This is a genomic window from Xanthomonas hortorum pv. cynarae (genome assembly GCF_002939985.1).
GTDB lineage: Bacteria > Pseudomonadota > Gammaproteobacteria > Xanthomonadales > Xanthomonadaceae > Xanthomonas > Xanthomonas hortorum_D.
This window is the reverse complement of sequence record NZ_MDFM01000011.1, coordinates 57,672-157,903: the sequence shown is the minus strand read 5'-3', so window position 1 is coordinate 157,903 and position 100,232 is coordinate 57,672. Positions and strand designations below refer to the sequence as shown.

Genomic DNA, 100,232 nt, shown 5'->3' with positions numbered 1-100,232 from the left:
CGGCAGGCAGTGTTCGATCAGAGAAAATTGTGCTGGCGTGATCTCCATGCTCAATAGTTTAATCGCTCGGGCCATTAGTGTTAACATGCCCTAGTTGACAACCGCATTACACGCGAGGACGATCCTCACTGCTGCGGCCAATCTCGCAGCCGGATTTAGCAGTCCGAACCTTCCGAGGCGCACCAGCGCCCATCGACGGATGACAGGCGTTTTTTTATGTCTGTCGTTCGTGGTGTTCGCGTGCCAGCCAGCTTTATGGCGGGCGGTGCGCGGAGGCCGTAAGGCCTGCCGGCCCTCGGACCGGTCTGCTAACCGCGCATCGTCCGCCACCTTCGTTTAGCAGCGACGTGGCAGACCTCAACTCTCCGAGGAACTCCAATGACACGCGTCAGACCTGCCAACACAAGCAGCACAAGCTCACTGCTGCGCACCACGATTCAATCTGTTGCCAGCGATCTTCCCATAGACACCATTTCCCGCATCGCTAACGCAATAGAATCGATGCATCAGAGACACGAAGCCAACAAACAAGACGCGCCAGAGGATGTGTTCTTCCGTCGCCTGGATGAAGCACGTGCGGCAGAAAGCACCACAGGCATCCACTGGTCCGATTTGCCGATGCAATTCGGCTTAGCGCTGCAGTGCGCGCAGCTGGATCACTGTGTAAGTGGATTGCACGGCTTGCTGGAGTTACTGCAAGCAGATGAGTCCGCCTGTGCCAGTGGTCAGGCAGGACTCGGCGGTGACCTAACTGAACGCTTGTTTTACGCTTCGCGAGCCCTGGCATCATCTGCACGCATGACTCTGCAGAAAATGATCGAGCACATTGGCTCCGCACAGGTATGACGGGACTTTGGGCCGTCCAGTTGTTTTGTATTGCGCTAATTGCTGGCAAAGTAGGCGCAGACTTCCTGGAGACAAATTCCAATGAGCGTGCGACCATCGTTGGCAGGCCAACAGGATGGCTCAAAATACCAGGGGAAAGTTATGAAAATTATTTCGTTCTTCAACCACAAAGGAGGCGTCAGCAAGACTACGTCTACCTTCCATGTAGGTTGGAAGCTCGCTGAACTCGGCTACAAGGTCTTGTTAGTTGACGCAGATCCACAATGCAACTTGACCGCTCTCGCGCTCGGATATACTGACGACACCGATATTGAAGAGCATTATTTACAGTTCCCCAACTCTGACATATATGCTGGGCTAAAGCCAGTTATAGATGGCGATCTCAGAAGGCTGGAGCCTTCTAATCCAGCGTCAACCGCGCATGATAATCTCAGCATCTTGTGTGGGAATATAGCTCTTTCTGAGGCAGAAACTCAGCTGAGTGTTGCATTAACAACGCGTAATTCAATACCTGCCATTCGAAATTTGCCCGGAAGTATTGGAGAGCTGATTCGTCTCACTGGCAACTCTATCGACGCTGATTATGTACTTGTTGATATGAGCCCAAGCGTAGGCGCCCTTAATCAGTGCATATTGATGGCAAGCGACCATTTCATTGTACCAACCGCACCCGATTTCTTTTGCGTCCAAGCCGTAAGATCACTCGCCAAGACGATACCCCGATGGTCTGAAGAGATTAGTTTTTTTCGAGATCAAGAGCTTATCTATCCGATCCCGATAGAACCACCAGTCATGCTTGGCTTCTTGTCACAAAAGTATCGCCCACGCAATGGCGCTCCCGCGAAATCTTTTCAGCTATGGATTAATCGTATCGATAAGGCTGTAGATGAAGAACTAGCACCTGCCTTGAACGCAAAGAAAATGATTGTAACTTTCAAGCGCTTTCAAGCGAGCGTTCCAGGCTCACTCCCTTTCAACTTAGCAAACATATCTGACTTCAACTCGTTAGTTGCCCAATCTCAGAAATATAGTGTTCCAGTTTTTGCGCTTTCAGATCAAATGATCGAGCAGACCGGAGAGATCCTTTATAACATGCAACTAAGTCGAGCGGAATTTGGCCGAGTTTTTACCGCACTCGCAGAGTCGATAGTTAAGCTAACAAATTGAATGGCTAGTTGGCGATTATCTAAATTTGAAACTCTAACCGAGCCTAGGTTAGAGTTTTCTTTTGAAATTGACACTTCGGAAAAATAGAGCGGACCCACTGACTCCTCGGTCAGCCCGTTTTTATCCACAAATCCAGAACTAGATGTTGCAAATGCAGGGCCTGACCTTGCGGCATGGAATACAGAACAGCTATTCGCCATGCAGGGACTAACGCAATAACTCCACCGTTTTCAATGCATCCGTCACTGGCCCAAACACAATCTGCCGCAGCAGGCGCGCCTCACCGGGGTCCACCGCGTGCGTGGCACCTTGCTCGTAGCTCTGCAGCAGCGCGTGCGATTCCCGCCTGATCGCGATCGCTAATTCATCCAGATGCCGCAATGCCAGCTTTCGCGGCACGCCGATGGAGTCGCCAAATGCAGCGACATCATCGCGACCGATGGCGGCGTAACGGCGAGTATTGCCCATCGGGAAGACCAGCTCGTCCACGCCCCAATCAGGCGCCTTGTAGACGCTGGTGCTGAGCAGGTCGTAGTGCGGGGCGAGTTCCCAGCCGTTGGCGCCGCGCAGAAAGCTCAGGTTCTTGAGGTGGGCGTCGCTGTTGCCGATGAAGAAGTTGAACAACTGCCAGCGCAGCAGCGCGATGCGGGTGGCCGCGGGCATGCGGCTGATGCGTTCGAGCGCGCGCAAGTTGTCGCTGGTGGCTTGTTGGTATTTGTAGAGGCGATCCAGCGACAGCAATTGGCAGCCGTCCAGCGCGTAACGGCGCTGTGCCTGCAGGCCATCGCCGAGGCGGTCGAAGCGGCGCACCAGATACACCGGCTCCGGCACGCGGCGCACGGCCACCTGCGCCACCGGCAGTCCGCAGGCAGCGGCCAGCTGCATGCAGAACCATTCATTGACCGCGCTGTGTGGATAGTCGTCCACATGTTCGTGGTCGGGCTTGAGAATGTGGGTGGACGCAGCCGTGCCCACTGGCTCCCACAATTGCTCCCGATCCAGCACCACCGCCAGCTTGTGCTGGGCGCCCGCCAACGACATGCGCTTGGGTGCGCCGTGGGTCAGCGGTTGCCGAGGCAACGCGCGAATACGCGCAGACAACTCCGCATCGGTCAACGGCTGCAGCGCAGGCGGCGGCAGTTGCTGGCCTGGCCGCAGCAAGGTCAACGCGCCGGCCGACTCCGGGCCGAAACGCTGCAACAGGCCGAAGGCATCTGCCGCGTCGATGCCGGCGTCGCTGGCAATCAGCCGGCGCCCGCCCTCTTCGGGCAGCAGATTGTCGAAGAACCACTGCACTGGACGCTGGCTGCCGCCATCAATGATCTCGCCGGCGCTGCGCGGCAACGCAGGAGACAGGTCGAAGCCATCCATTCGCCACGCTTGGTCGTACGCGAGCACCCACAGATTGCTCTGCTCCCGCAACTCGCCGACGCGGCGGCTTCCCAGCCACAGCTCCAGGCTGCGTGGCGCGTCGGCATTGTTCATTCGGGGTGCTTGTCTACAGGGGCCGGCAGCTCCATCGGCAGGTCCAGCTGGACCTGGATGCCCAATTGCCGCAGCAGCTCGAACACCCGGCCCAGTTGCACGGTGTCCTTGCCGCGCTCGACATTGCCCAGCACCACATGGCTGGTGCCGGCCAGCGCAGCCAGGTCGTCCTGCCGTAAGCCTTGTGCCTTGCGAACAGCGCGGACGTAGGCGCCGATGTCGGATGCCTGGTCGATTGGGACGCGCATAGCGAATGGCCAAATCTAAAGCGGACTTTAGATTAACCCCACAATTTTATGGCAACAAGTGAAATCTAACGCAGACATTAGATTGGCTATTTTCAAGGCATACGCCCCGCGGAAACTAACGCTGACTTTAGTTTTCGAATCTTACGCATTTGTCGTCGTGCAGGGCGGGAAAAGCGGCCCGCGACTTGCCCAGTTGCATCGCCACACGACGCGAGATGCCTTGAACTGCCTCGACTGCACGTTGATCACTTACGCTGCTCGCACCGCCCGCCGGAGATCCCACGACAGGCAGGTCGGATACGTTGACCAGACCTCGCGATGGCGGCGCACGTTCGGCCGGGAACTGGCTACAGTCTGCGCAGGGCCGTGTGTGCCCGCCTCATCCACCTGCGCTCCAAAGGATCTGCATGTCTCTGCATCGTCTTGCGCCCCGCCTGGGTCTGGCCGTTGGCCTGCTGTGCGTCTGCGCCGCACACGCCGCCGAACCGGCAGCGGCCCATCGCCTGCTGCGTGTCACGCTGGACGGGGCGAGCGATCAGCCCGTGTCCGGGCGCCTGCTGGTCTTTGCCACCCTGGCCAAGGACGCCCAGGCCGCGGCCAAGGACGGAAAGGACGGCAAAGCCGGCAAGGTGGAAGCGGTGGACGTCAGCCCGTTCCGCCCAACGGCGGTGGCCGTGGCGGCGCAGGAGGTGACCGCGCTCGCGCCCGGTGCCAGCGTCGAGATCGACCTGGACAACATTGCCTTCCCCAGCGCGTTTTCTGCGCTGCCGGCCGGCGAGTATCTGTTCCAGGCCGTGCTGGATCCGGACCATAGCTACGGCTATGCCGGCCGCGATGGCGGCGATCTGTTGAGCGAGGTCACCGCGGTGACGCCGGGCAAGGGCAAGCCGCTGCCCACGCTGAGGCTCAGCAAGCAGGTGCCGGTGTCGGACGACCCCCTGGCAGGTGTCGCCGCGTGCACCGCAGGCAATCCGCGATGCCGTCCCGGAGGCCAAGCTGCATAGCGCGGATGCCTCGATGGTGAGCCCGTCACTGAGCGCCTTCTGGGGCAGGCCGATCTCCATCCGCGCGCGCGTGCTCACCCCGCCCGGCTACGACACCAAGGCCGCCGCCCGCTATCCCACCGTGTATGTCACCCATGGCTTCGGCGGCAACTACAACCGCTTTGCCGGCAGTATCGCGGCGACCTGGAGCGCGATGGCGGCCAAGCAGATGCCGCCGATGATCTGGGTGTTCCTGGACCAGGCCACGCCCACCGGCACCCACGAGTTCGCCGACTCGGTCAACAACGGCCCCTGGGGCACCGCGCTGACCGAAGAGCTGATCCCCGCGCTGGAACGGCAGTACAAGATGGACGGCAAGGCCAGCGGCCGGTTCTTGAACGGGCATTCCTCAGGCGGCTGGGCCACGCTGTGGCTGCAGACGCGCTACCCCAAGCTGTTCGGCGGTACCTGGTCCACCTCGCCCGATTCGAGCGACTTCCGCGACTTCACCGGGCCGGATCTGTACGCGCCCAATGCCAACGTCTACCGGCGCGCCGACGGCAGCCAGTTCCCGTTGATCCGCGACCAGGGCGAGGTGGTTGCCGATCTGGAAACCTTCGCCAAGCTCGAACGCGTGCTGGGCCCTTACGGCGGCCAGATGACCTCGTTCGACTGGGTGTTCTCCCCGCGCGGGCCCGACGGCCGCCCGGTGCCGATGTTCGACCGCGACACCGGCAAGGTGGACCCGGCCGTGGTGGCCTACTGGCGCACCCACTACGACATTTCTGCGCGCGTGGCCGCGCAATGGCCCACGCTCAAGCCGGATCTGGACGGCAAGATCCACCTGATCGTCGGCACCGCCGATACGTTCTACCTGGATGGGGCCGCGCATAAATTCCAGGCGGTGCTGGACGGCCTGGGCGCCAAGAGCGACTTCCGCTACCTGGAAGGCCGCACCCACTTCGACCTGTACAAGGAGGGCGACGACAGCAGCGCCCTGATGAAGAAGATCGCCTGGGAGATGTACGCCGTGGCGCGACCGAAGCGGTAAGCGCGCCCATGCACAGCCGGCGCTGTCGATCGGCGGGCCAGCCGTGCACACGCCAAAGCGCGGCGGCCGGCAGTGTCGGAGCTCAGGCCGAGCGCTTGGGCAACTCCCACTCCAGCTGCTGCCTGAGCACCAGCAGCAGCACCTGCAGGCCGCCGCCGCGCACCAGGGCGGCGGGTGTCTGCCCGTCCAGTGCGTTCATGGGTTTGCGGAACCAGCCGATCAGCGCCTCGTTGTTGCCGCCGTTCAAGGCCCAGGCGTGGCAGACGATCTCGCCCAGGGCCTCGATGCCGGCGCTGCCCAGCAGCCTGAGGTGCTCCGGCGTGAAGGCGAACAGCGACAGCACCAGCTCGGCGTCGGCGGCCTTGCCGTGATCCAACTCCATCTGCTGGCTGTGCGCGGTGCTGTAGATCGACGCCTGCGCACGGAAATCTTCGGCACGCCGCATGCCGGTGAGCAGTGATGCAATGAGGTCGGCACGTTCCATAAAGCAGTCCAACGATGTGATAGCGCGCACGCTATCTGCCCCGCCCTCGCCGCTCAATCAGGAGTCTCCTGACAGGCGATGCGGGCGTCAGCAGCCGTTACATTCCGCATCGGCCGGCATGGGCGGCGTTGCTGACCTGGCGACGGCTTCGGCAGCCGGTTGCTGGTGGGACGCGCCTGCCGAAGGGCGGCGCCACTGTTCGCAGTGTTTAACGCCCGGATTGCTAGCATCCGGGCGCGTCACTGGCAGCAGCCCGCCCGCAGGGCTGCAGTATTGGAGTGTCACCTCATGAGGAGTTGTCAGATGCCCTGGAAATCCGCTCTCGCCGTGCTTGCCCTGTCCACCGCCGCCCTGCCGGCCGTGGCCCAACCCGACCGCCAAGTGGTCGAAGACATGCTCACCCGCTCGGCCAATGTCTGCCCCGGCCACAGCACCGACCGCACCTCGCCCACCGTCAAGGCCGTGCCCGTGGGCGCGCTGCGGGTGATGCTGGAACGCGGCCTGGTCATGTGCCCCGACCGCCGCCTCGATGCCGCCGCGCCGGCGGTGTTCTACGGCCGCCTGGGCGTGTTCGCATGGAACCCGGAGGTGCCCGCCAGCTCGGCGGTGATCGTCAAGCAGATCGGCAGCATGACCCGCAACGAGGACTACCCCGTCGAGACCCTGGTGTGGGACGCCAAGGGCACCGCGCTCAAGCAGCAGACCGTGCCGATGTTCGAGCCCAGGCCGGGTGCGGCGGTGTTGTACAAGGTGCGTTGAGGCTGACGCGCGATAGCGGTACCGATTCGCCCGGCTGCACGCAATGTAGTTGCGTCGCTTGCAGTCCGGGCTCTGCCTATACTCAACTCCAGCATGCTGCGCAGGAGGATGCATGAGACACCCACTGGCCTTGGCCGGGCTTGCATGCATGGCACTGGGCTTCTCCGTTCCGGGCTGCAGCGCAACGCAAACAGGCGCCAACACCATGACCAACGAACAAGGGTGCGTCCGGCAACGTGGCGGCCCGCAAGACCCCGGCACCAGCCCGCCGCCGGTGATGGAGGCGTGCCTGGGTCCGTACAAGTTGCAGATTCCCGCCAACTATTTGGACGACCAGATGGGGCCGAACTTCGATGGCAGCTTCGGGCTGTATCTGGAATACCCGGAGTTGAACGCGTTCGCTCCTGGTGAGCGTGCCCACCTGAAGTTGGACGTGGCTACCCGCACCGTCAATATCGGCTATCGCTATCTTGACCGCGTGGACCCCGATGCATTTCTTCGGCGGCAGTACACGCAGGACGGCGCAACGCAGGACACCCCAGAAGCGGATATCAACACGCGCATCAAGGGCGAAGAAAAGGATGGGCTCACGCCTTACTACGCCAACGTCACTGCGTACCGCGAGCACTATCTGACGCAAGGACTGAAACCGTCCAATTCCATCATGGAGGCAAGCTACTACAAGGATTGGTATGTCAGCCGCGACGCACAAGGGAACATCGACATCATCATCAAGTGCACGTCCCGCGAGGTCGAACCGTCCGGCGTGGAGTTACGCGAGGGCAAGCTTGTGCGCAGCAAGGAGCGGGAACTTCCCAGCTGCGAGCACGTGTTCGTCATTCCGGAGATGAAGGTCGCGGTGGAGATCAATTATGTGCGCGTTGCATTGAAGGACTGGAAGAAGATCCAGGACCGCGCGCGCAGTGCATTGAAAGACTTCATGCCGGCGCCCGCCGGCACCTGAGCGCTTGCCAGCGACAAGGAGGTGATGCATGCCAGAACTGACGCAAGACGATCTTCGGATTCTTTCTGCCTATGCGCGGGAGGAGAATCGCGAGCTGTATTGGAACTACCTCGCCCACAAGGATGGCAACGACGGCTACGGGCTGCTTGCCTTAGGTGTGGTGCGCAACGACAACGCGCCCGGAGCGACCGCGAACATCTTCGCCGACAACCGTGCACGCAACGGCGGCATCAGGATGAGCGAGCGCGAATGGAATCAGTTTGGCGTCGACCTCATGCGGCACGATCTGGACGAACGCCGGGGCCAACTGGATGCCGGGCGCCCGGATCTTGCACTCAATCTCCCTGTCCGTGACGTGCAGGACGTGCATGACCGCAGCTTCCAAGCGCACCAGATCGATCCCAACGCCTGGACGCCACGCGAGTTTCTGCAAGCCGCACGGCGCCATGGCGGCGAAGGCGAAGCGGAACAAGCCTGGACGATGATGCTGGACAACACGGCCCTTGGCTTGTCGCGCATGCGCACGACCAGCTGGGACACCATGCACACCTACAACGACCAGGAGCTGGATGCGACGGCGTACATGGGGCACATGGCTGGGGCAAGAACATTGGCAACCCAGGCACTGCCCAACACGGATCCAGACCGGATTGGGGCAGTCAGTTCCTATGCGCTATACGACGCGCGCTCCAAACAATGGACCCAGGTGACCTCAACAGGGGAAATGCCCACATCTCAACCGATTCGAGATCCCACCCAACTGCAGGAGCTCAACGACACGCGCCAACTCAGGCTGGACCGGCAGGAGCTGAGGCGCGAGTTCCATCCCGATGACCCGTATCGCAACCTGCCCATCGTCCGCAGCCCTTACCTGTTGTCCGACAACACGCCGTCCAATGCGCAGGCACAGGCAACGCAGGTAGCGACCGCCGTGTCCGGCGTCACGCCCGACCAACCCGGTCACCCACGGTTCGCGCTGCATCAGCAATGTAGCGCCGGCGTCGATGCACTGGACCGCCAACTCGGGCGCCAACCCGACCAGCGCAGCGCATGCATGACCGCCAGCCTGACCACATTGGCGGCAGCCAATGGGCTCGACCGTGTGGACCACGTGTCTCTAAGCCAAGACGGCAGCGATGCGCAGGCAGGCCAATATGTGTTCGTAGTGCAAGGCGATCCCAAGAACCCAGCGCATCTGCGCGCGCACATGCCAACCGACCAGGCGGTTACGACGCCAGTGGAAACCTCGTTCCGCGAACTGGCGCAGATCGATCAGCGCCAGCAGTTGCAGCAGCAGAACGCGCAGACGTTGGCTCAACAGCAAGAGGCACCAACGCAAGGTGGGCGCACACTGGGCGTTTGATGTTGGTTGTTGGAGCCGGTACCCGTGCGACTTCCTGCCGCGCCAAGTCAGGCAGTTGGGTCTGCGCCACCACCAGCGTGTAGCCGCTGCGCATCGATCTCATCGACAATGCCACGCACCGCGCGGGCGGCATTGAAGATGCTCTCGCCCAGAACCGACAGACTGGTGGCGTCCAGCGGCTTGCCGCTGCACACCGCCACCATGTCGCTTTGCGCAGTGATCGTGCGCAACAGCGTATGGAATCGGTCGATCTGCTCGACGGTGACGCCGAAGGTGAAGTGTTCCTCGTGCGTTTGCGCCCTGCCCTCTGCCGCAGTCGTCTTGCGAGTTTTTGTAGTCGTCATGGCATCCGTCCTCGACGTAAGCGGACGAGATGTCCGCCACTTGAATTTATCCCTTTTTCGGATATTTGAAAAGGGGATATAGCGTCGCAGCAGACTTTCACGTTTGCAGCCATGCCCACCAAGTCGATCCACAAAAAGGATTACGCGATTCTGCTGCGGCAGCTGCGCGAGCTGCGTCTCGCCGCCGGGCTGACCCAGGTCGAATTGAGTACCGCCTTGGGCCGTCCCCAGTCTTATGTCAGTGATGTCGAGCGGGGGGAACGGCGGATGGATCTTCTCCAACTGCGCGACTTCTGCAACGCGTGTGGTGCATCGGTCAGCACGTTTGTGGCCGACTTCGAGCAGGAGCTGAAGTAGCACCCGAGAAACGTGGTGCGGTTGCTTATGGCTGCTTCATTGGCCCGACAGTTGCGGTGAAGTGTCTCGGCTCGCCCGTGATTGGGTCATCGAATGCCAGCGTATGCGCGAAGAGTTGCAGCGGCCGTGCCGGGTCATCGGGCCGCTGATCTTCCAGGTCGGGATAGAAGCGGTCATGCAGAATCGGCGCGCCCAGCGCGGCCATGTGCACGCGCAACTGGTGCTTGCGCCCGGTGACCGGCTCCAGCCGATACGTCCACATGTCTGCGCCGCGCGCGACCACATCGATCACCGTCTCGCTGTTCGGCTCGCCCACGCCCTCGCGCATGCGGAAGAACGGCTCGCCCGGCTCCAGCCGGCTGCGATGCACATACGGAAACATCAGCCCTGGCAGCGGCGGTGCCACTGCCAAATAGTGCTTGCGGATGCGTCGCTCGCGGAACAGCGCCTGGTAAATCCCGCGCGTTGCAGGATTAGCAGAAAACAACACCAGCCCCGCAGTATCGCGATCAATGCGGTGCAGCGGCACCAACGCGGGGTTATCGAAGCGCCGCACCAACCGCGTCAGCAGTGTCTCGCGCACATAGACGCCGGCTGGCACAACGGGCAGAAAGTGCGGCTTGCACGCCACCACCACATGCGCATCGGCATACACCACGGTTTCTGTCGCCGCGATGGCGGGCTCATCCGCAACCTCGCGGAAGTAATAGATCTCCGCACCTAATCGATACGGCGCTGATACCTCCAGCACCTGCTCATTCGCATCCAGCACACGCCCACGCGCGAAGCGGTCACGCCACGTGGCGGCATCCACACTCGGGAAACACGCGCATAGCGCCTCCAGCACCGTCGCCCAGGTTCCCATCGGGAGCTGGAAGTGGCTGGCGGGAATACCATCAAGGATCGGGCGTGTTGAAACCATGGCGACAGCGATTCGCGCTCGAACAGATAGGGCTGGATCGTACTTTGCCCGCGTTTGACTGTTGCTCGGTCTGTGCAGAGGCATGCGCACCTCATCGGTGAAGAATGACTTTCGGGCGATACGCAGGACACCGCATTAGGCAATGCTGCTGCTCTTTGCCAAGAGATGGAACTCGATGCGTCGTCCTACGATCTACGCAGCCGTTGCCTGCCTTGCTGCACTCCTTGCGCCACTTGCCACCGCAGCGCAGACGCCACCGCCGTCATTTACCGCGTGTGCCGACGCTGCGGCGCACACACCATTGGCCGGTAGCGAATGCCTGCTCGCCCAGGTGCCGCTGCGTCACGAAGCACCGGATGCCGGCACCATCAACCTGTTCGTCCGCCGTTTGCCGACACCGGACCAGACCAAGCGACGCGGCGAAGTGTGGTTGATCGCGGGCGGGCCGGGCGAAGCCGGCGCCTCGCTGTATCCAATGATCAGCACTTACCAGCGCGCCTTTCCCGGCTATGACCTGATCATTCCGGACCATCGCGGCACCGGGCGCTCCACCCGCCTGTGCCCTGTGCAGGAAGCGCCGCAAAGCGCAAACGGCGTGGGCCTGGCCGGCGCCGAATGGGGTCCGTGCATCGGCGCGCTCTACGCAGATTCTCAACGCACCAAGGCCTTCACCATTACTGAAGCGGCACAAGATCTTGCCCTGCTGATCCGCCAGCAACGACGCAAGGGCAAGGTGCTGCTGTACGGCGTGTCCTATGGCACGCAGTTGGCACTGCGCACCCTGCAGGTAGCGCCCGTGCCGTTGGATGGGCTGGTGCTGGATGGACTGGTGCCGCCGGAAACAGCCACCCAGTGGGACTTGAGCCACCGCACCACGGTGGTCGATGCGGTAGGCCGCGCGCTGTTGGATGACGCCCACACCGCGACTTATCGCGGCGTGCTCGATCGCAGCGACAGCGCCGCATGGCGCACCCAAATCCCCGGCAAAGACCTCAGGCGCTTTCTCGGCATGCTGCTCAACTTCCCCACCCTGCGCGACCGGATTCCCGCCATCATCGATGGCCTGGCCCGCGACGATGTCACGTTACTCACCGCATCCATCGCCGATCTGCAGACAGCGCTAGCAGCCATGGGCCAAGGCGGCGAGAACCAACCCGCATTGCCGCTGGTCATGCTGATCGCCGTCTCCGAAAACAATGCACGGCCAACCCTCACCCACGAAACCGTCGCGGCCGAAGCCAAGGACGCCCTGTTCGTCAGCCCCATTCCCGGCCTGCTGGTGGACGCCGGCCTGCCCACCTACCCGCGCGACACCTGGTTCGGCCGCAGCCCCACCACCCTGCCGCGCACGCTGATCATCCACGGCACGCTAGACCCCAACACCCCGTATGCCGGCGCGCAGGCGCATGCCGCGCTGCTGAAAGCGGCAGGCCAGCTGACCTTCAGCACCGTTGAGCGTGGCGCGCATCTGCTCGCGTTTGCGGCACCTGAGTGTTTTGCAAGTGCGGTTGCTGATTTTGTGGGGCGCCTGCCGGTTGCCGGCCGTTGTCACGAACCTGGGAAATGACGATGGAACCGCGTACCAAATTACTCTGACGCCATGTATTCGGTTGGACACCAACTCACTGAGTGATAGGGTGATATTTCTGAACTCTCATCACCTCCTGGACCCAGGTTGCATTATTAGACTTTTGTCCGCGTATATATAAACTACGAATCGTTTAAATGGGAGGTATAGCGTGGCAGTCGAAGACGATATTCGGGCATGCCTTGGTGAAAAACTTGCGCAATATGCCGCTAATAAGCATCGAGGTGGGTCTAGCGGCGCTAAGGGCACACGCTACGAAGATCATTTCGCAACATGGATGCTGGTGCAGGCAGCGGCCGCTTTCATCGAAGATCCAAGCACTGGCGATCCACACGTCACGAGTCAGACGCTAGGCTTCGTTGACGATCTACGGGTGTCCTCAAATTTGTCGACGGATTACTTCCAATTGAAGAACGCCGCGACGGTGAGTTGGACATCCGGCGAACACCCAATAGCGGCTGATTTCAATTATCAGTTCTTGCTGTCGAAGCATCGAGGTGAACCCACACCCCGCACGAATCTGACTGTCTCGGACGCGGGCTTGGCTGTGGCTCTTTCCGGAAGTATCCCGGTTGATATTAGGTGCCACACGGCAGTTTTAAATTTCCCCTGGCTGGAGACTACGAATCGACTAGTGCTTAGTCATGCACCGTTACGCGCACTCTTGGAACGATTAGCGCACGTGGAGAATTCACCTCCCGATACACTGGCAGGTGTGTTCTATGCGCTGACAGCTGCTTTTCTTGAAACGCCTGAGGGGGACCGGGTAGGCAACGTGTTAAGCCGGGCACGCAACATGTTCCCCGGGCAGATCCGGATGCTTCCGGCATCGACCGCTTGGGAGGACTCCTTACTCCCCGCCTTTACTGCAGTGCTTGCGGCTATTCAGGGGCTGGAGTATCGTGCTGAGCGTGGGTTTTTCCATTGGTCAGGCTACGGTACGAAAGGTGTCTTCAGTTCCGATGTGGCTAGCGATGTGTTCTTGTCATTCCAGGACATAGTGATTGATTCCCGTCCGTCCACGTTTGAAGCATTCGAAGCCCTACTTCCATGAGCAGAACCTTTACGGTTTTCGCAGAAAAAGATCCTGAAGCGCGTGCGTTGGTCGATGCACTGCCCAGCTTGAAGGGTGATGTCGCAGCCTATCGTGAGACGATGCAGCTTATCGGCCGACATCTAGCTTCAAGTATTCGGCGCGAGCTCGATGGCAGTACTGGACAAATTTGTGTTGTATGCACCGTCGAAGATGCAGACTTCCTGGCTCGCGGTGTACTCGAATTGTTAGAAGAGCATACCTCTGAAGGTCGAGTACGGATGCTTTGCCTCTGGAATCAGCGGGTAAAGTATCAAGGCTTGTCGACATCTCCAGTCGTCCGCAGCTACGAGGAGGATTTCGACCACGGCAATGCGATTTTGATCGTAGTCAAGTCGATCATTTCAGGCGCATGCGTCGTCAAAACCAACCTGACACGCGCCATTTCTCAATCCGATCCCAAACGTGTGTTTATCGCATCGCCTGTCATGTTGGTCGGTGCTGAATCGCGTCTTGCGAAGGAGTTCCCGGAGACCGTGGCGAGAAAATTTGAATTCGTTCATTTTGCTACTGACACGGAAAAAAATGGTGAGGATGTAGTGCCCGGTATTGGTGGGTCAGTCTATGAATTGCTTGGGCTTGGCGAGGGCACTACAAAGAACCGCTACGTTCCGCAAATAGTGCGAGAACGTAGGAGACGTTTTTTTCCTTACCCGCAGTCAACCTAAGCGTAGATAGCCATCGATCAGGCGAACCGACGTATGAGGTAGCTGGCCTTATTTCGCGTATTAGAGCACGAGGCGCGGTCTGCCCGGAATTCACCGCAAAGAAGGGACATCGGTTTTAGCTTAAGCGAATTCTACGACGTTCAGCAGAGTTTGCTGAATACAATGTTGTGCGCTTTAGTGCTATCAGAACAGTGAGCCCTGCAGCGGCGTCCCGGATGGTGTTGCCGTCGGCGCTAGAAAATTTTGGGGAAATCGGGCGTAAGGCAGCACGTTTTTTTACTCAATCGCCACGCCAACTCCCAGATCCTGGCCACGGTCATCAGAGTCAGGTTGAGCTTTTGAACTGCGCGAGCCTTACTTAATATTTGAGCCATCGTTTTCGAGCCGTTACGACCAAGAGGCCTTGACCTCCCGCACATCCCCCACCCGCCATCCTAGCCGCAGACTCAACTGGAGAACACACGATGATGAAGTGGATGGGCACCGCGCTGGCCGCGGCACTGCTGGTGAGCGGTTGCGCCAAGGTGGAGGGCGAGAAGTTCGTCGGCCACTGGGTCAACGTGCAGACGCAGGAAGAGACGATGGACATCGAGCGCAATGGCGAGACCTTCATGGTCCGCAGCACCACGCCGAAGTTCTTCAGCCGCAAACCCAAGACCGAGAGCTACCCGGCGGTCTACAAGGACGGGGCGCTGCAGGTCAGCAACGATGGCGAGACGGTGAACTTCGCCATCGATGAGGCCAACGGCCACCTCAACACCGGCGGCGAGCAGTACCAGCGCGTGCCGGCCAAGTAGGGCCGCCGCTGTCGCCAGCGCCCGCGTGCCGACCACCACCGTCGCACGCGGGCGTTTTGCATTTGTAGCCCTGCCGGTTTGTCAATATCTTTGCAAGCACGTCCGCGAACGCTCTCAACGCGTCATCGTTGGCCCAGGCGGAGTGACTGTCTGTTGCGATTGCTCAAGCGCTTGCTGCTGCTCTCGCACCTGCGATTGAGCTTGATTGATCGATTGCACGCGCTCAAACGATTGGTTTTCAGGTGTTTGCACCGCCTGCATCGTGGCCATGTCGGCACGAAGGTGCGCTGGGTCGCTCTGAATACCCTGAACCAGAAACACCTTTTCTCCGGCCGCAAGCTTGTCTGTTGGGCTATTGAGCAGCACATGGTCCACACGCGTCAGGCCTTCTTCCTTTGCGAGCACAAGCAGGCTGGCCGTCATGCGCTGACTTGATGCATCCCACTCCCGGCCATGCTGCGCATCGAGCTTTTCCACGCCACCTTTGATTTGTTGGTATAGCGCGTGATCTACGTGATCTTGCTGCGTTGGCAGAGATGGCCTTGCCGACAATGGCGCTTGTGAATCACGGCTCGGCACGTCCTGTTTCACATCGTTGACGAGGCTATCCGTACCAGACTCTGGCTCCGGCCTACCGTGTTTGCGCTGCAGTGGTCCAATGTGCTTGTCGTAATAGTCCCCGTAATACTGCTCGTACGTCTTACTCGGCCCAACGGAAGGCTGCTCAGTCTTGAATACCTGGGCAATCTGATTCAACGCTGCATCACGCGTGATTTGGCCTGCCATTTGCTGATCAGCAATTGCTTCGTACTGCTTTGGTCTCGTACCGCTACCAGCGATACCGATATCGGGACCTTGATGATTCAGAATCTCACGCCGGACCAACGCGTTACTGAGTGTTGCGGCAGCTTCGCCGCGCAGCATGTTGGTGACGTATGCATGTTTGGAGGAATGATCAGGCTGCTCGGTAAACCGATGGTGTCCAATTTCATGAGAGAGCGAACGGGCGATGCGCGCACCTTGCCCGATTGCATTTTCGTCAATGACCACTTGCGTGCGGGGAACCAGATAAGTTCCGGCACCAGCGGCTCCCCAGACAACACCGACATTATCCCGGTTGAGCTGCGCAAGACCTGCTTGAAGTGTGGGCGACTGTTGCAGGAAAGGTATCACCGCGGGATCTGACAGTGGCGAGGACGGCTTCACGGCCGCGGCTCCTGGCGTGGATTGCTGTGGCTGGGGATATTTCGACTCGTCGGTGCTTTCCATCATGCACTCCTTTGCAGGGGTCCAACTAAGCAACTTACTGCTTGCTGATTGTAATAAAGCTTAGGTTGGCCTGATCTTTAGTCAGCCCAAGGATGACGGTGACCTGTCCCCTCTGAAGCGACCAATAGGCGCTCGAACCCGCTGCGTCTGGCCGCGGCGGGTAGAGCAGCGCATCTGGCCAAGGCACATCCTCAAGCGCCGGGCCAGGCGCAGAAAAGTCGAGCACCAGCGTCGCATGCGAAGGGGCGTCCTGCGTGCTACGGAGCTCGATACGCTGCAAGGCCGCACCGGCCAGCACACCACCCTCACCGACCCGCACCACCATCGCTTCTTGCGATTGACGAGGGCCAAATTGTGTTTGAAGCTGGGCACTGAGTGCTGCGACATCTTGGAAATCGGTGCCGATCAAACGATCCACATCTTGCTTGAGGCGTTCCGTCATGTCTTTGCTCCTGGTTTCAATCGGGGGCTTGGCAGCTGCTACAGCTGAGTGACTGCGTGGAGTGCCAGAAGCACATCCCGAAGGGAGGGTGCATGCCAGCAGCCCAAGCGGCAACAAGATTGCTCGCGGGAAGGCTGCATGTCCCAAGCCAAATGGCAGACCATGTGATCCCCGAATGCGAAGGGCCATTTCTTTATCCCGCGCTAGAACTGTCGTGGAAATCTAGCACGGCAATATCCACCTGGAATAACCAAAGCGCTGCCGCCAACGGCGACAGCATGTCGGGAGGTTCGAACTTTTTACGGTCTGCAGGCGTTGCACGGTATCGTTTGTATCGGCGGCTCCAACGCCCAACGGCGAAATGATCCTTGCTTGCGCGAATCGCGTTACCGGCCGTCGATGGCGCTTGCACCCGGGCTTCATGGGGTGGAATGCGCCGGATCAGGCTGAGCGTTCGTGCCGGATCAGCTCACTTTTTGATCCATCACCGATACGCCTTAACCCTTTCTACATTCCCTACCCGCCATCCTCGCCGCAGCCTCAACTGGAGAACACACGATGATGAAGTGGATGGGCACCGCGCTGGCCGCGGCACTGCTGGTGAGCGGTTGCGCCAAGGTGGAGGGCGAGAAGTTCGTCGGCCACTGGGTCAACGTGCAGACGCAGGAAGAGACGATGGACATCGAGCGCAATGGCGAGACCTTCATGGTCCGCAGCACCACGCCGAAGTTCTTCAGCCGCAAGCCCAAGACCGAGAGCTACCCGGCCGTCTACAAGGACGGGGCGCTGCAGGTCAGCAACGATGGCGAGACGGTGAACTTCGCCATCGACGCGGCCAACGGCCACCTTAACACCGGCGGCGAGCAGTACCAGCGCGTGCCGGCCAAGTAGGGCCGCCGCTGTCGCCAGCGCCCGCGTGTGGACCTTGCCGGTCGCACGCGGGCGTTTTGCATTTGTGGCTCTGCCGGCGGCGGCGATCGGCCCGCGCCTGCCCCCAAAGAACGCCAAGCCTGATGCACCGCCCGTCGCACCGCCCACTCTCCCCTGCCATCCAGCGCGCGCAAGCCTTACAGTGCGCAGGCACGCCAGGGTCATGGCGCTGCCCGACCGATCAATCCAGCAACTACGAGGGTGTCATGAGCAAGGGGATGGACCAGAAAAAGAGCCAGAAGAAAGAGCCGGCCAAGACGCTGAAGGAAAAGCGCGCGGCCAAGCAGGAAAAGAAGGCCAAGTAAGCCACCCGGCCTGCCAGACGGCGAACGGGGTCAGGCGGATCGCCTGACCTCGCGTTTTTAGGGCTAACACCAGGCGTTGAGCACGCGCGTTCCGCCTGTTCGTCATGAGCCGCTAGGCCATCGATCTGAGCGACCAATAGCACCAGCGCCTCGCGGCACTTGGCTGCTTTGCAGGGCAAGGCGATCACACCGGCAGTTTGGTCGCCACGATCCACATGGATGGGCTTCAACGACGCCTGGTTTCCGCTACAGCGATGGCCCAGCTCGGACGCTTCATACCGCCATGCCACGAAACGTCTCCAGGATCCGCGCTGCGTCCTGGGAAGGCGGCAGGCCGAAGGTGCGTGCGTATTCCCGGCTGAACTGCGTTGCGCTTTCGTAGCCCACGTCCAGGGCGGCGGCGGTGACGCTCTTGCCATGCGCGGTGAGCAACTGGCGCGCCTGCAGCAGCCGCAGTTGCTTTTGGTATTGCAGCGGGCTGAGCGCAGTTGCCGCCTTGAAGTTGCGATGAAACGCCGATTCGCTCATGGCCGCCTGGCCGGCAAGCGTGGCGATGCGCAGGGGTTGGGCGTAATTGGCGCGGATCCAGTGGATCGCCTTGCGCAGCCGTGCCAGCGTGGAATCCGGCGTTGCCACGGCCCGCAACACGCCGCCCTGCGGGCCCTGCAGCGCGCGGTACAAAATCTCGCGCTCGTAGGCAGGCGCCAGTGCCGGGATATTGGCGGGGCATTCCATAAGGCCCAGCAGGCGCACCCAGGCGCCCAGCATTTCCCCGGTCATGCTGGCGACGCAGAACGACAACGCATCGGCGCCTGCCGCTGAGGTGGCGGCTTGCGCGGGTAGATCGTGCAGCAGGGCGGCGATGGTTTCCGGGTCGAGCGTGAGGCTGACCGCAAGATAGGCAGCACCGTCCGGTGCGGGGTGCACCTTGCCGATGGCGGGAAGGTCGACGGTCATGACGAAGTAGCTCGCCGGGTCGTAATGCAGCGTGCGGTCTCCCACCGTCATCGACTTACCGCCCTGCAGGATCAGGTTGATCATCGGGTCGTAGACCGCTGCCAGCGCGTGCTCTGGCACCTCGCCCTTCACCATCGCCACGCGCGGGATGCCGGTCTCGGTGCGGCGGTTTTGGGCATGCCGGGTGAGCCGCTTGAGCTCGATAAGTGCTGAATTCATTCGTTATCAGACTACGCGGCGGCCCGCCCGACAACCGCAAAAGCAGGATCAGGCAGGCCCGTGCCGGCTTCAGGCAGGCACCCCGGCGCCCTGCCCTCTAGCCTGAGGACACCTTCAGACAAGAGCGCAATGCCATGAATATTGCAGTCATCACCGGCGGTAGCCGCGGTATCGGTGCCGCCACCGCGCTGGCCAGTGCCCGCCGTGGCATGGGCGTCATCCTGACCTATCACCAGAACCCACTTGCGGCCGAATCGGTGGTGGCGCGCATTGCGGCCGATGGCGGCAAGGCCATCGCGTTACCGCTGGATGTGGCCGACACACGCAGCTTTGCCGGGTTCGCTGCGGCCGTGCAGGAGACGCTGCACACGGTCTGGCAGCAGGACACCCTGGCCGGGCTGGTGAACAATGCCGGCTACGGGGTGTTCAACCCGATCGAAACCGTCGATGAGGCGCAGTTCGACGGTCTGTTCAACGTGCATCTCAAGGGGCCCTTCTTTCTCACCCAGGCGTTGTTGCCGCTGCTGGGCCGCGGCGCGGCGATCGTCAACCTCACCAGTGCCACCACGCGCGTGGCGTTTGCCGGGGTTGCGCCGTATGCCGCGTTCAAGGGCGGGTTGGAGGTGCTCAGCCGCTACATGGCCAAGGAGTTCGGCGAGCGCGGCATCCGCGTCAATGCGGTCTCGCCGGGGCCCATTCGCACCGAACTCGGCGGCGGGCTGACGCCGGACTTCGAAGCCATGCTGGCGGCGCAGACAGCGCTGGGCCGCGTTGGAGAACCCGAAGACGTTGCCAACGTCATCGCCATGCTGCTGTCCGATGATGCGGCCTGGATCAACGCCCAATCCATTGAGGTTGCCGGTGGGTATCACGTGTAAGCCTTACCCGATCACAGTGCTCTTTTGCCGATAGCACGCACGACATCCAACTTTCTCAAGATCGCGGCAGGAAGCGTTGCGCAGCAGAAGCACGGCGAGTGCCCGCAGGCTACGGTACGGATCAAGCCGCCAGCCGCTTGATCCGTGACGGCAGGTCGCCCAGCGCGCGGTGCGCTTCTTCCAGCTCGTAGTCGGCCTGCAGGCCCAACCAGAAGCGCTCGGTCGTGCCCAGCGCCGCGGCCAGGCGCACGGCGGTGTCGGCGGTGATGCCGCGCTTGCCCAGCACGATCTCATTGATGCGGCGCGGCGGCACGGCGGTGGCCCGCGCCAGTGCGTTCTGGCTGATGCCCATCGGCTCGAGAAACTCTTCGAGCAGGATTTCGCCGGGGTGGATGTTGGGTAGGACTGTCATGGACAGATGCCTCTTGCTCAGTGGTAATCGACGATTTCGACCTCGGCGACATCGCCCTCCATCCATCGGAAGCAGATGCGCCATTGGTCGTTGATCCGGATGCTGTACTGCCAGCGCCGCTCGCCCCTTAACGCTTCCAGCCAGTTGGCAGGTGGAATACGCAGATCGTCGAGGTGCGCGGCAGCGTTAAGCATGCGCAACTTGCGGCGCGCGACCGACTGGATGTCGGACGGCACCCGGCGGGAGCGCTCACCCAACCAGATCTTTTCGGCTTCCTTGTCGACAAAGCTCCTGATCATGTGCTGACCATAACGTGATCCGTTATATGACGCAAGCCGTTATGGCTGCAAGATCGACCGTGCCGCCGTGCCGCTTTGCCGAAAGCTCTGGAGCGGCGCAACCTCCATCAAAACAATGCACCCTGCACCGGCTCGCTGGGAGTGGCTCAAGAACCGGCACTGGATGAGGAGCACGGCTTGCCCGACGTCTTGGCGCTTCCTGCATCACCTCGATCTAGCGCAAGTCGTCGCCGGTGCCGTCCGCCCGGTCTCCTGCATCAAGCTGCTGCAACACGCGATCGAAATCGCTCACGAACAGCTGGTCCTGCACGATGCGGTACTTTTCGAACTCGCTTTCCGCATGCGCTTTGGCGATCTCGGCGGTGACGCGCCCTGCGTCCTGCAACACCTGCCGGTCAGTCGCTTCGATGAAACGATTCAGACGCGTTTCCCAATCCTGCATGGTCATCGGGATCTGCCGCAGCGCCATGTCCTCGGCCAGGTCCAGATAGGCCGATACAAGGCGTTGCAACTGCGCCATCTCGCCGGTGGTCAGGTAGTTCTTGGCAACCGCCACATCGAACTTTTGGATCTTCCCGCGCGGTGCATCGGCCCAGGTGGTCAGGCCCATGTGCTGCTTGCCCGCATCGGCGCGGTGGTAGACGACTTCTGCTGCGGTTTGCCCGTGGATGGCCCAGTGCAGCTTGTTCTGCACCGTGGCGAAGAACCGTTGGGTTGCCTGCGCCGTGGCGTCGTAGTCCAGGGCGGTGGCGTAGATGTCGGTGATCTTCTGGTAGAACTTGCGCTCGGAGAGACGGATCTCGCGGATGCGCTGCAGCTGCTCTTCGAAGTAGCGCTTGCCGAGCACCGTGCCGTCGTTCTTCAGGCGCTCGTCGTCCATCGCGAAGCCCTTGATCGTAAAGGACTCGATGATGGTGGTGGCCCACTTGCGGAACTGCACCGCGCGCTCGGAATTGACCTTGTAGCCCACGGCAATGATGGCCGCGAGGTTGTAGTGCTTGGTGTCGTAGCTCTTGCCGTCGGTGGCAGTTATTCGAAAATTTCGAATAACTGCATCTGCCTGCAACTCGTTGTCAGCGAACACCTTTTTCAGGTGGTAGTTGATGGTGTGGGTTTCGACATCGTAGAGCTGGGCCAGCATCTTCTGCGTCAGCCAGACGTTTTCGTCGGCATACGCCGCCTGTACGCCGCCCTCGCCTGCGGCGGCCACGAAGGTCAGGTATTCGGCCGCCGACGAGCGGACGAGAGAAATTTCATGCTTTTTCGCCATCGATGCCTCCCATGCTGGCGATACCGCACAACCAGGCGTTCTTCGGCCAAGAGGTTATCCGGGCACGCCCGATGACGGTGATAGGCGAACGTGCCGTTCTGCGGTAAGTGATGTTGCCATTGCGCCGGCTTGCGTCCATCAGAACAACGACCCCTGCACGGGCAACGCAGTGGGTGGTTCTGTTGCTGGCTTGGCGGGTGCCGCCTGCTGCTGCGCACCCAACCGCCACGCCAGGCCCGAGATGCGTGCGGCGTGCCGGGCGAGCGCGGCGCGGATGACCGCTTCGCTGCCGGCCAGGTGCAGGGCGCGGCGGGCGCGGGTGATGCCGGTGTAGAGCAGTTCGCGGCTGAGCACGCGGGCGTCGCGGGTGGGCAGTTGCAGCCAGACGGTGTCGAACTCGCTGCCCTGGGCCTTGTGCACGGTCATGGCGAAGGCGCTTTCGTGCGCGGGTAGCGCGGCGGGGTGGAAGCCGCGCACCTGGCCGTCGCCGTCGCCTTCGAACCAGGCGACCAGCGGGGCTTGGGCACGGCTGTCTGTGCTTGGGACGTGGCGGTTGGCGGTGCCGCCGGACTGGCCTGGCCCTGAAGACGGCGTTTCGTCGCTGCGCCCCGAAAAGGGACTCGCATCGCTTCGCAGGCAGATGCCGACATCGCCATTGAACAGGCCGTGGCGGTAGCTGTTTTCGGTGATCAGCAGCAGGCGGCCCTGGAACCACGGCGAGGCGCTGCCGAGACGGCGGGCGCCGGAGCCGGTGTCGGCCAGCAGTTGTTCGATACGGGCGTTGAGGCCGCGTGCGCCCTGCGGGCCGGCGCGCACGGCGGTGAGCAGGCGCAGGCGCGCGGCATCGCGCAGGGCGGCGGCCGGGTCGTGCGCGTCCGCCAGCGCGCGCCAGTGGGCGAGCAGTGCGTCGCGGCCCAGGGTGAGCGGGTCTTCGCCGTCTTCGTGGAAGTGCACGCCGGCCAGCTCGCCGCTGCGCAGCAGGGCGAGGGCGGTGTCGGCGTCGCCGGTGCGGATGGCGTCGGCCAACGGGGTGAGTGCAAAGTTGTCTGCTTGGCGGTAGCCGCGTAGCAGGTGCACGCGGTGGCCGGCCAGGCCGCCGGTGTGGGTGTGGCTGACGGTCTGGGTGCTGGCAGGCGTGCTGCCAGTGGGCGCGCTGCCGAGCAGCGGTTGCAGCGCCTGTGCGTCGTGCGGCTGCAAGGCGTCGCCCGGGCCGGCGGCCTGCAGGATGGCGGCGAGCACGTCGCCGGCTTCCACCGAGGGCAGCTGGTCGGCGTCGCCGAGCAGGATCAGCTGGGTACCGTCGGCCACCGCTTCGACCAGCTTGCACATCAGCGGCAGGTCGACCATGGAGGCTTCATCGACGACGATCAGGTCGAACGGCAGCGGGTTGTCGGCGGTGTGGCGGAACTGCGGGGAATCCGGGATGACGCCGAGCAGGCGATGCAGGGTGCTGGCGCCGGTGGGCAGGGGGTCGGCCAAGGCAGGGTCGATGCCGTGGGTGATGGCGCGCGATACGGCGGCGCGCAGGCTTTCGGCCATGCGCTCGGCGGCGCGGCCGGTGGGCGCAGCCAGGGCGATGCGTGGGGCCGGGGTGTTGGCTGCCTGGGCTTGCGCGATGCGCAGCAGTAGCAGGCGGGCGATGGTGGTGGTTTTGCCGGTGCCGGGGCCGCCGGTGACCAGCAGCAGGGTGCGGCGCAGGGCGAGGGCTGCGGCTTGGGCTTGGCGGTCGATGGATGGCTCGGGCAGGCCCGTACCCTCACCCGCCCTTCGGGCACCCTCTCCCGGGGGGAGAGGGGTTGGGTCCGTGGGGAGAGTGGCTGAGGTCGCGTTTGGGAATAGCTGCGCGAACAGCGGCGCTAGTGTGGCTGCGTCGAACGGGGGCGGCGACTGGGCGGCGATGCGTTGCAGGCCTAGCGCCAGGCGGCGTTCGTACTCGCGGTAGCGGCGCAGGTAGAGCAAGCCGTGTTCTAGGACCAGCGGGCAGTCGGCGGCGGCCGGGTCTTCAGGATGCGGTTGGTCGACCCAGCGCGAGGCAGCCAGGGTGCGTTGCCAGTCGGTGGGATCTGGGAAGGTGGGCGATGGGCCGTCGCGCGCGTCCAGCAGCATGGCGGCGCGGGTGGGGTCCAGCCCTGCGTGGCCGCTGGTAACGGCCAGCGAGGCGAGTGCGGCGCCGGCCAAGACCAGGGAGTCGGTGTCCGGGGCCAGACGTTGCAGGCTTTGGGCGAAGGCGAGATCCAGCGTGCGTAGGGCGCCGGCCTGGTTGAGGGCGGTTAGGAGGTTTGGGTGGTTCATGGGGTGGGCGTTCCCATGGTGGACGTACCCTCACCCCAACCCCTCTCCCGAGGGGAGAGGGGCTTTAAGGCGTCACTGGAAAGAGGCTCCGTGGGATTGCCGGCGAACAGGGCGTCCAGGGCTTGGACCAGCGCCGGGTCGAAGCGCCAGGCGTGGATGCCAGGCACAGGCGTGTTGGGTGCAGGCGTGTCGGACATGACGTCGCTGGCGGGGTCGGAACCGGAGACGGAGCTAGCGCCGTTGACGGAGTCGGAGTCGAAACCGGAACCGAGGATGGAGCTGGAGTCCGCTGCGGGGTTACGGGTGGCATCCAGGCCGCGGCAGAACAGGTAGCGCACGCCGCCGAAGTCGCGGGCGTAGTCGTAGGCCTCGCCCAGGCGGAAACGCAGCCAGCGGTGCAGGGCCACGGTGTAGATCAGCGCCTGCAGCTCGTACTCGCTGTGCGCCATGGCGCGGGCCAGGGCGTCGGCGTCGTAGCTGGGCAGGCGGTTGGATTTGTAGTCGAGCACGTACCAGCGGCCGTCCACGGTGTAGGTGAGGTCGATCAGGCCGGTCATCAGGCCTTCCAGCCGCTGGCGCGCGCCGAAGGCCTGGCGCTCGCCGACCACGCCGAAGCGATGCAGCAGTGCGAGCAATGCCTCCACGCGAGTGGGCCGCATGGCGAAGTGGAATTCCATCTCGTTGCGGCGCTGCGGCTCGGGCACGGCGGCCAGGGTGGTGCCTTCGGGCAGGGCGACGGTGAGGGTTTGGCCGATCAGGGCGGTGAGCATGGCCAGGCCGTCGTCCAGTTCGTCTTTGGTGTAACCGCCGCGTTGCAGCGCCTCGAGGATGGCGGCGGCCTGGCCCTCGGGTGCGGGCAGGCCGGGCCGCCAGGCCTGCCAGGCGGCGAAGTCGCAGCGCTCGAATACGTCGTGCATCACCACGCCGAAGCGGTTACCGGCAAAGCGCGGGTCGAAGGCGTCGACCTCGGCGGCCACCGCGATCGCCTCGCTGCCGGACGGCTCGTCGCTGCCGCCGCTGCCGACCACCGTGGCGCTGGCCATCGGGTCGGTGGCAGCGCCGGCATCGGCATTGGCCAGCTGGGTGAAGCTGTAGACCCACCACTCGGGTGCGATATGCCGCTGCGGGGTGCGCGCCGGCGGCACCTGTGCCTCGATCGGTGGCGGCAGGCGTGGCAGGGTGGCGGGCGGCGTGGACGTGTCGACCACCACTGCGCCCTCGCCGGCCGCGCCCTGCAGCGCGTCGAGCGCGCGCAGCATGCCGGACAAAGCCGTGCGCTCGTGCTGGTGGAAGGGGCCGCTGGCGATCCACAGCGCGTGCTCGGCGCGGGTCAGGCCGACGTAGAGCAGGCGGGCGTCTTCGGCGCGTTGTTCCTGCTTCCAGGCGGCTTCGGCGGCGCTCCAGGTTGGATCGTCTTTATCAGTCTTCCAATGCAGCTGGCGTCCGAGGTCCGGCGCGTGCACCACGCAATGGCGGCCGGCGCCCTTGTCGCTGCGGCCGATGTCGATGTAGGGCAGGAACACCAACGGATATTCCAGGCCCTTGCTCTTGTGCAGGGTGACGATCTGCACGCGGCGCGCGTCCGATTCCAGCCGCAGCTGCTGGGCTTCGTCGTTGTCGTCGGCATTGGCGATGCGCCGCGACAGCCAGTCGACCAGGCCGTGCGGGCCGAGTGCGCGGGCGTCGGCCTCCTGCAGCAGTTCGGCCAGCTGCAGGTAGTTGGTGAGGCGGCGCTCGCCATCGACCAGGGCGAGCAGGCGTTGCCCGTGCGCGGCACCCAGGTCGCCGATCAGGGCGAGCGGGCCACCGCGTTGCCAGCGCTCGCGCCAGTCCATTGCCTGTTGCTGCCAGCGGCGGTGACGCTCGCCATCGTGCGCGAGCGCGGCGATGGCGGCGGCGTCCGCGCCGATCAGCACGGTGGCCAGCGCGGCGCGCAGGCGGCTGTCGTCGCCCGGGTCGAGCAAGGCCTGCAGCAGGGCCAGCAGTTCCAGCGCTTCGTCGGTGGCGAACAGGCTCTGCTTGCCGGCGGCAACCGCCGGAATGCCCATCGCGCCCAGTGCCTGCTGGATGCGCGTGGCCTCGCCATGGCTGCGCACCAGCACGGCGATATCGCCGGCCTGCACCGGGTGGCCATTGACGGTGGCGGTGCCGTCGCGGCCACCGGCCAGCCAGCCGCGGATGGCCGCGACGCAGGCGGCGGTGGCCAGCTCGCGGGCGCGGCCGGCGCTCCAGGGTTTGGGCTTTCCTTTGATTGGCGGCGGCGGTTCCGGCGCGCGCCACAGCGTCAGCGCCGGGGCGGGGCCGCCATCGCGTTGCAGGTCGGCATCCACCCGCTTGGTGCCGGGCCGCACCGGGTGGAAGGCGATGCCGTCGGTGAGGAAGGCCTCGCGGTAGCCAGCCTGCGCGTACAGCGCGTCGATTGCCGCCAGCACGCCGGGGCGCGAGCGGAAGTTGTGGCTCAGCGGCGGGGCAAGTTCGGCAGTGACCGCGGCGGCCAGATAAGTGCGCACGTCGCCGCCACGGAAGCCGTAGATGGCCTGCTTGGGGTCGCCGATCAGAAACAGCGCCGGCTCCAAATCGGCAGCGCGTGCGAGCGGGCCTTCGCCGAACACGTTGGAGAAGATCGCCCACTGGCGGTCGTCGGTGTCCTGGAATTCGTCCACCAGCGCGATGGCGTATTGCGCGCGCAGCCGTGTGACCAGGGCCTCGGCTTGCGCGCCTTCCAGTGCGTGCGCAACGCCATCGACCAGGTCGTCGTAGGTCTGCACGCGGCGCTGGCGCTTGAGCAATGCTAATCGTGCGATGGCATCGTCGCGCAGTGCGTGCAGCAGACGGATGCGGCGACGGGTGCGCCATTCTTCGACACGGGCCAGCGCGGTGAGATAGCCGTCGATCTCGTGGCTCAGCGGCGAGGCCGGTGTGCGCTCAACGAACTTCTTGTTGGTGCCGGCGGCCAGTTCCGCGGCGGTGAGTTTGATCAGCTTGGGGTGCGGCGCGGTGTGCGTCGATGGCGCGGCGGCGAAGCTGTCGAACCAATGCCACAGCGATGCGAGCCACTCGGGCTTGTAGCTGACCTTGCTCAGGATGCCGCCGTCGATGGCGGACATGATCGCTTCGAAAAACGCGGTGCCGTGGGACTGGAATGCGGCGGCCAAGGCGGTGCTGGCGTCTTGCACGGCCTGCAGCAGCGCGGCCGCATCGTCGGTGGTTGTGGCCACCGCCGGCAATAGCGTCGGATGACGGACCAACGTGCGCAGATCGCTGGCCAATGCATCGGGGCCGCCCGACCACAGCGCGATCAGGTCTTCGGCCATCGCCGCATCGGCGGCGCGTTGGCGCCACAGATCTGCAGCGACTTCGCCCAGCAGTTCGCGGTCGTTGGCGAGCAGTTCCGGCGCGGCGAAGGCCTGGCCGCTTTCCAGCGCATGTTCGCGCAGCACGCGCGCGCAGAAGCCGTGGATGGTGAAGACGGCGGCCAGGTCGATTTCTTCCACCGCCTGCTGCAGGCGGCGGCGTAAGGCGGCGGGTGTTTCGGTACCGGTGGCCAGGTGGGTGGTGAGGATGGCGCGGGTGAGGAGGACGTCGGGCGCTTCCTGCAGGAGCGGCCCTGGCCGCGACGGGTCGTCGGCGAGGCCGGTCGCGGCCGGGGCCGCTCCTACGGGGGCGGTGAGTGTTTCGGTGCCAGGGGCCAGGTGCGTGGCGAGAAAGGCGTCGGGCGCTTCGTGTAGGAGCGGCCCTGGCCGCGACGGGTCATCGGCGAGGTCGGTCGCGGCCGGGGCCGCTCCTACGGGGGCGTCGGGGACCAGGGTTGCTGCCAGCACCAGGCGCTCGCGGATGCGGCGGCGCAGTTCCTGGGTGGCGGCTTCGGTGAAGGTGACCGCGAGGATCTGACCGATGCGCAGCCCGCGCTCGACCACCAGCCGGGTGAACAGGGTGGCCAGGGTGAAGGTCTTGCCGGTGCCGGCGCTGGCCTCGATCAGGCGTACGCCTTGCAACGGCAAATGCAGATACGGGTCGGTAACGGGGCCGGTGCTCATTCGACCTCTTCCTGCGCGCCGTGCCAGTGGCGCCAGCTCTCGATCAAACGCTCCGGATCCAGCGTGGCGTCGGCGTTGCCGCATTCGAGCAGGTCGTACACACGATGGCTGGTGATGGCGAACTCGGCGAAGCGCTGCGCATCGGCGAACGGGTCGCGGCCGCGGTTGACCAGGCGCAGCTCCGGGCTGTGCGATTCGCTCCAGCCGAAGCTGGATTGCCACTGCCCGGCGGCGTCCTTGATGGCCTTGTCCAGATCGTCGCTGCGCGCGGCCTGGTGATATTTCCAGCTGCTGTAGGGCGCGAACGCCAGCGGCGTCTGCAAGCCCTGCCAGTAAACCTGCAGCAGTTCGGCCAACGCGGTTTGCGCCCGCGTTTGCGACAGCGGTTCGGGGTCGATGGGATGCGGGCCCAAACCGTCTTCGTCTTCGAAGAAGCGCACGTAGGGCGCGTGTTCGCCGGCGGCGCGCAGCAGCAGCCATTCCAGGCCGTGGCGGATCGCGCTGCGGCCACTGAGCGCACCGACCTGCACCCGCCCTACGCCGCTCGCATACCAACCTGGCACGCGGCCATGCACCTCGACATCGCCGATCTGCACCTGCAGGCGGCGCGACTCGGCCGGCGCCTCGCCACGCCATTGCCGGAACGCCTCGGCATAAGGGCGCAGTTGCGCCACCCGCTCATCGAGCTGGCGACGCCCCAACGGGCCGGACGGCAGCAACGCACGTGCACGCAGACGCTCGTAAAGCCGCTCGGTGTCGCCGGCCAGCGCGGCGTCGAAGACATGCTGCTGCAGGCCGTATTGATCCAGCCCGCGCGTGGGGGCGAGCAAGGGTTCGAGGTCGCTGTCTTCGCCGGCCGGATCGGGCAGACGCATGCCCAACCGATGGCGCAGAAACTGCCCGGCCGGGTCGGCGAACAGGCGGCGCAGCTCGTCGATCGAGACGCTGCTCGGCACTGCGATGTCATCGGCCGGCAACGCACCGGCCACCCACGGCGCGAGCGGCTGGCGCTGGCCGACCAGGCTGTCCACCGCGGGCCGCCATTGGCGGCGATAACTGAAGCGGCGCGGGTCGGCGCCGTGATCGCCCGGCGCACCGAACGCGGCGGCGGCGAATGGCTGCAACGGGTGATGCACGACCAGCGTATCGATGGCCTTTGGGTCGGCGTGATATTGCGCGGCGCTGGCCAGCAATTCGCTGACCAGCACCGACGGTTCGCGTGCGCTGCCATCGCGCGCATCGGCGCCGAGGTAACTCAGATAAAACACTTCCTGCGCAGAGGCGAACAACTGCAGAAACAGAAAGCGGTCGTCCTCGCGCGTTGAACGATCGCCGTGGCGGCGGCGCTCGGTGCCCAGCTCTGCAGTGAGGCGATTGAGTCCGGCAGCGGGGTCGCGACGCGGGAAGTCGCCGTCGTTCATGCCGAGCAGGCAGATCGCGCGGAACGGCAGCAAGCGCATCGGCACCATGCGGCCGAAACTGATGCCGCCGGTGAGCAGCGGCGCGCGCGTGTCCGACTCGCCCAGCACTGCGGCGAAGTGCGCACGCACCACCTCGGCGGGAACTTTGCCGGCGTACTCGGCGCGCACTGCGTCGCGGGCGAATTGGTAGATCAATGTGCGCAAGCGATCCAGCGCGCGCTGCGCACGCGGTGCCGAGGGCGTGGTCGGAATCAGCTCTTCCAGCAGGCCGAGCAGACGCTCGCGCCACTCGACCGGCGTCTTCGCTTCGGCAAGTAACGATTGATGGCGTTCGAGCACGCGCAACAGCTTCAACAAGGTATCGAGTGCGGCCAGCGCGCTGCCTTCCAGCTGCGGCCATGGCGCCACGCCCTCGATATCGTCGTCGGCGCCGCTGGCATGGCCGAGCAGCAGCCGGTCCAGCGCGAAGCGCCAGGTGTAGGCGTCGTCGCTCGGTGCCTGGTGCTGACGCCGATGCGCCGCATCCAGCCCCCAGCGCGCGCCGGCCGCGTGCAGCCAGCCGCGCAGGCGTTCCAGCCCGGCTTCGTCCAGGCCGGCGGCCTCGGCGATCGGCGCACTGGCCAGCAGGTCGAGAATCTCGTGCAGGCCGAAGCGTGCAATCGGCAAGCCGAGCAAGGTGAGGAACACCTCGGCCAGCGGCTCGCTCGCCAACGGGCTGGCATCGGCCAGCGCATACGGCAGCGCGTCGTCGTTGCCGTGGCTGCCGAACACCGCGTCCATATACGGCACGTACGGGTCGATATTTGGCGACAGCACCGCGATCTCGCGCGGCTGCAGCGGCGGGTCGAAGCGCGCATCGTCGAGCAAGGCGCGCAGTTGGTCGTGCAGCACCTGCAGCTCGCGCAGGCGGGTGTGGCAGGCGTGCACCTGCAGGCTGGGGTCGTGCAGATTCACCGCAGGCAACAGTGCCGGCACCACCGGCGCACGACGATGGAACAGGTCGCTCTGCATGCGCCGCAGCAGGCTGTCGCCCAGACCACCATGGGCCAGTGCGCGGCGGCCGGACTCCAGCGGATCGGCGTAGGCGGCGATCTCGGCCAGCGGATGCACTACCTCGTAATCGCCGACCAACGCCATGAAATCGCGCCCGGCCGCGCCCCAGGCCTGCAACAGCGGGTTTTCCTGCACCTGCTCGGCGAACAGCTGCACCGCGCCGTCTTCGCGGCGGCGTTGCCACAAGGTTTGCAGATCGCCCCAGTAACCTTGCGTCGGCGTGGGCAGATAGAAATGCAGCGTGCCTACGCGCGCTTGCGTGGCCAGCACGCGCAGCACGTCGGGCGAGATGTTGAGGATGGCGAAGGCAAACAGGCGCTTCGGCAAGCCCTGCGGCAGCGGACCATCGGCCCGCGCAAACCGATCCAGATACTGGCCGATGCGGCGGGCGCGGTATTGCCGCCCGGACGCGATGCTGCGCCACAAGCGCGCCTGCGGGTCGTCGGGGTCGGCGCCGCCTTCCCAGCGCAGCAACCAGTCGCGTCGCCAGGCCTGGTACTTCTCGAACACGTTGCCCAGCTCGCCGGCCAGCGCCCAGGGCTTGAGCGCATCGCCATCGGACAAATAACCGGCCAGCGGCGCCAACGCCGCATCGCTGCCCAGATCGGCCTGCAAGGCGTCGTACAGGCGCCACTGCGTGGTCGCCATGTCCAGATCGTCGTCGGCCGGGCCGAGATTGCATTCCAGCGCGCGCGCGACGAATTCGCCGGGGGTGAGGAATTCCAGATTCGCTGCAACACCGTGCTCGGCCGCCAGCGTGGACTGCAACCAGCGCCGCATCGCCACCTGCGGAATCAGCACCACCTCCGGCTGCAACAACGGCTGCTCCGGCACCGGCCGGCGCAGCTCCTGTGCGAGCAAGGCGGCCAGCGTATCCAGCGCGTTGGACGGGTACAAACGAAAATCGGGCGCCGGCATCATCGGCCCATGATGCCGTAGCGTGGTCGCACTCGGCGAGCATGGCGTGTGTCACGGCACGGTGTGTTGCACGAAAACGTTCAGCACCGCACGTGTTTGATCCTGACCCGATGCGACAATACTGCACGCGCCGGTTCGGTTATGTTCAGCCGTGTGACGGTTACTCTATCGCGTTGGAATTCTGTTAAAGGCTTCGATGACGGCGTCCGCATCCCCTGTCGTGCAGTTGTCCGGTGTCCGCATCGATCGCGGCGGTCGCACGATCCTGCGCGACGTCTCGCTCGATGTGCCACGCGGCAGCATCACTGCCGTGCTCGGTCCCTCCGGTAGCGGCAAGTCCACCTTGCTGGCCGCGCTGACTGGCGAGCTGCGTCCGGTCGCCGGCACCGTCACCCTGTTTGGTGAAGAGATTCCGCGCGGCAACCGTGCGCTACTGGAGATGCGCCGCAATGTCGGCGTGCTGCTGCAGGGCAATGGCTTGCTGACCGACCTGAGCGTGGCCGACAACGTTGCGCTGCCGCTGCGCACGCATACCCGCCTGCCGGCACCGGTGCTGCAACGCCTGGTGCAGATGAAGCTGCACGCGGTCGGCCTGCTCGCCGCTGCCGATGCCTGGCCGCGCGAGTTGTCCGGCGGCATGGCGCGGCGGGTGGCGCTGGCGCGTGCGCTGGCACTGGACCCGCCGCTGATGATCTACGACGAGCCGCTGACCGGCCTGGACCCGATCGCCTCGGGCGTGATCATGAGCTTGATTCAGCGCCTCAACGACAGTCTGGGCCTGACCAGCATCATCGTCAGTCACCACGTGCACGAAACCTTGCCGATCAGCGATCAAGCCGTGGTCATCGCCAATGGCGGCATCGTGTTCGCCGGCACGCCCGCGCAATTGCAGGACAGCACCGACCCGCTGGTGCAGCAGTTCCTGCATGGCCAGCCGGACGGCCCGATCGCCTTCGATGCGGCGCCGCGGCGCGACCGGAGTGCTGCCTGATGGCCATGGTCGAATCGATCCGCGCCTTCGGCCGCGCCGGGCTGTTCTCGCTGACCGTGCTGCGCGGCTCGGTGCCCACGCGCGACTTCATCGCCGAGTTGGTGCGCGAGATCTACAAGGTCGGCGCGCGCTCGCTGCCGATCATCGCCGTCGGCGGCGCCTTCGTCGGCCTGGTGCTGACCCTGCAGGGCTACCGCACGCTGACCACCTACGGTGCCTCCGATGCGCTGTCCACCCTGCTCGGCCTGTCGCTGTACCGCGAGCTGGCGCCGGTGCTGACCGCGCTGCTGTTCATTGGCCGCGCCGGCAGTTCGATCGCCGCCGAGCTCGGCCTGATGCGCGCTACCGACCAGATCAAGGCGCTGGAGCTGATGGCCATCGACCCGATTGCCAAGGCCGTGGCGCCGCGCTTCTGGGCGGCGGTGCTGACGGTGCCGTTGCTGACCGGCGTGTTCTGCTCGCTGGCCATCACCGGCGGCTACTTCGAGGCCGTACACGTGTTGGGCATCGACAACGGCACATTCTGGTCGGGGTTGAGCAATAGCGTGGACTTCTGGGACGACTTTGGCGTGGCAATGCTCAAATCGGCGATCTTCGGCGGTACTGCCGCACTGGTTGCCGCCTACGTGGGCTTCCACGCCGAGCCGACCATCGAAGGCACCTCGATCGCCACCACCCGCGCGGTGGTGAACGCCTCGCTGCTGGTGCTGATGTTCAACTTCGTCCTTTCTGCAATGTTGTTTAGGTGAGTGGAATAACTATGGCCATGCGTGGACCACGACTCGAATTCGCCGTCGGCGCCTTTTTGCTGCTGACCCTGGCCTCGCTGCTGGTGCTGGCGGTGGCCTCGACCAACCAGCGCTGGGGCTTCGGGTCCAGCCAGTACACGCTGACCGCGCGCTTCAGCCAGATTGGCCAGCTGCGTGCGCAGGCGCCGGTGAAGATCGGTGGCGTGACCATCGGCAAGGTCTCCGACATCAGCCTGGATCCGACCAAGTTCGATTCGGTGGTGACCTTGTCGCTGGACACCAAATACAAGGATCTGCCCGCCGACACCTCGGCCGGCATTTTCACCAGCGGCCTGCTGGGCGAGAGCTACATCGGGCTGCAGCCGGGCGGCGACCCGGAAACGCTCAAGCCGGGCGAAGAAATCGGCTTCACCCAGCCGGCGGTGGATCTGCTGCAGCTGGTCGGCAAGTACATGTTCAGTGGTGGCGGTAGTGGTGGCAGCAATGCCCCGGCCGCCACCGATGGCCAGGCCCCGCCGCCTGCCCCGCCCGCTTCTCCCTCTACGGAACCTCACCACCAATGAAAACCACCCTGCTTTCCGCCATCCTGGCCTCGACCCTGCTGGTGTGCGCACCGGCCACCGTGCTGGCCCAGCCGGCCGCCGCCAGTGCGCCTGCACAGGGCGCGGCGACCAAGACCGTCATCGATAGCAGCACGCGCATCCTGAGCACGCTGGACCAGCGCCGCGCCGAGTTCCGCGGCAACCCGGCCGCGCTGCGTCAGTACATCGATGGCGAATTGAACAAGGCCTTCGACCGCGACTACTCGGCACGTCTGGTGCTGGGCGTGAACGGCCGTGGCGCCTCCGATGCGGACGTCAAGCTGTTTGCCGATGCGCTGGCCGACAACCTGATGCAGCGTTACGGCACCGCGTTGCTGAACTTCGAAGGCAAGCCGACCTTCCGCGCCAAGTCCGAGAGCGCGCTGCCGGGCAACCGCGGCGTCAAGGTCTCCACCGACCTGCTGCGCGCCGGCAACGACCCGACCCCGGTCGATTACATGATGCGTAACGTCAGCGGCCAGTGGAAAATCTTCGACGTGATGATCGAAGGCATCTCCTACGTGCAGACCTTCAAGACCCAGTTCGACGGCCCGTTGCGCGAGAAGGGCATCGCCAAGGTCGCTGCAGAATTGCGCAGCGGCAACCTGCAGGTCGGTGCGGCACCGGCCAATGGCAAGTAACAGCTCCGTGCAACGCAACGGCGACACGCTGGCACTCACCGGCGTGCTCGACCGGGCAGCGGTCACTGCGGCCTGGCCGCAGGCGATCGCGCAGCTGGATGGCGTGCGCACGCTCGACCTGTCGGGTGTACAACGCCTGGACAGTGCCGGCGTGGCGATGCTGGCCGAACTGGCTGCACGCGTGCGCAGCACTGGTACCGTGACGGTGGTGGGTGAGGCGTCCGGTCTGGACGAATTGCGCGCCGCTTATCGCTTGTCCCCTACTTTCGATTTTCAGGCGTGAGCGCCACCCCATGACCCAGTTACGCCCCCTCTCTTTATTGGCCGCCTGCCTGCTGCTTGGTGCATGCGCCAGCCAGACGCCGAAGTCCGCCCCGCCCGCAGCTGCGACCAGCATCGCGCCAAGTGCTGAAGCACCGGTCCGCGACGATGCCGGAGTGACCGCGCAGCCGGCCGCTGCCGGAGTCGCTGCACCTGACGCGTTGCCGGCCACTGCCGTCACTGCCGCTGCGCCCAGCGACCAGGCCAGCGCCGATGCCAGCGGCAGCAGCTCAGGGGCGCCTACCGCCGCTGAAGACGACTTCGACGCGCTGTATGGCCCCACCACGCCGCAAGCCGGCGGCAATGGTGCCCCGGCACAGCCTGGCGCACCGGCCTACGACCCGTGGGAGCGCTACAACCGCGGCATGCACCGCTTCAACATGGCGGTGGACCGCGGTGTGGCGCGTCCGCTGGCGACCGCCTACACCAAGGTGGTGCCGAGTCCGGCGCGCCTGGGCGTGACCAACTTCTTCGACAACCTCGGCACGCCGCTGACCATGGTCAACCAGCTGCTGCAGGGCCACCCGGTGTATGCGGTGCAGTCGCTGGGCCGCTTCGTGATGAACTCCACGTTGGGCGTGGCCGGTCTGTTCGACCCGGCCTCCGCAGCCGGCATTCCGCGCCGCAGCGAAGACTTCGGTCAGACCCTGGGTGCCTGGGGCTGGCGTAACTCGCGTTACTTCGAGCTGCCGCTGTTTGGCCCACGCACCGTGCGCGACACCGTTGGCCTGGGTGGCGATATTCCACTGTCGTGGGTGCGCCAGGTCGACGATGGCGGTGCGCGCTTTGCCCTGCAGGGCTTGCAGCTGGTGGATACGCGTTCGCAGCTGATGTCGCTGGATTCGCTGCGCGACCAGGCACCGGACGAGTACGCCTTGACCCGCGATGCCTGGATGCAACGCCGCAACTACCAGATCGTGCGCGATCTGCGCAGCCATCGCGAAAAGAACACCGAGCTGCCCGACTATCTGCGCGAAGACAAGGACAGCACCGTGCCGGTGGACGCGATGCCGATTCCGCAATGGATTCGCTGATCGGTTGAGTTCGCGGTTTGAAGTCACTACGAAAGCCCGGGAGCGATCCCGGGCTTTTTTGTTTTTAAAGCGGCTCTGAGTGCGACAGCTGTGGCGAAACTACCGAGCATTTCAAAAGCGCCCTCTACCGCATTCAATACCGACCCCAACCTGGGCCATTACCAGAGCCGTAGCACGCAGTCGGTAATTGATGGGGAAACAGCGTAGGGTGACGCGGCTTGAGCGCGTGAACCTTGTGGCCTCGCCTGGTCGGCTCACCTCCGGTATCTCGGCATGTCGAGGCCGTCACCGAGATACGTCTTCATGGCCGTCACCGCTTTCGAGCAACAATTTATCCGATTCGAACCGAGCGCCGATGCGCGAGCGGCCTGGTCCGAGGTCATGCTTGAACGGCATGGTTTGTATTGTGCGTTCGACGCATCGAAGTCGTTACATTCCACGACGCAACACTGGAATCTTGGGAATGTGGTGTTGACCATGGCAGACCTGAGCGCCATGGCCCTGGCACCGGCCGGCGAAAAGCAGGCCGCGTGGCAGGGGGAATGGCTGTATCTGAAACTCATGACCGGCGGTGAAGTCGATATTGAAATGGCCGGCGTGCAGCAGCGCTTTGCGGCCGGCAGCATGTTCATGCTCGATCCGAGTGGTGCGTTCAGCGAGTCCTTTGCCTTACGCAGCCAAATGACGGTGTTGCGGATTCCAAAGTCGGGTTTGCGCGATCGTGGCCTGCGCCACGCGTTGAATGGCTTGCTGGTGCCGGATATGGAGTCGGCGGACATGCGTGCCACGCGTGATCTGATTCATTGCATCGCCGCGCAGCACGTTTCGCCAAGCACGCACATGCGGCATCTGATGGAGCAGCAGTTGCTCGATCTGGTGGACGCGATACTCGCCACCCCCACCGAGACGGTGAAGCAGCGCAGTGGCGCGGCGGTGGTGTTTCGTGCAAAGCGCTACATCCATCAGCATCTGGGCGATCAGCAGCTCGATAGCGCCGCAGTTGCCGCAGCGGCGCATGTGTCGGTCAAACATTTGCAGCGCCTGTTCCGGGCCGAAGACAGCGGTGTGATGCGGTATGTCTGGCAGGTGCGCCTGCAGCACGCGCACCGCTTGTTGAGCGAGAGTAATGGGCAGGCGGCAAGCGTCCAGGAAATCGCCTGGCGTTGCGGGTTTGCCACTGCCGCACATTTCAGCCGTGCGTTTCGGGCCTGCTATGCCATGTCTCCCTCACATGTGCAGATCCCCCGCCTACGTTGAGCAGGCATGCTTTGAACAGATGCGTTTGCTTATTTCAAAACGCGCCTCGCGGACACGTACCACGCGCCTTGCAGATAAAAGAATCCGACGGTACGCGGCATAGAATCGATCCGTTGTTGAACAACTGATTCATGCCCGGAGCGCGCAATCGGATTGCGCCCATTCCTTTTCTTTTCATCGCCGACTTATCGGCAAGTATCGTCGCGCCTGGCGCTTGGCGATGCTGCCCGTCCACGTTTCAAGGATTTCTGCATGCAAGCGCACCGCACTGAACTAGATACCGCCGAGTTTTCTCGGCGGGTCGACGATAATCAACGTCACCTAAGAAACAATCTGGCCGCCGAGTACGATTACATTATCTGTGGCTCGGGCACGTCGGGCTCGGTTGTCGCACGCCGCCTGGCGCAAAACCCTGACATCACCGTATTGCTGCTGGAGGCGGGCGGCAGCGACGATGTGGCCAGCGTCAGCGACGCTTCGGTCTGGTTTACCAATTTGGGCAGCGAGCGTGACTGGCAATTTCAGGCGCAACCCAATCCGCATTTGAATGACCGTGCGATCCCGCTCTCCATGGGCAAGGTGCTCGGCGGCGGTTCGTCGATCAACGTCATGGTCTGGGCACGCGGGCACCGCAGTGATTGGGATTACTTTGCCAGCGAGTCGGGTGATGCGGCCTGGAATTATGCGGCGACGCTGGCGACCTACCGGCGTATCGAAGACTGGCGCGGCGAGCCGGATGCCGAGCGCCGGGGTACCGGCGGCCTGGTGCTGGTGCAACCGGCGCCCGACCCGAATCCGGTGGCGCCGGCCATGTTGTCTGCCGCGGCGCACTTGGGGATACCGACCTTCGACGACCAGAACGGTGCCTTGATGGAAGCCGGCAGCGGTGCCGCCATCGCCAATCTTTGCATCGAAAACGGGCACCGCCGCTCGATCTTCAGACGCTACGTCTATCCACTCATGGCACAGCCGAACCTGACGGTGCTGACCCACGCCCATGTCTTGCGTGTGGTGCTGGAAGGCAAGCGGGCAGTCGGTGTTGAAGTGCTTCATGCAGGCAAAGTTGGTCGCATCAAGGCCAGGCAGGAAGTCGTGCTTTCGGCTGGTGCGCTCCACACCCCGAAGATCCTGATGCATTCGGGTATTGGCGAGGCCGGTCATTTGCTCGAACACGGGATCGAGGTGGTACAGGATTTGCCGGGCGTCGGGCAGAATTATCAGGACCACATGATGGTGTCGGGGTGCATCTGGGAATATGAGCAAGCGTATGCGCCGCGCAACAATGCCGGCGAATCGACCTTTTTCTGCAAGAGTCATCCAGACATGGACACGCCGGATCTGCAGACATTTCTTGCGGAAATCCCGATCGCCAGTGCCGAGGCGCAGGCGATGTTCAACCCGCCTGCCGCTGCCTGGTCGCTGCTGCCGGGGCTGGTGCGCCCCAAGAGCCGTGGCTCGATCACCTTGAGCGGATCCGACCCGATGGACCCGCTGAAGATCGATACCGGCGCATTGTCGGCACCGGAAGACGTGCAGGCGCTGGTTCGCGGGGTGGAGATCTGTCGCGACATCGGCAACAGCGCATCCATGCGTCCCTTCGTGAAGCGTGAGGTCATGCCGGGTGCCTTGCACGGGAAGGGGCTCGAAAACTTCGTGCGCAATACCGCCTCCACCGTGTGGCATCAGTCGTGCACGGCGAAGATGGGCCGCGATGCAATGTCGGTGGTGGACGCGCAGCTGCGGGTCTATGGCATCGACGGGTTGCGGATCGCGGATGCCTCCATCATGCCGCGAGTGACGACCGGCAATACCATGGCGCCGTGCGTGATCATCGGCGAACGCCTTGGCAAGCTGTTGACCTGTTGACCTGTTGATCGACGCATCGCGCCGTGTGTGCAACGCTTCGATCACTCGAGCAAGAACGGCGATCTATCAGGTCGCCGTTCTTTTGAGCGTGCAGCTGCGTGACCAATCGATCAGCGTGGCAGATCCGCCATCGCGTAGCTGCAATGTCATTTGCCAGAACGCAACGCAGGTTCGGGCCTGATCGACGGCGTGCGGTCGACATAGGTGAGATAGTGTTTCCATAGATCGTGCGACCGCTGATCGTTGAGGTCGACGATGCAGCTTGCTGCCTTTGCCGGCCCAACCGTCGCATTGCCCCACTGCTTGCGTACGTTGCCGCATTGAAGATCTTTGTACCTCGTCCAAGCCGCTTGTGCGTTGTCGAACGCCTCGGCTGGAACATTCAAGACAGTCATCGCCCTTTCGCGCGCGGCGGTCAGATAGTCATTCAGACGGTCCTGCGATAGGCCGACTTCGTCATTCCAGCATGCGTTGCTTTCGGCTGTTGTGGCTGGGTTGAAGCATCGGGGTGCTGCCTGCAATGCCGGGCAGCCGAGGAGCGTCAGGATGAGAAGGATGTAACGCATCGACATAGGCTATTGGAGTCTGTTCTAGCGCGATGATGGGGCTTGCGTGCTGCATCCGTGTTCCGCCTCCGCCGTACCCTCACCCCAACCCCTCTCCCGGGGGGAGAGGGGCTCAAGCAGTCGCTAATGCTGCATCGACTGCCTGGCGCAGGCGTGCGTCGTCTGCGGGGACGTCGGGGGCGAAGCGGGCGATGACCTGGCCATCGCGGGCGATCAGGAATTTTTCGAAGTTCCACAGCACGCCGGGTGCCGGGTTGGGTTCGATGCCATAGCCGGCCAGTTTTTCGCGCATCGGGCCGTCGCCGGTGGCGTGTGGACGTGCGCTGGTCAGCTGCTGATACAGCGGATGCGTGTCCGTGCCGGTGACCGCAATCTTGGAGAACATCGGAAAGGTCACGTCATAGGTAAGCTGGCAGAACTGCGCGATCTCCGCCTCGCTGCCGGGCTCCTGGCCCTTGAAGTCGTTGGCCGGAAAACCCAGCACTTCCAGACCCGCCGCCTGCTTGTCGCGATACAGCGCTTCCAGGCCTTCGTACTGCGGGGTCAGGCCGCATTTGGAGGCGACGTTGACCACCAGCAACACCTTGCCGCGATAGTCGGCCAGCGTGGCGGGCTCGCCGTCGATACGGGCCACGGGAATGTCGTAAAGCGTCTGGCTCATCGGTACGTCCTGGGCTGGGAGAGCCGAGAGCATAAACCGCTGAAGCCGAGCGAGCGATGCGGGTGTCTGACGGTGCTTGCGGTTGGCTGTTGCTTACAACTTTCTGTTGCTGCAGTTGGCTTTGCTGCGGCCGGCTATTGCGACAGCTGGCGACCACTGCGTGCACTGGCGGATCAGCTGATCCGCCAGTGCCAACGCTTACGCACATGCAATGCCATCAATCGATGCACAGCGCGGCCTGGCCCATGCCGCCGACCACTTCCTGGCGGCAACCGAAGCGGTCGCTGTCGCGCTGGCAGGTACCCGAAGTGGCGGTGCCGGCGGGCACGATGCTGGTGGCCAGGCAATCGCCACTGCAATCGGAGTTGTCAGTGCAGGTCTTGCCGGCATCGGCGTACGGCACCACGCAGCGCACCGTCTGCATGCGACCGACCGGGCGTAGTTGCCCACCTTTTGCCCGGCATTCGGCAGCATCAGCAGAGACTGCGCGCGGTGGTTGTTGGGCGCTCGCTGCAGCGCCCGGCTTGGCAGCCGGAGTATTACTGCATGCGGTCAGCAGCAGGGCGCAGACCCCTGCATAGATCCATCGACGCGACACGGCACTCTCTTCTTGAACAAGGTGCGTGCAAGCATCGCGGTGGCGATGTCTGCGTGGTGTGCTTGGCGTTGGGCGCAGGAATGACACGGCGCACGCCTGCCGTTGTAGGAGCGGCCCTGGCCGCGATGAGGCGTTATCGGTAACGCCTCGTCGCGCCCGGGTGCGCTCCTACGTTGTCCTCTCCTGTGGTGCCGCTGGCCTGCCGGAATGGCAGCGCGGTGTCGCGGCATGCGGCTGGATCACTCCTGCTCGTCGCCTGCGTCTTCTTCGCTGCTGCTTCCAGCGTCGTCGTTACCGGCATCGTCCAGCAGTGCCTGCGAGTGTTCGTTGGACAGCGTTTCCACGCCGCGCAGGCGCCGTTCGATGGTGCGGGTCTTGCGGCCGGCATCGCCCAGGGTCTTGCCGACGGTGTTGATCTGGCGTTCGGCCTTTTCCAGGATGCCGGCGAACTTGCCGAACTCGCTCTTGACCGCGCCGAGCAGGCCCCACACTTCGCTGGAGCGCTTTTCGATGGCGAGCGTGCGAAAGCCCATCTGCAGACTATTGAGCAACGCGGTGAACGTGGTGGGGCCGGCGATCACCACGCGGTGTTCGCGCTGCAGCACATCGACCAGGCCGGGGCGGCGGATGGTTTCGGCATACAGACCTTCGGTGGGCAGGAACATCACGGCGAAATCGGTGGTGTGCGGCGGGCAGATGTATTTGTCGCTGATCGATTTGGCCTGGATGCGGATCGCGCGTTCCAGCTGATTGCCGAGCAGGCGGATCTGTTCGATGTCGCCGGCTTCCTGCGCGTCGAGCAGGCGTTCGTAATCTTCGCGCGGGAATTTGGAATCGATCGGCAGCCACACCGGGGTGTCTTCGTGCCCACGACCGGGCAGGCGCACGGCGAAATCCACTGCTTCGCTGGTGTCCGGGCGCACGCGCACGCTGCGCGCATACTGCTCGGCGGTAAGCGTCTGTTCGAGGATGTTCTCCAGCTGCACTTCGCCCCAGCCGCCGCGGTTCTTGACGTTGGTGAGCACGCGTTTGAGATCGCCCACCCCGGTGGCCAGCTGCTGCATTTCGCCCAGGCCGCGCTGCACGTGTTCCAGGCGCTCGGAGACGATCTTGAAGGAGGCATCCAGGCGCGTGTTGAGCGTGGTCTGCAGTTTTTCGTCGACGGTGGCGCGCATCTGTTCGAGCTTGCTGGAGTTGTCGTTCTGCAGGTTGGCCAGCTGCTGTTCCAGCGTGGCGCGCATCTCGCCGATGCGCAGCTCGTTGCGTTGGGTGAGCTCGTTCAAGCGCTGGCTCAAGGCCTCGGTGAAGCGCTGCTGCGACTCACCGGCTTCTTGCCGGCCCTTGCGTGCGTCTTCGGCCAGTGCCTCGCGCAAGGTGGCCATGTGCGTGTCGGTGCGTGCGATCAATTCGGTCAGCTGCTGGCCGAACACCTGGATGCGGGTTTCCTGCTGCTGGCCGAAGCCTTCGAGCTGGGTGCGCAATTCGGTCAGCCGCAAGGTGAGCAGTTCGCCGGTGCGTTGTTGGGCCTGGCCACTTTCTTCGCGCGCCTTGCGTGCGTCTTCGCCGAGTGCGTCGCGTAGCAGGTCCAGGCGCTGGTCGGTGCGCGTGGAGAGCTCGGTGAGATTGCGCGCAAAGGTTTCCAGGCGGCCGTCCTGCTGCCGCGCCAGGCCTTCGAGCTGCTCGCGCAGTTCGCCGCGCCCGTCGCGTTGCTCGGCACGCAGCGCCAGCTCCAGGCCTGTGGTGGAGGGACGCCGCAGCAGCGCGAGCAGCTGCAACACGAGGACTACGACGAGCAGTCCGAGAAGGATCAGGGATTCGGATGACATGCGCGCAGTGTAACTGCCACCGTCGCAGGGGCTGCGTCGAGAGTGGACGCAGTGCACAGGATGACGGGCGTGTCGGGTTGCGCCGTGGCACAGTTCTCATCTTGATTCACTGCCTGTGTTGCTTGGCATGCCAGCGCAGAGTGCGTTGAAGCGCCCATCACCGACGTGGTTCCAACCTGCATGCAGGGCACCACGCAGCTCCCCGTAGAGGCAACGCTACGGCAGGGGCGACTACTCGGGCGTGGTGGCATGTACGTTGGCAGGCATGGATGCAGAATTGCAGCGTCTGCTTCCACACGGTGCGCGCATTGCCCGCCGTCATCGCCCTATGTCGCCATTGGTTATTGAGGATCACATGCTGGAACTCTACGGAAAGCTGACCTCGATCAATGTGCGCAAGGTGCTGTGGCTATGCGAGGAGTTGGCGCTGGACTACACGCTGCACGCGTATGGCAGCGGGTTTGCACCGGTGGACACGCCAGCGTTTCGCGCGCTCAATCCCAACGCGCTGGTACCGGTGATGCGCGATGGCACTGTGGTGTTGTGGGAATCGAACACCATCTGCAGGTATCTGGCCGCGCGTAACCAACGCGACGATCTGCTGCCGAGTGCGCCCGCTGCACGTGCATTGGTGGAGCAATGGATGGATTGGCAGGCCACCGAGCTCAACAACGCCTGGCGTTACGCGTTCATGGCGACGGTGCGCGGCAGTGCGGCGCATACCGATGTGCAGGCGATTGCAGCGAGCGTGCGCGAATGGAACCGGCACATGGCCATCCTCGACGCACAGCTGCAGCGTGGCGGTCCGTTCGTACTCGGGGCAAACTTCACCTTGGCCGATATCGTGTTGGGGGTATCGACGCAGCGCTGGTTTGCCAGCCCGATCGAGCGGCCGGTATTGCCTGCGGTGGCGGCGTATTACACGCAGCTCGGAATGCGCGCCGGGTTTCAGCGGCATGGGTGTAATGGGGTGGCTTAGGGGTGCTGGACCTGGCCGGATCGCAGCATGTTGTGGATGGGGAATAAGCATCGATCAGGCAGCGATCGAGCTGATGCTGCGTCGCCTGTCCGTACCCTCATCCGGCGCTGCGCGCCACCTTCTCCCGATGGGAGAAGGAATCAAAAGTCCCTCTCCCATCGGGAGAAGGGCTGGGGTGAGGGTACGGCTTCACGGAATCCTTTCAGAGGCCGTCAAACCCTGTCCATAAAGGTAGCAACCGCTCCGCGCCACTCCAAACAACATCACCACCGATAGCATTGCTGCAGCGCGTTGGGCGACACTCGCGCATTCTTTTGGTTCCTTCGAGGTCCGCATGTCGTCTTGGCTCAGGCGCAAATCCATCGATCAGGTCACCGTGCACGAGGCTGGCCGGCAGCTGGTCCGCAGCCTGAGTTGGCCGCATCTGATCGCACTCGGCATTGGCGCGATCGTGGGCACCGGCATCTATACGTTGATCGGCGTGGGTGCGGACAAGGCCGGCCCTGCGGTGCTGTTGTCGTTCGTGGCCGCCGGCATCGTGTGCGCCTGCGCGGCGCTGGCGTATGCGGAAATGGCCACGATGATGCCTGCCGCCGGCAGCGCCTATACCTACAGCTACACCGCGCTCGGCGAGAGCATCGCCTGGGTGGTGGGCTGGAGCCTGGTGCTGGAATACTCGCTGGTGGTGAGCACGGTGGCGGTGGGCTGGTCCGGCTATTTCGTCGGCTTCCTGCAATGGCTGGGGGTGGAGTTGCCGCACGCGTTGGTGGCCGGGCCGCACGCAGGCGGCATCGTCAACCTGCCGGCGGTGGTGATCACCTTCCTGGTGGCCGGCATGCTGATGGCCGGCACCAAGGAAAGCGCCACGCTCAACGCAGTGCTGGTGGTGTTGAAGATCATCGCGCTGGGCGTGTTCGTGGCGATCGCGCTGCCGGCCTTCAATAGCGCCAACCTGCAGCCGTTCATGCCCTACGGCTTCTCCAAGGCGATGGGGCCCGATGGCGTGGAGCGCGGGGTGATGGCAGCGGCCGCGATCATCTTCTTCGCGTTCTACGGGTTCGATGCGATTTCCACGGCGGCCGAAGAGACCAAGAACCCGGGGCGCGATCTGTCGATCGGCATCGTCGGCTCGATGATCGGCTGCACGCTGATCTACGTGCTGGTGGCGCTGTCGGCGGTGGGCGCGATGAGCTTCACCGTGTTCGGCAAGAGCCCGGAGCCGTTGGCGCTGATCCTGCGCGAACTCGGCCACGGCAAGGCAGCGCTGGTGATCGGTGCGGTGGCGATCATCGCGTTGCCGACGGTGCTGCTGGCGTTTCTGTACGGGCAGAGCCGCATCTTCTTTGTGATGTCGCGCGATGGCCTGCTGCCGCGTGGCTTGTCCAAGGTCAGCGCGCGCACCGGTACGCCAGTGGCGACGACGTTGTTTACGGCGGTGCTGGTGGCGGCGTTGGCGGGGGTGGCGCGGTTGGATGAAATTGCCGCGCTGGCCAATGCCGGGACCTTGGCGGCGTTTACGGCGGTGGCGGCGTGTCTGCTGGTGCTGCGTGTGCGTGAGCCGACCCGTGCGCGTGCGTTCCGCACCCCATTGGCGTGGGTGGTGGGGCCGGTGGCGATCCTGGGCTGTCTGTATCTGTTCTGGAGTCTGCCGAGTACGACGCAGCTGTGGTTCCTGGTCTGGAACGTGCTGGGTGTGGTGGTGTATGTGGCGTATGGGCGGCGGAATAGTCGCTTGGGCAAGGCGGGTTAGTCCCTTCTCCCACCGGGAGAAGGTGCCCGTAGGGCGGATGAGGGGCGCCTCATACATCTTTCAATTGCCAACCATGACAAACGCGTCGCCACGCGCCTTCAAGAGTGAATCATCGATGGGAAGGTGTTGGTGCTAGCAGTGCTGTGCTGCGCGGCTGCGATGAGTACTCAGCCGCCAAATGCAGGTGAGCTGTGCCCTTCTCCCACTGGGAGAAGGTGCCCGTAGGGCGGATGAGGGTCCGGGCGAAGCCTCATGTCATTCAATTTGGTAAGTGGCTTTGCCCCGTACCCTCACCCCAACCCCTCTCCCGGGGGGAGAGGGGCTTTCATCCGTCGGCCTGATGCTTGCGGTTACTGCGCGGCTGCAGGCGTGGCACAGAACGAGATTGGTAATGCATCCGCTTGCGTGCCCCAGCCTTGGGTCGGCGCTTGCTTGGTGAGCGCGAACGACAGCGTGCCGCCCTGCTGCAGTTGGGCCCAGTCCAGGAACACCTGGCGCTGCGGTGTGCCGTTGAAACGCACGCCCTCCACATATTGCAGCGCGCGGCCATCCGCACCGGGGGCGTCGATGCGCAGGCGCTTGCCGTTACCCAGGTCCAGCGTCGCGCGCCTGAAACGCGGGGCATGCAGCAGAAACTGCCCGCTGCCCGGCACCGCCGGATACAGGCCCAGGGCGCTGAACAGATACCAGGCCGACATGGTGCCCAGATCGTCGTTGCCGGTGACGCCGTTGGGGGCGTTGGGGGCGTTGGTGAACAACTGCTGCGCGGCACGCACCACGGTGGCGGTCTTCCATGGTTGGCCGATCAACGTGTACATCCACGGGGCGTGCAGGTCGGGTTCGTTGTTGGGGTTGTAGCGGTACTGGTTGTAGTAGCTGTAAGGGCCGACCACCCAGTGCGCGCGCGCAGCAGTGAGCGGGTCTTTGAGCAAGTCGTCGTAGGCGAAGAAGGCGTCCAGCCGCTTGCCGGCCTGTTCGCTGCCGTGCATGGCCTGCAGCATGCCGGGGATGTCCTGCTGCAACAGCCACTGGTATTGCCAGGCGGTGCCTTCGTGGAAGCCGTGCTGCGAGCGCGGGCTGTAGTGATCGTCCGAGGGCGCGTACCAGCTGCCGTCTTCCAGACGTGGGCGCGGAAACCCGCTGAAGCCGGTGTCGGCATCGCGCACGCCGGCGTCCCAGACGCGGTGCCAGTTGCCACCGCGTTGGCGTAGTTGCGCGCTGTCGTCGCCGTGGCCGAGCGCTTGTGCCATCTGCGCCAGCGCGCAGTCGGCCAGTGCGTATTCCAGCGTGGCCGAGCCGCCGTGGTGCGGGTCCACGTCCATGCCCTTGGACGGGAAGGCGCGGTCGTACTGCACGAAGCCGTTGGCCAGGTAACTGGCATTGCCGGAGCGGCCGGAGTGGCGCGAGTTGGTCGGCGGTTGTTCGAAGGCGTTCTGGCGCAGCGCTGCGTAGGCCTCGGCCTCGTTGCCCTGCAGCGCGCCGAAGCGCCACAGGTCGACCAGGAACGGGGTGACCGGGTCGCCGGTCATGATGTTGGTGTCGTAATTGGCGTAGCCCCAGCGCGGTAACCAGCCGCCTTGCTGGTGGATGGCCAGCAGCGAGCGGCCGATATCGCGTGCGCGCGCCGGTTGCAGCAGGGCCAGCAGCTGGTTCTGCGAGCGGTAGGTGTCCCACAGCGAGAAATATTCGTAGTAGGTCCAGCCGTCGGCGCGGTGGATGGCATCGTCATAACCACGATAACGGCCATCGGCGTCGCTACCGGTCAGCGGCTGCAGCAGGGCGTGATACAGCGCGGTGTAGGCCACGGTGCGGTCGTCGGCGCTGGCGCCGTCCAGCTGCAGGCTGGCCAGTTCCTTGCGCCAGGCCTGTTGCGCGCGTTGGCGCATCTGCTCCAGGCCCAGCAGCTTGCCGCCCTGCCTGCCGTCGGCGCGCAGGTTGTTGCGTGCACCTTCGGCGTCCACGTGCGAGATGGCGCTGACCACGGTCACCGCACGTGCGTCCTTGCCCTTGCCCAGCGGGAAGCTGAGCCAGGCGCCGTTGGGCTTGAGTTCGCCGCCCATGCTGTGGCGCGCATCGGGCACGCCGCCGTCTTCGCCCCAGACCCCGTGGGCGGTAAACGGGCGGTCGAATTCCAGCCGGAACCAGGTGGTGTATTCGTGGCCGCCGCAGAAGCTTTGCGTGGTCAGTTTGCCTTCGACCACGCGGTCGCCGACCACTTGCACCTGGCTGCCGATCACCACGTGGCGATCGTTGGCCTGGCCCAGGTTGACCAGCACATGGCCGGTGTCGGCGCCGGGGGCGAAGGTATAGCGCTCGGCGGCAGCGCGGGTGAGCGCAGTGGCTTCGGCGTCGATGCCGCCGTAGTCGGTCAGGCGCACCTTGTAGTAGCCGGCCTGGCCGATCTCGCCATCATGCGTGTAGCGGGCGGCGTAGCGCGTCTGGTCGAAGGCCTTGGCGTCGCCGGTATCGAAGTCGCCACCCGGGCCGATGCGGCCGGTGACCGGCAGCACCGAGACCTGCCCGCCCTGCTCCCAGCAACCGGCCCCGGACAGGAACGAATGGCCGAAGCCGCGGATGCTGGGGTCGTCGTAGCGCCAGCCGGCGTAGTGCGCGCCGATCGGGCTGACCTGGACCAGGCCGAACGGGGCCGAGGCGCCCGGGAAAGTGTTGCCGTCGTCCTTGCTGCCGATGAAGGTGTTGACCTGCGCCGGGTCCTGCGCAGCCAGCGGTGTGGACACCACCATGCCGAGCAGACATAGGCCGGCGGCGGCGCGGCGCCAGAATGGCGCCGGAGCACCCTGCGAGACGGAACGATTGGACGGGACTGCGGAGAGCATGCAAGACACCTCGGGGGAGAGGGCGACCGGAGCCGCAGGTGGAGGATCCATGCCGACCGCTGCACCACGCAGTGATCGAGGCACAACGACTGCGTTCGAGCAACGACCCTCAGCGTAATCGCGATCTCGCGCCCGACTGGCTTACTTGGATCGATCTAAATTCGATGCGGTCACAGCTATGTGTCGGCAAAGATTAAGCATTCTCAACCATCTGCCGCACACCGCAGCGCAGCAAAGTGTGCGGGCTCTTGCAGTTTTGCGGGTGTTTTAGACGTGTTGAAGCGGTCCGTTGCGCGCAATCGGGGGCTGCCGTTCTGAGGCGTGCCAGCGGTGCTGAAGGGTAAGCCCGGCTTGGGGGTCGATTTGGCTGCGCTGTGAACGTGTGGTTGAGGCGCCCTTTGGGCGTGTTGCGCGTCGGGGGCCGGACCCTCACCCCAACCCCTCTCCCGGGGGGAGAGGGGCTTGGTTCCTGCAGGGTTCGGTTCCTGATGAGGCCTGGTGCCTGGTGCCTGGTGCCTGGGGGCTTGGTCGCTGGGAGAGCTATGTCTCTGGGAGCGGCTCGGTTTCTGGGTGAGCGCACGGCGTAGCCGCGTGCGCTCCAGCTTGCCCATAAAAAAGCCCGGTCAGTGACCGGGCCGGGCGACGCTGGCGTGGCGGCGGGAGGGGCCGACGCGCCGGTGACGCAGTTGCTCAGATCCAGCGCATACCTTCGAACGGGTTCCAGCTGGTGCTGCCCTTGGCCTTGTCCAGGTAGTAGGCATAGTTGGCGATCATGCCGGTCAACAACGACAGCGGCAGCCACAGCACATTCTGAAACGCGGCCGGCAGGAACGAGGCCACGATGCTCAGCACGAGGCTGATGCCGATCAGACTCAACGCCTTGCGCCACAGGCCGATGATGAAGAAATAGATGACGCCGAAGAAGAAGGCATAGAAGTTCATGCCGACCTTGACCTTTTCGCCAAACGGCAGGGTCTTCAGCGCCTCCTTGTAGGCCGGCTCCTTGGGGCCGCCGTGACGGTCGAAGAAATCGAAACGGAACTGCCACTTGGGACTGAGCTGGGTGCGATCGAAGGTGTCCATTCCAAACCATGTAGTTGAAAACGGTTACATGATAGGCGATCGCGTATTCATCGGCACGCGTTTCAGCGCTCCAGGCCTTGATCTGGTGGCGGATCAGTCAGCTTGGCCGCGCGGGCCAGTGCGGCCGCTTATCGATCCTAGCGCTGGTCGCTCAGGCCGCTGCCACGGCGTGACCGGCGCAACGCATACAGCGAGCGGTCGGCGCGATCGACCACCGCCGCCAGCGCTTCGCCGTCATGCCGCAAGGCGGTGCCCAGGGTGAACTGGATCGGTGCGTCGGCGCTGGCGGCCACATAGTCGCGCGCCAGGGCGTCCAGTTGTAGCTGGGTGGGCTGGTGCAGCAGCACCAGGAATTCATCGCCGCCCAGCCGGACCAGACGGTCCTGGGTGCGTAGCGGCTGGTTGAGGAACCACGCCATCTGCACCAGCACCTCGTCGCCGCGCTGGTGGCCATGGGTGTCGTTGACCAGTTTGAACTTGTCCAGATCCACCACGATGCAGCCCCAGCGCACGCTGGGGTCGCGCTTGTCCAGTTCGTCCAGGAAGCGGCGGTTGTAGCAGTTGGTGAGCGGGTCGGTGAACGACCATTCCAGCAGCTGTTTTTCCTGCTGGTACTGGTTGGTGATGTCCTGGGCATGCGCCAGCACGATGGTGGCCTCGGAGTCGATATCCAGCACGTTGCGGTACTGCCAGTGGCGCAGGCTGCCGTCGCTGGCGACCAGCTCGATCACCCCGGCATCCTGGCCGTCGAGCACCATGCGCGACAGATAGCCCTGCAAGGCGGCATGCCGCTCGGGGCGCACGAACTCCTGCAACGCGCGGCCTTCCATGCCCTCCACCTGGCGACCGAGCGAGCGTGCCGCGGCCGGGTTGATGCTGATCAGGCGGCCGTCCATGTCGTGGGTGCAGATCAGGCCCAGGCTGTACTGGAACATGTTGCGGAACTTGCGTTCGCTGGCGGCCAGCGCATCCACTGCGCGATGGCGGTCGGTCACGTCCTGCACTGCGCCGATCAGGCGGGTGCGTCCGTCCACATGCTCCACCGACCCGGTGCTGTGCACCCACAGGCGCCGGCCGGTGGCGCTGATCAGCGGCAGCTCCAGATCCCAGGGCGTGCCGTCGCGCACGCAGGCGTCGACCGCCTCGGTGATCACCGCGCGTGCCTCCAGCGGGTAGAAGCCGATCCCCTCGTTCAAGGTCGGTTTGTAGCCCGGAGGCAGATCGTGCAGGCGGCAGGTCTGATCCGACCAGGTCAGGGTGCCGCTGGCCACATCCACTTCCCAGCCACCCACCCCGGCGACCCGGCCGGTACGTTCCAGAAACGCCTCGCTCTCGCGCACACGCTGTTGCAGTTGTTCGTTGGCGGCCTGGCGTTCCAGCATCACGCGGCGCTGCTCCAGGCCTTCGGCGGCGACCCTGGCCAACTGCTGCAAGGCCTGCAGCTGCGCCGGCTCCAGCGCGCGCGGGCGCTGGTCGATCACGCACACGGTGCCCATGCGCAAGCCGTCGGGCAGCACGATCGGCGCGCCGGCGTAGTAGCGGATGGCGGGCGATTCGGTGACCAGGGCGTTGTCGCAGAAGCGCGGGTCGGCCGGCGCATCGCGCACTTCCATCACCGCATCGCCCTGGATGGTGTAGGCGCAGAACGCCAGTTCGCGTGGGGTTTCGGAGACGCCGGGCAGGCCGATATTGGCCTTCCACCATTGCCGGCGCTCGTCCACCAGCGACACCAGCGCGATCGGGGTGCCGGCGATCGCCTGCGCGGCGGCGGCCAGCGCATCGAAGAACGGTTCGGCGTCGGTGTCGACCACCTGCAACAACGCCAGACGCGCAAGGCGCTCGGCCTCGCTGGCGGTGGATGACACGGCGGTGTCGCACTGATTCAACGGAAAGCTCGCTCGTGCCCCGGGCAATGCGTTCAGTCTAGCGGAGTGGGCATACCTGGCAGGGACTGGCGATGCGAGGTTCCGTGCGCTATCGCACAGGTACGCGCGCGTGCGCCGACGCTGCGGCCGTTGCGCCACCTCAGTCGGTGACGCTGGCGTCCGTCTTCGCCTCGGTGGCGGCGCGGTCGTCGCGCATCTGCAAGGCCAGATACAGGCGCATGCAATCGTCGGTAGTGCTCAGGTCCACCGCGCACAGTTGCTGGATGCGCTGCATGCGGTAATCCAGCGTGTTGCGATGGATGCCCAGCACCTTGGCGGTGGGCGCCATGCGCATGCCGGCGCCGAACCAGGCCGACAAGGTATTCAACAACTGGCTGCGACGTTCCTGTGCCAGCAGGGCCTGCAGCGGCTTGCGCAGTTCATCGGCCTGCCAGGCCTGGCGCAGGTCGTCCACCAGCACCGGCAAGCGATAGTCGTCGTAGAAAAACGCATCGGCCTGCGGCGCGCGCGCCTTGCCGATGCGCATGGTGGTGCGCGCGACCTGGTGCGACAACGCCAGCCCGTTGGGCTGCGGAAAATACTGGCCCAGGGCGAGACGGATCCGCAGCGGGCTGCTGGCGCGCATGCGCTCGAGCAAGGTGTGCGCGCGGCGGCGTTGTTCGCCCACGTCCCAGTGTCCGCGGCGGTCCAGCGCCGGCTTGAGCACCACCAGTTCGTTGAGCGCGGTGGCGGCGATCAGGTTGCCGCGTTCGGGCGTGGACAGCAGCGTGTGCAGGCGCTGCAGCTCCACCAGCATGGCATCCAGATCCAGGGTGTCGCTTTCCACTTCGATCACGGCGGCCACGCGTGGCAGGTCGAGCGCGATGCCGAGCCGCTCGGCCCAGCCGGCCAGTGCCGGGGTCGGGCCGTCGGCGCGGATCAGGCCAAGCGTGACTTCTTCGCGCAGGCGCGCGTCGCGGGCCAGCAGGCGCAGCAGGCCGGCCTGTTCCAGCATGGCTTCGGCGGCCATGCGCACCAGTTCGGCCTGTTGCCCGATCCGCTGCGGGTCGCCGGTGAGCCCGACGCAGCCGACGATGCGGCCATCCACGATCAGCGGCGGATTCACGCCCGGCCGCACTGCATCCAGTTGCTGCGCCAGCGCCGCATCGATCTCCACCCGGCCCTGTCGGGACAGCACCAGCAGCGCGCCCTCGTGTAACTGGCCGATGCGCGCCGGCTCGCCGCTGGCGATGATGACGCCGGTGTGGTCCATCACATTGACGTTGCCGTCGATGATGGTCATCGCGCGGTCGACGATGGACTGCGCCAGGGTGCGGTCGAGCGTGAGCATGGGCTTGGGGGTCTGTTGACGCGAACGAGGGAGATCACGGTGCCATGGTCGGCGCGTGCATGTTCGACATGGGTGTGACTGTGCATGGTGCGGCGGCGGTGCTTCTACCGCCGTTGCTGACAGCCTGTGCCGCACGGGGTTCGATTCGGATGCGTCAGGCGAAGATGCGGCGCGCTGCGCACCCGTCGTGAGTGAGCAGCCGACTTCCCGGAAGCGGTGGCAGTCACGCCGGCAACGCGTCGCGCCGTCACCCTGCAGGCGCCAGGCATGTCGCGCGCGCCGATGGGCTGCAGTGGGGCAGGCACGAGGAGGGCCGGCGTGAGGCATCCGTGCGCTGCCGTCAGCGGCCTTCTCCGACTGCAGGCACCTGCGCCAACGCGCTGCCCACCTGCAACGTCGCCGCCACATTGCGGGCGGCGATGCGCACGTTGCTGGCGGCTTCGGCCAGCGCCTGCTCCACCGTGCAGGCGCGATGCACCACTGCGAACATCGCATCGATGCCATGGCCATGCAGCAGCGCGGCGCCGTTGCCCAGGCAGCCGACGATGGCGATCACCGGTTTGCCGTGCCGCTGCGCCACCCGCGCCACCCCCACCGGGGTCTTGCCGTGCAGGCTCTGGCTGTCCAGACGGCCTTCGCCGGTGATGACCAGATCGGCATCGGCGACCAGCGCATCCAGCCCAAGCGCCTGCGCGACGATCTCCACGCCGGGCCGCAGCTGCGCGCCCAGATACGCCACCAACGCCGCGCCCAGGCCGCCGGCCGCACCGCCGCCGGGCAGGTCGTGCAACTGCACGCCGAGGTCGCGTTGCAGGAGGTTGGCGTAATGCTGCAGGTTGCTATCGAGCTGACGCACCATGCTGGGCGTGGCGCCTTTCTGCGGGCCGAAGACTGCCGAAGCGCCGGTGGGGCCGATCAGCGGGTTGTCCACATCGCAGGCCACTTCGAACTGGCAGTCCTGCAGGCGCACGTCCAGGCCTTCGGTCTCGATGCGCGCCAAGGCGGCCAGCGCGCCGCCGCCTGGGCCGATCGGCGCGCCTTGCGCATCCAGCAACCGCACGCCCAAGGCCTGCGCCAGGCCGGCGCCGCCGTCGTTGGTGGCACTGCCGCCGATGCCGATGATGAAGCGCCGCGCGCCGGCATCCAGCGCGGCCAGGATCAACTCGCCCACCCCCGCGGTGCTGGTACGCAGCGGCGCGCGTTCGGCCGGTGGCAGCAGCGCTAGGCCGCTGGCGGCGGCCATCTCGATCACGGCGGTGCGGCCGTCGCCGGTCAGGCCGAAGAATGCCGGCACCGGGGTGCCGAGCGGGCCGCTGACCGTGCAAGCGATCACCCGCCCGCCGGTGGCGGAAACCAGGGCGTCGACCGTGCCTTCGCCGCCATCGGCGACTGGCACCTTGGTGTAGTGCCAGTTAGGGAACACCTCGCGGAAGCCGGCCTCGATCTGGGTGGCCACCTCCAGCGCGGACAGGCTTTCCTTGTAGGAATCGGGGGCGATGACGATCTTCATGGGGACACTCGCTTGAATGGGCGCATCACTGGTTCACCGCGCGCGCCGGCACCCGCAGCACCAGCGCGGCGCCCAGCAGCATGGCGCCGGCCAGCACGTACAGCGCCAGCTCGGTGCTGTGGGTGGTGTCCTTGATCCAGCCCACCAGATACGGGCTGACGAAGCCGGCAACCTGGCCGGTGGAATTGATCAGCGCCAGCCCGCCGGCCGCGGCGGCGGCAGTGAGAAAGCCATTGGTCAGCGGCCAGAACAGCGGCAGCCCGCTGACCGCGCCCATTGTGGCCAGGGTCATGCCGAACAGGGCCAGCGCCAGGTTGTCGGTGACGCTGGCGGCGATGCACAGCCCGGCTGCGCCCATCAGCAACGGGATCACCAGATGCCAGCGACGCTCGCCACGACGGTCGGCCGAGCGGCCCATCAACACCATGAACACCGCTGCGGCCAGATACGGGATGGCGCTCATCAGGCCGATCCGGGTCGGGTCGGTGACGCCGCTGCCCTGGATGATCGAGGGCAGCCAGAAGTTGATCGCATACACCCCGCTCTGGATGCAGAAGTACACCGTGCCCAGCATCCATACCGCCGGGTTGCGCAGCACCGCGCCCAGCGAGGTGGAGGCACCGGCCGGCTTGCGTGCTTCGTCGTCTGCCAGCGCGCGGGTCAGTGCCTGTTTTTCCTGCGTGTCCAGCCAGGTCGCCTGCTGCACGCCATCGCTGAGCAGGAACCACACCCCGATGCCCAGCAGCACCGTGGGCAGGCCTTGCAGCAGGAACATCCATTGCCAACCGGCCAAACCGCCCTGCCCAGCCGAAAAGTGGCTGAGGATCCAGCCCGACAACGGCCCGCCCAGCACCCCGGAGATCGGGATGGCCGACATGAAGACGGTCATGACCCGGCCGTGCTGGGCGCGCGGAAACCAGCGCGTCAGATGCAGCACGATGCCCGGGAAGAAGCCGGCCTCGGCAGCGCCGGTGAGCAAGCGCAGGGTGTAGAAGCCGGCCGGGGTGCGCACGAACATCAGGCAGGTGGAGAGCAGGCCCCAGCTGACCATCATGATCGCCACCCATCGGCGCGCGCCGATGCGCTGCAGGATCAGATTGCTCGGTACCCCGCAAGCCAGATAGCCGATGAAGAAGATGCCTGCGCCCAGCCCGTACACGGTCTCGCTCATGCCCAGATCGCCGAGCATCTGCAGCTTGGCGAAGCCCACATTGACCCGGTCCAGGTAATTGAACAGGTAGCAGACGAACAGGAACGGGATCAGCCGCCACAGGATCTTGCGGTAGGTCGGGCGCATGCCGTCGGGGGGCGGCAGGGGCCGGGAGGCTTGGGTCATCGCACGCTCCAGCAGTCGGTGGGCCCACCGGTGCCCGGCGCGGCGGCGCCACACTCGGGGGTCGGCGCATTCTAGATTGAGCGTTTTCCCGGAAGCATCGTCAGGGTGCTGCCTGTTTGCGGGCAGGCAGGTGTGAGTTTTTGTGCAAATGCCCAACTTCCATCGGGGGCACGCTCGGCGCGTGCCGGGCCAGGAAAAACGCCACGGCGATCATGCTGTTGGATGCAGGGCTGGCCGGCCCAATAAGGCGACGGCCGCCCGGCCAGGTCACCGTCTGGCTGACGGCCAGCGCCGGTGCACTCCAGTCACCCGGTCAGCCCGTCCGGCAGAGAAGCCAGTGCGGCAACGCGCGGATACCCCATACCGCCGAGCCGACGCAGCACCCCGCACCCGCACCCGCACCCGCACGGTAGACCGCCTTGGCTTTGCGAATCCCAAATCCCGACTCCCGAATCCCCGCACAACCCGCCCTACCGATTCCCTACTCCCGATTCCCGATTCCCCGCCGCATACGCCTGCGCCTGGCCCATCACCCGCAACAGGTTGCCGCCCCAGATGCCGGCGATCTGCTGTTCGGTGTAGCCCTTGCGCAGCAGCCAGGCGGTGATGCGCGGGAGCTTGGAGACGTCTTCCAGGCCGACCACGCCACCGCCGCCGTCCCAGTCCATGCCGATGCCCACGTGCTCGGGCCCGACCAGCTTGAGCACATGCTCCAGATGGGCGAAGAAATCCTCTTCGGTCGCCCGCTTGATCGGGTAGCGTGCATCCAGCTCCTTGAGTGCGGCGCTCAGGGCGGTGCCGTCGGCGATCTTGACGTGTTCCCAACCGCCGTACTGGTCGGTCAACGCCTTTTCGGCGGCCTTGCGCTCGGGGCTGGCGCCGCTGTCGACCAGATAGCCGCCGTAAGAGTTCACCTGGATCACGCCGCCATGCGCGGCCAACTCCTTCAAGCGTGCGTCGTCGATATTGCGCGGATGGTTGAAGACCGCACGCGCGCCGCTGTGCGAGAGCACGATCGGCACCGGCGATAGCGCAATCAACTGGTCGAATACCGCATCGGAGGCGTGCGATTGATCGATCACGATCCCCAGCGCCTGCGCCTGCTGCACCAGTTGCTTACCGGCCGGGCTCAAGCCCTTCCACTCCGGCCCCTTGGGGTCGGTGGCCGAATCGGCGAACTCGTTGTTGAGAAAATGCACGGTGCTCATCAGGCGCAGGCCTTGCGCGTAATAGAAGCGCAGCAGCGTAGGGTCGGCCACCAGCGGGCTGGCGTTTTCCATGCTGATGTACACCACGCGCTTGCCATCGGCCTTGATGCGCGCGGCATCGGCGGGCGTGGTGGCGAAGGCAAACTGCTGCGGTTGCGCGGCCAGCAGGGTGTGAATCTTCAACAGCCGCTGCAGGCCGGCATCGCGGTCGCGCAAATGCGCCGCCGCGCTACGATCGCCTTGCCCGGTGTAGACCGCCCAGAAGCCGCCATCCAGCGCGCCTGCGAGCATGCGCGGGTAATCCACCTGCGACAGCCGGTTGCCGGCATGCGCCTGCAACACGTCGAAGTCCGGGCGCTCCAGATTGGCCGGCGTATCCAGATGCGAATCCAGCGTGACCAGACGCTGTTGCAAGGCGGTGGCACGCGCCAGCTCGGCCTTGGAAAATTCCAGCGCGTGGCTGGGTGCGGCCACGGCCAGACTCAGGAAGATGGCGGTGCACAGGCGGTGCAGGGTCATGACAGCTCGCAGAAGGTGGGGGTGGATCGATCATAGCCGCGCAGGGATCGGCCGATCCCTGCGCAGAACGCGGGGCGCGGCGCGGCGCGCCGCGATGCGCAGTCGCAGACATCAGCGCCTGCGACCACGCACAACGCATCACTTGCGCTCGAAGAACTCGTGATAGGCCTTGGATTTGCCTTCCGGCGACTTGCCCACACCATTGCGGATCAGCGTCTTGCCGTCGGCAGAAAACGTCCAGAATTCGCCCACGATCACGTCGTCGTCCTTCATCTTGAGGATCTGGTAGGTATCGGCACCGGTCTTGCTCACCGCGATCTGGTTGAAGCGCGCCTGCTCGTTGAGTGGGCTGGGTTTGCCATCGAGCGTGGTGACGTAATCGACCTTGTACGGGGTGGCCGGGCGAGTGGTGTTGATGGAGTGGTATTCGATGCGGTTGTCGGAGAACTGCACGTTGATGGTCAGGCGCATGCCCTTGGGAAACTTGCCGTCGCTCCAGTTGGATTTGGATTCCACCAACGTCCAGGCGCCATCGTGCGGATCGGCCGCGAATGCGGTGGAGGTAGCGGTCAGCGTTGCGATGGCGAACAAGGCGGTGGTCAGAAAGGTGCGCATGGGCAGTGTCCTTGGATGCTGGGATGTCAGGCGGTGATGCCGGGTGGCGGCTTCAGGTGGGGCCATCGTCGGAAGGCGATGATCAGAAGTCGGTGCGTGATTCCAGGTGTTGTTCGACCTGCTCGCGGGTGGTCCACAAGGTGCGGAACTCGCCCTTGGATAGCAGCTGTAGCTGGTCGCTGATGTGTGCCGAGCCGGGCTGGCTGGCATTGCCGTAACTCATCAAGCCTTTGGCCTTGATGGGCGTGGAAAACTCCACCAGCGAGACCCAGGTTTCGCCGTGTTGCGGCAGGCGTTGGCCATCGGCATTGGGCGGGTTCCAGGTGATCACATCGAACGCGCCGAGATTGCCGAAACCGCCGCGGCCAGGCACATCGACCTCGCCCAGATGGAAGCGCGACACCTCGCCGTAGGGCCGATCAATCGCGCCATAGGTCTTCTTGGTGCTGGCGACGGCCTGCTTGAGTTGACGCAGCGCCAACGCCGGGTCCTTCAAGCCGCTGGGTGTGGTCAATGGCGCGGCCAACGACCACGGCGTGGCGTAGCCGGCTTGCGAGAGGTAACGCGCATCGCCGGTGAACAAGCGCGCCCATTCCTCGAACAACAACGCGCCGCGGCTGTCGGTTTCGAAGTGGCGGTCCCAGGCCTTGAGCACGTTGATCGCAGCGAGGATGTCCGGGTCGGTACTGTCTGCGGCGGCAGCGTACAGCTGCGGCAACGTGCGATCGGCCGCCAGCGCCTGCGCGGTGCGCTTGAGCGCGACGAACTGGTCGAAGTCGATCTTGTCGTGCTCGGCCAGCATCTTTACCGAGTTCTGCGCACGCAGCGACATCGGCCCGACCGGTGCGACATACGCGGGAAATGCGCTCGGTTCCAGCACGCGCGGCCAGCTCGCCAGCCACGGCGGGTCGTTGGTGTTCTGCACGAAACCACCGGCCGGGTTGATCACCTTGGGCAGCTCGTCGTAGCCGTGCACCTCGCGCCACAACGTGGCTGCGGTATCGCCAGGCACCAGCCCGCTCCAATACTTCAAATCGCCCTGCGCATGCTTGGGCAGGATGCCGTTGTCCAGGAACAGCACGTTGCCGGCCTTGTCCGCATAGACGATGTTGAACATCGGCACCTGCAGCTGTTTCAGCGCGCGCTGGAACTGCGCAAAGTCCTGCGCCTTGCCCATGTCCCAGTACTGCTTGAGCATGTCGGGGCGATCCAGGCCGGCCACGCGCAGCGCCACGGTGGCTCCGTCGTAGCGCTCGAACACCGGGCCATGCACGCTCTGGCGAATTTGCAGCGCCCCTTCCTTCAGCGCGCCATCGGCCTGGCGGATCTTCAGCGTTTTGGTCTCACGCTTGAACGGCAGCACCTTGCCGTCCAGCAGATAGCCATCGCCCGATAACGTGAGTTTGTAGGTGGTCTGGCCGAGCAAGGTATTCACCGTGTTGGTGAAACCCAGCTGCTTGTTGAAACCAAAACGCAGGATCGGCAGGCCCACCTGGGTGGCGCCATACAGATCGACGCCCGGCCCGTTGAGATGCGCTTCGTAATAGGTGAAAAAGCCGCTGCCCCACGGCAGATGCGGGTTGGCCAGCAGCATGGCGTGGCCGTCGCGGGTCTTCTTGGGCATCACCGCCCAGGCGTTGGAGCCGTCGCGGGCCTGGCCGTCCTTGGGCGGCTCGCCCAGCACTTTTGCAGGCGAGGCGATGTAGACGTAATTCATCAGCCGGTGCGCATGCGCCACCACGTCCATGCCGGTGATCGGCAGCACCACCTTGACCTCTGCGTCCAAGGCATCCGGGTGTGCGGCGGCGTAATCGTTGATGCCTTGCGCGAATGCGTCCAGATCGGCGCGAAAGCCCGGATCCTGCTGCCGGTACCACTGCTGCGCGCGCGCGTAGACATCGTTGGTGGCCAGCCAGCGATCCTGTTCGGCGTATTTGTCGCCCCAGTATTCGGCGGCGCGGCCGCGCGCTTCGCCATAGAGATGCAGCAGCAGATTGCCGTGGCTGTGCGTTTGCGCCCAACCGAAGCCGTAGAAGGTGCCGGCCTCGGTCTTGGCGTAGACATGCGGCACGCCGTAGTGGTCCCACAGGATCTCGCCTGTGTCTTTACCACTGCTGGCGAGTACCGCCATCGGGGCGCATGCCAGCGCGATCAACAGCAACCCTGCGTAGGTGAAAGCGCTGCGCGAACGCACCCGCATCAAAGACAATTGCGGCACTGGATCACTCCTCAAAAGGTGTACGTCAACTTGGTGTAATAGGACCCGCCGGTGAAGCCATACGGCACGCTGGTCACATAGAAACCGCTACCGGTACTGGCGACCACGCCGATGTTTTTCGGGTATTGGTTGAACAGGTTGTTGGCGCCGAGCGTCCAGGTGATGCGATCGGACAGTGCGTAGGACGCCTCCAGATCGGTGATCCATTTGGCCGGCACGTGCTCGTCGTTGGCCGGGTTGTTTTCCAGCACGTCGAAACTGCCGAAGCGGTTGACGCGCACGTTGAGCGCAAACCCGCCGATTACCCAATTGCCGCCCAGCAACAACTTGCTGCGCGGGGTACGCGACAGATAGCCGCGCGAGGCGCGGTCGAACAATTCGTAGCCGGCGCCCAGCGAGTCCAGCGCGGCCGGGTTGTCGGCGATGCGGGTGATCTCGGTTTTGTTGTAGTTGTAGCCCAGGTTCCAGTTGACCTGGCCCCAGTCGCCGGCCTCCATGCGCCAGGTGGCCACCACGTCCACGCCTTCGGTGCGGGTGTCGATGGCGTTGGTGAAGTACTGCGCGCTGTCGACCCCGGACACGCCGGCGCGGGTGAGCAGATCGGTGATCGCCGCACCGGTGATGTAGCCGGTCATGCCGATGCGATCGTCCAGATCGATGCGGTAGGCGTCCACGGTGAGGCTGAGCGCGCGGCGGGGGTTGTAGGTGAAGCCGATGCTGGCGTTGGTGGATTCTTCCGGCTTCAGCGGTTCGGCGCCGAGTGCGAGCGCGGCGGGGGAATCCACCGGCAGCGTCTTGGCCAGGAACAGTTCGCGATCGCCGTTATCCAGCGTGCGCCAGCTGCTGTTGGTGGCCGCGTACAAGGCCTGCGCCAATGCCGGCGCGCGGAAGCCGGTGCTGGCCGCGCCCCGCAGCGCGAAGGTAGGCGTGATGGCCCAGCGCGCGGTGAACTTGCCCACCGCGGTATCGCCGGCCGAATCGTCGAAGCGCTCGTAGCGGCCGGCCAGGCCCAGCGACACGTTGTCGGCCACGTCCCAGGTCAGGTCGACATAGGCCGCGCCGCTGTTGCGATGCAGGCTGCCGGCTTCGTCGGGCTGGAAGGTGATCGCACCCTGCGCGCCGGGCGGCGGCGCCTGCCCGGCACGCGGATGGCCGGCCGGGAACACGTAGTCGCCAGCCGCATACGCCGCCTGCTCGCCGGCCTGGATCTGGTATTTTTCGTAGCGGTGCTGCACGCCCAGCGATACCTGCAGCGGGCGTTCGGCCAGTTGCAGGCCGCGGGTGATGTCCAGGCTGGTGGTCCAGTCGGTGGAGGTCAGCTGGCCTAGATAGAACGCGGTGGGGCTGGTTGGCCCCAGGCTGGCATTGAGCGTGTGCAGCCCGTCGCGTTCGGAGGCGTTGCTGCCGTAGCTGGTGGCCAGGTCCCAATCCCACTCGCCCCACAGGCCCTTGATGCCGGCAGTGAACTCGTAATCGGTCTCGTCGATACGCAGGCGCGGGCTGTACCCGTCCGGGTAAATCTCCTGCAGGGTGTTGTTGGCGTTGGGATTGCGGAACGACCATTCCAGGTCGCTCAGGCGGCGGCTGTAGGTGGCGTAGGAATAGCCGCGCAGGTCGCCGCCCAGGCCGAGTTCGGCGTTGTAGGACAGGTTGGCGCCCTTCTGCCAGGGCTGGCCGAAGTTGCGCGTGATCAACCGGTCGGCGGCGGCCTCGCGCGGGTCCGGCTGGCCGTTGACCGGGTAGTACAGCCGGTAATTGTCGGCCACCGGCACTGCGCGGTTGGAGGTCTGTTGATAGCGGGCGTCGGCGGCCAGATAGACGAAGCCGTCGCTGCCCAGTGCCAGGCCCTTGCCGATGCTGGCGCTGCTGCTGTCGCCATCGGCGCGGTCGATGTTCTGGCCCCACAGGATGTCGGCCTTGCCGCCGTCGGCATCGGATTTGAGAAGGATGTTGATGACGCCGGCGATCGCGTCCGAGCCGTATTGCGCGGCGGCGCCGTCGCGCAGCACTTCGATGTGGTCCACCGCCGAGACCGGGATCAGGCTCATGTCCACCGGCACCGAACCGCGCCCGACGATGCCGGCGATGTTGATGCTGGCGGTGCGATGGCGGCGCTTGCCGTTGACCAGCACCAGGGTGTGATCCGGGTTGAGCCCGCGCAGCCCGCCGGTGGCGATCACATACGAGGTGCCGTTGCCGGATTTGGCCGGCGCATTGAACGAGGGCACCAGATCGTTGAGCGCCGACAGCAGGCCCGGGCGGCCGGTCTTTTCCAGTTCTGCCGCGCCGATCACATCGATCGGGGTGGGACTTTCGGTGACGGTGCGTTGCACGCCGCGCGCGCCGGTGACCACCACCGCATCCAGATTGCCGACTGCCGCGTCTGCGGGCGGCGCGGCGGCGGGTGCGTCCACTTGTGCATAGCCCACGCCGGGATGGCCGTGCAAGGCGGCGGTCATCGGCTGCGCCGAGGCCAGCGTGATGCGCTCGCCGTCGTCTTCGACCACGCTCAAGCCGGTGCCGGTCAATAATTGCCGCAGCGCTACTCGCGATTCCAGCGTGCCCTGCACGGCCGGCGTGCGCACCTGCTGCAGATATTCGCCCGGTGCCACGATCTGCACGCCGGCCTGCCGCGCGAATTCGGGCAATGCCACCACCGCGTTGCTCTCCGGTAGCGAGAACGTGCGCCCCTGCGGTGAGGCGGCCAACGCATGGCCCGCTGCCATCATCGCCACGGCCGTGCCGATGGCCTTGCTCAAACGCCTTGTTGCTGCCTGCATCACTGTTCTCCGCGGGCGCGCGTGCGCCGCTGTTTGATCGCTGTCACCGTTGCTGTCTGGCTCCCCTGTGTGTTGGATGCGTCGCCGCCGCTTTTCCGCCATGGACATCGCAGGTGCTGGCGGCAGCGCTGCCGATCGATCCGCATCACTGCGCGATTGCCCCGCGCAGATGGATGCCGCCACGGGTGCGTTCGATCTGCAGGCCCATGCTCAGTGCGACAGAGCGCGCGAAGCCTTCCGGATCGTTGGCCGAGTACAGGCCGACCACAGTGCGTCGCGCCACCGCGGGGTCGTCGATCAGGATGCGCATGTCGTTGTAGCGAGCGAATTCGGCCGCGGCCTGCGCCAGCGTGTCGCCATCGAAGGCGATCATGCCGTCGCGCCAGACCAGCAACTGCTGCACGCGTTGCGCATCCAGCGGCTGCAGCTGCACTGCCCGCGTCGGGCTGACCATCGCCAGCATGTTGGCTGCCACCCGTTGCGGTGCGCGCTGGTCGGCATCCACTTCGACGGTGCCTTCGCGCACGAGGACCTTGACTGCATCGTCCTGGCGGCGGCGCACGCTGAAGCTGGTGCCGACCGCGCGCACTTCCGAGCCGGCCGCCATCACCACGAACGGGCGATGGCGGTCCTTGGCCACGTCGAACAAGGCCTCGCCACGCAGCAGCTGGATCTGACGCCGGTCGGCGCGGTATTCCACCACCACTTCCGAGCCGGAGTTCAGCGTCACTGCCGAGCCGTCTGCCAGCGGCAGCCGCAGCACCTCGCCGATGCGGGTGAGGTGATGGCCGCTACCGGGCGCTGCATTGCCCGGCGCGCCATGTCCAGGGACGGACTGCTGCAATGCCAGCATGCCGGTGGCCGCAGCGACCACGCTGGCAGCGAGTGCGGCCAGCCAGGTGGCGCGTCGATGCATGCGCCGTGCCTGCGTCGCTTCGGCGGTAAAACCCTGGCCCAACGCACGCGCGCGATCGAAATGCAGATGCACCGCGTGCGCACGTGCATACGCACCGCGATGGCGCACGTCTTCGGCCAACCAACGGTCGCGCTGTACGCGCTCGGCCGGCGTGAGCCGGTCGCCGTCCTCGCGTCCCACCCAGGCGGCGGCAATGTCGTCGATGGTGCGCATGCTCAGCTGCCGCGTTGCGGGTCGGCGAGGCGCGTGGGCAGCGCATCGTGTGCGGCGGCCGGTGCGCAGACGCGGGTGCGGCCCATGCGGGCCATCAGCAAACGCAATCCCTTCACGATGTGTTTTTCCACGGTGTTCTCGCTGATTCCGAGCCGCGCGGCGATTTCGCGCTGCGACAGTCCATCGACCTTACGCAGCAGAAATACCTGGCGGCATTTGTCCGGCAGTGCCGACAGCGCTTCGCCGATACGGCGCAGCTCCTGACCGGCAATGGCGTGGCGCTCGGGTGAGCGCTCGTCCTGTGTGATGTCCAGGCGCTCGATTTCCGCCACGCTTTCGATCGAAACGATCCTGGCGCGGCGCACCTGCTGCAACAGCACCGACTGCGCGGCGGTGAACAGATAGGCGCGCGGGTTGGCGATATGGGCCACCTCGCCCAGCCCGGCCAGGATGGCGTAGGTTTCCTGGATGACATCGTCGCAATCGACGTTGCCGGGCGCGTGCTTGCGCAGCCAGCGCCGCAGCGCCGGCTCGTGCGGCAGGATCTGCGTCGCCAGCCAGGCGGCGCGCTGGGAATCGATGGCCGGCATCTAGGGCGCGGCCTGTGCGGTGCCAGCACGCTGGGGTGAGGACGTCATTGCATTCTCCGAGTGTCGAGCCGATCCCCTGCTCCCATCTCAACGATGGATCAGCGGCGCGGATCCGCCATTGCGTCTGACGGGTGGGGTGGCGTTGTGGCGCTACCCGCGCAGCGATTGCGGCGTGTGCGGCTGTACGCGCTGTCTGCCAGGCCGGCCACGCTGCGTGCGTTCTCCGAGTGTCGAGGGAGCGCGATGCGGAGCGGCGGCCACGCGATCGCGCGCGTGCCGGCATGCGCCACGTATAAGGTGCGCAGCCACGCCGAACCGAAAACCTGAAACCGCTGCGTTTTGCAGGCGCCATACGCCTGCCGCCAGGCATGAGGCGCGCGCTACAACTCGCCCAGCCCCGGCGGATTGGTCTGCGAACGCGGCACCGCTTCTTCGGCCAGGTTCCAGCGCGCCAGCGCCTTGGCATACAGGCCGCTGTCGATCTGCACGTTGATCGCCTGGGTGATCGCCTCGGCCAGGCCGCTGCCCTTGCGCGTGGTCACCGAAATGGCCGCCGCCTGCGGCCACCCACCGGGGAACAGCCCTACCCGGCGCACCTTGCCGTCGCGCGCGGCATAGGCGCCGGTGGCATTGGGCTCGAACGAGACATCGGCGCGCCCGGTGATCACCGCCAACCGCCCCACCACCGCATCGTCGAAATACTGAAACTCCACCGGTTTCAGTCCCGCCGCGACATTGCGCGCATCCCAGTGGCGCAGGATCTGGTCCTGATTGGTGCTGGCGCCCACCACCACCTTCAACCCGGCCACATCGCTGGGTCGGGTGATCTGTTTGATCGGCCCATCGCTGCGCGTGTAGATGCCAAGCAGGTCGTAGCGGTAGCTGGAAAAATCGAACTTCTGCTTGCGCAGCTCGGTGACAGTGACATTGGCGATCACCGCGTCGTACTTGCCAGATTCCAGCCCCAGCGGCCAGTCCGCCCATGCCACCGGCACCAGATTCAATTGCAGCCCCAGCGCGGTCGCGACCAGACGCGCGATGTCCGGCTCCACGCCGATCACCTGCTTGCCATCGGCGGCGTAGTCGCCCAGCGGCAACGCTGCCGCCACGGTGGCCACGGTCAGCGCGCCGGGTTTGACGAAGCGATGGCCGGCCGGCAGCAGGGCGATGGCGGCCTGGTCCGGCGGTGCCTGCAGCGGCGGCAGTTCGGTGGCGGCGGGTTTGCGCGTGGTGGCCTGCGCCTCATTGGCCGGCTTGCGCGTCAACAGGATCGCAGCGATGCCGATCGCCAGCACCACCACGATGGCGGCAATGTTGAACAGGCGGCGGCGGGACGCGGGGGGCTGGGTCATGCGGACATCCTTGAGAAGGTGCTACTTGGAAAAGTCGCGCTTGAACCGGTGGTGCCCGCAAACGCGATGTGCGGAAAGGCGTTGCTTGAACCGCCCGTCATCAGCGCGCGATGGCCCGGCACGCAAGCTGCAGCGCGGCGCGCACTCACAGCACCTTGGCCAGGAACTCGGCGGTACGCGGATGCGCCGGCGCGCGGAACAGGCGCTCCGGTGGCGCGGCTTCGACCACCCGGCCGCGTTCCATGAACACCACGCTGTCGGCCACGCGGCGCGCAAAGCCGATCTCATGGGTGACGATCACCAGCGTGGTGCCCGAGCGCGCCAACTCTTCGATCACTTCCAGCACTTCGTTGACCAGCTCCGGGTCCAGCGCCGAGGTGGGTTCGTCGAACAGCAGCACCTTCGGCCGCAGCGCCAGCGCGCGCGCGATCGCCACGCGCTGTTGCTGCCCACCGGAGAGCTGACGCGGATACGCATCCAGCTTGTCGGCCAGACCCACACGGGCCAGCAACGCCTGCGCCTGCAGGTGCGCCTGTTCGGGCGCGATGCCGCGCACCGCGATCGGCGCTTCCATCACGTTCTCCAGCGCGGTCAGATGCGGGAACAGGTTGAAGTTCTGGAACACCATGCCGATGTCGGCGCGGCGGCGGCGGATCTCTGCTTCGCGCAGTTCGTGCAGGCTGTCGCCAACGCGGCGATAGCCGACCAATTCGCCATCGACGGTGACATGCCCGGCATCCACGCGTTCCAGATGATTGATGGTGCGCAGCAACGTGGACTTGCCCGCGCCGGACGGGCCGATGATGGCGGTGACGCTGCCGGCGGGGAGCTCCAGGTCCACCGCATCGAGCACGCGCTGCTCGCCGTAGTGCTTGGTCACACCCTGGATCCTGACCACCGCACCGCGGCCCACCGCCACCGCATCGGCAACGGCATCGACGGCCGCCACCGGCTGCGTGGCTGCAATGGCCGAACGCTGCCACCAGGCGCGGCGGCGCGAGGGCAGTTCGCGCAATGCACCGCGTGCGAAGCGACGTTCCACCTGCGCCTGCAGCAACGACAGCAGGGTGAGAATCACCAGGTACCAGACCGTGGCCACCATCAGCAGCGGCACCACATCCAGGTTGCGCCGGTAGATCACCTGGATGGTGTAGAACAGCTCCGGCAACGCCAGGATGTAGACCACCGAGGTGCCCTTGGCGAGGTTGATCACATCGTTGAAGGCGCCCGGCAAGATGGTGCGCATCGCCTGCGGCAATACGATGCGTCGGATCTGCCGAACGCGCGGCAAGCCCAATGCCGCAGAGGCTTCGAACTGGCCCTGATCCACCGATAGAATGCCGCCGCGAATGATCTCTGCCGAGAACGCGGCCTGGTTCAACGACAAGCCCAGCACTGCGGCAGCGAACTGGCTGATCAACGCGGTGGTGGGATACGAAAACAGCGTGATGCCGGTGAACGGTACATCGAGGCTGATGGTGGCGTAGAGATAGCCCAGGTTGTTGAGCAGCAACAGCAGCACCAGCAGCGGGATCGAGCGGAACAACCACACATAGCCCCACGACACGCCGGCCAGTAACGGCGACCCCGACACGCGTGCCAGGGCGAGCACGGTGCCCAGTGCAAAGCCGAACAGCGTGCCCAGTGCAGTCAGCAGCAGCGTGCGGCCCAGCCCGGCCAGCACGGGTTCGGCGAAGAACCATTCGGCAAACACGTCCCAGCCCCAGCGCGGGTTGCCGAGCACCGATTGCAGCACCGCCAGGATCAGCAGGATCGCCACCAGCGTGCCGCCGGTCTGCAACGGATGCCGGGCCGGCACGATGCGCGGTGCACTGCGTTGCTCGCGCGTGGCTGCGGCGGTGCGGCGGTCGAGTTCGGGGAGGGTCTGACTGCTCATGGCGTCTGCGTCGAAAGGGAAGAAGGCCGCAGCGCGCGCACCGGCAGCGGCACCGGCAAGTGCTTTTCGAACGGCAGGTGCAACACGGTTTCCGGATCGGCCTGCTGGTCGTACAGCGCCGCGTAGCCGTGGGTCAGATACAGGTGCACAGCCTCGGGTTGGCGGAAGCCGGTGGTGAGATACACGCGCCGGTACCCTTGTCGTATCGCCTGGGCTTCCAGCTCTTCCAGCACGCGCCGCGCGATGCCCTGGCGGCGTAGATCGTCGCGCGTCCAGATGCGTTTGAACTCGGCGGTATCGGCATCGTGGTGCCGCATGAACGCGCCGCCGCCGATGGTCTGACCATCGCGCAGCAACAGCACGAAGGCACCGTGCGGCGAGGCGAAGGCTTCGGCCGGGTAGCGCAGCAACTCATCGCGCGCACTGCCGCCGATACGCCGGATCACATCGTGATAGCGGTTGCTGTATTCGCGCTCCAGGCCAACGAACAGCGGCTGCGCGCGCGGGTCGTGCACGGAGGTGTAGAGGAACTGCTCGCTCATGCCAGTGCCCGCTGTGCAGTGACGTCCGCCTCGATGCTGAGAAAGCGCTCGGTCAGCCGCACCCAGTAGCTGGCGGCCGGTGCGATCACCGCATCGTTGAACACATAGCGCGGGCTGTGCAGCGAGGCGCTATCGCCATTGCCGACAAACAAAAAGCTCCCTGGGCGCTGCTGCAGCAAGAACGCGAAGTCCTCGCTCGCAGTGCGCGGCGCCAGCCCGGCCACCACGCCATCGGCGCCGAACAATTCCACGGCGGTGTCGCGGGCGAATGCGGTTTCGGCGGCATGGTTGATCACACTGGGAAATCCCAAAGGGAAGTCGATCTGCACCTGCGCGCCGAAACTGGCGGCGATCGCTTCGGCCAATGCCGGAATGCGTTGGCGCAGGGTCTCGCGCACCTGCGGCAGAAACGCGCGCACGGTGAGCTTCAAGTCCACGCTGTCGGGGATCACATTGGCGGCTTTGCCGCCGTGGATCGAGCCGACCGTGATCACCGCCATCTCGCGCGGGTCCACATTGCGCGAAACGATGCTCTGCAACGCAGTGATCAGATGCGCGGCCACCAATACCGAATCCACCCCGGTCTGCGGCTCGGCACCATGGCCGCCCTTGCCGAGTACGCGGATCGACGCCCAATCCACCGAGGCCATCGCCGGACCATCGACAAAGCCCAGCCGCCCGGCCGGCACGCCGGGCCAGTTGTGCAGGCCGAAGATCGCATCGACCGGAAAACGCTCGAACAAACCATCGGCCAGCATGCGCGTCGCACCCGAGCCGGTTTCTTCGGCCGGCTGAAAGATCAGCTGCAAGGTGCCGTCGAAGCGGCCGTGTTTGGCCAGGTAATGCGCGGCCGCCAGCAGGATCGCAGTGTGGCCGTCATGTCCGCAGGCATGCATCAGGCCATGCGTGCCGCTGGCATAGTCCAACCCGGAATCCTCGGTGATCGGCAAGGCATCGATATCGGCGCGCAGGCCCAGCCGGCGCGTGCCGCTGCCGCGCACCAGCGTGCCGACCACACCGGTGCCACCGACGCCGGTGGTGACGGTGTAGCCCCAATCCGACAACAGCCCGGCAATGCGCGCACTGGTGCGGTGTTCTTCGAACGCCAGCTCCGGATGACGATGGAAGTCGTGCCGCAGCGCGATCGCTTCTTCGGCGAACGCGGCGATGCGGATGGACGGATGCGGATGGGTGCGTGCCGACAACACGGACATGGCCTGCTCTCTCAACCGGCTTTGCGCGCGGCATCGGCCACTGGCGCGTAACGGCTGGCCTTGTACGGCAACCCAAGATGATCGCGCAGCGTCACCCCTGGCGGCGTGCGTTGGAAATAGCCGCGCGCTTCCAGCACCGGCAACACCTGCGCCACGAAATCGTCCAGGCCCTGCGTCTGCACCGCGAACCCAAGAATGAAGCCGTCGCTGGCGCCGGCATCGAACCAACGGATCAACGCGTCGGCCACCTGCTCGCCGGTGCCGATGAACTGCGGCCGCGGGCTCACCGCTTCCAACGCCACCTGACGCAGCGTCAATGCCTGCATGCGCGCATCGTGTTTGATCTTGTCGGTGGTGGAGCGGAAGCTGTTGGCCCCGATGTCGCCCAGCTCCGGGAACGGCGCATCCAGGGCGTACTGGCTGAAATCGTGGTGATCGAAAAAGCGCCCCAGATACGCCAGTGCCTCGTCGATATCGGCCAGTGCGGCGATCTGCTGGTACTTGGCTTCGGCCTCTTCCGGTGTGTTGCCGACGATGGGGCCGATACCGGGAAAGATCTTGACGTCGGCAGCGCTACGGCCATGCGCGATCGCCGCATTCTTCACTCGCTGCGTAAACGCACGCGTGTCTTCCAATGACGGCGCATGGGTGAATACCGCATCGGCATATTTGCCGGCCAGGCCGATGCCATCGTCGGAAGCGCCGGCCTGAAAGATCACCGGCTGCCCCTGCGGCGAGCGCTGGATGTTCAACGGCCCTTCGACCTGGAAGAAGCGCCCCTTGTGGTCGAGACGACGGAACTTTTCTGCATCGAAAAACGCACCGCCCACGCGGTCGCGCACGAACGCAGCGTCGTCCCACGAATCCCACAAGCCCTGCACCACCTCCAGGTATTCGTCGGCAATCTGATAGCGCAGCGCATGCTCGGGATGGGCGCGGCTGTAGTTGCGTGCCGAGCCTTCCAGCGGCGAGGTCACCACGTTCCAGCCGGCACGTCCGCCGCTGATCAGATCCAGCGAGGCGAACTGCCGCGCCACGGTGAACGGGTCGCTGTAGGAGGTGGACAAGGTGCCGGCCAAACCAATCGTCGTGGTGGCGGTGGCCAGCGCCGACAGGATGGTGATCGGTTCGAAACGATTGAGAAAATGCGGAATCGATTTCTCGTTGATGTACAGCCCGTCGGCGACGAAGGCGAACGCGATCCCGCTGGCTTCGGCCTTGCGTGCGATGGCGATGTAATACGCCAGATTGACGCTGGCATCGGCAGGCACGGACGGGTGCTTCCAGGCGTTCATATGACCACCGGCGCCTTGCAACATGATGCCGAAGGGAATGGGACGTGGCGTGGTACTCATCGCGGCAATCCTTGTGGAATAGGGGACTTCGGTAGCGCGGTCGATGGCAGTGCGGCGCTGACCGCGCGCTTGGGCATCAGCATCACGACAATGCGTGCTCGGCAATGGGTTGCGCCACGCTGCGAGTCGCTGCATCGCGGACGCTCAGTGCAGCCGTGTGTGGTGCGCTACGTGCGAGCAATTCCAGCGAGGTACGGCGTGCCTGTGCATCGGCCACCGGTGCATCGATGACGAACTCGCCCACGCCGAAGCGGCGATGCAGCAGTTCCAACTGCGCGTGCACCTGCTCGCCAGTGCCGGACAACACGCTGGGGCGCAGTTCTTCCAGCCGGTAATCGCTCACGCCCACCTGGCGCGCGTATTCGGCAGCGGCTTCCGGATTGGGCAGGTTGACGCTCTGCCCGGCACCGAGCTGTACGCGATACAGCCGCAACGCACCGACATGCTGCGCGGCCGCTTCGGCCGTTTGCGCGGCAAACGCAACCACCGCCAGCAACGGCTGCAAGCTGCTGGCGCGCCGATACGCATCGAAGGCCCGTTCGATATGCGCGTGGTCGCCATCGAAGTGACCGGCATAGACGAACTGCCAACCCAATTGCGCAGCCAGGGTGGCGCTTTCCGGGCTGGCACCGAGCAAAAAGCGCTGCGGCGCCTGCGCCGGGTGCGGTGTGGCAATGGCCGCCGCATGCGGATGCTCCGCCGGCAGCGTGTTCGACAGAAAACCTTCCAGATCGGTCAATTGCCGCGCAAAGTCGGCCGTGCCCAGGCGGCCATCGGCAAGCGCGCGGGTGGAGGCCGGCAAACCGCCCGGTGCCTTGCCCACGCCCAGGTCCACGCGGTCCGGCGCCAGCGTGGCCAGCAGGTTGAACAATTCGGCCACCTTGTACGGCGCGTAGTGACGCAACATCACCCCGCCGGTGCCGACTCGGATACGCGCGGTCTGCGCCAGCACATAAGCCGCCAGCACTTCCGGTGCAGGGCTGGCCAGTTGGGTGGTGGCGTGATGCTCGGCAAACCAGTAACGGTGATAGCCCAGCGCTTCGGCCAGCTGCGCCAATGCCACGCTATCGCGTAGCGCCTGCGCCGCAGTGCCGCCGTCGGGGATGTAGCTCTTGTCGAGAATGCTGAGGAGATAGCTCATGGCCCTGCCGCGTTGGAAGAAGAGGACTGCCGCCAGCGCGACGTGTCGGTGATTGCGTGGGTGAGTTCGAGCGCGTTGCGATCGATTGCCCAGGTGTTGGCGCCGGTTGTCAGGGATGCAGCTGCGGAATCGCGTACAACTCCGCCAACGTGGCAAGGATCGGTTCGCTGCCGGAGACGTATTGGCGTGTGGCGTGCTCACCGCTTGCATGGGTGCTGTGCACACCGGAAGGCAGCACCAGCTTGGGCAGCGATTGATCGCTCTCGCCGACCAGGCCGATCACATCGCGACGCGGCCGCGGAAAGCCGACCCGGCGCACTTCCAGCCGGTCGCGCAATCCATCGATGCCCGACAGCGCGCCTTCCAGCAACAAGCCATGCCGACAGAAAAACCGCTGCCCGGCAAAACTGGGATCTTCGAAATCGTGTTCCAGCAACAACAAGATCGGTTTGGACGTCGATAGATCGGACGTGGACAAAGCAGACATGGGGGTGGCGTCCTCGCTACGTGGAAGCATCGACACCAAGGCGATGCGTGGTGTTTCCAGCCTAGTGACCGCCAGCGCGCAGATCGCGCCAGAAATCGACAATGTCCGGTCAGATGCGGCCAGCGAAATGGCCGTTGGCAATGACCTGACTGCTTTGAGTTATGCATGCGACAGAAGCCGATCGCGCGCCCAGGCGAAAAGTGGCGCGCGTCACGCGTCGGAACGCGCGCGACAAGAGCGTGAGGTGGTGGTTGTCTTGGGAGGATTTGGACGCTGTGTGTGCGTTGATTGCAGAGCGGGTGATCTGCGGCTTGGATGCAGGGCCCTTGCCCGCTCACCATCGCGGGACACGCTGCAAGTACGTCCATGTAAGCTCTTACGCGGCATCCATGCCGCGTAAGGTCCCGCGACGGTGAGCGGGCAAGGACCAGTCGAGAGTGTCGGTCTGCATGGTTGCAAGCAAGGCATGACGTGCGTTGCTGGATGACGGCGCGTCCGATCAGTGTGCAAATGCAAGCCGAGCAACGGACAAGCTTTTAAGAAAACTACCGACCAACTCTCTGGTGCGGTGTCCTCGCCGCTTGCGGGACCGTGTGGCGGCATGGATGCCGCCACCGAGCCCCCAGGGACGGGTTCACGGCGTGTCCTGCAAGCGGTGAGGGCACCGCGCCCTCGACCGACTCAGCTTTCGACTACATCTAAACCCAGCTACGACTCCAATCTCCGTTGTGCTGTGTCTCGAAGTAATCGAGCCTTGTGAACAGGTCTCTTGCAAGGCGAATGATCCGTAGCTTGGCCACAGCTCCCTCAACCAACGCGACGTGAGAACATCCAAACGGCACCTGATGCAGACGGCGTCAGAAGCGATAGTTGATGCGGCCAAACCAATACGTCCCCACGGTGCCGAGCACGTCGCCGTATTCGTAGGTGAAGGTGGTGCTGGCGCGCTGGCTGGCGTTATGCGCGGCCTCGGGAATCTTGCGTGTGCGCTTGTCGCCGAGGTTGTCCACACCGGCATCCACGCTCCAACCATTACCAATTGTGTAGCTACCACTGAGATTGCTCACCAACACCGGGCTCAACTGATATTTTTGCCCGTTGGTCAGCCGCTTGAGTGGGCCCAGATAGTTGAGATTGAGGTTGGCGCTCCACCGCCCCTGACTCCACGACACGCCGGCCACCTGGGTGTAGATGGGCGAGCGATGGCGCAACGCATACTCGCTGGTTTCGGTGAGCAGGCCGATGTTGGGCAAGCCCTGCAGCGCACCCGGCACACCGCGTACCTGAGTGATTTCGGTGCGCCCGGCGTTGGCCGCATAGGTGTAACGCAGACGTCCCCAGTCGGTGTCTTGGGTGGCTTCCAGCGTGAACTCCACCCCGCGCGTGCGGGTGTCGCCAATGTTGGTGAAGTAACTCACGTAATACGCCTCGCCCGACGGAATGGCGATACCGGCGCTGCCCAACAAGCCATTGATGGTGGCCTGTTGCGCAGCGCTCAATGGGCTGTTGCCGTAGTCGACCACGTTGGCTGGATCCAGCGCGTTGTAACCGATCTGGCTGGATTGCCCGAGCTGATCGCGGATGTCGATCTGATACACATCCAGTGCCGCATGCACATGTTGCACCGGATCGAAGGTCAGGCCCACGCTGTAGTTGCGCGCTTTCTCCGGGCGCAGATCGCTCGCGCCCAGCGCGCGCGCCACCGGCGAATCCACCTGCGCCACCAGCGTCGTTCCGCACGGGCAATTGCCGGTGACCTGGTAATAACGCGCGGCCAATCCCGGTGCATGAAAGCCGTTGCTCACCGTCGCACGCACGCCGATGCGATCGTTGACATCCAGGCGCGTGGACAGGCGCCCGGTGGTGACATCGCCGAAGTCGGAATGGTCTTCGTAACGCACCGCCGCATCCACGAACCAGCGCTCGGTGACATTGGCCGAGGCGCCCAGATACGCCGCCTTGCTGTTGCGCGTGGCATCGGCCGCATCGGCTGGTGCAAAGCCGATGAAAGCCGCCGCGCCGAAGCCGGTGTACGACTCCCATTGACCGGGATTGCGCCGATAATCTTCGTGCTGATATTCCAGCCCGGCGCTCAGCTCCACCGGCGAGGCCAGCGCCGGCAGCGCGATGGCGCGGCGCAGATCCAGATTCGCCAGTTGCTGCAGATAATCGACCTTGCCGTCATAGAAATCGGTCGGCGCGCCCGGATACGCCAGCGAGAAGTTGGCCGAATCGCGCGTGTAGGTGCGGATGGTGTCGCGGTTGTAGGTCACGCTGGCGTCGTAGTCCCAACCGGCCAGCGCGCCCTTGAATCCTGCAGTACCGTTGTACTGCTGCTCCTTGCTCTGGATCGATGGCGAGAACCCATCCGGCTGCACCGTCAGCACACCGGCCGCATCGTAGACACCGAAGATCGTCGCCGGCTGGCGGAAGTTCTGCGCCGCGCTGGCGGTGCGATCGCTGGCAGTGCCGGTGACATAGACCTGCAGCGCATCGCCCAGGCCGCGCCCTGCGTTCACTGCCGCACTGGTCAGCGCGTAATCGGCCGAACTGTAGATGCGGTTGGCCTGCGCATCGCGGCTGGCCTCGGCCGGGTTGCGCGTGGCGCCGGCCGGCAGGCGGTTGTAACTGCCGAGTGCGACCAGGCGGCCATCGGCGCCGATGGCCGGATAACTCAAATAGTCCGGTTGATAGGTCAATGGCCGGATCGCGCTGTGCTGGCGGGTGCGTTCGGCCGAGAGATTGACGAAGCCATCGTCGCCCCACGGCAGCCCCAGGTTGCCGCGCACGCTGGTGCGGCTGCCGTCGCCATCGCTGCTGCTGCCGCTCTCCAGCGAAGCACTCCCGCCGCTGGCCTGGGTCTTGAGCAGGATGTTGACCACACCGGCGATCGCATCGGAGCCATAGATCGCCGAAGCGCCATCGCGCAACACCTCCACCCGGTCGATCGCCGCGATCGGAATCAACGCCAGGTCGGCCCAGGCATGGCCGGGGAAGCCGCCACCATTGGCGCCGCTGACATAGGCGCTGGCGTTACGCCGTTTGCCGTTGATCAGCACCAAGGTGTAACCCGGCGACAGATTGCGTAGCTGATAGCCGCGCACCAGGCTTTCCTGGTCGCTCTGGTAGCCACCCACCTGGCTCAGTGACGGCAAGGTCCGTTGCAGTGCGTCCAACAGATTGCCCTGCCCGGTCGCCACCAACTCCTGCGCCGACACCACATCGATCGGGGTGGAACTGTTCTTGACCGTGCGCGTGCTGCTGCGCGAGCCGGTCACCAACACCGTGTCCAAGGTGGCGGCAGCAGCCGCAGGCGCATCGGCCGGCGCGGCATTGGCGGGATCGGACAACAACGGCGCTGCGAGCAGCAGCCACGGACGGAATCGGCGCATTGGAGGGCCTTGAACGGGATGCCGTCCATTCAAGGCGTTGCGCGCACCTGCCACCATCGGTGCGCACGACAACCGCTGGCAACATCGCGCCAGCCACATTTCCATTGGCGATGTGGTCACAACCACTGGTCACCACTGCAGGCAGCCTGCAGCGTCGCGACGCGCTGCAAACGCGGCCTAATACGCGACATGAGCGAACCCGACTCCCCGCACGTCACCGCCGCGCCCCTGGTCGCGATTCTGGCCTACCAGCAACTGGGCCTGTTCGAGTTCGGCTGCGCAGTGGGGCTGTTCGCGCCGCAACGCCCGGAGCTGGACGTGGAGTGGTACCGCAGCGTGGTGTGCGCGTGCGAGCCGGGCGCGCTGAAGACGCTGGGCGGCTGCCTGTTGCAGGCACCGGCCACGCTGGACCGGCTCGACGATGCGGACGTGATCGTGATCCCGGGCTGGCGCAATCCCGACGAATGCCCACCGGCTGCACTGCTGGACAAGCTGCGCGCCGCCCATGCACGCGGCGCGCGGCTGGCCTCGATCTGCTCGGGCGCTTTCGTGCTGGCCTATGCCGGCCTGCTGGATGGTCGCAGCGCCACCACCCACTGGCGGCTCACCGATCTGCTCGCCAGCCGCTTTCCCGCCATCGAGGTGCGCGCCAACGTGCTGTATGTCGACACCGGCAGCATCCTCACCTCGGCCGGCTCGGCCACCGGCATGGACATGCTGCTGCACATGGTGCGCAAGGATTACGGCACGCATGTGGCCAACCTGGTCGCACAACGGCTGGTGCTGGCACCGTGGCGCGATGGCGAACGCAGCCAGTTGGTCAACCGTTCGATCCCGCTCGGCGAACCGAACCGGCTGGCCGTGCTCACCGAATGGATCCGCAGCCATCTGGATCAACCGCACACCCTGGCCAGCCTGGCCGAACGCGCCGCGCTCAGCCAACGCACCTTGCAGCGGCAGTTTCTCGAAGCCACCGGGCTGTCGCCGATCGACTGGGTGATCCGCGAACGCGTGGCGCTGGCACGCGAGCTGCTGGAAACCACCGACCGCCCACTGCACTGGATCGCCGAGCGCGCCGGCTTCGGCTCGCTGGAATCGTTCCGCCGGCATTTTCGCGTGCTCGCCCAGGCCAGCCCGGCCGCGTACCGGCGCCGGTTGCAGATCGCCTAGCGCGCCACAGCGCGAGCGATGCACACGTTGCAGTTCTGAAAAATACCTAAGCAAAGCAATTGCGCACGCTGCGTGGCTACGCACACTTGCGCGGCCACCGCAGCCGGCGGCCATCCCCCAGGTTCTTTCGACACCGCGCAGCCCTGCGTGTGTGCGGCTGCGTGCGCGCATCCCATCCTCTCGCGAGAACCTCCCATGTCCACCGCATCGCGCGCCCTGCCCCAACGGCGCCCCACACCGCGTCTGACCACCGGCCTGCTAATGGCCGGTCTGATCGCCACCGGCCTGTGCGCCGCCTCTTCCGCCAGCGCTGCCGGTTGTACCGCCGGCACCTGGGTCGCCCGCAGCAATGAAGCCGGCATGCCGGCGGTGCGCTACGAGACCACGCACTTCGCGTTCCGCTGGAACGGCGATGGCGTGTCCAGCGCCGACGTGCGCGCTGCCGGCGAGCATCTGGAAATGGTCTGGGACACCTTCATCAACCGCCTGCAATTCCCCGAGCCGGCCTGCACCAGCGCCACCAAGTACAAGGCCAGCATCCATCTGGATCCCGGCTTCGGTTTGAGCGGCGGGGTCACCGGTAGCGGCAACATGGGCATGTGGATGGCACCGGGCGGCCTGCGCGACCACTGGGGCCTGGCGCACGAACTCACGCACGCCTTGCAAGGCCAGACGCTGAGCCTGCGCGACTCGGACTTCACCGGCTGGATCTGGGAATCGGACGCCAACTGGATGACCCATCAGCTCCCGGAATTCCATTCCAGCGACGTGCGTTGCTCCAGCATGCTGGTGAACTACCCGCATCTGTATCTGGGCTCCACCCGCGATCGCTACTGCAACTGGCAGTTCCTGGAGTACCTCAAGAACCGCTATGGCTACGCCATCATCAACGACCTGTGGGCCAAGGCGCCCAAGCCGGGCGATCCGGCACAGCGTAGCGCCGATCCATTTACGGTGATCCGCACCAACATGGGATGGACGCAGTCGCAACTGAACGATGTGTTCGGCGATTGGGCACTGCGCAACGTCAACTGGGACTACACCAGCCCCGATGGCAGCGACCAGGGCGCGCTGTATCGCGCGCGCTACGGCAGCAATGCATCGTTCGATCCGCAACGCACCCAGGACTGGGACAACCGCGATCGCGCGTTGCGCATGACCGTGCTCGATCCGGTTGCCGGCCAGGCCAACCGATACCGCGTGCCATTCGAATGGGCACCGCAGCGCTGGGGCTACAACCTGGTGCAGCTGATTCCCGCCAGCGGCGCCACCAGCTTCACGGTCGCCTTCGAAGGCCATGTGCAGAGCGCACCCGCCGTCACCACCCTGCCCAGCCTGGCCACCGACCCGGCCAGCATCCCGCTGCCGGATTCGGACTGGCGCTGGGGCGTGGTGAGCATCGACAGCAGCGGTCGGGCGCGCTACAGCGCCTTGCAACGCGGCGCCAAGGCCAGCGTCAACGTCACCCGCAACAGCGGCGACCGCGCGGTGTACCTGATGGTGATGGGCGCGCCCAGCACCGTGCACAAAATCAAGTGGGACCAGTCCTACTACGCGATCTACCGCTACCCGTGGAGCGTGACGCTCACCAACGCAGCACCGGCCGGCAGCCAGCCCGGCGCGCCCACGCCCACCCCGGTGGGGCGCCGCCACGCCAATGGCGGCGGCTGGGTCGCCAGCACCGCCAACGTCGCCTCCACCGCGTACGTAGGGCCGCGTGCGCGCGTATTGGCCGGCAACGTGCTCGGCAACGCACGCATCGACGGCCATGCCACGGTGATGGGCGGCACCGTGCAGGGCAATGCGGTGCTGGACGGTCTGACGGTGTGGCATCCGGGCGCAACGATCGGTGCGAATGCGCAGGCCAATACGGCCTTCATGGGGCCGGGCGCCTTCGGCGCGGTCACCATTGCCGGCACCACGCAGGTGCGTGGCGATATCGAATTGCGCGAAGGCACCACACCCACGCAAGGCGTGTTCTACGGTTACGCCGATGGCGCGACGATGCGCAATCCCGAGTTCGGGGCCGACCTGCGCCAGGCGGTACCGGAAATCACCGCGCGCCCTGCCGGCTGGTGAGTCCGCAGTGACGGGGTGACCTTGCAACCTGCAGCACGCGTACAAGCCCACGCGTGCTGCAGCTCAATCGCCCAGTTCGGCCAGACGCGCGCGCACGCTCTCCACGTCGATGTGCTCGCGCACATGCGGCCACTGCCGCGCCCATACCGAACGCAGCACGATCCACGCCCCGAACACGCCCAGGCAGGTCGAGCCCAGCGCCAGCAGCAATGGGTGCAACGGCGAGCCTCTGCCGGTCTGGAACAGATACATGAAGGCCCCGGAGAACAGCAGCCACACGCCGAACACCGGCCAGTTGCTGGCCAGCAGACTGGCATTGGGCCGCTCGATCTCGCGCAGCAACCGGGTCAGCGCCTTGCGTTCGTCATCGTCCGGTGTCATCGACTGGCCGCTCCACGGGTTGATCGCCGTTGATTGATTGCAGCGCTAAATCACGCGGCAGAAAACAGCCTTCAGATAGCGCGATTCCTGCACGTGCGCCATGAACGGATGGTCCGGACCGGCACCGGCCACTTTCAGGATCTGGATGGTGCGCCCGGAGAAATACGAAGCGCGGCGCAGCATGTCCAGGAATTCCTGCTCGGCCACCAAGCCGGTGCAGGAGAAGGTGGCGAACAAGCCGCCGGGCTTGACGACGCCCAACGCCAATTTGTTCATGTCCAGGTATTTCTTCAACGCCGGAATCACCTGCTCGCGGTCGCGGGTCATCTTGGCCGGATCCAGGATCACCACATCGAACTGGTCGCCGCGATTGGCCGCGTCGCGCAGCCACGGAAAGATGTCGGCCTGCACGAACTTGGGGCGCACGTTGTTGAGCTTGGCATTGCCCTTGGCCAACGCGATCACGTCCTCGTCGATGTCCACGCCCAGCACCTCCGAGGCGCCGCGCGCGGCCGCATACACCGCAAAGCCGCCGGTGTTGCAGCACAGATCCAGCACCGTCTTGTCCTTGACCTGCTCGCTCAGCCACTGACGGTTTTCGCGCTGATCGGCGAAGAACCCGGTCTTGTGCGCACCGGCCGGGTCGGCGCGGAACTTGATGCCGTACTCGGTGATCACCGACGCTTCGGTGGTGGTGTTGCCGTGAAAATCGAAGCTTTCCTGCTTTTGCACGTGCTCGTCGGCAAAGCTGTGGAAGCGGCAGCCCGGGAACTGCTCGCGCAGCGCCTCGTAGATCCATTCGCGATGGCGAAACATGCCGGCGGCGAAGAACTCCACCACCACCAGATCGCCGTAGCGGTCCACCACCAGGCCGGACAGGCCGTCGCCTTCACTGTGCACCACGCGCCAGGCATCGGACACCGCATCCAGGCTCAGCCAGTCGCGGCGCAAGCTCACCGCCGCGGCGATCTTGCGCGAGAACCAGCCCGCATCCACCGGCACCGACTGGTCGGTTTCCAGGATGCGCACAGCGATGCGCGAATGGCCGTTGTAGAAGCCGCGGCCGATCCACTCCCCGTCCACGCCGACCACATCGACGATGGTGCCGGGTTTGGGCTTGGCGGCGGGCTTTTCCACCAGTTTCTGGAAGATCCACGGGTGGCTGGAGCGCCACGCATTCTTGAGTCGGACGACGGGGACTGGAGTATTCATCCGCCCATTGTATCCGGCTGGATTGACGTGCCTGAGTCCGCAACGCAGAATCGGGCTCAGAAGGGGAGTAGCTCCCAGGAACGGCCAACAGAACGTCGCAGCGGTCATGCCATCGTTCGGGAAGTCGCTCCAGCGTTGTCGCCGTCATTACGAGCCCTGTCATCAGGCGCTCCGGTGCAACGGCAACCGGCCCACACCGGTTGCGAGCGAGACCTTCGCCGCGCAGGCGAAGGTCCGTCACCCGGAATCCACGATTTCGGTGTCACAAGGCCTCAGCCCACCGGCTGTCCAGGTCGTTTCACTTTTCGGGATTCTTTTATGCAAACCATTGGCAATGTCTGGTTATGGGGTGGCTTCGCGATCGTGGTGATCGTGGCGCTGATGGTCGATCTGGTGCTGATGCGCCACGGCGGCGCGCACAAGGTGACCTTCAAGGAAGCCACCTGGTGGAGCATCGGCTGGGTGCTGCTGGCACTGGCCTTCAACGCCGGGCTGTGGTGGTACCTGCAGGGCAGCATGGGCGACGCGGCGGCCGACCGGATCGGGCTGGAGTTCCTGACCGGTTATCTGGTGGAGAAATCGCTGGCGGTCGACAACATCTTCGTGTTCCTGATGGTCATGACCTACTTCGGCGTGCCCGAAGAACAGCGCCAGCGCGTGCTGATCATCGGCGTGCTGGGCGCCATCGTGCTGCGCGCGATCATGATCTTTGCAGGCTCGGTATTGCTGACCAAGTTCCATTGGCTGCTGTACGTGTTCGGCGCGTTCCTGCTGCTGACCGGTATCAAGATGTGGTTTTCCGCCGGCAAGGAGCCGGATCTGGAAGCCAACCCGGTGTTGCGCTGGATGCGCGGCCATCTGCGGCTCAGCCCGCAGTACGACGGCAACCTGCTAAGCGTGATCAAGGACGGCAAGCGCTGGTTCACGCCGCTGTTCGTGGTGCTGATTTTGATCGCGGTGATCGATGTGATCTTCGCGGTGGACAGCATTCCGGCGATCTTCGCCATCACCACCGACCCGTTCATCGTGCTGACCTCCAACGTGTTCGCGGTGCTGGGCCTGCGCGCGATGTTCTTCCTGCTGGCCGGCATGGCCGATCGCTTCCATTTGTTGCCGTATGGCCTGGCAGTGATCCTGGTGTTCATCGGCACCAAGATGATGATCATCGATCTGTACAAGATCCCGGTGCTGGTCTCGCTGGCGGCGGTAGTGCTGATCCTGATCTTCACCATCGTGCTGAGCCTGCTGCGTCCGCCCAAGCCGGCGCGGCACTGACGGGCCGGGATTGGGGATTGGGGATTCGTGAATGGCAGCGCCGCGTGCACTGCTCCCAACCATGCGCACCGACCGTCTCCATTGGTCCTTGCCCGCCCACCGTCGCGGAACCTTACGCGGCATGGATGCCGCGTAAGAGCCTACACGGACGTACTTGCGGCGTGTCCCGCGATGGTGGGCGGGCAAGGACCCTGCAGCCAAGGCGCAGATCGTCCGTGATAAGGCGCAGGCCGATCCGCCAACGACCGGCGCCGGGATTGGATTATCCCGTCGCCGGGCCTGCTTATCCCGCGCCGGATAGGCTTGTAAAAAACCCGCGCGACGCCATCCGTGAAGGCATGACACAGCATCCTGTTGCCGCCGCGGACGCCACCGCCCAAGACCGTCTGGACCGTTCCCGGGTCTTGCGTGCCTTCAACTTCAGCCTGGCCGCGGTGTTGCTGCTGGTGGCGGTATTCACCGCCCAGGGCATGTTCGACTGGCGCGCCTGGGCCGTGGCACCGCTACAGGCCGACGGCCTGCTCGGCATTCTCACCGCACCGCTGCTGCATGGCTCGCTCGCGCATCTGGGCGCCAACGCGGCCGCCCTGCTGATCCTCGGCACGCTGGCCGGTAGCGTGTATCCGCGCGCCACCGCCATGGCGCTGCCGCTGTTATGGCTGGGTTCGGGCCTGGGCGCCTGGCTGCTGGGCGAACCCGGCAGCCGCCACCTGGGCGCCAGCGGCGTCACCCACGGGCTGATGTTTCTGGTGTTCGTGCTCGGCCTGCTGCGCCGCGACCGCCCGGCAATCGCCACCAGCATGATCGCCTTCCTGTTTTACGGCGGCATGCTGCTGACCATCCTGCCGCACGAGGCCGGCGTGTCCTGGCAATCGCACCTGGGCGGCGCCGTGGCCGGCCTGATCGCCGCACTGCTGCTGCGCCTGCGCGACCCACAACAGGCCAAGCCGCGCTACAGCTGGGACGACGAGGACGAAGACGCCGCCTGGGAAGTCAGCAACGCCGAACGCGACGTGCTGGAACCGCCGCCGCCGCGCCAGGTGCCGGTGCTATGGCAACGCCAGGAAGACGGCTCGCAGAATGTGGTGCTGCATTTTCCGCCANGCCTGCGCGCGATGAGGCGTTATCGGTAACGCCTCATCGCGCGCGGCCACGCTCCTACAACGGCTGATCGCGAGGGGACACGACATTCCCAGCCGTTACAGAGCGCTTCGCAACCAGCATCGGCGTTACTTGCGCTCGCTCAACGCACGCCGCGCCAGGCCCGGATCATCCGCAAAGAACGCATCGATACCGGCATCCAGATACGCCTTCAGCTCGGCCAATGCACCGGCTTCGTTACGCTCGGTCACCGCGCCATTACTGCGGTTGTTGACCGCCAGAAAATAATTCTCCGGACGGAACGTATACGGCTGCACCTGCAACCCAGCCGCATGCGCATCGTGCACCAGGCTGGTCGGCGTGCCCAGGCGTTGCTGCGCATCCAACGGAATGATGCTGCGGATGTCCGGGCCGATCGCATCGGCATAGCTGGCGATCTGCTTCAGCCCTTCGGGCGTGATCATCTGCCCGTAGGTGCGCGGCGCGTTGCCCACACCCGCATCGGGCAGCGCCATCTGCGCGCCACCCAGCAACTGCAGCAGACGGATGTTGCTGGTGCGTCCAATCTTGCCGCGCAGGTCACGCAAATTGCCGGTCTCGAACGACTGGATCACCACCGGCGCGGTCTGCGTGTAGGCATGCGCACGCAAGCTCGCCAGCACCTTGTCTTCCATCGCCAGATGCAGCGCACTGAAATAGCTAGGGTGCTTGATCTCCGGAATCAGCCCGATCGTGCGCCCGGTCGCTGCCGATTCGGCTGCGACAAAATCGATGATCTCGTCGAAGGTCACGATCTGAAACTGCCCATCCCAACGCGTGCCACGCAATTGCGGCAGCCGCTCGCGCGCGCGCAACGTCTTCAATTCGGCAAGACTGAAGTCTTCGGTGAACCAGCCTTCCATCGGCTGGCCATCGATGGTCTTGCGCGTCTTGCGCGCGGCGAACTCCGGATGGCTGGCCACATCGGTGGTGCCGCCAATCTCGTTCTCATGCCGGGCCACCAGCACGCCATCCTTGGTGGACACCAGATCCGGCTCGACGAAATCGGCGCCATCGATAATGGCCTTGGCGTAGGAGGCCAACGTGTGTTCCGGGCGCAACGCGCTGGCACCACGGTGCGCAAAGATCTGCACCGTTTTCGCCAACGGCGCTTCTGCAACTACGGGGCCGCTCATGCCGACCATCATCGCTCCCAACACTAGAACACGGTGGAACTGCATCATGCATTTCTCCAACGAAAAAGCAGCCATCAAAACCAAGGCATGATCGCCAGGCGAACGCGGCCGATTGGCGGTGCGGCGTGTACGACGTGTACACCCTGCTTTCTCCGCATCGTCCGCACCCGCCTGACAACCACGCGCTACGTCTTGTCAGCCACTCTAAAACTATCTATGTCAATCGACACCGGGATCCGTGAGCAGCAGCAAAACGCGCTGTCACGAATCCCCAATCCCGATTCCCCAATCCCTGACTCAGAACTTCGCATCCAGCGTCAAAAACACCTGCCGCGGCGCACTGGCATGGAACGCCAGCTGACGCCCATTCGGATCGCTGTTGGCGAACGCTGTGAGATTGGATGCATAGCGCTTGTCGGTGAGGTTGGTGACGTTGAGCGAGAGCTTGAGCCCCTGCAGCACGCCGGCCTGACCGAAGTCGTACCCGGCGCCGGCATCGAACGAGGTGTAACCACCAAAGCCCTGGTCGTTGGTGTAGGTGTAATAGCGCTGCCCGGTGTACTTGCCGCGCAGATTGACGTTCCAGTTGGCGTAGTTGAAGGCGATTTCGCTGGCGAACATGCGCTTGGGCGTATCCACCGTGGTCTTGCCGGCAGTGGCAATGGTCACACCGTTCTGCACGTAGTTGTCGTCGTAGGTCGAACGGTTGATCGAGGCCGAGTTGTACCACTGCAGGTAGCTCGTAGGCTTCCAGATCACGGTCAGTTCGCCGCCGCGGCTGCTCACCGAACCCACGTTGAAGAACCGCGTGGTGCAGGCCGGCGTGGTGCCCTGCTGGATGCTGGCGCAGGGATTGAGCGAGAGCAGACGGTTATCGAAGGTGACGTCGTAACCGACCAGCGAGGCTTCGAAGTGATCGCGTACAAAGCGATAACCGGCTTCCATGGTGCGCGACTTTTCCGGCTCCAGCGCACCAGCGCTGGCATCGAACGAGGCCTGGGTCACCAGCAAGGGACCGCCGGCGCCGCCGCCCTGGAACGCGGCGATGTTTTCCGCGTAGGAGGCGAACACTTCCTGCCCTTCGGCCAGGCGATAGCCCAGACCGATCTGCGGCAGTACCGACTCGCTGGCCTTGATCGAGCCGGTCGCCACCGGCGCTTCCACCGCCACGCCCGGCGTCTCGCGCGCGGTCATTTCGGTACTCGGGCTCTTGATGCCCAGATCCACGCTCAGGCGCTCATCGAAGAACTTGAAATTGCCCTGCACGTAGAACTGCCGGGTGGTGATGACGTAGTTCTGCGAGAACAACCGGCGGTCCGGATCCTGCAGGAACTTGTCGTCGCTGACCGGGCCATCGATCCAGTAGAAATTGCGTTCCACATCGTGGTGGTTGCGCTCGTACCACAGCCCGGCTTCGAGGTGATGCGGGCCCAGGTTCCAACCGAGCGAGGCGATGCCGCCGGTGCGGTTGATCCAGTAATTGGTGCTACGGATCGAGATCGGCAGGGCCTGCGGCGTGCCCGGGTTCGATGCCTGGCCCGGCGACCACCAGTGGCCCTGACCCTTGTTTTCGTGGTGATAGACCTGGGTGTGCAGGCTGATCGCATCGTTGGGCTGGAAATCGCCGGCCACGTAGAACAGATCGTCGTCGCGCAACGCACGGCTCTGGTAATAGGCATCGTCGACGTTGTCCACGCCGCCACTGAAACCACAGCGTGCCGCATTCCGCGTGGCAGGTGCGCAGTACGCCGCGGCCAACGCACGGTTCCAGTCCGGCGCGTACAGATTCCAGTCCCAACCCAGGCCACGCGCCATGCCGCTCTTGGACAGATACGAATAATCCGCCTGCGAGGTGCGCGAGGTATCGGCGAACGCGGTCAACTTGCCGCCGTCGAACTGGTACACACCCTTGGCATTGAACTGCCGCGTGGTGGTCGGCGAATCCGGCCGTGCCCACATGTCGGCTTCGGCGTTGATGCCCGACACATATGCTGAAAAGCCGTTGTAGTCACCGGTGTCCACACGCAGGAAGGTGCGACGGTTGGCATCCGACCCAACCGTCTGCGACAGCTGCCCGCCGAACACGCTGGACGGATCGGCCGAGTAGTACTGGATGGTGCCGCCGAGGTTGCTGGTGGAGGCGGTGCCCAGCGCACCGATGCCCGAGGCCAGCTCCACGCCGCCGAAGTTCTCGGCGATCAGCGCGCGGCTGATATTGAGGCCGTTGTAGTTGCCGTAGGCGTTGTCGCCCAGTGGCAGGCCGTCGAGCGTATAGCCCAGGCGCGTGCCGTTGAAGCCACGCAGGCTGATGGTCTGCGACTCTTCGTTGGCACCGAAGGCATCGTTGGATTGCACGTTGACGCCCGGCATGCGGTTGAGCAGCTTCTGGATGCTGGTGCCCGGCGGCAACACCGGAATGTCCTGCTGGGTGATGCGCTGCACCTGACGCGTTTCGCCCTGGCCGATCACCGAGACCGCATCGAGCTGCTGCACGGTCGTGCCGGTATCGGCAGTCACCTCGGGATCGGCGGCATGGGCAGCCGGCGACAACACGAGCGCGGTAAGAACGGCGGCACTTAACAGATGGGTCTTGGGCATGAGCGGCATGGGGGACAAGTCAAAAGATGACGGCAAGCGTGCGACAGCTGTCTTGCGCCGATGCGACCGGGACATGACAGTGCTGCGACAGTCGCTGCGCATCCCGCGCCAGTGCTGCGTTGCGCTGGCATGCACATGTCATCTGCGCGTCGTAATCTGCGAGCTCTTCCATGCGCGTTGTTGAGGGTTGGTCCATGTCGCATCGCAGTGCTCGCTCTTATCCTCGGACGCTGACCGGCATCGCCATCGCCGCGCTGGTCGTCGGCAGCGGCATGCTGAGCGCGCGGGAAAAACCAGCATCGACAGGCTCGGTGATCGCCACCGATGCGCGTGGATATCTTGAAAAAGAACAGTTGCCCGACAGCCTGCGCCTGGTGCCACCACCACCGCAGGAAGGCAGCGCCGCGCTGGCCAACGACGAAGCCATCGCCAAGGCCATGCTCGCGTTGCGCGGCACACCGCGTTGGAACCTGGCCACACAGGACGCCGCACTGACTTTCCCCGCAGCCGCCAGCCACTTCAGCTGCGCGCTTGGCGTGCAGATCGACCAGACCAGCACCCCACACCTGCTGCGCCTGCTCGAACGCAGCATGCGCGACGCCAGCAGCAGCACCAGCGCAGCCAAGGCACGCTACCAACGCCCGCGACCGTTCATGCGCAACGACCAACCGATGTGCACGCCCGCCGACGACGCCGCGCTGCGCAAGAACGGTTCCTACCCCTCCGGTCACACCGCCATCGGCTGGAGCTGGGGCCTGATCCTGGCCGAACTGGCCCCCGCACAACGCGACGCACTGCTCGCCCGCGGCCGCGCCTTCGGCGACAGCCGTCTGGTCTGCAACGTGCACTGGCAGAGCGATGTCATCCAGGGCCGCATGATGGCCGCCGCCACCGTCGCCGCCTTGCACGACAACCCTGAGTTCCAGAAAGACCTGGCTGCCGCACGCCGCGAGATTGCACAGGCAAGCGCAAAAAAACCCGCAACTACGGCCTTATCGCCAACGTGCGATGCGGAAAACGCCGCGCTACAGACGGTGTTGCCGGATGTGATGTAAGTCGGCTTGCAGCGTTGCTGCAAGCGTTCGCCGATTATCGATGTCGACAACGGAGCGTGTGGCCGCGTAATGCGGGGCTCAATGTTTGTTCCCGAAACCGATTGGTTATGCAGCGCACCAGTAGCGAGCGATGACATCGTCTGAACATCTGTCGCGCCGAGCAACCGTTCTACTTACCAATACAAAAACTCGAAAAGATCTTGCCCAGCAACTCGTCGGCACTCAGCTTGCCGGTGATCTCGCCCAGCGCTTCATGCGCCAGGCGCAGTTCTTCTGCGGCCAGTTCGAGTTGTTCGAATCCCAGTTCCAGATCCGCCGCATCCGCGTGTTGTTCGGCGCGACGCAGTGCCTCGACATGCCGTGTGCGTGCGGAGAATTCGCCATCCACGCTTTCTACGCCATCGCCCAGTGCGAGTTCGCGCAGGCGGATGTGCAACTGCTCCAAACCCTGCCCGGTCACTGCAGAGACTGCGATTGCATCGCTATCGAGTTTCAGAGCATCTACCAGCAGATCGCACTTGTTGTGGATCCACAGCTGCCGCGGCACCACATCAATGGCATCGCCGATCGCATCGCGTGCAGCTTGCGGGTCGCGTGCATCCAGCACGATCAGCGCCAGGTCGGCGCGCTGCAGTTCCGCGCGTGCGCGGCGCATGCCTTCGCGTTCGATCGCATCACCGCCATCGCGCAAGCCCGCAGTGTCGACCAGGGTCAGTTCGAAGCCATCGAGCTGGATGGTTTCCTGCAATGTGTCGCGCGTGGTGCCAGCGACATCGGTGACGATGGCGCGCTCGCTGCCGGCCAGTGCATTGAGCAAGGAACTCTTGCCGGCGTTAGGCGGACCGATCAACACCGCATGCAGGCCGTCGCGCAGTTTGCGTCCACGTTCGGCATCGCGCAGCAACTGCGCGAGCAAGCTGCGCGCGTGCGTCAGTCCATCGCGCACCTGCGTGCCGCCCAACGTGTCCAGCGGCTCATCGGCAAAATCGATCGCCGCCTCCACGTGGATGCGCAGCCGCGTGAGGCTGTCGCTGACTGCATCGACGCGGCGCGAGAACACGCCATCCAGCGAGCGCCGCGCGGCACGCGCCGCGCGCAGATCGCCGGCGGCAATCAGGTCGGCGATGGCCTCTGCCTGCGCAAGATCGAGTTTGCCGTTGAGAAACGCACGCTCGCTGAATTCGCCCGCGCGTGCCTGCCGTGCGCCCAGTGCGATACAGCGCGCCACCACCTGCCGCAGCAACACCGGGCTGCCATGGCCTTGCAACTCCAGCACGTCTTCGCCGGTAAAACTGTGCGGCGCCGGAAACCACAGCGCGATACCGTCGTCGATCACCTCGCCCTGCGCATCGCGAAAGCGTGCATAGCGCGCGTGCCGTGGCTGCAACGTGGCAATGCCCAGCGCGGCGGCGATCTGCGCAGCCTGCGGGCCGGACAGCCGCACAATGCCGATGCCTCCGGTTCCGGCGGCGCTGGCGATGGCAACAATGGTCGATGGCGAAGAAGACATAGGCTGTTGGTACGGCGTGTGGTCAGAGACGTGGCTTGCAGGCGCGCATGCAGAAAGCCCGCCTTGCGGCGGGCCTTCTTCATATCACTTGGCGTTGGCCTGGATGATCTTGCTCGGCTTCTCACCGTGCTGGCGGATCATCCACCACTGGATCAGCAGACCCAGGCCACCGTTGACCACCCAGTACAGCACCAGGCCGGCCGGCATGAAGGCCATCATGACGCCGAACACCAGCGGCATGAACTGCATCATCTTGGCCTGCATCGGGTCCATGCCCGGGGTCGGGGTCAACTTTTGCGTGGCCCACATGATCGCGATGTTGAGCACCGGCAGGATGAAGTACGGGTCGCGCGCGGTCAGATCCTGGATCCAGCCCAGCCACGGCGCCTGACGCAGCTCCACCGATTCCACCAGCACCCAGTACAGCGCGAAGAAGATCGGCATCTGGATCAGCAGCGGCAGGCAGCCGCCCATCGGGTTGATCTTTTCCTTCTTGAACAGCTCCATCGTCGCCTGCTGATACTTGACGCGATCGTCGCCGTAACGCTCCTTCAACTGCGCCAGGCGCGGCTGGAAGCGGCGCATCTTGGCACCGGACTTGTACTGCGCGGCCGACAACGGATACAGCGCCAGGCGTAGCAGCACTACCAGGCCGATGATGGCCCAGCCCCAGTTGTGCAGGAAGCTGTGCAGATGGCTCAGCACCCAGAACAGGCCCTGGCCGATGATGGCCATGATCGAGAAGCGGCTGTAATCGACCACACGGTCCAGGCCCTTCACGTCTTCCTTGGCGATCAGGCTGACCAGCTTCGGGCCCACCCACAGGCGCGCTTCGGTGCTGGCGGTCTGGCCCGGTGCCACGGTGAAGGCCGGGCCGCGCAGCTCGGCCACGTCACGCGGGCCGTCCTGGTTCAACACATACAACGAGGCCTGGTCCTTCTGCGGAATCCATGCGGTAAAGAAGTGGTGCTGCAACAGCGCCACCCAGCCACCGGTGATCTGGCGATTCAGACCGCCATCGTCCATGTAGTCCTTGAACGCGCGACGCTCGTAGCCTTCCTGCGGGCTATACCAGGTCGCCCCGTTGAAGCTGAAGGAATCCGGGTTGGTCATGCCGCGGCTGAGGATGGTCGGCACCCGGCTCAGCTTGCGGAACACGTAGCCGTTCCACGGCGCGCCGCTCTTGTTGATCACCTCGTCCTTGATCGAGATCGCATAGCGACCACGTTCCAGGGTGAAGGTGCGGCGGATCGACACGCCGTTGGGGCCATTCCATACGAACGGCACCACCAGGCTGTTCTGGCCCCTGGCCAGTTCGAACGCAGCGCCCGGCTGTTCGGCACGGAAGCCGCCCACGCCCGGTACCGGCGAATGCTCGCTGGCCCAGCCACTGGTGGCGTTATACGGGTGCGCGGCGTCTTCGGTCAGCAGGCTGACCGGCGCGGTGCCGTCCTTGGTCTGCGGAAACTGCAGCAGTTCGGCATCGAGCACGCTGCGGCCATCCAGCTTCAGGCGCAGCACGTCCGAGGTTAAGGTGACCACCGGAGCAGCCCCGGCAGCGGCCGGAGGTGCCGCAGTAGTGCTGGTGGCTGACACCGTGCCTGGCACGCCCGCCTGCGGGATGGCCTGGGCCGCCGGCACATTGGCCGGCGTCGCAGCTGCATCCAGATCGCGCGCAGCCGGCACCGACTGGGTCGTCGCCACGGCCGGCGCATTGGCAGCCGTCTTGTCCTTGCCCCACTCCATCCACAGCAACGCCGCGACCATCAGCCAGGCAAAAATCAGGAAAACACGGGTCTGGTTCATCGGGCAGCAACTCGCTCAGTCGGAACTGGGTTCCGGCTCTGTCGGGGAAAGGGAGGATGGGTGCATCGTCCTGGCGGGCGGCATTGTGCCGGGCGCAGCAGGCAGGGGCAATGCGCCGGCACGGCGCAGCAGACGCAGGAAGGCGTCGCGAATCTGTGGATTGGTCGCTTTTGCGGCGGCCGAGCGCGCCACGATGACGTAATCACCACCGGCCAGGTCGGGCAACAGGTGCCGCATGGCATCGCGCAACACGCGTTTGATGCGGTTACGCCCAACCGCACGCGTATCGACCTTGCGCGACACCGCCATGCCCAGGCGCGGCGGCGTATCGCCGGTCCGCCAGTGCAGGCTGAGCAACGGGTCCGAGGTGCGACGTGCAGTATCGAAAACGACCGTATATTGCGCACGCGTACGAACCCGCGCAGAGCGAGGAAATCGCCTGCACGGGTTCGATGCGTTCACGGTAGGGACTGCCTCGGCCGCGGGGAGCGGCGCGGCAATCAAGCGCTCAGGCGCTTGCGGCCCTTGGCGCGGCGGCGAGCCAGGATCTTGCGGCCGTCGGCAGTTGCCATACGTGCGCGGAAGCCATGGTCGCGTGCTCGCTTGAGGTTGCTGGGTTGGAAAGTACGCTTGGTGGCCATGGGGCCCTCTGCATGGATGGAGACGAATAGAACCGGAAATTCTATAGGACCTCTACAGCGCCGGTCAACTCCCCAAACGCTTTACCGCAGGTGAGGATGGCAGCAGCCTGTGGATGGACCTGTGAATAAGTCTGGGAAAACCCTGCCCTCGGTGCTAGTCTGGCCCATCCTCTTTTCACTACCGGGCTGCGAGCACGGCGCTTTTCTGCGCGCCGCAGCCAGTAACAGATGATCATACTTTGATGGATGCTTGGCCCCGCTGTCTGGAACGTCTCGAAGCTGAATTCCCGCCCGAAGACGTCCACACCTGGTTGAAACCCCTGCAAGCCGAAGACCGCGGCGACAGCATCGTGCTGTACGCGCCGAATGCCTTCATCGTCGACCAGGTCCGTGAGCGCTATCTGCCGCGCATCCGCGAACTGGTGGCGTACTTCGTCGGCAATGGCGAAGTGGCGCTGGCGGTCGGCTCGCGTCCCCGTGCGCCGGACCCGTTGCCGGCGCCGATGGCCGCGCCCAGTGCGCCAGCTGCCGCACCGATCGTGCCGTTTGCCGGCAACCTGGATTCGCACTACACCTTCGCCAATTTCGTCGAAGGCCGCAGCAATCAGCTGGGGCTGGCCGCGGCCATCCAGGCCGCGCAGAAGCCGGGCGACCGTGCGCACAACCCGCTGCTGCTGTACGGCAGCACCGGCCTGGGCAAGACCCACCTGATGTTCGCCGCCGGCAATGCGCTGCGCCAGGCCAATCCGGCCGCCAAGGTGATGTATCTGCGCTCGGAACAGTTCTTCAGCGCGATGATCCGGGCGCTGCAGGACAAGGCGATGGACCAGTTCAAGCGCCAGTTCCAGCAGATCGATGCGCTGTTGATCGACGACATCCAGTTTTTCGCCGGCAAGGACCGCACGCAGGAGGAGTTTTTCCACACCTTCAACGCGCTGTTCGATGGTCGCCAGCAGATCATTCTCACCTGCGATCGCTATCCGCGCGAAGTCGAGGGCCTGGAGCCGCGTCTGAAGTCGCGCCTGGCCTGGGGCCTGTCGGTGGCGATCGACCCGCCCGATTTCGAAACCCGCGCGGCCATCGTGCTGGCCAAGGCGCGCGAGCGCGGCGCCGACATTCCGGACGACGTGGCGTTTTTGATCGCCAAGAAGATGCGCTCCAACGTGCGCGATCTGGAAGGCGCGCTCAACACCCTGGTGGCGCGTGCCAACTTCACCGGGCGCTCGATCACCGTGGAATTCGCCCAGGAGACGCTGCGCGACCTGCTGCGCGCCCAGCAGCAGGCGATCGGCATCCCCAATATCCAGAAGACCGTGGCGGACTACTACGGCCTGCAGATGAAGGATCTGCTCTCCAAGCGGCGCACCCGTTCGCTGGCGCGTCCGCGCCAGGTGGCGATGGCGTTGGCCAAGGAGCTCACCGAACACAGCCTGCCGGAGATCGGCGACGCCTTTGCCGGCCGCGACCACACCACCGTGCTGCATGCCTGCCGGCAGATCCGCACGCTGATGGAAGCCGACGGCAAGCTGCGCGAGGACTGGGAAAAGCTGATTCGCAAGCTCAGCGAGTGAGCCGTTGCGTCCCTTGACGGCCCGCTTGGAGAAAAGCGTGGAAACGTTGGGGTCAAATGCGGGAGAATCTGTGGATAACGTTGCCTCGCGGTTCGAGCGAAAAACTATCCACAGGTTTTACCGCTAGACCAGGGGCACTAGTCCAACGACTTTCAGGCGCTGAAATGTCTTTGGAAACAAATAGTTATGGTGGTTATCCGCTGAAAACGGCCCTACCATCACCACCAAGCTTTTGATTTATTCCATTATCTTTTAAAGCATAGGGGCACGGAACCACATGCGTTTTACACTGCAGCGCGAAGCCTTCCTCAAACCGTTGGCCCAAGTGGTCAATGTGGTCGAACGCCGTCAAACCCTGCCTGTTCTGGCCAACCTGCTGGTGCAGGTCAAGGACGGGCAGGTCTCGTTGACCGGCACGGACCTGGAAGTGGAAATGATCTCGCGCACGATGGTGGAAGACGCGCAGGACGGCGAAACCACCATCCCGGCCCGCAAGTTGTTCGACATCCTGCGCGCCCTGCCCGATGGCAGCCGCGTCACGATCTCGCAGACCGGCGACAAGGTCACCGTGCAGGCTGGGCGTAGCCGCTTCACTCTGGCTACGCTGCCTGCCAACGACTTCCCCTCGGTGGACGAAGTCGAGGCAACCGAGCGTGTGGTGGTGCCGGAAGCCGGGTTGAAGGAACTGATCGAACGCACCGCGTTCGCTATGGCCCAGCAGGACGTGCGCTATTACCTCAACGGCTTGCTGTTCGATCTGCGCGACGGGCTGCTGCGTTGTGTGGCCACCGATGGCCACCGTCTGGCGCTGTGCGAAATGGAGCTGGAGAAGGCCGGCGGCGCCAAGCGCCAGATCATCGTGCCGCGCAAGGGCGTCACCGAATTGCTGCGTCTGCTGGAAGCGGCGGACCGCGAAGTCGAGCTGGAAGTCGGCCGCAGCCATATCCGCGTCAAGCGCGGCGATGTGACCTTCACCTCCAAGCTGATCGATGGCCGCTTTCCGGATTACGAGGCAGTGATCCCGATTGGCGCCGATCGTGAGGTCAAGGTTGACCGTGAAGCGTTGCGCGCCTCGTTGCAGCGTGCTGCGATTCTGTCGAACGAGAAGTACCGCGGCGTGCGCGTGGAAGTCTCTCCCGGTCAGCTCAAGATCAGTGCGCATAACCCGGAGCAGGAAGAAGCGCAGGAAGAGATCGAGGCCGATACCAAGGTTGACGACCTGGCGATTGGCTTCAACGTCAATTACCTGCTCGATGCCCTCTCCGCGTTGCGCGACGAGCATGTGGTGATCCAGCTGCGCGATGCGAACTCGTCTGCGTTGGTGCGTGAAGCCAGCAGCGAGAAGTCGCGTCATGTGGTGATGCCGCTGCGTCTTTGACGTTGCGTTCCACGTGGAACACGAAGGGCCCGGCATTGCCGGGCTTTTTTGTTTGGGGGCAGCAAGACTGAAACCGACGCTGTATCGGTTTATCGAAAACAAATGGGTCTTGCTCTGCCGTGATTCCCGTTTCATTGCCGAGTCGCAGCTGGGTGCCTGTCCGATATTGGTTGTGCACCGCATTCTGAAGCGAGGCTGCCAACGGTGATGTCGAGGTCGTGCTTACGGAGTCAGTGCTCGGCCTGTAGCGGCGCGCCGTCGGCCAATCGCGGTTAAGAGCAAGATGACACCTACGCCTCAAATCTGAACAAGTTCACGTTTGGGGTGTCAGGAACATCCGCGGCTGAGGCGAACCGGTGTCTTCCATCGTCTGATCTTGTGGGCATTTCAAGTGCGTTTTTGACTTATGCACATATGGCTTTGCTTTTAAATCTAGAAATAACTTAAGAGCTTGGTGGTGATGGTAGGGCCAGATTTGGCCGAAAACTACCTTAAGTGCTTGTTTAAAAAGTAGTTTTAGGTCGCGAAACCCTGTGTTTTCAGCCCTGTTTACTGGCCTGTAACCTGTGGATAAGCAGAAGGACCCTCCTGAGCGTCAAACTTATCCACACGTTATCCCCTACCTGTCCCTGGCCGGCCTTCACAGGCGTTTGCACGGAACTGGCAGCGATCACGTATCCTGCGCCCCGACCGGGACGCCGGATTAGCTCAGAGCAAACCGATCGATGCACGTTGTGCGGTTGTCCATCCATCGACTGCGTCGTTTCCAGACCGTCGAGCTTTATCCCGCCAGTTCCTTGAACTTGCTCACCGGCGATAACGGCGCCGGCAAGACCAGCGTGCTCGAGGCGCTGCATCTGATGGCCTATGGCCGCAGTTTCCGTGGGCGGGTGCGCGATGGGCTGATCCAGCAAGGCGCCGACGATCTGGAAGTATTCGTGGAATGGCGCGAGCGCAGCGGCGAGACTAGCGAACGCTCGCGTCGCGCAGGTCTGCGCCATAGCGGCCAGGAATGGACCGGCCGGCTGGATGGGGAAGATGTCGCGCAGTTGGGATCGTTATGTGCCGCGCTGGCGGTGGTGACGTTCGAGCCGGGGAGCCATGTGTTGATCAGCGGCGGTGGCGAACCACGCCGACGCTTCCTAGACTGGGGCTTGTTCCACGTGGAACCTGACTTCCTGGCGCTATGGCGGCGTTATGCACGTGCGCTCAAGCAGCGCAACGCATTGCTCAAGCAAGGTGCACAACCGCGCATGCTCGATGCCTGGGATCACGAACTCGCCGAATCCGGTGAAAGCCTGACGTCGCGGCGCCTTCGCTACCTGGATCGCCTGCAGGAACGTCTGATTCCTGTTGCAACCGCGATCGCCCCCTCGCTTGGGCTGTCTGCGCTGACGTTCGCGCCGGGGTGGAAGCGCCATGAGGTGTCGCTTGCCGATGCATTGCTGTTGGCACGGGAACGCGACCGCCAGAATGGCTACACCTCGCAAGGCCCGCACCGCGCCGACTGGACGCCTGCATTCGACGCGCTGCCGGGCAAGGATACGCTTTCGCGTGGCCAGGCCAAGCTGACTGCCCTCGCCTGTCTGCTGGCTCAGGCGGAAGATTTCGCCCACGAACGGGGCGAATGGCCGGTGATTGCATTGGACGATCTGGGTTCTGAGCTGGATCGACACCACCAGGCGCGCGTCTTGCAGCGGCTCGCCTCTGCGCCTGCGCAGGTACTCATCACCGCGACCGAAATACCGCCGGGGCTTGCCGACGCAGGCGAACTGCTGCATCTGTTCCACGTGGAACACGGTCAAATCGCCGTTCAAGCCGCGTCGGAGTAAGCAACCACGGCACACGTGGGCCGACTGGTATAATTTGTGCGCTATCCCCCTTTTCCCACGGCGCGAAGCGGCTCCTGCCGCCCTCGCCCGTGTTGTGGAGCTAACGGCACGCGCATGACCGAAGATCAAAACACCCCGACCACACCCAACAGCACCTACGATTCCAGCAAGATCACCGTGCTGCGTGGCCTGGAAGCCGTCCGCAAGCGCCCCGGCATGTACATCGGCGATGTCCATGACGGCACCGGCCTGCATCACATGGTGTTCGAGGTGGTCGACAACTCGGTCGACGAGGCCCTGGCCGGCCATGCCGACGACATCGTGGTCAAGATCCTGGTCGATGGCTCGGTCGCCGTCTCGGACAACGGCCGCGGTGTGCCGGTCGACATCCACAAGGAAGAAGGCGTGTCGGCGGCCGAGGTCATCCTCACCGTGCTGCATGCCGGCGGCAAGTTCGACGACAACAGCTACAAGGTTTCCGGCGGCCTGCACGGCGTGGGCGTGTCGGTGGTCAACGCGCTGTCCGAGCACCTGTGGCTGGACATCTGGCGCGACGGCTTCCACTACCAGCAGGAATACGCGCTGGGTGAGCCGCAGTACCCGCTCAAGCAACTCGAAGCCTCGACCAAGCGCGGCACCACGCTGCGCTTCAAGCCGGCCGTGGCCATCTTCAGCGATGTCGAGTTTCATTACGACATCCTGGCGCGGCGCCTGCGCGAGCTGTCCTTCCTCAATTCCGGCGTCAAGATCGCGCTGATCGACGAACGTGGCGAAGGCCGCCGCGACGATTTCCATTACGAAGGCGGCATCCGCAGCTTCGTGGAGCATCTGGCGCAGCTGAAGTCGCCGCTGCACCCCAATGTGATCTCGGTGACCGGTGAGCACAACGGCATCGTGGTGGACGTGGCCCTGCAGTGGACCGACGCCTACCAGGAAACCATGTACTGCTTCACCAACAACATCCCGCAGAAGGATGGCGGCACCCATCTGGCCGGGTTCCGCGCGGCGCTGACGCGCGTGCTCAGCAATTACATCGAGCAGAACGGCATCGCCAAGCAGGCCAAGGTCGCCCTGACCGGCGACGACATGCGCGAAGGCATGATCGCGGTGCTGTCCGTCAAGGTGCCCGACCCCAGCTTCTCCTCGCAGACCAAGGAAAAGCTGGTCAGCTCGGACGTGCGTCCGGCGGTGGAAAACGCCTTCGGTGCGCGCCTGCAGGAGTTCTTGCAGGAAAACCCGAACGAAGCCAAGGCCATCACCGGCAAGATCGTCGACGCCGCGCGTGCGCGCGAAGCCGCGCGCAAGGCGCGCGATCTGACCCGCCGCAAGGGTGCGCTGGACATCGCCGGCCTGCCCGGCAAGCTCGCCGACTGCCAGGAAAAGGACCCGGCGCTGTCAGAATTGTTCATCGTCGAGGGTGACTCGGCAGGTGGCTCGGCCAAGCAGGGCCGTAACCGCAAGAACCAGGCGGTGCTGCCGCTGCGCGGCAAGATCCTCAACGTCGAGCGCGCCCGTTTCGACCGCATGCTGGCCTCCGACCAGGTTGGCACGCTGATCACCGCGCTGGGCACTGGTATCGGTCGCGACGAGTACAACCCGGACAAGCTGCGCTACCACCGCATCATCCTGATGACCGACGCCGACGTCGACGGCTCGCACATCCGTACCCTGCTGCTCACGTTCTTCTACCGGCAGATGCCGGAGCTGATCGAGCGTGGCTACATCTACATCGGCCTGCCGCCGCTGTACAAACTCAAGCAGGGCAAGAGCGAGCTGTATCTCAAGGACGACGCGGCGCTCAACGCCTACCTGGCCAGCAACGCGGTCGAGGGCGCGGCGCTGATCCCCGCCACCGACGAGCCGCCGATCACCGGCGAGGCGCTGGAGAAGCTGCTGATGCTGTTCACCGGCGCCAACGAAGCGATCGCGCGCAATGCGCACCGCTACGACCCGGCGCTGATGACCGCCTTGATCGACCTGCCGCCGCTGGACGTGGCAAAGCTGCAGGCCGAAGGCGACCAGCATCCCACCCTGGACAAGCTGCAGGCGGTGCTCAACCGCGGCACCCTGGGCACGGCGCGCTACCAGCTGCGCTTCGACCCGGCCACCGACAGCACCTCCGCCACGCTGGTGGCGGTGCGCAAGCACATGGGCGAGGAATTCACCCAGGTGCTGCCGATGGGCGCGTTCGAAAGCGGCGAACTGCGTCCGTTGCGCGAGGTGGCGCTGGCGCTGGATGGTCTGGTGCGCGAAGGCGCGCAGATCGTGCGCGGCAACAAGACCCACCCGATCACCAGCTTCGCGCAGGCGCATGCCTGGTTGCTGGAAGAGGCCAAGAAGGGCCGCCAGGTGCAGCGCTTCAAGGGCCTGGGCGAAATGAACGCCGAGCAGCTGTGGGAAACCACGGTCAACCCGGATACGCGTCGCTTGCTGCAGGTACGCATCGAAGACGCGGTGGCCGCCGATCAGATCTTCAGCACCTTGATGGGCGATGTGGTCGAACCGCGCCGCGATTTCATCGAGGACAACGCGCTGAAGGTGTCCAACCTGGATATCTGAGCCTTCCGTCGTACGCGCGCGCGTCGCCTCGGCGATGCCCGCGCGGGCGCGGTTTTCGCAGGACGACGATGAGCGCAGATTCTCCAACGACCCCGGCTCCGGCCTCCGCTGCCGGCAAGTCCCGGTTGTTTCCCGCACTGCTCGGCTTCTGGATCGACGTACTGATCGCCACCGGCCTGCTGCTCACGCTCAGCGTGGCCGGCTTTGCGCTATGGGGAGCGGTACGCGGCTTCAGCCATGTACAGGCGGCCAAAGCGCAGGGCCTGACGCCCTCCTCCGCGCAGATCATGGCCGCGATCGGCCAACCCGGCGTGATGGCGCAGTTGCTCACCGCGCTGGTCAGCACCGCCACGCCGGCGGTGCTGCTGTACTACTGGCGTCGCCGGGCCACCGCTGGCGAACAGGCCGCCTCGCGTGCCGCCACGCGGCGTGCCTCGACCTGGGGCTGGACCGGCCTGATCGCCGTCTCCGTATTCGTGCTGAGCAATCTGGTCAGCGTCGCGGCATCGGCGCTGGGCATCAAACCGGTGCCGACCAACCTGCCGCTGATGGAAGAAGCGATCAAGCAATGGCCGCTGGCCTTGGTGCTGTTCGCGGTGGCCATCGCCCCGGCGTACGAGGAATTGCTGTTCCGGCGCGTGCTGTTCGGTCGCCTGCTGGCCGCCGGGCGACCGTGGCTGGGCATCGCGCTGAGCAGCGCGATCTTCGCGCTGGTGCATGAAGTGCCCGGCATCAGCGGCAACGGCCCGGCCGCCATCGCCCAGTTGTGGTTGATCTACGGCAGCATGGGTGCAGCATTTGCATGGCTGTATTGGCGCACCGGCACC

Annotated in this window: 77 protein-coding genes, 1 other RNA gene and 2 pseudogenes (1 of these 80 only partly in view); 34 read left to right on the top strand and 46 right to left on the bottom strand. The window is 64.8% G+C overall.

The annotated features are described in order from the left end of the window. The first annotated feature begins 546 nt into the window (after nt 1–546). Together XcyCFBP4188_RS10005 and XcyCFBP4188_RS10000 are read left to right on the top strand one after the other, a co-directional pair. Nucleotides 547–846, top strand: a complete 300-nt coding sequence (locus XcyCFBP4188_RS10005; protein ID WP_104592048.1) for a hypothetical protein — start codon at nt 547–549, stop codon at nt 844–846. A gap of 81 nt (nt 847–927) precedes the next feature. Further along, a complete protein-coding gene (locus tag XcyCFBP4188_RS10000; protein WP_218972681.1) occupies nt 928–2,013 on the top strand; it encodes a ParA family protein in 1,086 nt (361 codons plus the stop codon). Between the two features lie 207 nt (nt 2,014–2,220). Here the strand turns inward: XcyCFBP4188_RS10000 and XcyCFBP4188_RS09995 are convergent, their stop codons facing one another. Together XcyCFBP4188_RS09995 and XcyCFBP4188_RS09990 are read right to left on the bottom strand one after the other, a co-directional pair. Beyond that, nucleotides 2,221–3,498: a HipA domain-containing protein gene (locus XcyCFBP4188_RS09995; RefSeq protein WP_074056316.1), complete on the bottom strand. Its 1,278-nt coding sequence runs from the start codon at nt 3,496–3,498 to the stop codon at nt 2,221–2,223. Beyond that, the gene (locus XcyCFBP4188_RS09990; RefSeq protein WP_074056315.1) at nt 3,495–3,746 is read right to left on the bottom strand and encodes a helix-turn-helix domain-containing protein; all 252 of its coding nucleotides are present in this window, start codon (nt 3,744–3,746) and stop codon (nt 3,495–3,497) included. Before XcyCFBP4188_RS09990 ends, XcyCFBP4188_RS09995 begins: the two co-directional genes overlap by 4 nt. A gap of 407 nt (nt 3,747–4,153) precedes the next feature. Between XcyCFBP4188_RS09990 and XcyCFBP4188_RS09985 the strand changes: the two are divergent. Further along, nucleotides 4,154–5,780 (top strand): annotated as a pseudogene (locus tag XcyCFBP4188_RS09985) (alpha/beta hydrolase). A gap of 82 nt (nt 5,781–5,862) precedes the next feature. Here XcyCFBP4188_RS09985 and XcyCFBP4188_RS09980 read toward each other — a convergent pair. Then, complete coding sequence (locus tag XcyCFBP4188_RS09980; protein ID WP_167393527.1) at nt 5,863–6,264, bottom strand: antitoxin Xre/MbcA/ParS toxin-binding domain-containing protein; 402 nt, start codon at nt 6,262–6,264, stop codon at nt 5,863–5,865. 303 nt (nt 6,265–6,567) lie between these two features. On the opposite strand from XcyCFBP4188_RS09980, the gene XcyCFBP4188_RS09975 reads away from it, so the two are divergent. From XcyCFBP4188_RS09975 to XcyCFBP4188_RS09965, 3 genes are all read left to right on the top strand, one after another. Further along, nucleotides 6,568–7,023, top strand: a complete 456-nt coding sequence (locus XcyCFBP4188_RS09975) for a hypothetical protein (RefSeq protein WP_167393526.1) — start codon at nt 6,568–6,570, stop codon at nt 7,021–7,023. Between the two features lie 205 nt (nt 7,024–7,228). Beyond that, entirely contained in the window at nt 7,229–7,987 is a 759-nt protein-coding gene (locus XcyCFBP4188_RS09970; RefSeq protein ID WP_104592046.1) for a hypothetical protein, read from the top strand. 28 nt (nt 7,988–8,015) lie between these two features. Further along, nucleotides 8,016–9,350, top strand: a complete 1,335-nt coding sequence (locus tag XcyCFBP4188_RS09965; RefSeq protein WP_104592037.1) for an XVIPCD domain-containing protein — start codon at nt 8,016–8,018, stop codon at nt 9,348–9,350. 47 nt (nt 9,351–9,397) lie between these two features. Here the strand turns inward: XcyCFBP4188_RS09965 and XcyCFBP4188_RS09960 are convergent, their stop codons facing one another. After that, nucleotides 9,398–9,694, bottom strand: a complete 297-nt coding sequence (locus XcyCFBP4188_RS09960) for a hypothetical protein (protein ID WP_104592036.1) — start codon at nt 9,692–9,694, stop codon at nt 9,398–9,400. 111 nt (nt 9,695–9,805) lie between these two features. Here XcyCFBP4188_RS09960 and XcyCFBP4188_RS09955 point away from each other — a divergent pair, with 111 nt between their 5' ends. Further along, nucleotides 9,806–10,051 carry a helix-turn-helix domain-containing protein gene (locus tag XcyCFBP4188_RS09955; RefSeq protein WP_014509625.1) on the top strand — a complete coding sequence of 82 codons (246 nt, stop codon included), beginning with the start codon at nt 9,806–9,808 and terminating at the stop codon, nt 10,049–10,051. 25 nt (nt 10,052–10,076) lie between these two features. On the opposite strand, the gene XcyCFBP4188_RS09950 is transcribed toward XcyCFBP4188_RS09955, so the two are convergent. After that, a complete protein-coding gene (locus XcyCFBP4188_RS09950; RefSeq protein ID WP_104592035.1) occupies nt 10,077–10,973 on the bottom strand; it encodes an RluA family pseudouridine synthase in 897 nt (298 codons plus the stop codon). Between the two features lie 175 nt (nt 10,974–11,148). Here XcyCFBP4188_RS09950 and XcyCFBP4188_RS09945 point away from each other — a divergent pair, with 175 nt between their 5' ends. The 4 genes from XcyCFBP4188_RS09945 to XcyCFBP4188_RS09935 all read left to right on the top strand — a co-directional run bounded on the left by XcyCFBP4188_RS09945 (nt 11,149) and on the right by XcyCFBP4188_RS09935 (nt 15,119). Beyond that, nucleotides 11,149–12,540, top strand: a complete 1,392-nt coding sequence (locus tag XcyCFBP4188_RS09945; RefSeq protein ID WP_104592045.1) for an alpha/beta hydrolase — start codon at nt 11,149–11,151, stop codon at nt 12,538–12,540. A 172-nt stretch (nt 12,541–12,712) separates the two neighbouring features. Then, complete coding sequence (locus XcyCFBP4188_RS22580) at nt 12,713–13,615, top strand: hypothetical protein (RefSeq protein ID WP_146094045.1); 903 nt, start codon at nt 12,713–12,715, stop codon at nt 13,613–13,615. After that, a complete protein-coding gene (locus XcyCFBP4188_RS22575; RefSeq protein WP_146094044.1) occupies nt 13,612–14,322 on the top strand; it encodes a hypothetical protein in 711 nt (236 codons plus the stop codon). The genes XcyCFBP4188_RS22580 and XcyCFBP4188_RS22575 overlap by 4 nt, the downstream gene beginning before the upstream one ends. A 464-nt stretch (nt 14,323–14,786) precedes the next feature. Then, on the top strand, nt 14,787–15,119 hold the full coding sequence (locus XcyCFBP4188_RS09935) for a hypothetical protein (protein ID WP_104592033.1): 333 nt from the start codon (nt 14,787–14,789) through the stop codon (nt 15,117–15,119). Nucleotides 15,120–15,233: 114 nt separating this feature from the next. On the opposite strand, the gene XcyCFBP4188_RS09930 is transcribed toward XcyCFBP4188_RS09935, so the two are convergent. Then, a complete protein-coding gene (locus tag XcyCFBP4188_RS09930) occupies nt 15,234–16,388 on the bottom strand; it encodes an XVIPCD domain-containing protein (protein ID WP_233397261.1) in 1,155 nt (384 codons plus the stop codon). A gap of 34 nt (nt 16,389–16,422) precedes the next feature. After that, nucleotides 16,423–16,830 carry a hypothetical protein gene (locus XcyCFBP4188_RS09925; RefSeq protein WP_104592032.1) on the bottom strand — a complete coding sequence of 136 codons (408 nt, stop codon included), beginning with the start codon at nt 16,828–16,830 and terminating at the stop codon, nt 16,423–16,425. Nucleotides 16,831–17,388: 558 nt separating this feature from the next. Between XcyCFBP4188_RS09925 and XcyCFBP4188_RS09920 the strand changes: the two genes are divergently transcribed. Next, nucleotides 17,389–17,721 carry a hypothetical protein gene (locus XcyCFBP4188_RS09920; RefSeq protein WP_104592031.1) on the top strand — a complete coding sequence of 111 codons (333 nt, stop codon included), beginning with the start codon at nt 17,389–17,391 and terminating at the stop codon, nt 17,719–17,721. A 617-nt stretch (nt 17,722–18,338) separates the two neighbouring features. On the opposite strand, the gene XcyCFBP4188_RS09910 is transcribed toward XcyCFBP4188_RS09920, so the two are convergent. After that, the gene (locus XcyCFBP4188_RS09910) at nt 18,339–19,241 is read right to left on the bottom strand and encodes an AraC family transcriptional regulator (RefSeq protein WP_104592030.1); all 903 of its coding nucleotides are present in this window, start codon (nt 19,239–19,241) and stop codon (nt 18,339–18,341) included. Between the two features lie 134 nt (nt 19,242–19,375). On the opposite strand from XcyCFBP4188_RS09910, the gene XcyCFBP4188_RS09905 reads away from it, so the two are divergent. Beyond that, nucleotides 19,376–20,119 carry an SDR family NAD(P)-dependent oxidoreductase gene (locus tag XcyCFBP4188_RS09905; RefSeq protein WP_104592029.1) on the top strand — a complete coding sequence of 248 codons (744 nt, stop codon included), beginning with the start codon at nt 19,376–19,378 and terminating at the stop codon, nt 20,117–20,119. Nucleotides 20,120–20,240: 121 nt separating this feature from the next. Here XcyCFBP4188_RS09905 and XcyCFBP4188_RS09900 read toward each other — a convergent pair whose 3' ends face one another. From XcyCFBP4188_RS09900 to recC, 6 genes are all read right to left on the bottom strand, one after another. After that, nucleotides 20,241–20,531 (bottom strand): HigA family addiction module antitoxin, encoded by a 291-nt coding sequence (locus tag XcyCFBP4188_RS09900; RefSeq protein WP_055829449.1) that lies wholly within the window; start codon nt 20,529–20,531, stop codon nt 20,241–20,243. A gap of 17 nt (nt 20,532–20,548) precedes the next feature. After that, nucleotides 20,549–20,830 carry a type II toxin-antitoxin system RelE/ParE family toxin gene (locus tag XcyCFBP4188_RS09895; RefSeq protein WP_104592028.1) on the bottom strand — a complete coding sequence of 94 codons (282 nt, stop codon included), beginning with the start codon at nt 20,828–20,830 and terminating at the stop codon, nt 20,549–20,551. Nucleotides 20,831–21,044: 214 nt separating this feature from the next. Beyond that, nucleotides 21,045–22,100, bottom strand: coding sequence for a virulence RhuM family protein (locus tag XcyCFBP4188_RS09890; protein WP_104592027.1), 1,056 nt, complete (start codon nt 22,098–22,100; stop codon nt 21,045–21,047). 138 nt (nt 22,101–22,238) lie between these two features. Beyond that, complete coding sequence (gene recD / locus XcyCFBP4188_RS09885) at nt 22,239–24,392, bottom strand: exodeoxyribonuclease V subunit alpha (RefSeq protein WP_104592026.1); 2,154 nt, start codon at nt 24,390–24,392, stop codon at nt 22,239–22,241. Beyond that, nucleotides 24,389–28,429 (bottom strand): exodeoxyribonuclease V subunit beta, encoded by a 4,041-nt coding sequence (gene recB, locus XcyCFBP4188_RS09880; RefSeq protein WP_104592025.1) that lies wholly within the window; start codon nt 28,427–28,429, stop codon nt 24,389–24,391. Before recB ends, recD begins: the two co-directional genes overlap by 4 nt. Beyond that, entirely contained in the window at nt 28,426–31,824 is a 3,399-nt protein-coding gene (gene recC, locus XcyCFBP4188_RS09875) for an exodeoxyribonuclease V subunit gamma (protein ID WP_104592024.1), read from the bottom strand. Before recC ends, recB begins: the two co-directional genes overlap by 4 nt. Before the next feature lie 193 nt (nt 31,825–32,017). On the opposite strand from recC, the gene XcyCFBP4188_RS09870 reads away from it, so the two are divergent. The 8 genes from XcyCFBP4188_RS09870 (at nt 32,018) to XcyCFBP4188_RS09835 (ending at nt 39,261) form a co-directional block, all read left to right on the top strand. Further along, nucleotides 32,018–32,812 carry an ABC transporter ATP-binding protein gene (locus XcyCFBP4188_RS09870; RefSeq protein ID WP_006451570.1) on the top strand — a complete coding sequence of 265 codons (795 nt, stop codon included), beginning with the start codon at nt 32,018–32,020 and terminating at the stop codon, nt 32,810–32,812. Continuing rightward, the gene (locus XcyCFBP4188_RS09865) at nt 32,812–33,561 is read left to right on the top strand and encodes an MlaE family lipid ABC transporter permease subunit (RefSeq protein WP_006451569.1); all 750 of its coding nucleotides are present in this window, start codon (nt 32,812–32,814) and stop codon (nt 33,559–33,561) included. Before XcyCFBP4188_RS09870 ends, XcyCFBP4188_RS09865 begins: the two co-directional genes overlap by 1 nt. Before the next feature lie 11 nt (nt 33,562–33,572). Continuing rightward, nucleotides 33,573–34,124 carry an outer membrane lipid asymmetry maintenance protein MlaD gene (gene mlaD, locus XcyCFBP4188_RS09860; protein WP_006451568.1) on the top strand — a complete coding sequence of 184 codons (552 nt, stop codon included), beginning with the start codon at nt 33,573–33,575 and terminating at the stop codon, nt 34,122–34,124. Continuing rightward, complete coding sequence (locus XcyCFBP4188_RS09855) at nt 34,121–34,783, top strand: MlaC/ttg2D family ABC transporter substrate-binding protein (RefSeq protein WP_104592023.1); 663 nt, start codon at nt 34,121–34,123, stop codon at nt 34,781–34,783. Before mlaD ends, XcyCFBP4188_RS09855 begins: the two co-directional genes overlap by 4 nt. Then, nucleotides 34,773–35,066 carry an STAS domain-containing protein gene (locus XcyCFBP4188_RS09850; RefSeq protein ID WP_006451566.1) on the top strand — a complete coding sequence of 98 codons (294 nt, stop codon included), beginning with the start codon at nt 34,773–34,775 and terminating at the stop codon, nt 35,064–35,066. The genes XcyCFBP4188_RS09855 and XcyCFBP4188_RS09850 overlap by 11 nt, the downstream gene beginning before the upstream one ends. Before the next feature lie 10 nt (nt 35,067–35,076). Continuing rightward, the gene (locus XcyCFBP4188_RS09845) at nt 35,077–36,138 is read left to right on the top strand and encodes an MlaA family lipoprotein (RefSeq protein WP_006451565.1); all 1,062 of its coding nucleotides are present in this window, start codon (nt 35,077–35,079) and stop codon (nt 36,136–36,138) included. 273 nt (nt 36,139–36,411) lie between these two features. Next, the gene (locus XcyCFBP4188_RS09840) at nt 36,412–37,395 is read left to right on the top strand and encodes an AraC family transcriptional regulator (RefSeq protein ID WP_104592022.1); all 984 of its coding nucleotides are present in this window, start codon (nt 36,412–36,414) and stop codon (nt 37,393–37,395) included. A gap of 252 nt (nt 37,396–37,647) precedes the next feature. Then, entirely contained in the window at nt 37,648–39,261 is a 1,614-nt protein-coding gene (locus XcyCFBP4188_RS09835; RefSeq protein WP_006451563.1) for a GMC family oxidoreductase, read from the top strand. Between the two features lie 146 nt (nt 39,262–39,407). Here the strand turns inward: XcyCFBP4188_RS09835 and XcyCFBP4188_RS09830 are convergent, their stop codons facing one another. The 4 genes from XcyCFBP4188_RS09830 to XcyCFBP4188_RS09815 all read right to left on the bottom strand — a co-directional run bounded on the left by XcyCFBP4188_RS09830 (nt 39,408) and on the right by XcyCFBP4188_RS09815 (nt 42,912). Beyond that, nucleotides 39,408–39,827: a lysozyme inhibitor LprI family protein gene (locus tag XcyCFBP4188_RS09830; RefSeq protein WP_157732768.1), complete on the bottom strand. Its 420-nt coding sequence runs from the start codon at nt 39,825–39,827 to the stop codon at nt 39,408–39,410. Nucleotides 39,828–39,939: 112 nt separating this feature from the next. Beyond that, complete coding sequence (locus tag XcyCFBP4188_RS09825) at nt 39,940–40,488, bottom strand: glutathione peroxidase (protein ID WP_043911151.1); 549 nt, start codon at nt 40,486–40,488, stop codon at nt 39,940–39,942. Nucleotides 40,489–40,705: 217 nt separating this feature from the next. Next, nucleotides 40,706–41,086 carry a hypothetical protein gene (locus XcyCFBP4188_RS09820; protein WP_104592021.1) on the bottom strand — a complete coding sequence of 127 codons (381 nt, stop codon included), beginning with the start codon at nt 41,084–41,086 and terminating at the stop codon, nt 40,706–40,708. A 239-nt stretch (nt 41,087–41,325) separates the two neighbouring features. Beyond that, the gene (locus XcyCFBP4188_RS09815) at nt 41,326–42,912 is read right to left on the bottom strand and encodes a DNA recombination protein RmuC (RefSeq protein WP_104592020.1); all 1,587 of its coding nucleotides are present in this window, start codon (nt 42,910–42,912) and stop codon (nt 41,326–41,328) included. A 355-nt stretch (nt 42,913–43,267) separates the two neighbouring features. Here XcyCFBP4188_RS09815 and XcyCFBP4188_RS09810 point away from each other — a divergent pair, with 355 nt between their 5' ends. Together XcyCFBP4188_RS09810 and XcyCFBP4188_RS09805 are read left to right on the top strand one after the other, a co-directional pair. After that, on the top strand, nt 43,268–43,891 hold the full coding sequence (locus XcyCFBP4188_RS09810) for a glutathione S-transferase family protein (protein ID WP_104592019.1): 624 nt from the start codon (nt 43,268–43,270) through the stop codon (nt 43,889–43,891). A gap of 334 nt (nt 43,892–44,225) precedes the next feature. Next, nucleotides 44,226–45,641, top strand: coding sequence for an amino acid permease (locus tag XcyCFBP4188_RS09805; protein ID WP_074056183.1), 1,416 nt, complete (start codon nt 44,226–44,228; stop codon nt 45,639–45,641). Nucleotides 45,642–45,991: 350 nt separating this feature from the next. Here XcyCFBP4188_RS09805 and XcyCFBP4188_RS09800 read toward each other — a convergent pair whose 3' ends face one another. The 20 genes from XcyCFBP4188_RS09800 to XcyCFBP4188_RS09700 all read right to left on the bottom strand — a co-directional run bounded on the left by XcyCFBP4188_RS09800 (nt 45,992) and on the right by XcyCFBP4188_RS09700 (nt 76,062). Then, complete coding sequence (locus XcyCFBP4188_RS09800) at nt 45,992–48,478, bottom strand: GH92 family glycosyl hydrolase (RefSeq protein WP_043911155.1); 2,487 nt, start codon at nt 48,476–48,478, stop codon at nt 45,992–45,994. 690 nt (nt 48,479–49,168) lie between these two features. Next, nucleotides 49,169–49,561, bottom strand: a complete 393-nt coding sequence (locus XcyCFBP4188_RS09790; protein ID WP_006453040.1) for a DUF2628 domain-containing protein — start codon at nt 49,559–49,561, stop codon at nt 49,169–49,171. Nucleotides 49,562–49,698: 137 nt separating this feature from the next. Further along, the gene (locus XcyCFBP4188_RS09785) at nt 49,699–51,447 is read right to left on the bottom strand and encodes a sensor domain-containing diguanylate cyclase (protein ID WP_006453041.1); all 1,749 of its coding nucleotides are present in this window, start codon (nt 51,445–51,447) and stop codon (nt 49,699–49,701) included. Between the two features lie 139 nt (nt 51,448–51,586). After that, nucleotides 51,587–52,777, bottom strand: coding sequence for a sugar diacid recognition domain-containing protein (locus XcyCFBP4188_RS09780; protein WP_104592018.1), 1,191 nt, complete (start codon nt 52,775–52,777; stop codon nt 51,587–51,589). A gap of 340 nt (nt 52,778–53,117) precedes the next feature. After that, nucleotides 53,118–54,287 carry a glycerate kinase gene (locus XcyCFBP4188_RS09775; RefSeq protein WP_046932546.1) on the bottom strand — a complete coding sequence of 390 codons (1,170 nt, stop codon included), beginning with the start codon at nt 54,285–54,287 and terminating at the stop codon, nt 53,118–53,120. A gap of 25 nt (nt 54,288–54,312) precedes the next feature. Continuing rightward, the gene (locus XcyCFBP4188_RS09770) at nt 54,313–55,623 is read right to left on the bottom strand and encodes an MFS transporter (protein WP_006453044.1); all 1,311 of its coding nucleotides are present in this window, start codon (nt 55,621–55,623) and stop codon (nt 54,313–54,315) included. A gap of 470 nt (nt 55,624–56,093) precedes the next feature. Further along, the gene (locus XcyCFBP4188_RS09765) at nt 56,094–57,350 is read right to left on the bottom strand and encodes a dipeptidase (RefSeq protein WP_104592017.1); all 1,257 of its coding nucleotides are present in this window, start codon (nt 57,348–57,350) and stop codon (nt 56,094–56,096) included. Between the two features lie 138 nt (nt 57,351–57,488). Continuing rightward, entirely contained in the window at nt 57,489–57,965 is a 477-nt protein-coding gene (locus XcyCFBP4188_RS09760) for a hypothetical protein (protein WP_023905845.1), read from the bottom strand. 82 nt (nt 57,966–58,047) lie between these two features. Then, on the bottom strand, nt 58,048–60,183 hold the full coding sequence (locus XcyCFBP4188_RS09755) for an acylase (RefSeq protein WP_233397260.1): 2,136 nt from the start codon (nt 60,181–60,183) through the stop codon (nt 58,048–58,050). Nucleotides 60,184–60,194: 11 nt separating this feature from the next. After that, on the bottom strand, nt 60,195–62,963 hold the full coding sequence (locus tag XcyCFBP4188_RS09750; protein ID WP_218972680.1) for a TonB-dependent receptor: 2,769 nt from the start codon (nt 62,961–62,963) through the stop codon (nt 60,195–60,197). A gap of 145 nt (nt 62,964–63,108) precedes the next feature. Then, entirely contained in the window at nt 63,109–64,092 is a 984-nt protein-coding gene (locus tag XcyCFBP4188_RS09745) for a FecR family protein (protein WP_104592014.1), read from the bottom strand. A gap of 2 nt (nt 64,093–64,094) precedes the next feature. After that, on the bottom strand, nt 64,095–64,682 hold the full coding sequence (locus XcyCFBP4188_RS09740) for an RNA polymerase sigma factor (RefSeq protein WP_074056193.1): 588 nt from the start codon (nt 64,680–64,682) through the stop codon (nt 64,095–64,097). A gap of 380 nt (nt 64,683–65,062) precedes the next feature. Next, entirely contained in the window at nt 65,063–66,034 is a 972-nt protein-coding gene (locus XcyCFBP4188_RS09735) for an ABC transporter substrate-binding protein (protein WP_006453054.1), read from the bottom strand. Nucleotides 66,035–66,179: 145 nt separating this feature from the next. After that, nucleotides 66,180–67,931 carry an amino acid ABC transporter permease/ATP-binding protein gene (locus XcyCFBP4188_RS23560; RefSeq protein ID WP_104592013.1) on the bottom strand — a complete coding sequence of 584 codons (1,752 nt, stop codon included), beginning with the start codon at nt 67,929–67,931 and terminating at the stop codon, nt 66,180–66,182. Next, nucleotides 67,928–68,473 carry a GNAT family N-acetyltransferase gene (locus XcyCFBP4188_RS09725; RefSeq protein WP_104592012.1) on the bottom strand — a complete coding sequence of 182 codons (546 nt, stop codon included), beginning with the start codon at nt 68,471–68,473 and terminating at the stop codon, nt 67,928–67,930. Before XcyCFBP4188_RS09725 ends, XcyCFBP4188_RS23560 begins: the two co-directional genes overlap by 4 nt. Beyond that, on the bottom strand, nt 68,470–69,687 hold the full coding sequence (locus XcyCFBP4188_RS09720) for a M20 aminoacylase family protein (protein ID WP_104592011.1): 1,218 nt from the start codon (nt 69,685–69,687) through the stop codon (nt 68,470–68,472). Before XcyCFBP4188_RS09720 ends, XcyCFBP4188_RS09725 begins: the two co-directional genes overlap by 4 nt. Before the next feature lie 11 nt (nt 69,688–69,698). After that, on the bottom strand, nt 69,699–71,042 hold the full coding sequence (locus XcyCFBP4188_RS09715; RefSeq protein WP_104592010.1) for an LLM class flavin-dependent oxidoreductase: 1,344 nt from the start codon (nt 71,040–71,042) through the stop codon (nt 69,699–69,701). An 82-nt stretch (nt 71,043–71,124) separates the two neighbouring features. Then, on the bottom strand, nt 71,125–72,183 hold the full coding sequence (locus tag XcyCFBP4188_RS09710) for an MsnO8 family LLM class oxidoreductase (protein ID WP_104592009.1): 1,059 nt from the start codon (nt 72,181–72,183) through the stop codon (nt 71,125–71,127). A 109-nt stretch (nt 72,184–72,292) separates the two neighbouring features. Continuing rightward, nucleotides 72,293–72,670 (bottom strand): DUF3088 family protein, encoded by a 378-nt coding sequence (locus XcyCFBP4188_RS09705; RefSeq protein WP_167393523.1) that lies wholly within the window; start codon nt 72,668–72,670, stop codon nt 72,293–72,295. An 857-nt stretch (nt 72,671–73,527) separates the two neighbouring features. Continuing rightward, nucleotides 73,528–76,062, bottom strand: a complete 2,535-nt coding sequence (locus XcyCFBP4188_RS09700; RefSeq protein WP_104592008.1) for a TonB-dependent receptor plug domain-containing protein — start codon at nt 76,060–76,062, stop codon at nt 73,528–73,530. 189 nt (nt 76,063–76,251) lie between these two features. Between XcyCFBP4188_RS09700 and ftrA the strand changes: the two genes are divergently transcribed. Both ftrA and XcyCFBP4188_RS09690 read left to right on the top strand, forming a co-directional pair. After that, nucleotides 76,252–77,232 (top strand): transcriptional regulator FtrA, encoded by a 981-nt coding sequence (gene ftrA / locus XcyCFBP4188_RS09695; RefSeq protein WP_006449017.1) that lies wholly within the window; start codon nt 76,252–76,254, stop codon nt 77,230–77,232. 195 nt (nt 77,233–77,427) lie between these two features. Continuing rightward, nucleotides 77,428–79,311, top strand: a complete 1,884-nt coding sequence (locus tag XcyCFBP4188_RS09690; protein WP_104592007.1) for an Svx/AvrXca family virulence/avirulence protein — start codon at nt 77,428–77,430, stop codon at nt 79,309–79,311. Between the two features lie 63 nt (nt 79,312–79,374). Here XcyCFBP4188_RS09690 and XcyCFBP4188_RS09685 read toward each other — a convergent pair whose 3' ends face one another. Both XcyCFBP4188_RS09685 and XcyCFBP4188_RS09680 read right to left on the bottom strand, forming a co-directional pair. Continuing rightward, nucleotides 79,375–79,692, bottom strand: coding sequence for a hypothetical protein (locus XcyCFBP4188_RS09685; protein ID WP_006449015.1), 318 nt, complete (start codon nt 79,690–79,692; stop codon nt 79,375–79,377). 45 nt (nt 79,693–79,737) lie between these two features. Continuing rightward, nucleotides 79,738–80,904: a class I SAM-dependent rRNA methyltransferase gene (locus XcyCFBP4188_RS09680; RefSeq protein WP_006449014.1), complete on the bottom strand. Its 1,167-nt coding sequence runs from the start codon at nt 80,902–80,904 to the stop codon at nt 79,738–79,740. A 318-nt stretch (nt 80,905–81,222) separates the two neighbouring features. Here XcyCFBP4188_RS09680 and XcyCFBP4188_RS09670 point away from each other — a divergent pair, with 318 nt between their 5' ends. Both XcyCFBP4188_RS09670 and XcyCFBP4188_RS09665 read left to right on the top strand, forming a co-directional pair. Beyond that, entirely contained in the window at nt 81,223–82,179 is a 957-nt protein-coding gene (locus tag XcyCFBP4188_RS09670; protein ID WP_006449013.1) for a TerC family protein, read from the top strand. A gap of 338 nt (nt 82,180–82,517) precedes the next feature. Continuing rightward, nucleotides 82,518–83,282: pseudogene (locus XcyCFBP4188_RS09665) on the top strand (rhomboid family intramembrane serine protease); the annotation flags it as partial. 126 nt (nt 83,283–83,408) lie between these two features. On the opposite strand, the gene XcyCFBP4188_RS09660 reads toward XcyCFBP4188_RS09665, so the two are convergent. Next, a complete protein-coding gene (locus tag XcyCFBP4188_RS09660) occupies nt 83,409–84,503 on the bottom strand; it encodes a glycerophosphodiester phosphodiesterase (protein WP_043909911.1) in 1,095 nt (364 codons plus the stop codon). Nucleotides 84,504–84,580: 77 nt separating this feature from the next. On the opposite strand from XcyCFBP4188_RS09660, the gene XcyCFBP4188_RS09655 reads away from it, so the two are divergent. Next, a non-coding RNA gene (locus XcyCFBP4188_RS09655) (sX9 sRNA) lies at nt 84,581–84,656 on the top strand. 96 nt (nt 84,657–84,752) lie between these two features. Here XcyCFBP4188_RS09655 and XcyCFBP4188_RS09650 read toward each other — a convergent pair. After that, the gene (locus tag XcyCFBP4188_RS09650) at nt 84,753–87,053 is read right to left on the bottom strand and encodes a TonB-dependent receptor (protein WP_043909924.1); all 2,301 of its coding nucleotides are present in this window, start codon (nt 87,051–87,053) and stop codon (nt 84,753–84,755) included. 194 nt (nt 87,054–87,247) lie between these two features. On the opposite strand from XcyCFBP4188_RS09650, the gene XcyCFBP4188_RS09645 reads away from it, so the two are divergent. Then, nucleotides 87,248–88,108, top strand: coding sequence for an acid phosphatase (locus XcyCFBP4188_RS09645; protein WP_043909914.1), 861 nt, complete (start codon nt 87,248–87,250; stop codon nt 88,106–88,108). A 169-nt stretch (nt 88,109–88,277) separates the two neighbouring features. Here the strand turns inward: XcyCFBP4188_RS09645 and mnmE are convergent, their stop codons facing one another. The 4 genes from mnmE to rpmH all read right to left on the bottom strand — a co-directional run bounded on the left by mnmE (nt 88,278) and on the right by rpmH (nt 92,065). After that, a complete protein-coding gene (gene mnmE, locus XcyCFBP4188_RS09640; protein WP_006451788.1) occupies nt 88,278–89,618 on the bottom strand; it encodes a tRNA uridine-5-carboxymethylaminomethyl(34) synthesis GTPase MnmE in 1,341 nt (446 codons plus the stop codon). An 84-nt stretch (nt 89,619–89,702) separates the two neighbouring features. After that, nucleotides 89,703–91,424 carry a membrane protein insertase YidC gene (gene yidC / locus XcyCFBP4188_RS09635; RefSeq protein WP_006451789.1) on the bottom strand — a complete coding sequence of 574 codons (1,722 nt, stop codon included), beginning with the start codon at nt 91,422–91,424 and terminating at the stop codon, nt 89,703–89,705. Between the two features lie 15 nt (nt 91,425–91,439). Continuing rightward, on the bottom strand, nt 91,440–91,886 hold the full coding sequence (rnpA, locus tag XcyCFBP4188_RS09630) for a ribonuclease P protein component (RefSeq protein WP_074056212.1): 447 nt from the start codon (nt 91,884–91,886) through the stop codon (nt 91,440–91,442). A gap of 38 nt (nt 91,887–91,924) precedes the next feature. Then, nucleotides 91,925–92,065, bottom strand: coding sequence for a 50S ribosomal protein L34 (rpmH, locus tag XcyCFBP4188_RS09625; RefSeq protein WP_002805908.1), 141 nt, complete (start codon nt 92,063–92,065; stop codon nt 91,925–91,927). A gap of 242 nt (nt 92,066–92,307) precedes the next feature. Between rpmH and dnaA the strand changes: the two genes are divergently transcribed. The 5 genes from dnaA to XcyCFBP4188_RS09595 form a co-directional block, all read left to right on the top strand. Beyond that, nucleotides 92,308–93,636: a chromosomal replication initiator protein DnaA gene (gene dnaA, locus XcyCFBP4188_RS09615; RefSeq protein WP_006451790.1), complete on the top strand. Its 1,329-nt coding sequence runs from the start codon at nt 92,308–92,310 to the stop codon at nt 93,634–93,636. Nucleotides 93,637–93,913: 277 nt separating this feature from the next. After that, the gene (gene dnaN / locus XcyCFBP4188_RS09610) at nt 93,914–95,014 is read left to right on the top strand and encodes a DNA polymerase III subunit beta (RefSeq protein ID WP_006451791.1); all 1,101 of its coding nucleotides are present in this window, start codon (nt 93,914–93,916) and stop codon (nt 95,012–95,014) included. Nucleotides 95,015–95,739: 725 nt separating this feature from the next. Further along, on the top strand, nt 95,740–96,846 hold the full coding sequence (gene recF, locus XcyCFBP4188_RS09605) for a DNA replication/repair protein RecF (RefSeq protein ID WP_006451792.1): 1,107 nt from the start codon (nt 95,740–95,742) through the stop codon (nt 96,844–96,846). A gap of 114 nt (nt 96,847–96,960) precedes the next feature. Further along, on the top strand, nt 96,961–99,405 hold the full coding sequence (gyrB, locus tag XcyCFBP4188_RS09600) for a DNA topoisomerase (ATP-hydrolyzing) subunit B (protein WP_006451793.1): 2,445 nt from the start codon (nt 96,961–96,963) through the stop codon (nt 99,403–99,405). A gap of 68 nt (nt 99,406–99,473) precedes the next feature. Beyond that, nucleotides 99,474–100,232, top strand: the 5' portion of a protein-coding gene (locus tag XcyCFBP4188_RS09595) for a CPBP family intramembrane glutamic endopeptidase (RefSeq protein ID WP_006451794.1). Its footprint extends 78 nt past the window's final position; only the first 759 of its 837 coding nucleotides appear in the window; its start codon is at nt 99,474–99,476; its stop codon lies beyond the right edge, outside the window.

Bases quoted from the DNA above. Each gene is read 5' to 3' on its own strand.
- XcyCFBP4188_RS10000 (WP_218972681.1), top strand. From the start codon at position 928: ATGAGCGTGCGACCATCGTTGGCAGGCCAACAGGATGGCTCAAAATAC.
- XcyCFBP4188_RS09995 (WP_074056316.1), bottom strand. From the start codon at position 3,498: ATGAACAATGCCGACGCGCCACGCAGCCTGGAGCTGTGGCTGGGAAGC.
- XcyCFBP4188_RS09990 (WP_074056315.1), bottom strand. From the start codon at position 3,746: ATGCGCGTCCCAATCGACCAGGCATCCGACATCGGCGCCTACGTCCGC.
- XcyCFBP4188_RS09980 (WP_167393527.1), bottom strand. From the start codon at position 6,264: ATGGAACGTGCCGACCTCATTGCATCACTGCTCACCGGCATGCGGCGT.
- XcyCFBP4188_RS09975 (WP_167393526.1), top strand. From the start codon at position 6,568: ATGCCCTGGAAATCCGCTCTCGCCGTGCTTGCCCTGTCCACCGCCGCC.
- XcyCFBP4188_RS09970 (WP_104592046.1), top strand. From the start codon at position 7,229: ATGACCAACGAACAAGGGTGCGTCCGGCAACGTGGCGGCCCGCAAGAC.
- XcyCFBP4188_RS09965 (WP_104592037.1), top strand. From the start codon at position 8,016: ATGCCAGAACTGACGCAAGACGATCTTCGGATTCTTTCTGCCTATGCG.
- XcyCFBP4188_RS09960 (WP_104592036.1), bottom strand. From the start codon at position 9,694: ATGACGACTACAAAAACTCGCAAGACGACTGCGGCAGAGGGCAGGGCG.
- XcyCFBP4188_RS09955 (WP_014509625.1), top strand. From the start codon at position 9,806: ATGCCCACCAAGTCGATCCACAAAAAGGATTACGCGATTCTGCTGCGG.
- XcyCFBP4188_RS09950 (WP_104592035.1), bottom strand. From the start codon at position 10,973: ATGGTTTCAACACGCCCGATCCTTGATGGTATTCCCGCCAGCCACTTC.
- XcyCFBP4188_RS09945 (WP_104592045.1), top strand. From the start codon at position 11,149: ATGCGTCGTCCTACGATCTACGCAGCCGTTGCCTGCCTTGCTGCACTC.
- XcyCFBP4188_RS22575 (WP_146094044.1), top strand. From the start codon at position 13,612: ATGAGCAGAACCTTTACGGTTTTCGCAGAAAAAGATCCTGAAGCGCGT.
- XcyCFBP4188_RS09935 (WP_104592033.1), top strand. From the start codon at position 14,787: ATGATGAAGTGGATGGGCACCGCGCTGGCCGCGGCACTGCTGGTGAGC.
- XcyCFBP4188_RS09930 (WP_233397261.1), bottom strand. From the start codon at position 16,388: ATGGAAAGCACCGACGAGTCGAAATATCCCCAGCCACAGCAATCCACG.
- XcyCFBP4188_RS09925 (WP_104592032.1), bottom strand. From the start codon at position 16,830: ATGACGGAACGCCTCAAGCAAGATGTGGATCGTTTGATCGGCACCGAT.
- XcyCFBP4188_RS09920 (WP_104592031.1), top strand. From the start codon at position 17,389: ATGATGAAGTGGATGGGCACCGCGCTGGCCGCGGCACTGCTGGTGAGC.
- XcyCFBP4188_RS09910 (WP_104592030.1), bottom strand. From the start codon at position 19,241: ATGAATTCAGCACTTATCGAGCTCAAGCGGCTCACCCGGCATGCCCAA.
- XcyCFBP4188_RS09905 (WP_104592029.1), top strand. From the start codon at position 19,376: ATGAATATTGCAGTCATCACCGGCGGTAGCCGCGGTATCGGTGCCGCC.
- XcyCFBP4188_RS09900 (WP_055829449.1), bottom strand. From the start codon at position 20,531: ATGACAGTCCTACCCAACATCCACCCCGGCGAAATCCTGCTCGAAGAG.
- XcyCFBP4188_RS09895 (WP_104592028.1), bottom strand. From the start codon at position 20,830: ATGATCAGGAGCTTTGTCGACAAGGAAGCCGAAAAGATCTGGTTGGGT.
- XcyCFBP4188_RS09890 (WP_104592027.1), bottom strand. From the start codon at position 22,100: ATGGCGAAAAAGCATGAAATTTCTCTCGTCCGCTCGTCGGCGGCCGAA.
- recD (WP_104592026.1), bottom strand. From the start codon at position 24,392: ATGAACCACCCAAACCTCCTAACCGCCCTCAACCAGGCCGGCGCCCTA.
- recB (WP_104592025.1), bottom strand. From the start codon at position 28,429: ATGAGCACCGGCCCCGTTACCGACCCGTATCTGCATTTGCCGTTGCAA.
- recC (WP_104592024.1), bottom strand. From the start codon at position 31,824: ATGATGCCGGCGCCCGATTTTCGTTTGTACCCGTCCAACGCGCTGGAT.
- XcyCFBP4188_RS09870 (WP_006451570.1), top strand. From the start codon at position 32,018: ATGACGGCGTCCGCATCCCCTGTCGTGCAGTTGTCCGGTGTCCGCATC.
- XcyCFBP4188_RS09865 (WP_006451569.1), top strand. From the start codon at position 32,812: ATGGCCATGGTCGAATCGATCCGCGCCTTCGGCCGCGCCGGGCTGTTC.
- mlaD (WP_006451568.1), top strand. From the start codon at position 33,573: ATGGCCATGCGTGGACCACGACTCGAATTCGCCGTCGGCGCCTTTTTG.
- XcyCFBP4188_RS09855 (WP_104592023.1), top strand. From the start codon at position 34,121: ATGAAAACCACCCTGCTTTCCGCCATCCTGGCCTCGACCCTGCTGGTG.
- XcyCFBP4188_RS09850 (WP_006451566.1), top strand. From the start codon at position 34,773: ATGGCAAGTAACAGCTCCGTGCAACGCAACGGCGACACGCTGGCACTC.
- XcyCFBP4188_RS09845 (WP_006451565.1), top strand. From the start codon at position 35,077: ATGACCCAGTTACGCCCCCTCTCTTTATTGGCCGCCTGCCTGCTGCTT.
- XcyCFBP4188_RS09840 (WP_104592022.1), top strand. From the start codon at position 36,412: ATGTCGAGGCCGTCACCGAGATACGTCTTCATGGCCGTCACCGCTTTC.
- XcyCFBP4188_RS09835 (WP_006451563.1), top strand. From the start codon at position 37,648: ATGCAAGCGCACCGCACTGAACTAGATACCGCCGAGTTTTCTCGGCGG.
- XcyCFBP4188_RS09830 (WP_157732768.1), bottom strand. From the start codon at position 39,827: ATGCGTTACATCCTTCTCATCCTGACGCTCCTCGGCTGCCCGGCATTG.
- XcyCFBP4188_RS09825 (WP_043911151.1), bottom strand. From the start codon at position 40,488: ATGAGCCAGACGCTTTACGACATTCCCGTGGCCCGTATCGACGGCGAG.
- XcyCFBP4188_RS09815 (WP_104592020.1), bottom strand. From the start codon at position 42,912: ATGTCATCCGAATCCCTGATCCTTCTCGGACTGCTCGTCGTAGTCCTC.
- XcyCFBP4188_RS09810 (WP_104592019.1), top strand. From the start codon at position 43,268: ATGCTGGAACTCTACGGAAAGCTGACCTCGATCAATGTGCGCAAGGTG.
- XcyCFBP4188_RS09805 (WP_074056183.1), top strand. From the start codon at position 44,226: ATGTCGTCTTGGCTCAGGCGCAAATCCATCGATCAGGTCACCGTGCAC.
- XcyCFBP4188_RS09800 (WP_043911155.1), bottom strand. From the start codon at position 48,478: ATGCTCTCCGCAGTCCCGTCCAATCGTTCCGTCTCGCAGGGTGCTCCG.
- XcyCFBP4188_RS09790 (WP_006453040.1), bottom strand. From the start codon at position 49,561: ATGGACACCTTCGATCGCACCCAGCTCAGTCCCAAGTGGCAGTTCCGT.
- XcyCFBP4188_RS09780 (WP_104592018.1), bottom strand. From the start codon at position 52,777: ATGCTCACGCTCGACCGCACCCTGGCGCAGTCCATCGTCGACCGCGCG.
- XcyCFBP4188_RS09775 (WP_046932546.1), bottom strand. From the start codon at position 54,287: ATGAAGATCGTCATCGCCCCCGATTCCTACAAGGAAAGCCTGTCCGCG.
- XcyCFBP4188_RS09770 (WP_006453044.1), bottom strand. From the start codon at position 55,623: ATGACCCAAGCCTCCCGGCCCCTGCCGCCCCCCGACGGCATGCGCCCG.
- XcyCFBP4188_RS09765 (WP_104592017.1), bottom strand. From the start codon at position 57,350: ATGACCCTGCACCGCCTGTGCACCGCCATCTTCCTGAGTCTGGCCGTG.
- XcyCFBP4188_RS09760 (WP_023905845.1), bottom strand. From the start codon at position 57,965: ATGCGCACCTTTCTGACCACCGCCTTGTTCGCCATCGCAACGCTGACC.
- XcyCFBP4188_RS09750 (WP_218972680.1), bottom strand. From the start codon at position 62,963: ATGCAGGCAGCAACAAGGCGTTTGAGCAAGGCCATCGGCACGGCCGTG.
- XcyCFBP4188_RS09745 (WP_104592014.1), bottom strand. From the start codon at position 64,092: ATGCGCACCATCGACGACATTGCCGCCGCCTGGGTGGGACGCGAGGAC.
- XcyCFBP4188_RS09740 (WP_074056193.1), bottom strand. From the start codon at position 64,682: ATGCCGGCCATCGATTCCCAGCGCGCCGCCTGGCTGGCGACGCAGATC.
- XcyCFBP4188_RS09735 (WP_006453054.1), bottom strand. From the start codon at position 66,034: ATGACCCAGCCCCCCGCGTCCCGCCGCCGCCTGTTCAACATTGCCGCC.
- XcyCFBP4188_RS23560 (WP_104592013.1), bottom strand. From the start codon at position 67,931: ATGAGCAGTCAGACCCTCCCCGAACTCGACCGCCGCACCGCCGCAGCC.
- XcyCFBP4188_RS09725 (WP_104592012.1), bottom strand. From the start codon at position 68,473: ATGAGCGAGCAGTTCCTCTACACCTCCGTGCACGACCCGCGCGCGCAG.
- XcyCFBP4188_RS09720 (WP_104592011.1), bottom strand. From the start codon at position 69,687: ATGTCCGTGTTGTCGGCACGCACCCATCCGCATCCGTCCATCCGCATC.
- XcyCFBP4188_RS09715 (WP_104592010.1), bottom strand. From the start codon at position 71,042: ATGAGTACCACGCCACGTCCCATTCCCTTCGGCATCATGTTGCAAGGC.
- XcyCFBP4188_RS09710 (WP_104592009.1), bottom strand. From the start codon at position 72,183: ATGAGCTATCTCCTCAGCATTCTCGACAAGAGCTACATCCCCGACGGC.
- XcyCFBP4188_RS09705 (WP_167393523.1), bottom strand. From the start codon at position 72,670: ATGTCTGCTTTGTCCACGTCCGATCTATCGACGTCCAAACCGATCTTG.
- XcyCFBP4188_RS09700 (WP_104592008.1), bottom strand. From the start codon at position 76,062: ATGCGCCGATTCCGTCCGTGGCTGCTGCTCGCAGCGCCGTTGTTGTCC.
- ftrA (WP_006449017.1), top strand. From the start codon at position 76,252: ATGAGCGAACCCGACTCCCCGCACGTCACCGCCGCGCCCCTGGTCGCG.
- XcyCFBP4188_RS09690 (WP_104592007.1), top strand. From the start codon at position 77,428: ATGTCCACCGCATCGCGCGCCCTGCCCCAACGGCGCCCCACACCGCGT.
- XcyCFBP4188_RS09685 (WP_006449015.1), bottom strand. From the start codon at position 79,692: ATGACACCGGACGATGACGAACGCAAGGCGCTGACCCGGTTGCTGCGC.
- XcyCFBP4188_RS09680 (WP_006449014.1), bottom strand. From the start codon at position 80,904: ATGAATACTCCAGTCCCCGTCGTCCGACTCAAGAATGCGTGGCGCTCC.
- XcyCFBP4188_RS09670 (WP_006449013.1), top strand. From the start codon at position 81,223: ATGCAAACCATTGGCAATGTCTGGTTATGGGGTGGCTTCGCGATCGTG.
- XcyCFBP4188_RS09660 (WP_043909911.1), bottom strand. From the start codon at position 84,503: ATGATGCAGTTCCACCGTGTTCTAGTGTTGGGAGCGATGATGGTCGGC.
- XcyCFBP4188_RS09650 (WP_043909924.1), bottom strand. From the start codon at position 87,053: ATGCCCAAGACCCATCTGTTAAGTGCCGCCGTTCTTACCGCGCTCGTG.
- XcyCFBP4188_RS09645 (WP_043909914.1), top strand. From the start codon at position 87,248: ATGTCGCATCGCAGTGCTCGCTCTTATCCTCGGACGCTGACCGGCATC.
- mnmE (WP_006451788.1), bottom strand. From the start codon at position 89,618: ATGTCTTCTTCGCCATCGACCATTGTTGCCATCGCCAGCGCCGCCGGA.
- yidC (WP_006451789.1), bottom strand. From the start codon at position 91,424: ATGAACCAGACCCGTGTTTTCCTGATTTTTGCCTGGCTGATGGTCGCG.
- rpmH (WP_002805908.1), bottom strand. From the start codon at position 92,065: ATGGCCACCAAGCGTACTTTCCAACCCAGCAACCTCAAGCGAGCACGC.
- dnaA (WP_006451790.1), top strand. From the start codon at position 92,308: ATGGATGCTTGGCCCCGCTGTCTGGAACGTCTCGAAGCTGAATTCCCG.
- dnaN (WP_006451791.1), top strand. From the start codon at position 93,914: ATGCGTTTTACACTGCAGCGCGAAGCCTTCCTCAAACCGTTGGCCCAA.
- recF (WP_006451792.1), top strand. From the start codon at position 95,740: ATGCACGTTGTGCGGTTGTCCATCCATCGACTGCGTCGTTTCCAGACC.
- gyrB (WP_006451793.1), top strand. From the start codon at position 96,961: ATGACCGAAGATCAAAACACCCCGACCACACCCAACAGCACCTACGAT.